Annotated in this window: 116 protein-coding genes, 1 tRNA gene and 4 pseudogenes (1 of these 121 only partly in view); 64 read left to right on the top strand and 57 right to left on the bottom strand. The window is 58.6% G+C overall.

Annotation, left to right across the window (positions count from 1 at the left end; translation table 11 throughout):
• Window positions 1–93: 93 nt before the first annotated feature.
• Window positions 94–867: a hypothetical protein gene (locus A6U87_RS30335; RefSeq protein ID WP_244499424.1), complete on the bottom strand. Its 774-nt coding sequence runs from the start codon at window positions 865–867 to the stop codon at window positions 94–96.
• Window positions 868–891: 24 nt separating this feature from the next.
• Here A6U87_RS30335 and A6U87_RS30340 point away from each other — a divergent pair, with 24 nt between their 5' ends.
• The 3 genes from A6U87_RS30340 to A6U87_RS05730 all read left to right on the top strand — a co-directional run bounded on the left by A6U87_RS30340 (window position 892) and on the right by A6U87_RS05730 (window position 3702).
• A complete protein-coding gene (locus A6U87_RS30340) occupies window positions 892–1368 on the top strand; it encodes a transposase (RefSeq protein ID WP_244499425.1) in 477 nt (158 codons plus the stop codon).
• Window positions 1369–1670: 302 nt separating this feature from the next.
• Window positions 1671–2570: an MBL fold metallo-hydrolase gene (locus tag A6U87_RS05725; protein WP_065690295.1), complete on the top strand. Its 900-nt coding sequence runs from the start codon at window positions 1671–1673 to the stop codon at window positions 2568–2570.
• Window positions 2563–3702: a tyrosine-type recombinase/integrase gene (locus A6U87_RS05730; protein ID WP_065690296.1), complete on the top strand. Its 1140-nt coding sequence runs from the start codon at window positions 2563–2565 to the stop codon at window positions 3700–3702. The genes A6U87_RS05725 and A6U87_RS05730 overlap by 8 nt, the downstream gene beginning before the upstream one ends.
• Window positions 3703–3865: 163 nt before the next feature.
• On the opposite strand, the gene A6U87_RS05735 is transcribed toward A6U87_RS05730, so the two are convergent.
• Together A6U87_RS05735 and A6U87_RS05740 are read right to left on the bottom strand one after the other, a co-directional pair.
• Window positions 3866–4279: a type II toxin-antitoxin system VapC family toxin gene (locus tag A6U87_RS05735; protein WP_065690297.1), complete on the bottom strand. Its 414-nt coding sequence runs from the start codon at window positions 4277–4279 to the stop codon at window positions 3866–3868.
• Window positions 4276–4524 (bottom strand): type II toxin-antitoxin system VapB family antitoxin, encoded by a 249-nt coding sequence (locus A6U87_RS05740; RefSeq protein WP_025662876.1) that lies wholly within the window; start codon window positions 4522–4524, stop codon window positions 4276–4278. The genes A6U87_RS05735 and A6U87_RS05740 overlap by 4 nt, the downstream gene beginning before the upstream one ends.
• Window positions 4525–4734: 210 nt before the next feature.
• Here A6U87_RS05740 and A6U87_RS29875 point away from each other — a divergent pair, with 210 nt between their 5' ends.
• Together A6U87_RS29875 and A6U87_RS05745 are read left to right on the top strand one after the other, a co-directional pair.
• Window positions 4735–4911 (top strand): hypothetical protein, encoded by a 177-nt coding sequence (locus A6U87_RS29875; RefSeq protein WP_158007256.1) that lies wholly within the window; start codon window positions 4735–4737, stop codon window positions 4909–4911.
• 171 nt (window positions 4912–5082) lie between these two features.
• Window positions 5083–6153 (top strand): 3-deoxy-7-phosphoheptulonate synthase, encoded by a 1071-nt coding sequence (locus A6U87_RS05745; protein ID WP_065690298.1) that lies wholly within the window; start codon window positions 5083–5085, stop codon window positions 6151–6153.
• A gap of 253 nt (window positions 6154–6406) precedes the next feature.
• Here the strand turns inward: A6U87_RS05745 and serA are convergent, their stop codons facing one another.
• The gene (gene serA / locus A6U87_RS05750; protein ID WP_065690464.1) at window positions 6407–7645 is read right to left on the bottom strand and encodes a phosphoglycerate dehydrogenase; all 1239 of its coding nucleotides are present in this window, start codon (window positions 7643–7645) and stop codon (window positions 6407–6409) included.
• A 301-nt stretch (window positions 7646–7946) separates the two neighbouring features.
• Here serA and A6U87_RS29115 point away from each other — a divergent pair, with 301 nt between their 5' ends.
• The gene (locus A6U87_RS29115; RefSeq protein ID WP_083199279.1) at window positions 7947–8540 is read left to right on the top strand and encodes a ProQ/FINO family protein; all 594 of its coding nucleotides are present in this window, start codon (window positions 7947–7949) and stop codon (window positions 8538–8540) included.
• Here A6U87_RS29115 and repC read toward each other — a convergent pair.
• The 3 genes from repC to repA all read right to left on the bottom strand — a co-directional run bounded on the left by repC (window position 8432) and on the right by repA (window position 12062).
• Window positions 8432–9646, bottom strand: coding sequence for a plasmid replication protein RepC (repC, locus tag A6U87_RS05755; RefSeq protein WP_065690299.1), 1215 nt, complete (start codon window positions 9644–9646; stop codon window positions 8432–8434). The genes A6U87_RS29115 and repC overlap by 109 nt on opposite strands.
• A gap of 157 nt (window positions 9647–9803) precedes the next feature.
• Window positions 9804–10778, bottom strand: coding sequence for a plasmid partitioning protein RepB (gene repB, locus A6U87_RS05760; protein ID WP_065690300.1), 975 nt, complete (start codon window positions 10776–10778; stop codon window positions 9804–9806).
• A 72-nt stretch (window positions 10779–10850) separates the two neighbouring features.
• Window positions 10851–12062, bottom strand: coding sequence for a plasmid partitioning protein RepA (gene repA / locus A6U87_RS05765; RefSeq protein ID WP_065690301.1), 1212 nt, complete (start codon window positions 12060–12062; stop codon window positions 10851–10853).
• A 479-nt stretch (window positions 12063–12541) separates the two neighbouring features.
• On the opposite strand from repA, the gene trbB reads away from it, so the two are divergent.
• The 11 genes from trbB to A6U87_RS05825 all read left to right on the top strand — a co-directional run bounded on the left by trbB (window position 12542) and on the right by A6U87_RS05825 (window position 22758).
• Window positions 12542–13519: a P-type conjugative transfer ATPase TrbB gene (gene trbB / locus A6U87_RS05775; RefSeq protein ID WP_065690303.1), complete on the top strand. Its 978-nt coding sequence runs from the start codon at window positions 12542–12544 to the stop codon at window positions 13517–13519.
• The gene (locus tag A6U87_RS05780) at window positions 13509–13889 is read left to right on the top strand and encodes a TrbC/VirB2 family protein (protein ID WP_065690304.1); all 381 of its coding nucleotides are present in this window, start codon (window positions 13509–13511) and stop codon (window positions 13887–13889) included. Before trbB ends, A6U87_RS05780 begins: the two co-directional genes overlap by 11 nt.
• Entirely contained in the window at window positions 13882–14181 is a 300-nt protein-coding gene (locus A6U87_RS05785) for a conjugal transfer protein TrbD (protein WP_065690305.1), read from the top strand. Before A6U87_RS05780 ends, A6U87_RS05785 begins: the two co-directional genes overlap by 8 nt.
• A 10-nt stretch (window positions 14182–14191) precedes the next feature.
• On the top strand, window positions 14192–16648 hold the full coding sequence (locus tag A6U87_RS05790) for a conjugal transfer protein TrbE (RefSeq protein WP_065690306.1): 2457 nt from the start codon (window positions 14192–14194) through the stop codon (window positions 16646–16648).
• Window positions 16649–16664: 16 nt separating this feature from the next.
• A complete protein-coding gene (gene trbJ / locus A6U87_RS05795) occupies window positions 16665–17423 on the top strand; it encodes a P-type conjugative transfer protein TrbJ (protein ID WP_065690307.1) in 759 nt (252 codons plus the stop codon).
• Window positions 17424–17428: 5 nt separating this feature from the next.
• Window positions 17429–18610, top strand: a complete 1182-nt coding sequence (trbL, locus tag A6U87_RS05800; protein WP_065690465.1) for a P-type conjugative transfer protein TrbL — start codon at window positions 17429–17431, stop codon at window positions 18608–18610.
• A 15-nt stretch (window positions 18611–18625) separates the two neighbouring features.
• The gene (locus A6U87_RS05805; protein WP_065690308.1) at window positions 18626–19288 is read left to right on the top strand and encodes a conjugal transfer protein TrbF; all 663 of its coding nucleotides are present in this window, start codon (window positions 18626–18628) and stop codon (window positions 19286–19288) included.
• Between the two features lie 16 nt (window positions 19289–19304).
• Window positions 19305–20117, top strand: coding sequence for a P-type conjugative transfer protein TrbG (gene trbG, locus A6U87_RS05810; protein ID WP_065690309.1), 813 nt, complete (start codon window positions 19305–19307; stop codon window positions 20115–20117).
• Window positions 20118–20120: 3 nt separating this feature from the next.
• Window positions 20121–20558, top strand: coding sequence for a conjugal transfer protein TrbH (gene trbH, locus A6U87_RS05815; protein ID WP_065690310.1), 438 nt, complete (start codon window positions 20121–20123; stop codon window positions 20556–20558).
• Window positions 20559–20570: 12 nt separating this feature from the next.
• Window positions 20571–21848 carry an IncP-type conjugal transfer protein TrbI gene (gene trbI / locus A6U87_RS05820; RefSeq protein WP_065690311.1) on the top strand — a complete coding sequence of 426 codons (1278 nt, stop codon included), beginning with the start codon at window positions 20571–20573 and terminating at the stop codon, window positions 21846–21848.
• Window positions 21849–22053: 205 nt separating this feature from the next.
• Complete coding sequence (locus tag A6U87_RS05825) at window positions 22054–22758, top strand: autoinducer binding domain-containing protein (RefSeq protein WP_065690312.1); 705 nt, start codon at window positions 22054–22056, stop codon at window positions 22756–22758.
• Here A6U87_RS05825 and A6U87_RS05830 read toward each other — a convergent pair.
• The gene (locus A6U87_RS05830; protein WP_065690466.1) at window positions 22755–23087 is read right to left on the bottom strand and encodes a transcriptional repressor TraM; all 333 of its coding nucleotides are present in this window, start codon (window positions 23085–23087) and stop codon (window positions 22755–22757) included. The genes A6U87_RS05825 and A6U87_RS05830 overlap by 4 nt on opposite strands.
• 266 nt (window positions 23088–23353) lie before the next feature.
• Here A6U87_RS05830 and traI point away from each other — a divergent pair, with 266 nt between their 5' ends.
• Entirely contained in the window at window positions 23354–23980 is a 627-nt protein-coding gene (gene traI, locus A6U87_RS05835) for an acyl-homoserine-lactone synthase TraI (protein ID WP_065690313.1), read from the top strand.
• A 98-nt stretch (window positions 23981–24078) separates the two neighbouring features.
• Here the strand turns inward: traI and A6U87_RS05840 are convergent, their stop codons facing one another.
• On the bottom strand, window positions 24079–24816 hold the full coding sequence (locus A6U87_RS05840; protein WP_244499426.1) for an autoinducer binding domain-containing protein: 738 nt from the start codon (window positions 24814–24816) through the stop codon (window positions 24079–24081).
• A gap of 233 nt (window positions 24817–25049) precedes the next feature.
• Complete coding sequence (locus A6U87_RS05845) at window positions 25050–25799, bottom strand: response regulator transcription factor (protein WP_083199281.1); 750 nt, start codon at window positions 25797–25799, stop codon at window positions 25050–25052.
• Between the two features lie 681 nt (window positions 25800–26480).
• Between A6U87_RS05845 and A6U87_RS05850 the strand changes: the two genes are divergently transcribed.
• From A6U87_RS05850 to A6U87_RS05860, 3 genes are all read left to right on the top strand, one after another.
• Window positions 26481–27170 carry a response regulator transcription factor gene (locus A6U87_RS05850; protein ID WP_065690316.1) on the top strand — a complete coding sequence of 230 codons (690 nt, stop codon included), beginning with the start codon at window positions 26481–26483 and terminating at the stop codon, window positions 27168–27170.
• Window positions 27167–28561, top strand: coding sequence for an amidohydrolase family protein (locus A6U87_RS05855; RefSeq protein WP_065690317.1), 1395 nt, complete (start codon window positions 27167–27169; stop codon window positions 28559–28561). The genes A6U87_RS05850 and A6U87_RS05855 overlap by 4 nt, the downstream gene beginning before the upstream one ends.
• A gap of 157 nt (window positions 28562–28718) precedes the next feature.
• Complete coding sequence (locus A6U87_RS05860) at window positions 28719–28937, top strand: hypothetical protein (protein WP_065690318.1); 219 nt, start codon at window positions 28719–28721, stop codon at window positions 28935–28937.
• Window positions 28938–28983: 46 nt separating this feature from the next.
• On the opposite strand, the gene A6U87_RS30345 is transcribed toward A6U87_RS05860, so the two are convergent.
• The 10 genes from A6U87_RS30345 to A6U87_RS05905 form a co-directional block, all read right to left on the bottom strand.
• Window positions 28984–29418 (bottom strand): hypothetical protein, encoded by a 435-nt coding sequence (locus A6U87_RS30345; protein ID WP_244499427.1) that lies wholly within the window; start codon window positions 29416–29418, stop codon window positions 28984–28986.
• A 32-nt stretch (window positions 29419–29450) separates the two neighbouring features.
• Window positions 29451–30353, bottom strand: a complete 903-nt coding sequence (locus A6U87_RS05865) for an MmgE/PrpD family protein (protein ID WP_244499428.1) — start codon at window positions 30351–30353, stop codon at window positions 29451–29453.
• Window positions 30354–30363: 10 nt separating this feature from the next.
• Entirely contained in the window at window positions 30364–31461 is a 1098-nt protein-coding gene (locus A6U87_RS05870) for an ornithine cyclodeaminase (protein ID WP_065690319.1), read from the bottom strand.
• A gap of 95 nt (window positions 31462–31556) precedes the next feature.
• Window positions 31557–32411 carry a carbon-nitrogen hydrolase family protein gene (locus A6U87_RS05875; protein WP_083199282.1) on the bottom strand — a complete coding sequence of 285 codons (855 nt, stop codon included), beginning with the start codon at window positions 32409–32411 and terminating at the stop codon, window positions 31557–31559.
• Window positions 32408–33061: an RraA family protein gene (locus tag A6U87_RS05880; RefSeq protein ID WP_065690467.1), complete on the bottom strand. Its 654-nt coding sequence runs from the start codon at window positions 33059–33061 to the stop codon at window positions 32408–32410. Before A6U87_RS05880 ends, A6U87_RS05875 begins: the two co-directional genes overlap by 4 nt.
• 26 nt (window positions 33062–33087) lie before the next feature.
• Window positions 33088–33954 (bottom strand): TauD/TfdA family dioxygenase, encoded by an 867-nt coding sequence (locus tag A6U87_RS05885; protein ID WP_065690320.1) that lies wholly within the window; start codon window positions 33952–33954, stop codon window positions 33088–33090.
• Between the two features lie 116 nt (window positions 33955–34070).
• On the bottom strand, window positions 34071–35156 hold the full coding sequence (locus A6U87_RS05890; RefSeq protein ID WP_065690321.1) for an ABC transporter ATP-binding protein: 1086 nt from the start codon (window positions 35154–35156) through the stop codon (window positions 34071–34073).
• The gene (locus A6U87_RS05895; RefSeq protein WP_065690322.1) at window positions 35153–35956 is read right to left on the bottom strand and encodes an ABC transporter permease; all 804 of its coding nucleotides are present in this window, start codon (window positions 35954–35956) and stop codon (window positions 35153–35155) included. Before A6U87_RS05895 ends, A6U87_RS05890 begins: the two co-directional genes overlap by 4 nt.
• On the bottom strand, window positions 35953–36852 hold the full coding sequence (locus A6U87_RS05900) for an ABC transporter permease (protein ID WP_065690323.1): 900 nt from the start codon (window positions 36850–36852) through the stop codon (window positions 35953–35955). The genes A6U87_RS05895 and A6U87_RS05900 overlap by 4 nt, the downstream gene beginning before the upstream one ends.
• 9 nt (window positions 36853–36861) lie before the next feature.
• Entirely contained in the window at window positions 36862–37911 is a 1050-nt protein-coding gene (locus tag A6U87_RS05905) for an ABC transporter substrate-binding protein (RefSeq protein WP_065690324.1), read from the bottom strand.
• 446 nt (window positions 37912–38357) lie between these two features.
• Between A6U87_RS05905 and A6U87_RS05910 the strand changes: the two genes are divergently transcribed.
• The 3 genes from A6U87_RS05910 (at window position 38358) to A6U87_RS05920 (ending at window position 40318) form a co-directional block, all read left to right on the top strand.
• Window positions 38358–39371, top strand: coding sequence for a porin (locus A6U87_RS05910; protein WP_065690325.1), 1014 nt, complete (start codon window positions 38358–38360; stop codon window positions 39369–39371).
• Window positions 39372–39587: 216 nt separating this feature from the next.
• Window positions 39588–39905, top strand: coding sequence for a hypothetical protein (locus A6U87_RS05915; RefSeq protein WP_065690326.1), 318 nt, complete (start codon window positions 39588–39590; stop codon window positions 39903–39905).
• 8 nt (window positions 39906–39913) lie between these two features.
• A complete protein-coding gene (locus tag A6U87_RS05920; protein WP_065690327.1) occupies window positions 39914–40318 on the top strand; it encodes a response regulator in 405 nt (134 codons plus the stop codon).
• A 29-nt stretch (window positions 40319–40347) separates the two neighbouring features.
• On the opposite strand, the gene A6U87_RS05925 is transcribed toward A6U87_RS05920, so the two are convergent.
• Window positions 40348–40752, bottom strand: coding sequence for a helix-turn-helix domain-containing protein (locus A6U87_RS05925; protein ID WP_342587879.1), 405 nt, complete (start codon window positions 40750–40752; stop codon window positions 40348–40350).
• 122 nt (window positions 40753–40874) lie between these two features.
• On the opposite strand from A6U87_RS05925, the gene A6U87_RS30350 reads away from it, so the two are divergent.
• A complete protein-coding gene (locus tag A6U87_RS30350) occupies window positions 40875–41384 on the top strand; it encodes a hypothetical protein (protein ID WP_065690329.1) in 510 nt (169 codons plus the stop codon).
• On the opposite strand, the gene A6U87_RS05935 is transcribed toward A6U87_RS30350, so the two are convergent.
• From A6U87_RS05935 to A6U87_RS05945, 3 genes are all read right to left on the bottom strand, one after another.
• Window positions 41381–41998, bottom strand: a complete 618-nt coding sequence (locus A6U87_RS05935) for a response regulator transcription factor (protein ID WP_065690330.1) — start codon at window positions 41996–41998, stop codon at window positions 41381–41383. The two genes, A6U87_RS30350 and A6U87_RS05935, sit on opposite strands and share 4 nt — an antisense overlap.
• Complete coding sequence (locus tag A6U87_RS05940) at window positions 41995–43383, bottom strand: sensor histidine kinase (protein WP_065690469.1); 1389 nt, start codon at window positions 43381–43383, stop codon at window positions 41995–41997. Before A6U87_RS05940 ends, A6U87_RS05935 begins: the two co-directional genes overlap by 4 nt.
• Before the next feature lie 564 nt (window positions 43384–43947).
• Entirely contained in the window at window positions 43948–44226 is a 279-nt protein-coding gene (locus tag A6U87_RS05945; RefSeq protein WP_065690331.1) for an HU family DNA-binding protein, read from the bottom strand.
• Window positions 44227–44449: 223 nt separating this feature from the next.
• On the opposite strand from A6U87_RS05945, the gene A6U87_RS05950 reads away from it, so the two are divergent.
• Window positions 44450–44887: a hypothetical protein gene (locus A6U87_RS05950; protein ID WP_065690332.1), complete on the top strand. Its 438-nt coding sequence runs from the start codon at window positions 44450–44452 to the stop codon at window positions 44885–44887.
• Window positions 44888–45016: 129 nt separating this feature from the next.
• On the opposite strand, the gene A6U87_RS29555 is transcribed toward A6U87_RS05950, so the two are convergent.
• Window positions 45017–45655, bottom strand: a complete 639-nt coding sequence (locus tag A6U87_RS29555) for a hypothetical protein (protein WP_141683909.1) — start codon at window positions 45653–45655, stop codon at window positions 45017–45019.
• Between A6U87_RS29555 and A6U87_RS05960 the strand changes: the two genes are divergently transcribed.
• Both A6U87_RS05960 and A6U87_RS05965 read left to right on the top strand, forming a co-directional pair.
• Complete coding sequence (locus tag A6U87_RS05960; RefSeq protein WP_065690334.1) at window positions 45618–46139, top strand: hypothetical protein; 522 nt, start codon at window positions 45618–45620, stop codon at window positions 46137–46139. The genes A6U87_RS29555 and A6U87_RS05960 overlap by 38 nt on opposite strands.
• A gap of 197 nt (window positions 46140–46336) precedes the next feature.
• Window positions 46337–46519 (top strand): hypothetical protein, encoded by a 183-nt coding sequence (locus A6U87_RS05965; protein ID WP_244499429.1) that lies wholly within the window; start codon window positions 46337–46339, stop codon window positions 46517–46519.
• Between the two features lie 39 nt (window positions 46520–46558).
• Here A6U87_RS05965 and A6U87_RS30355 read toward each other — a convergent pair.
• Window positions 46559–46738 (bottom strand): annotated as a pseudogene (locus A6U87_RS30355) (hypothetical protein); the annotation flags it as partial.
• Window positions 46739–46886: 148 nt separating this feature from the next.
• Here A6U87_RS30355 and A6U87_RS05970 point away from each other — a divergent pair.
• On the top strand, window positions 46887–47159 hold the full coding sequence (locus tag A6U87_RS05970) for a PAS domain-containing protein (protein ID WP_244499430.1): 273 nt from the start codon (window positions 46887–46889) through the stop codon (window positions 47157–47159).
• Window positions 47160–47712: 553 nt separating this feature from the next.
• On the opposite strand, the gene A6U87_RS05975 is transcribed toward A6U87_RS05970, so the two are convergent.
• From A6U87_RS05975 to traA, 7 genes are all read right to left on the bottom strand, one after another.
• A complete protein-coding gene (locus tag A6U87_RS05975; RefSeq protein ID WP_065690335.1) occupies window positions 47713–48540 on the bottom strand; it encodes a DUF1236 domain-containing protein in 828 nt (275 codons plus the stop codon).
• A 124-nt stretch (window positions 48541–48664) separates the two neighbouring features.
• The gene (locus A6U87_RS05980) at window positions 48665–49060 is read right to left on the bottom strand and encodes a DUF1236 domain-containing protein (protein ID WP_065690336.1); all 396 of its coding nucleotides are present in this window, start codon (window positions 49058–49060) and stop codon (window positions 48665–48667) included.
• A 117-nt stretch (window positions 49061–49177) separates the two neighbouring features.
• Window positions 49178–49450: a BON domain-containing protein gene (locus A6U87_RS05985; RefSeq protein WP_065690337.1), complete on the bottom strand. Its 273-nt coding sequence runs from the start codon at window positions 49448–49450 to the stop codon at window positions 49178–49180.
• 158 nt (window positions 49451–49608) lie between these two features.
• Window positions 49609–50241, bottom strand: coding sequence for a TraH family protein (locus A6U87_RS05990; protein ID WP_065690338.1), 633 nt, complete (start codon window positions 50239–50241; stop codon window positions 49609–49611).
• A gap of 13 nt (window positions 50242–50254) precedes the next feature.
• Window positions 50255–51415, bottom strand: a complete 1161-nt coding sequence (locus A6U87_RS05995; protein ID WP_065690339.1) for a conjugal transfer protein TraB — start codon at window positions 51413–51415, stop codon at window positions 50255–50257.
• Window positions 51405–51971, bottom strand: coding sequence for a conjugative transfer signal peptidase TraF (gene traF, locus A6U87_RS06000; RefSeq protein ID WP_065690340.1), 567 nt, complete (start codon window positions 51969–51971; stop codon window positions 51405–51407). The genes A6U87_RS05995 and traF overlap by 11 nt, the downstream gene beginning before the upstream one ends.
• Window positions 51968–55276, bottom strand: coding sequence for a Ti-type conjugative transfer relaxase TraA (gene traA / locus A6U87_RS06005; RefSeq protein WP_065690341.1), 3309 nt, complete (start codon window positions 55274–55276; stop codon window positions 51968–51970). Before traA ends, traF begins: the two co-directional genes overlap by 4 nt.
• 254 nt (window positions 55277–55530) lie before the next feature.
• On the opposite strand from traA, the gene traC reads away from it, so the two are divergent.
• The 6 genes from traC (at window position 55531) to A6U87_RS06035 (ending at window position 61545) form a co-directional block, all read left to right on the top strand.
• Window positions 55531–55818, top strand: a complete 288-nt coding sequence (traC, locus tag A6U87_RS06010; RefSeq protein ID WP_065690342.1) for a conjugal transfer protein TraC — start codon at window positions 55531–55533, stop codon at window positions 55816–55818.
• A gap of 4 nt (window positions 55819–55822) precedes the next feature.
• Window positions 55823–56038, top strand: coding sequence for a type IV conjugative transfer system coupling protein TraD (traD, locus tag A6U87_RS06015; protein WP_065690343.1), 216 nt, complete (start codon window positions 55823–55825; stop codon window positions 56036–56038).
• The gene (gene traG / locus A6U87_RS06020; RefSeq protein WP_065690344.1) at window positions 56025–57971 is read left to right on the top strand and encodes a Ti-type conjugative transfer system protein TraG; all 1947 of its coding nucleotides are present in this window, start codon (window positions 56025–56027) and stop codon (window positions 57969–57971) included. The genes traD and traG overlap by 14 nt, the downstream gene beginning before the upstream one ends.
• 241 nt (window positions 57972–58212) lie before the next feature.
• Window positions 58213–59223, top strand: a complete 1011-nt coding sequence (locus tag A6U87_RS06025) for a PAS domain-containing protein (RefSeq protein ID WP_065690345.1) — start codon at window positions 58213–58215, stop codon at window positions 59221–59223.
• 281 nt (window positions 59224–59504) lie between these two features.
• Window positions 59505–61031 (top strand): globin-coupled sensor protein, encoded by a 1527-nt coding sequence (locus A6U87_RS06030; protein ID WP_065690346.1) that lies wholly within the window; start codon window positions 59505–59507, stop codon window positions 61029–61031.
• Window positions 61032–61281: 250 nt separating this feature from the next.
• On the top strand, window positions 61282–61545 hold the full coding sequence (locus A6U87_RS06035; RefSeq protein ID WP_065690347.1) for a WGR domain-containing protein: 264 nt from the start codon (window positions 61282–61284) through the stop codon (window positions 61543–61545).
• A 23-nt stretch (window positions 61546–61568) separates the two neighbouring features.
• On the opposite strand, the gene A6U87_RS30075 is transcribed toward A6U87_RS06035, so the two are convergent.
• Window positions 61569–61733, bottom strand: a complete 165-nt coding sequence (locus A6U87_RS30075) for a hypothetical protein (RefSeq protein ID WP_198928673.1) — start codon at window positions 61731–61733, stop codon at window positions 61569–61571.
• A gap of 292 nt (window positions 61734–62025) precedes the next feature.
• The gene (locus A6U87_RS06040; protein ID WP_065690471.1) at window positions 62026–62337 is read right to left on the bottom strand and encodes a DUF736 domain-containing protein; all 312 of its coding nucleotides are present in this window, start codon (window positions 62335–62337) and stop codon (window positions 62026–62028) included.
• Between the two features lie 692 nt (window positions 62338–63029).
• Between A6U87_RS06040 and A6U87_RS06045 the strand changes: the two genes are divergently transcribed.
• Window positions 63030–63230, top strand: coding sequence for a cold-shock protein (locus tag A6U87_RS06045; RefSeq protein WP_065690348.1), 201 nt, complete (start codon window positions 63030–63032; stop codon window positions 63228–63230).
• Between the two features lie 254 nt (window positions 63231–63484).
• Here A6U87_RS06045 and A6U87_RS06050 read toward each other — a convergent pair whose 3' ends face one another.
• From A6U87_RS06050 to A6U87_RS06070, 5 genes and pseudogenes are all read right to left on the bottom strand, one after another.
• A complete protein-coding gene (locus A6U87_RS06050; RefSeq protein WP_065690349.1) occupies window positions 63485–63688 on the bottom strand; it encodes a hypothetical protein in 204 nt (67 codons plus the stop codon).
• Between the two features lie 60 nt (window positions 63689–63748).
• Complete coding sequence (locus A6U87_RS06055; RefSeq protein WP_083199307.1) at window positions 63749–63955, bottom strand: hypothetical protein; 207 nt, start codon at window positions 63953–63955, stop codon at window positions 63749–63751.
• A gap of 278 nt (window positions 63956–64233) precedes the next feature.
• A complete protein-coding gene (locus A6U87_RS06060) occupies window positions 64234–65157 on the bottom strand; it encodes an ArdC family protein (protein ID WP_065690351.1) in 924 nt (307 codons plus the stop codon).
• 297 nt (window positions 65158–65454) lie between these two features.
• The gene (locus tag A6U87_RS06065; protein ID WP_065690472.1) at window positions 65455–66057 is read right to left on the bottom strand and encodes a hypothetical protein; all 603 of its coding nucleotides are present in this window, start codon (window positions 66055–66057) and stop codon (window positions 65455–65457) included.
• Between the two features lie 587 nt (window positions 66058–66644).
• Window positions 66645–67339 (bottom strand): annotated as a pseudogene (locus tag A6U87_RS06070) (ParB/RepB/Spo0J family partition protein); the annotation flags it as partial.
• 339 nt (window positions 67340–67678) lie between these two features.
• Here A6U87_RS06070 and A6U87_RS06075 point away from each other — a divergent pair.
• Window positions 67679–68029: an antitoxin Xre/MbcA/ParS toxin-binding domain-containing protein gene (locus A6U87_RS06075; protein ID WP_065690352.1), complete on the top strand. Its 351-nt coding sequence runs from the start codon at window positions 67679–67681 to the stop codon at window positions 68027–68029.
• Between the two features lie 8 nt (window positions 68030–68037).
• Window positions 68038–68535 carry an RES family NAD+ phosphorylase gene (locus tag A6U87_RS06080; RefSeq protein ID WP_065690353.1) on the top strand — a complete coding sequence of 166 codons (498 nt, stop codon included), beginning with the start codon at window positions 68038–68040 and terminating at the stop codon, window positions 68533–68535.
• 414 nt (window positions 68536–68949) lie between these two features.
• On the opposite strand, the gene A6U87_RS06090 is transcribed toward A6U87_RS06080, so the two are convergent.
• The 3 genes from A6U87_RS06090 to A6U87_RS06095 all read right to left on the bottom strand — a co-directional run bounded on the left by A6U87_RS06090 (window position 68950) and on the right by A6U87_RS06095 (window position 71291).
• Window positions 68950–69939, bottom strand: coding sequence for a DUF3991 and toprim domain-containing protein (locus A6U87_RS06090; protein ID WP_065690355.1), 990 nt, complete (start codon window positions 69937–69939; stop codon window positions 68950–68952).
• A gap of 639 nt (window positions 69940–70578) precedes the next feature.
• Window positions 70579–70746, bottom strand: coding sequence for a hypothetical protein (locus A6U87_RS30080; protein ID WP_198928674.1), 168 nt, complete (start codon window positions 70744–70746; stop codon window positions 70579–70581).
• 290 nt (window positions 70747–71036) lie between these two features.
• On the bottom strand, window positions 71037–71291 hold the full coding sequence (locus tag A6U87_RS06095; RefSeq protein ID WP_065690356.1) for a CrpP-related protein: 255 nt from the start codon (window positions 71289–71291) through the stop codon (window positions 71037–71039).
• 430 nt (window positions 71292–71721) lie between these two features.
• On the opposite strand from A6U87_RS06095, the gene A6U87_RS29130 reads away from it, so the two are divergent.
• Window positions 71722–72621: a thermonuclease family protein gene (locus A6U87_RS29130; protein ID WP_244499431.1), complete on the top strand. Its 900-nt coding sequence runs from the start codon at window positions 71722–71724 to the stop codon at window positions 72619–72621.
• Window positions 72622–73189: 568 nt separating this feature from the next.
• Here A6U87_RS29130 and A6U87_RS06100 read toward each other — a convergent pair.
• Entirely contained in the window at window positions 73190–73564 is a 375-nt protein-coding gene (locus A6U87_RS06100) for a hypothetical protein (protein ID WP_065690357.1), read from the bottom strand.
• A 316-nt stretch (window positions 73565–73880) separates the two neighbouring features.
• Between A6U87_RS06100 and A6U87_RS06105 the strand changes: the two genes are divergently transcribed.
• From A6U87_RS06105 to A6U87_RS06120, 4 genes are all read left to right on the top strand, one after another.
• Window positions 73881–74135: a hypothetical protein gene (locus A6U87_RS06105; RefSeq protein WP_065690358.1), complete on the top strand. Its 255-nt coding sequence runs from the start codon at window positions 73881–73883 to the stop codon at window positions 74133–74135.
• Window positions 74132–74611 (top strand): hypothetical protein, encoded by a 480-nt coding sequence (locus A6U87_RS06110; RefSeq protein ID WP_065690359.1) that lies wholly within the window; start codon window positions 74132–74134, stop codon window positions 74609–74611. The genes A6U87_RS06105 and A6U87_RS06110 overlap by 4 nt, the downstream gene beginning before the upstream one ends.
• Window positions 74598–75557, top strand: a complete 960-nt coding sequence (locus tag A6U87_RS06115; protein ID WP_065690360.1) for a S1C family serine protease — start codon at window positions 74598–74600, stop codon at window positions 75555–75557. Before A6U87_RS06110 ends, A6U87_RS06115 begins: the two co-directional genes overlap by 14 nt.
• A 181-nt stretch (window positions 75558–75738) precedes the next feature.
• The gene (locus tag A6U87_RS06120; RefSeq protein WP_244499432.1) at window positions 75739–76245 is read left to right on the top strand and encodes a hypothetical protein; all 507 of its coding nucleotides are present in this window, start codon (window positions 75739–75741) and stop codon (window positions 76243–76245) included.
• Between the two features lie 238 nt (window positions 76246–76483).
• On the opposite strand, the gene A6U87_RS06125 is transcribed toward A6U87_RS06120, so the two are convergent.
• Window positions 76484–76729, bottom strand: a complete 246-nt coding sequence (locus A6U87_RS06125) for a helix-turn-helix domain-containing protein (protein ID WP_065690362.1) — start codon at window positions 76727–76729, stop codon at window positions 76484–76486.
• A gap of 91 nt (window positions 76730–76820) precedes the next feature.
• Here A6U87_RS06125 and A6U87_RS06130 point away from each other — a divergent pair, with 91 nt between their 5' ends.
• Window positions 76821–77711, top strand: a complete 891-nt coding sequence (locus A6U87_RS06130) for a LysR family transcriptional regulator (protein WP_065690363.1) — start codon at window positions 76821–76823, stop codon at window positions 77709–77711.
• 364 nt (window positions 77712–78075) lie between these two features.
• On the opposite strand, the gene A6U87_RS06135 is transcribed toward A6U87_RS06130, so the two are convergent.
• Complete coding sequence (locus A6U87_RS06135) at window positions 78076–79044, bottom strand: hypothetical protein (protein WP_141683911.1); 969 nt, start codon at window positions 79042–79044, stop codon at window positions 78076–78078.
• A gap of 619 nt (window positions 79045–79663) precedes the next feature.
• On the opposite strand from A6U87_RS06135, the gene A6U87_RS06140 reads away from it, so the two are divergent.
• Genes A6U87_RS06140 through A6U87_RS06160 form a run of 5 tightly spaced genes read left to right on the top strand, consistent with a single transcriptional unit; the run spans window position 79664 to window position 85641 of the window.
• Entirely contained in the window at window positions 79664–80998 is a 1335-nt protein-coding gene (locus tag A6U87_RS06140) for a hypothetical protein (protein WP_158007257.1), read from the top strand.
• A 17-nt stretch (window positions 80999–81015) separates the two neighbouring features.
• Window positions 81016–82119, top strand: a complete 1104-nt coding sequence (locus tag A6U87_RS06145) for a glycosyltransferase family 4 protein (protein ID WP_083199283.1) — start codon at window positions 81016–81018, stop codon at window positions 82117–82119.
• Window positions 82116–83348, top strand: coding sequence for a lipopolysaccharide biosynthesis protein (locus A6U87_RS06150; RefSeq protein ID WP_141683913.1), 1233 nt, complete (start codon window positions 82116–82118; stop codon window positions 83346–83348). Before A6U87_RS06145 ends, A6U87_RS06150 begins: the two co-directional genes overlap by 4 nt.
• Entirely contained in the window at window positions 83345–84679 is a 1335-nt protein-coding gene (locus A6U87_RS06155; protein ID WP_065690368.1) for an O-antigen ligase family protein, read from the top strand. The genes A6U87_RS06150 and A6U87_RS06155 overlap by 4 nt, the downstream gene beginning before the upstream one ends.
• Window positions 84676–85641, top strand: a complete 966-nt coding sequence (locus tag A6U87_RS06160) for a glycosyltransferase (RefSeq protein WP_065690369.1) — start codon at window positions 84676–84678, stop codon at window positions 85639–85641. Before A6U87_RS06155 ends, A6U87_RS06160 begins: the two co-directional genes overlap by 4 nt.
• A 370-nt stretch (window positions 85642–86011) precedes the next feature.
• Here A6U87_RS06160 and A6U87_RS06165 read toward each other — a convergent pair whose 3' ends face one another.
• Window positions 86012–86230 (bottom strand): hypothetical protein, encoded by a 219-nt coding sequence (locus A6U87_RS06165; RefSeq protein ID WP_065690370.1) that lies wholly within the window; start codon window positions 86228–86230, stop codon window positions 86012–86014.
• Between the two features lie 315 nt (window positions 86231–86545).
• Between A6U87_RS06165 and A6U87_RS06175 the strand changes: the two genes are divergently transcribed.
• A complete protein-coding gene (locus A6U87_RS06175; RefSeq protein ID WP_083199284.1) occupies window positions 86546–89509 on the top strand; it encodes a DEAD/DEAH box helicase in 2964 nt (987 codons plus the stop codon).
• 171 nt (window positions 89510–89680) lie between these two features.
• Here A6U87_RS06175 and A6U87_RS29880 read toward each other — a convergent pair.
• Window positions 89681–89793 (bottom strand) — tRNA-OTHER (locus A6U87_RS29880).
• Between the two features lie 316 nt (window positions 89794–90109).
• Here A6U87_RS29880 and A6U87_RS06180 point away from each other — a divergent pair.
• Window positions 90110–90541 carry a hypothetical protein gene (locus tag A6U87_RS06180; protein WP_065690373.1) on the top strand — a complete coding sequence of 144 codons (432 nt, stop codon included), beginning with the start codon at window positions 90110–90112 and terminating at the stop codon, window positions 90539–90541.
• A 206-nt stretch (window positions 90542–90747) separates the two neighbouring features.
• Here A6U87_RS06180 and A6U87_RS06185 read toward each other — a convergent pair whose 3' ends face one another.
• Complete coding sequence (locus A6U87_RS06185; RefSeq protein WP_065690473.1) at window positions 90748–91284, bottom strand: NUDIX hydrolase; 537 nt, start codon at window positions 91282–91284, stop codon at window positions 90748–90750.
• Between the two features lie 492 nt (window positions 91285–91776).
• Here A6U87_RS06185 and A6U87_RS30360 point away from each other — a divergent pair.
• A pseudogene (locus tag A6U87_RS30360) lies at window positions 91777–92076 on the top strand (PIN domain-containing protein); the annotation flags it as partial.
• A 129-nt stretch (window positions 92077–92205) separates the two neighbouring features.
• Here A6U87_RS30360 and A6U87_RS06190 read toward each other — a convergent pair.
• Genes A6U87_RS06190 through A6U87_RS06200 form a run of 3 tightly spaced genes read right to left on the bottom strand, consistent with a single transcriptional unit; the run spans window position 92206 to window position 95397 of the window.
• Window positions 92206–93045, bottom strand: a complete 840-nt coding sequence (locus A6U87_RS06190; RefSeq protein WP_065690374.1) for a TIGR01459 family HAD-type hydrolase — start codon at window positions 93043–93045, stop codon at window positions 92206–92208.
• Window positions 93038–94318 (bottom strand): FGGY-family carbohydrate kinase, encoded by a 1281-nt coding sequence (locus tag A6U87_RS06195; protein ID WP_065690375.1) that lies wholly within the window; start codon window positions 94316–94318, stop codon window positions 93038–93040. The genes A6U87_RS06190 and A6U87_RS06195 overlap by 8 nt, the downstream gene beginning before the upstream one ends.
• Window positions 94315–95397, bottom strand: coding sequence for a class II aldolase/adducin family protein (locus tag A6U87_RS06200; RefSeq protein WP_083199285.1), 1083 nt, complete (start codon window positions 95395–95397; stop codon window positions 94315–94317). Before A6U87_RS06200 ends, A6U87_RS06195 begins: the two co-directional genes overlap by 4 nt.
• Before the next feature lie 188 nt (window positions 95398–95585).
• On the opposite strand from A6U87_RS06200, the gene A6U87_RS06205 reads away from it, so the two are divergent.
• The 6 genes from A6U87_RS06205 to A6U87_RS06230 all read left to right on the top strand — a co-directional run bounded on the left by A6U87_RS06205 (window position 95586) and on the right by A6U87_RS06230 (window position 102305).
• Window positions 95586–96365 (top strand): DeoR/GlpR family DNA-binding transcription regulator, encoded by a 780-nt coding sequence (locus A6U87_RS06205; protein WP_065690376.1) that lies wholly within the window; start codon window positions 95586–95588, stop codon window positions 96363–96365.
• On the top strand, window positions 96362–97768 hold the full coding sequence (locus A6U87_RS06210) for an FGGY-family carbohydrate kinase (RefSeq protein ID WP_065690377.1): 1407 nt from the start codon (window positions 96362–96364) through the stop codon (window positions 97766–97768). The genes A6U87_RS06205 and A6U87_RS06210 overlap by 4 nt, the downstream gene beginning before the upstream one ends.
• Complete coding sequence (locus tag A6U87_RS06215; RefSeq protein WP_065690378.1) at window positions 97765–99309, top strand: sugar ABC transporter ATP-binding protein; 1545 nt, start codon at window positions 97765–97767, stop codon at window positions 99307–99309. The genes A6U87_RS06210 and A6U87_RS06215 overlap by 4 nt, the downstream gene beginning before the upstream one ends.
• A gap of 32 nt (window positions 99310–99341) precedes the next feature.
• Window positions 99342–100325, top strand: a complete 984-nt coding sequence (locus A6U87_RS06220) for a hypothetical protein (protein ID WP_065690379.1) — start codon at window positions 99342–99344, stop codon at window positions 100323–100325.
• A 64-nt stretch (window positions 100326–100389) separates the two neighbouring features.
• Window positions 100390–101328, top strand: a complete 939-nt coding sequence (locus A6U87_RS06225; RefSeq protein ID WP_065690380.1) for an ABC transporter substrate-binding protein — start codon at window positions 100390–100392, stop codon at window positions 101326–101328.
• A 77-nt stretch (window positions 101329–101405) separates the two neighbouring features.
• Complete coding sequence (locus A6U87_RS06230) at window positions 101406–102305, top strand: sugar phosphate isomerase/epimerase (RefSeq protein WP_065690381.1); 900 nt, start codon at window positions 101406–101408, stop codon at window positions 102303–102305.
• Between the two features lie 153 nt (window positions 102306–102458).
• Here A6U87_RS06230 and A6U87_RS06235 read toward each other — a convergent pair whose 3' ends face one another.
• The 3 genes from A6U87_RS06235 to A6U87_RS06240 all read right to left on the bottom strand — a co-directional run bounded on the left by A6U87_RS06235 (window position 102459) and on the right by A6U87_RS06240 (window position 104147).
• Window positions 102459–102755, bottom strand: coding sequence for a PRC-barrel domain-containing protein (locus A6U87_RS06235; protein WP_065690475.1), 297 nt, complete (start codon window positions 102753–102755; stop codon window positions 102459–102461).
• A gap of 156 nt (window positions 102756–102911) precedes the next feature.
• Window positions 102912–103088, bottom strand: a complete 177-nt coding sequence (locus A6U87_RS29140; RefSeq protein ID WP_198928675.1) for a hypothetical protein — start codon at window positions 103086–103088, stop codon at window positions 102912–102914.
• A gap of 450 nt (window positions 103089–103538) precedes the next feature.
• Window positions 103539–104147, bottom strand: a complete 609-nt coding sequence (locus A6U87_RS06240) for a J domain-containing protein (RefSeq protein ID WP_065690382.1) — start codon at window positions 104145–104147, stop codon at window positions 103539–103541.
• A gap of 284 nt (window positions 104148–104431) precedes the next feature.
• Between A6U87_RS06240 and A6U87_RS29885 the strand changes: the two genes are divergently transcribed.
• Both A6U87_RS29885 and htpG read left to right on the top strand, forming a co-directional pair.
• Window positions 104432–104593: a hypothetical protein gene (locus tag A6U87_RS29885; protein ID WP_158007258.1), complete on the top strand. Its 162-nt coding sequence runs from the start codon at window positions 104432–104434 to the stop codon at window positions 104591–104593.
• A 657-nt stretch (window positions 104594–105250) separates the two neighbouring features.
• Window positions 105251–107143 carry a molecular chaperone HtpG gene (gene htpG / locus A6U87_RS06250; RefSeq protein WP_065690476.1) on the top strand — a complete coding sequence of 631 codons (1893 nt, stop codon included), beginning with the start codon at window positions 105251–105253 and terminating at the stop codon, window positions 107141–107143.
• Between the two features lie 314 nt (window positions 107144–107457).
• On the opposite strand, the gene A6U87_RS06255 is transcribed toward htpG, so the two are convergent.
• The gene (locus tag A6U87_RS06255; protein ID WP_065690477.1) at window positions 107458–108204 is read right to left on the bottom strand and encodes an SDR family oxidoreductase; all 747 of its coding nucleotides are present in this window, start codon (window positions 108202–108204) and stop codon (window positions 107458–107460) included.
• Window positions 108205–108300: 96 nt separating this feature from the next.
• On the opposite strand from A6U87_RS06255, the gene A6U87_RS06260 reads away from it, so the two are divergent.
• Entirely contained in the window at window positions 108301–109233 is a 933-nt protein-coding gene (locus A6U87_RS06260; RefSeq protein ID WP_065690384.1) for an AraC family transcriptional regulator, read from the top strand.
• A 661-nt stretch (window positions 109234–109894) separates the two neighbouring features.
• On the opposite strand, the pseudogene A6U87_RS29150 reads toward A6U87_RS06260, so the two are convergent.
• Window positions 109895–110124: pseudogene (locus tag A6U87_RS29150) on the bottom strand (aspartate aminotransferase family protein); the annotation flags it as partial.
• 39 nt (window positions 110125–110163) lie between these two features.
• On the opposite strand from A6U87_RS29150, the gene A6U87_RS06270 reads away from it, so the two are divergent.
• The 3 genes from A6U87_RS06270 to A6U87_RS06280 all read left to right on the top strand — a co-directional run.
• Window positions 110164–111003 carry an SDR family NAD(P)-dependent oxidoreductase gene (locus A6U87_RS06270; protein WP_065690386.1) on the top strand — a complete coding sequence of 280 codons (840 nt, stop codon included), beginning with the start codon at window positions 110164–110166 and terminating at the stop codon, window positions 111001–111003.
• 572 nt (window positions 111004–111575) lie between these two features.
• Complete coding sequence (locus tag A6U87_RS06275) at window positions 111576–112301, top strand: FadR/GntR family transcriptional regulator (RefSeq protein ID WP_065690387.1); 726 nt, start codon at window positions 111576–111578, stop codon at window positions 112299–112301.
• Window positions 112298–112548, top strand: partial view of a mandelate racemase/muconate lactonizing enzyme family protein gene (locus A6U87_RS06280; RefSeq protein ID WP_065690388.1) — the beginning only. The gene runs 901 nt beyond the window's last position; the window shows 251 of its 1152 coding nt (coding positions 1–251); its start codon is at window positions 112298–112300; its stop codon lies beyond the right edge, outside the window. The genes A6U87_RS06275 and A6U87_RS06280 overlap by 4 nt, the downstream gene beginning before the upstream one ends.

The raw sequence follows: 112548 nt of genomic DNA on the forward strand, positions 1-112548 counted from the left end.
GAGCCCCCGCTGAAAATATGCGAGGGACGGTTGAAACATGGGTCAATTCTCGATGGAAATATCGGGCTGCGCCGGGTCAGCTCTCAGTGGAAATCAACAGGCTATAAAGATTGCGTGGTTCGGGATCTGGTCCTGCGGGCCGACGTGATCCGCTATCGACGCGAATGCTGGCTGGCGCCGGATGGACACATGATCACCGCGACGCTGCCAGCAGGAATTCAGAGTGGATACGGTGCCAATCTGCGACGGTTCTGCCTGATGCTCCACAGCCATGGACAAGTGACGACGCAGCGACTGACGACCCTGCTCAACGATGTCGGCGTCGAAATTTCCAAACGCCAGGTCATCCGGTTCTTGACGCAAGCTTTGGATGGCTTTCATGCCGAGGATGCTGCCGTGCTGCATGCCGGTCTGGTTTCGGCCCCTTACGTGACCGTTGACGATACCGGTGCCCGACATGCTAATCGGAATTTTCATACGACGCATATTGGAGGCGCGCATTTTAGCGCCTTTCGCACGGCACCATTCAAGTCCCGGCTGAATTTTCTGGCCCTGCTGCGCGGAAACTATCAGGACTATGTTCTCAATGACGCCGCCTTCACCTTTCTGGAAGACCGTCAGGTGGACCCTTCCCTTTTGACGCGCTTGAACACAGGCGAGCCGCGTCGGTTTGCCAACCAGGTTCCGTTTCTCGCCTATCTGGCGGAAAATGGTATCGACATCTTTGACAGGAGCATTATCCGCCCGTTTGCCGAAGCCGGCATTTGGGGCGCCATCCGCCATCATGGCCTGGTTGGCAATGTAGTGATCGTATCCGACGATGCTGGGCAGTTTCGCGTCGGCAACCATGCGCTCTGCTGGGTCCATGCAGAACGCCTGCTGCACAAGCTGATGCCGGCGACGCCGCGCCAGGTCAAACATGTCGAGACGCTGCGTGAACTCATCTGGCTTTTTTACAAGCTGCTGAAAGACTATCAGCGAAGTCCAAGCCGGCGTGCAGCCCACGGTCTTCAGGTCCGGTTCGATCGGATATTCTCCATCCGCACCGGATATCGCGACCTCGATCAACTGCTGTCTCGGCTGAAGCGCCGCAAGGCCGAGCTGCTGCGAGTTCTCGAGCGGCCTGAAACGCCGCTGAATACGAACGCATCGGAAAGGGATCTTCGCGGGTTTGTCATCAAGCGGAAGATCTCGGGTGGGACGGTCAGCCGCAATGGCCGACAGGCGCGCGACAGCATGCTCGGCCTGATGAAGACCTGCCAAAAGCTTGGTCTGTCGTTCTGGCACTATCTTGGCGATCGGTTGGGCATGGGTGACGACGATCATCCTATTGCGCCCCTCCCTTCCATGGTCGCAGCGCGCGGCTGACGCTTTTTCATTGCTCATTGTGCCGGCAGTGCCACCGGATCAGCCCCGCTTACGGCGCTAGGAGCCCTTGGCACGGAACTATCTGAGACTCTAAAATATTGAATTTATAGTAAACAATCCATTATTAAGAATCGAAACTGCCAATAGCTTCCGCTGCTGCCCACGATTCAGGGTTGGTGTTTAAACCATCGATAATTATAGGTTATCGATGGTAGTTGATCTCGAGTCGCAAATCAGCGAAAGTCAGGGCCAAGCACGGCCGCGACGGCCACAAAACCGCTGTTTTGGACGCAGGAACGAAGATGGATGTGACGCTTCACCGTACAAGCTATCCCGGTCTCGATGATCGCATCACCGTCCTGCGGGCAGCCGACGAGGTCGATGCCGTCTTCGTCCGCACCGAACGGTTCAACGTGCTGGTCGATACCCTGGCCACACCCGCGCTGTGCCGGCAGGCTCTCGATCTGCTCGCCGGAGAGATGGCGCGCCGCCCCTTGCTGGTGATCAACTCGCATCTGGACTGGGATCACTTCTGGGGCAATGCCGCCCTCGACCGCCAGGTGCCGATTATCGCCCATAGCAAGGCCATCGATCGGCTTCGCGATCCAGCGGCCCAGAGGATCCTGACCGAGAAACAACAGGAGCCGCGGTTTCACGCGGCCGAACTGATTGCCCCCAGCATCACCTTCGACGGCGAGACCATGGCTCTGCATGGCGGCGATCTAACCCTCGAGCTCATTCATACCCCTGGACATACCCCGGACCACATTGCCGTCTGGATCCCGGAAATCCGTACCTGCCTGGCGGTCGATGCCGTCGAGCATCCGATCCCGGAAGTCTGGAGCAGCGACCCTAACGATCTCAGCGCCCTCATCGCATCCCTGAAACGGATTCGAGCCCTGCAGGCCGACTACGTCGTCCTCGCCCATGGCCAGACGGCTGACCCGGCGATCGTCGATGCCAACCTCGACTATTTTGCCACCTTGCACGACCGCACAGCCGGTCTCACAAACACGGAACTGAACGACGCCGGTCTTGCCGACCGAGACGGCCTGCGATTGCAGGACCTGGTGACCGTGCCGAAAGAAATGTACGCCGAGACGCGCGCCTTCTACGGACGGTGTCATCAATCAAACCTTGCCGCGATGCTCGCCGCACGCGACGCCGGGATCGATCCGTTCCGCGAGCCTACCAATGACTAGGAGACCGAACGGGGTTGAGGCCCGCGCCGAGCAGCTTGACACCATTGCCGCCGTACTGCCGATCGAGCGCCGCGATGAGCTCGCCGAGCTGCTGACCGACCACGATATCGAGACGCTGCGCCATCTCGTCAACGAAGGAATGGGCGACAACACGCTGCGCGCCATCACCTCGGATCTCGCCTATCTCGAAGCCTGGGGTCTGGCGGCGACCGGCACTGCCCTCCCCTGGCCGGCGCCGGAAGCACTGCTCTTAAAATTCGTCGCCCATCACCTCTGGGACCCGCAGCGACGGACGTCCGATCCCGATCATGGCATGCCGGCCGATGTCGATCACAGCCTTCGAAGCCAAGGCTTTCTCAAGGCCGTCGGTCCGCACGCCCCGGCAACCGTGCGCCGGCGGCTGGCCAGCTGGTCGACATTGACCCACTGGCGTGGCCTGGACGGCGCCTTCACCTCCCCTCCCCTGAAGGCGGCCATTCGCCTGGCGGTGCGGGCAGCACCGCGGCAACGACGTCGCAAGAGCGCCAAGGCGGTCACCGGGGATGTACTCGCCAAGCTGCTGGCGACCTGCGAGAGCGACAGTCTGCGCGATCGGCGCGACCGGGCCATCCTGATGGTGGCCTTCGCTTCGGGCGGCCGCCGGCGCAGCGAGATTGCCGCTCTTCGTGTCGAGCAGCTGACGATGGAGGCGCCGATCGAGCAGAAGGACGGCCCTCCACTCCCCTCGCTGGCCATTCATCTCGGCCGTACGAAGACGACCTCTGGCGAGCAGGACGACGTCGTCTATCTCACCGGCCGGCCAGTGGAGGCGCTACATGCCTGGATGACAGCGGCCAAAATCGACAAAGGCAGCGTCTTCAGGGGGATCGGACGCTGGGAAACGCTGTCGCGACGTCCGCTCGACCCGCAATCGATCAACGCCATCATCAAGCACCGCGCCGCTATGGCCGGATTGGACCCCGTAGAGTTCTCTGCGCACGGACTGCGATCCGGCTATTTGACGGAGGCCGCCAATCGTCGCATTCCCCTCGTCGAAGCAATGGAGCAATCGCGCCACCGGTCGGTGCAGCAGGCGTCGAGCTACTATAACGACGCCACCCGACGCACCGGCAATGCCGCGCGAATGCTATGAGACGATTCTGGGGCGGCTTCACGACTGGAGGGCGTAACTCGGTATCTCTCGTTGCGGGGATGAGCCGGCGTTGAAAAGCTGCCTTCGCTTTGGCACCGAGGTCGTATTCTCCGTAGAAAACAAGCGTCGCATTGCGCCAATGCAAGCTAACTCATTCGAAAGCTTAAAAATCCCACGGATTCACGAGGGCGAGACCTGTCGTTTCGAAATCCCTGATATTGCGCGTGGCCAAGCGGCCGCCGTTCACCCGCGCTATTGCAGCGATCATTGCATCGGGTACTGACATCGCCTGTCCCTGACGAACCGCCTGCCCCATGATTTCGCCGTAGGCGAGCGCGGCTTCTTCTGTCAGACCAAACATCCGATCGGCAAACCGGCGACGCCATTCCGTCAGCCCTTGCTCCAAACGCTCGGCCCGCTGGTCTGGTCTGATCTTCTGAATGCCGAAAGCAATCTCGGCGACTGTCACCGTCGGCAATGCCAATTCCGCGTCGAACCGAACCAGCCAGGCCATAACAGCCTCGTTAGAGTCCTTCCGCAGTGTCTCCGAGACGACGTTCGTATCCAGAAATATCAAAGCTCGATACCCTGGTGAGGACGACGGCTTTCGCGGATGATGGAATCCAGATCGATATCTGTAGCAGCTTGAGCGTTGACGCGCCGGTAGAAGCTTGCAGCTGGTTCGCGGCCCGCCTCGCGTGTCTCGTAGGCCTCAAGCGCACGTTCGACCACCTCCGCAATCGAACGATTCTCACGTCGAGCGAGCCGGTGAGCCAGATCCCTTGCCTTGGAGCTTCGGACAGAAAGTTGTGGTGCGGCCATTGCGAGATCTCCTTCGCAGCAGATATAGGCTTATAATGGTTTGCCATCAAGATGGCAGCGGCCATCTTGCTATCTCGGTCACGTGCGGTCTGGGCGCGCTAGCTCGAGACCGACCGAATTGGCTGGACGATTGTGAGAACGCCTGCCAACGCAAGCTCGCTAGGCCGGGCCGTCGCCATTCTTTCCGAGGCAAGTTGCGAGAAGAACTACATGTTTCGCGAAAAGGGTCATCGTCGCTCCGCTGAGCAATCCCGAGACCGGCCGGTGCAGCAGGCGACGAGCTACTATAACTACGCTACCCGACGGACCGGCAATGCCGCATGCTCGGCACAACGAATGGCGGCAAGGATGGAGATCGAAAGTGACAAGTCGCTCGGCTTGCTGTAGCACGGTGTCATGTCGATCGTTTGCGCCTACGTTTCCCGATTTTATTATTTCCGTGCCTCGGTGCGGAAGCGGGAAAGTGCGTAACTAAGAAAGACGCAATTTATCCCAACAACCGCTAGTCTACCTGGCGGTTTTTTGCGCGCCCGGTATGACCTCCTGGAGACCAATACCGTGACCAACCCGACTGACGATCTGCGCATCACCAATATCGTCGAACTCTCCTCGCCTGCACGCATCATCGACGAGCTGCCGCGTGACGAGACTGTGAGTAAGACGGTGATCGGCGCTCGCAGCGCCATCCATGACATTTTGACCAAGAAAGACGACAGGCTTCTCGTCGTTGTCGGCCCCTGCTCCATCCATGATCCGGTCGCCGCGATCGACTATGCCAAGCGGCTCAAGGAACAGCGCGACCGGCTGCAGGGCGACCTTGAAATCGTCATGCGCGTCTACTTCGAAAAGCCGCGGACGACCGTCGGTTGGAAGGGCCTGATCAACGATCCCGGCCTCGATGGCAGCTTCCGGATCGAGGATGGCCTGCGCATCGCCCGCAAGCTGCTGCTCGATGTGAACGACTTCGCGCTGCCGGCGGGCTGCGAATTCCTCGACACGATCACACCGCAATACATCGCCGACCTCGTCAGCTGGGGTGCCATCGGTGCGCGCACGACCGAAAGTCAGGTCCACAGGGAACTCGCTTCCGGCCTCTCCTCTGCGATCGGCTTCAAGAACGGCACCACCGGCGATGTGCGTATCGCCCTCGACGCCATCATGGCCGCCTCGCAGCCGCATCATTTTCCGGCGGTGACGAAGGACGGACGCGCGGCGGTCGCGTCGACAAGCGGTAACGAGGATTGCCACATCATTCTGCGCGGCGGCAAACAGCCGAACTATGATCGCGAAAGCGTTGCGGCAGCGATGGCCGCCGCTCGCGACGCGAAGCTCGACCCGCGCATCATGATCGACGCCAGCCATGCCAACAGCCGCAAGAACCCGGAGAACCAGCCCGCCGTCCTGCAGGACGTCGCGCAGCAGCTCGCCGACGGCAACGATGCGATCATCGGGGCGATGGTCGAGAGCAATATTGTCGGCGGCCGGCAAGACCTGATCCCCGGAAAGCCGCTGGTTTACGGCCAGAGCGTCACCGACGGCTGTATCGACTGGCCGACGACCGTTCGGACCCTGGAGACACTGGCATCGGGTGTGAAAGCACGCCGCGCGGCCAACAGGGCAAAGGTCTGAACGAACGGCGGAGCGTAGATCGATACGCTCCGCCTGCCGATCCCGGACTGCGACCTGACGGATGCCGCCAATCGCAGCAAGCGCCTTCTCAACGGACGGCAAAACGACGGCTTTCAAAACGCCGTCGGCGATCGCGTTGATGTGAGGTCATCGCCCGCCCTCACCCATTCGAGAGAAACGCATGCAGAGCGGCGCGCACGCGCTCCTATCGAAATACAATATAACCACGTCGATCGCCTCGCTGCACGATCCGTCAGTAGAGCAACCGCGTTCTGATCGTGCCCGGTATCGCGCGCAGCGCCTGCAAGATTTCATCGGCCGTCTCCGACACGCCTTCGACCTCGATCACCACATAGCCCGTGTCGCCGTGAGTCTGCAGGAACTCGGCGACGATATTGAGCCCGCGCGAGGAGAAGATCTCGTTGAGCTTGATGAGCGTGCCGGGGCGGTTTTCGTGAACGTGAATAAAACGCGTTCCGTTCGGGCGCTCCGGCAATTGGACCTGGGGGAAGTTGACCGCGCCCATCGTCGAGCCGATATCGGAGTATTCCACCAGCTTCCTTGAGACTTCCCCGCCAATGCGCTCCTGAGCCTCCTCGGTGGAGCCACCGATGTGGGGTGTCAAAATGACGTTGCTCACGCCCTGTAGCGGCGTTTCAAAACGATCCTTGTTCGATGCGGGCTCCACAGGGAACACGTCAACGGCGGCTCCGGCGAGATGGCCTTCCTTCAGCACCTTCGCGAGCGCGTCGAGATCGACGACGGTCCCGCGGGAATTGTTGATGAAGATGGCGCCCTTCTTCATGCGCCGCAGTTCGGTCTCTGTGATCATGTTGTAGGTCGACGCCGTCTCGGGAACGTGCATCGTCACATAATCCGAAATTTCGAGGAGCTCACCGAGCGAAGCCATCGATTCCGAATTTCCCCGGCGCAGCCGGTCGGAAAGATCGAAATAGCGCACCACCATCCCCATGCTTTCCGCAAGAGCACTCAGCTGCGAGCCGATATTGCCGTAGCCGACGATTCCAAGCGTCTTTCCGCGCACTTCGCGGCTGCCAACAGCAGACTTCTCCCATCCGCCTAGATGCGCGGACGCCGATCGCGGGAAAATCTGTCGAGTGAGCATGATGATCTCGCCGATCACAAGCTCGGCCACCGAGCGCGTGTTCGAATAAGGGGCGTTGAAGACCGGAATGCCGCGACGGCGCGCGGCATCCAGATCGACTTGGTTCGTGCCGACAGAGAAACAGCCAACAGAAATCAACTTCTTGGCAGATTCGAGAATCTCTTCCGTCAGCTGCGTTCGGGATCGAATGCCGATGATGTGCGCATCGGCGATATGGCTTTTCAGATCCTTATCATCGAGCGCTTTCGGAAGATGAACGAGATTGGTGTATCCGCATGCCGCAAAGTAATCCACGGCACTCTGGCTGATACCTTCGAGCAGAAGGACCGAAATCCGGTCGCGGGAGAGGGAAAGCTGGCGAGTCATGACGAGACCTTCAGTTTCGATTGAAATTGGCCAAAATCGCTTCGGGGCCATCGCGGCACTTTACAACACGGCTTTGCGACCATCCGACAAACAGTGCAAGCGCAAAGACGATAATTCTCAGCTCCCCTAAGACCTCCCTCCCCGATGCTGATCAACTCCCGCGCAACCTTACGATTGCATCGGAACAAGGGCACCCATGCCTTTGACCTTACCTCCTCACCGACATTTGTTGCGTGTTGCCCGTGACATTAAATTGTCTTCGTGCTGTTACTCCCGGGATCGGAGCAAGGCGAAGTAATCGATGGCGAGACCCTGGACATCCAGTCGCGGGCCAATCGTGGCAAACGAAACGGATCTTTTGAAAGCGAAAGCGATCAATGCCCTTTTGTTGCAGCCGATCGATATACTTCCCTCCACAATCGGTGATCCAATCAAGCCATTTGCTCTGGGACTTTGGAACGAAATCCGTCCGCTTCTCAGGGCTGATGCGAACGTGACCGCGCTGCGCCGAGCGACCGGGGCCTATCTGCATTCCAAACGCTACTACCTCGCTACCGCACAACCGGAATCGATGCGCTTCGATCTTCAGGGCCGCGCGACGGAGCCGGTCTCTGCCGCCGATCGCCTGGCCGCCCAGCAGCGCTACGAAAGCCTCTTACGAAGCAACGAGACCCTACCCCCTCCGCCAGAAGCACCCGCTGCCCCGGTCGGTCTCACCAAGAGCGAGCAAATTCGAGCCGCATTGCTAAGCCGCCGACCAACGGAAAGTGCCCGCCCGCGCGCTGATCACCCCGTTCGCGCCGCTGCCGCTCCGTTTGCGCGTAGCAGCGCCATCAGCATCGGGCCAAGCGAGAATTCACCCCGCTCCGTACGTCGCGTCAAATCACGCAGATAGCCGCCGGCCGAATTGATGTGGCCGCCCCGCTCCAGGATCGAGGCTATCGCTATCGCAGCGTTTTCAGACCCCATAACATCGCAGGCATCCTGATACGCCGACGGGCTGACCCCCAACATTGATCGGACGACCACACCTGCTGCCATCAGATCGCGCCAGCTGGAAATAGCTCCACCGGGTCCGTAAGCGGCAATATCCGGGCACGCCTTCAGCACCATGCCTAATGGGAAGGCACCCGTCCCCTCGTGCTTCGGTTGGGTCTTCTCACTCGGCGTCGCGCCCCGCTCGTTTTCGGAGCGAGGTTCAAGTTCATTGATGGATTCGGTATTTGAATTCTGGATGTGACGCTCATTGTGAGCGGCATTGGCGTTATTATTTTCATCTTTCTGCTGTGTTTCCAGCGCGTTGAGGATCTCGTCGCGAAGGAGCTCCATTTCCTCCAGGATCGCAGTGACCTCGGCAATGGTCGGCGTGCGGGTGATACGGGCGACGAGGCGGATATAAACATCTTCCATCATCGTCCAGTTGCCAGATGCACCCTCCTCGACGGCTGCTGAAATCAGCTTGCGGACATCGCGCCGACAGATCGTGAGGTTCTCTTTTGCGCGACGAAACGCTGCTCGTTCGGCTGCGACCTGCCGGGCCATAGCAGCAAGCTCCTCGGAGCGCATCAACAGCGGCGAGATATCGAATCCGAACGCATTCTCGATCTCTCCCGCCTTACCCTTTCGCGCGTAGCGCTTGCCGTTGGCGCTGTCCTTGCGCACGATCAGGCCTGCCTCAACCAGAAGCGCCAGATGTCTGCGCAGCGTCGCCCCGGCGATCCCATGAGCACGAAGCGTCAATTGGACGTTCGAAGGGAAAACGATCAGTTGCGCGTCCTGGCGCAGCTCGTTGTCCGAATAAAAACTCAACAGCGCATCCAAGACCGCCAGGCTGCGATCCTGCAAGCCGAGCAATTCGCGCGCTTCAGCCGCGTCTCGAAAGATCTTCCATTTGTCCGCCGACTTCCCTGGCCTGATCTCTGCCACGGCCATTTGCCGTTTAACGAGGGCAAGCGTCATCGGCCGCCGCCCAAAAGGCGTCGTCACATGTCCACCTTGCATTTTTCCTTCACCTTCCAGAAGGCAAAAGAAACCTGCTCACCAAAAACGGTGCCAAAGACTCTTGACTGTAATTCGGGGAAATGCGATTCTCAGGCTGCTTAGACCTTTGAGAGAGGCTTCCACGACGGCAACGTTTGGGGCCTTTTTCTTTTGCGGTTCAGTCTCCTTTAGATACCTCATCGAGGAACTGCGCATAGAGCGCGTCCCAATTCCTGGACAGAAAATCGCCAAAGCGCATGGCGTTCTTTGATTTCATAGAGATCGCGTAGCTCTTGCCGGAACTCTTCATCTCGACGAGAACGCCCTTGTCTCTTGGCTCCCATTTGTCTGTCGTTGTGGCCGGCTCCTTCTTCTTCACAGAGCGAGCCGATCTGTTCAGCGCAGCGTAGAGCGCCAGAAAGCGATCATCGGATGGGAGCACGTTGAACTGCACGTCGCTCACAATCTCGCGGACCTTTTCGCTGTTCGCGGACTTACCGACCAACAAGGAAAGTTCGACCCAGCGCTCGCGTCCAATTCCAGGCGCGTCGCCGATAGTTCGGATAACATCGGCAGGGATGCGCTCGCCCACCGACAACATTTTCGATACGGAGGCCGCGTTGGAAGCCAGCGCGGCGGAGATTACCTCGCGATCATAGCCCAGATCCTCCAGCCGCTTTGCAAACAATGCGCGTTCGATGAAAGTCAAGTTGGCGCGTGCCGAGTTCTCCTGACCCTGCGCTATGACGTGGGTACGGTCATCCAGAGATTTGACGACAGCCTTGACCTTGCGACCCAACTCACGCGCCGCGCGCAGGCGGCGGTGACCGAAGACGACCTGGAATCGTCCTTCCACGCTCGCGTTGGGTCGAACCAGAATCGGGGTGTCTTGTCCGCGCGTCCGAATTGCTTCGACAAGTTCGCGGAAGTCGTCATTGTCCTGCGCCAGCCTGTCCTGGACGAAGGATGCGTCAACGACATCAGGATCGATTTCGACCACGACCTCGCCTTCGAGATACTTGTCTGCCTGCTTTGCAAGCTCATCCAGTGAGCGGACGAGGGACTTTCCAGCTCCCCGCATAGGATATGAAACTACGCTCGGCTGATCGTCCTGGACGTCAGCCAATCCTTCGAGCAGGTTCTTTCTAGCCATTTTAGTCGCTCCGATATGCTCTAAAGATTTGAAAAATCGTCACAAAATGGCGATTTTGTCAGCCGACAACTTTTAACCTTGCCATGAACGGTGAATCAGCTCTGCGATTTCACTGTTCACGGCGTCCAGAGATTCCAATGCGCGGTCATAGGTTGCCCTGTTCATCGACGACCGATCGACTTCATAGAGCGTCTGTTTCGTGATGCCCGCATCAGACACGGCCGTCGATTTGAGCATCTGGTTCTTCAACATGAACTCGTGGAACATCGTCGACATGAACCCGACCATCTGCGCCTGCGGAACGTCCGTCGGCTCGTAACGCGTAATGAGATAGCGATACCAAGACAGATTGACTTCGGCCCCGGCGGCGCGAATTGGCTTGAGGATACCGCCCAGCATCAACAGGAATTGCCCCATCGACATGACGTCGAGCATCTGGGGATGAATCGTGATGAGAACACTCGTCGCCGCCGTCAACGCGGTCAGCGTCAGGTATCCAAGCTGCGGCGGGCAGTCGATCACGACAACGTCGTACCTGTCTTCCACCTGCGAGAGTGCGCGTGAAATTCGGGTGAAAAACGTCTTGCCCTCGTTCGACGACTTGTCGGACATGGCAAGCGGCGTGTCGTATTCGTACTCCTGCAGATCGAGGTTCGCCGGCACGATATCCAGCCCGGGAAAATTTGTCGGCCGGATGATGTCGGCAAGATCTTTCTTCTCGCCATCATATCGGATGGCATCATAGATCGAGGCCACCTGATCCACTTCAGGCTGGAACCCGTGAAGCGATGACAGTGATGCCTGAGGGTCGAGGTCAACGGCAAGGACGCGATGACCCGTCAGCGCCAGGTATTGCGCAAGGTGAGCTGCGGTGGTGGTCTTGCCCGAGCCCCCTTTGAAATTGACGACTGCTAGCACATGCAGTTTCTCCCCGGGGCGGCGGTGGGGAACATACATGCGGCTGTCCGAGCGGCCGTGCTGATCCAGGTACTGGCGAAGCTCAAGCATTTGATCTGCGGTGTACGATCGGCGGCCGGACGAAGATGTCTGAGGGGAGGGGCCCTTACCTTCAAGGTGAAGCTTCTTCAGCGTGCTCTGCGAGACACCGACATAGTTCGCCACTTCCGCCAGGCTAAAGGTCCTGAGGGTCTTTCTTGCATTCGGCGGGAATCGCTGCACGCTGAGCAAATGGAGTCTCTTTGAGATGAGATCCCCTTGCTCGAGGATCTGATCCTCAAAGTGGACGGCAGCGGGTCTTTGCGACAAGGCCGATTTAGCGTTCATAGTCGAGATGCTTTCAGATAACGATTTTCGGCCAAAAACGGCCTCTTAACCGTTATTATCTGCGATTCGAGAGATCCAACAAGTGCTTTAAGGTTAACAGCGGCTTAGCCACGGGGCCGGGCCACCCGAAAACAGTGTCCGCGATTTCTCGATTCCGTCAGTCAATTCAGATAGTTATGGCGAAATTACCTGCCATCTCGTTCGAGTTCCGTTCTGGGGTGAATCCTACAAAACCAAGTGGTGCGGAACCGGCCCGTCATAGCGCAGCTTTCTTTTTGATGCCGACTCACCAGGAAGGGCATTTGTAGGATCCTACAATTGCGGCCCGATTCGCAATCGTGCTGACTAGTCGTTGCCCCAACAACGACGGAGACGTTCATGCCAGTCATCGCGATCTCGAGGCCCGCAGCACAGCCAGATATGCGAGCCGCCAGGCGCGCCGCACCGCTTCTCCAGCGCTGGTCGCTAAGGAGAAGCATGTGACCCATCTTCGCTCTCATCCCCGGCTTGTTCGAAAGCTTCGGGAGGCACTTGGCGATCAGATTTGCGCAGCCCTTGAAGACAGCAATGTTGTCGAGGTCATGCTCAATCCCGACGGAAGGCTCTTTATCGAGCGCCTCGGCCACGGTATCGCGCCTGCCGGCGAGATGTCGTATGCGGCCGCGGAAGTGATCATCGGCACGGTCGCACATGCACTTCAATCCGAGGTCGATGCAGATCGACCGATCGTCTCGGGCGAGTTGCCGATCGGCGGTCACCGCTTCGAAGGCCTGCTTCCGCCCGTTGTCGCCGGGCCTGCCTTCACGATCCGGCGGCGTGCGTCGCGTCTTATCCCGCTCGACGAGTATGTCCGAAATGGCGCCATGACAGCCGGCCAGGCCGGCACCATCAGAAGCGCGATCGATTCACGGCTCAACATCATCATCTCCGGCGGAACCGGATCGGGAAAGACAACACTCGCCAACGCGGTCATCGACGAGATCGTCAAAACTGCGCCGGAGGATCGATTGGTGGTCCTTGAAGATACGGCCGAGATTCAGTGTGCAGGCGTGAACGCGATCCTTCTCCACACCAGCGACGCAGTCAATATGGCGCGCCTGCTTAAAAGCACCATGCGGTTGCGCCCTGATCGCATTGTCGTGGGAGAGGTCCGTGATGGTGCGGCTTTAACCCTGCTGAAGGCATGGAATACCGGCCATCCAGGAGGTGTGGCGACGATCCACTCAAACACCGCAACGTCGGCATTGAGACGTCTCGAGCAACTCACCGCCGAGGCTAGCTTGCACCCGATGCATGAGGTGATCGGCGAAGCTGTCGATCTGATCGTTTCCATCGAGCGCACACCGCATGGCCGTCGGGTGCGCGACGTCATCCACGTCGAATGCTTCTCGAATGGTCGGTACGAACTTCAATCCGATGGTCCCACCGAAGAACAGGAGGCACACGATGTCGCGTAAGTGCTATCTTCTCGCCACTGCCATCGTCGCAGGCTTCAGTCTTATCTCCATTTCGCCTGCGGTTGCGAGCTCCGGCGGCAGTCTGCCATGGGAAGGTCCACTTGAGCAGATTCAACAATCGATAACGGGTCCTGTCGCCGGCTATATCGCACTGGCCGCCGTGGCGATCGCCGGCGGCATGCTGATCTTCGGCGGCGAGCTCAACGATTTCGCGCGGCGGTTAATGTACGTCGTCCTTGTTGCCGGCATTCTGCTCGGAGCGACGACAATCGTCGGGCTTTTTGGTGCAACCGGAGCAACGGTCGGCATTTCGCAGGACTTCAGCTCTTCCCGCCAATTGAACGGGGCAGGGGAGGGGGCAAATGACTAACCCTCTATCCGGGCTGCAGCGGAGCCGGATCCATCGCGCACTGTCCCGGCCAAGCCTTCTCATTGGTGCCGACCGAGAGCTGGTACTCATAACGGGACTGGCGGCAGTCATTTTGATCTTCGTCGTCCTGACCGCTTACTCTGCGGTTTTCGGCGTCCTCATCTGGATTTTCGTTGTCGGTGTGCTCCGCGTAATGGCAAAGGCCGATCCGATGATGCGTCAGGTTTATATCCGGCATGTCTTCTACAGGGCCTACTACCAGCCGACCACTTCGCCATGGCGAAGGTTCTGAGGAGGAGGCGATGGCATCTCTCAAAAACTTTCGCAATGCCGGGCCGTCGTTCGCGGACCTAGTTCCCTACGCCGGCCTCGTCGACAACGGCGTCCTGCTTCTGAAAGACGGAAGCCTGATGGCAGGGTGGTACTTTGCAGGTCCTGATACGGAAAGTGCGACCGATGGTGAACGCAATGACCTCTCCCGACAAATAAATGCGATCCTTTCGCGACTTGGTAGCGGCTGGATGATCCAGGTCGAGGCTATCAGGGTGCCAACGACCGATTATCCCGGTGAGGATCGCTGCCACTTTCCGGATCCTGTGACCCGCGCGATCGATGCCGAGCGGCGTGCGCATTTCGCCCGTACGCAGGGACATTTCGAAAGCAAGCACGCCCTCATTTTAACTCACCGGCCTTTGGAATCCAAAAAGACCGCGCTCAGCAAGTACATGTACTCCGACCAAGAAAGCCGCAAGAAATCCTATGCCGACACAGCCCTGCTCATGTTCCAAAATGCCATCCGCGAAATCGAGCAATATCTCGCGAACACACTCACGATCGTTCGAATGGAAACGTGTGATGTCTCGGAAAGGGGAGGGGCAAGAACGGCTCGCTATGACGAGCTCCTCCAGTTCGTTCGCTTCTGTATCACCGGCGAGAGTCATCCAGTCCGGTTGCCGGACGTGCCTATGTACCTCGACTGGATTGCGACGGCCGAACTCGAACATGGTCTGACGCCAAAGGTTGAAAGCCGTTTTCTCGGCGTGGTCGCGATCGATGGATTGCCGGCCGAAAGCTGGCCCGGCATCTTGAATAGCCTTGACGTGATGCCGCTCACCTATCGGTGGTCGTCGCGCTTCATCTTCATGGATGCAGAGGAGGCCCGACGGAAGCTGGAGCGCACGCGCAAGAAATGGCAGCAAAAGGTTCGTCCGTTCTTCGACCAACTGTTCCAGACACAGAGCCGATCGGTCGATCAGGACGCCATGACGATGGTCGCCGAGGCCGAGGATGCGATCGCACAGGCGTCCTCGCAACTGGTAGCCTACGGCTATTACACGCCGGTGGTCATCCTTTTCGACGAAGATCGCGACGCCTTACAGGAGAAAGCTGAAGCAATCCGGCGCCTGGTTCAGGCTGAAGGCTTCGGCGCCAGGATTGAAACGCTGAACGCGACGGATGCGTTTCTCGGCAGCCTGCCTGGAAACTGGTACGCGAATATCCGCGAGCCACTGATCAATACGAACAACCTGTCCGATCTCATCCCGCTCAACTCGGTCTGGTCCGGCAATCCGATTGCTCCTTGCCCATTCTATCCGGCCAACTCTCCGCCACTGATGCAGGTTGCCAGTGGTTCCACGCCGTTTTGTCTGAACCTTCATGTCGACGACGTCGGGCATACGTTGATCTTCGGTCCCACCGGATCGGGAAAGTCGACGCTGCTGGCGCTGATCGCAGCGCAATTCAGGCGCTACGAATTCGCGCAGATCTTCGCCTTCGACAAAGGAAACTCGCTGCTACCGCTGAGGTTGGCATCTGGCGGCGATCACTACGAAATCGGCGCTGACCACGAGGACGAGGGGAGGGCGCTATCATTCTGCCCGCTGTTCGACCTTTCAAGCGATGGCGACCGGGCATGGGCGAGCGAGTGGCTCGAAATGGTAGTCGCGCTGCAGGGCGTAACGATCACGCCCGACCATCGAAACGCCATTTCCCGTCAGATCGGTCTGATGGCAACAGCGCCTGGCCGGTCGCTGTCCGATTTCGTCAGCGGCGTGCAAATGCGGGAGATCAAGGACGCCCTGCATCATTACACCGTCGACGGACCAATGGGACAGTTACTCGACGCAGAAGAGGATGGCCTGACGCTCCGCGCATTTCAGTGCTTCGAGATTGAGCATCTTATGAACCTTGGTGAGCGCAGTCTGGTGCCGATACTGACCTATCTGTTCCGCCGGATCGAAAAGCGGCTCGACGGGTCTCCCAGCCTGATCCTTCTCGACGAGGCGTGGTTGATGCTCGGGCACCCTGTGTTTCGGAGCAAGATCCGCGAATGGCTTAAGGTCTTGCGTAAGGCAAACTGCGCCGTCGTGCTGGCGACCCAATCGATTTCAGACGCCGAGCGGTCAGGTATCATCGATGTTCTGAAGGAATCGTGCCCGACGAAGATCTGTCTGCCGAATGGTGCCGCGCATGAGACCGGAACTCGGGAGTTCTATGAGCGGATCGGATTCAACGAACGCCAGATCGAAATCGTCTCAAACGCCATCCCGAAGCGGGAGTACTACGTTGCAACCCCGGATGGCCGTCGCTTGTTCGACATGTCGCTCGGACCACTTGCGCTGAGCTTCGTTGGTGCGTCGGGGAAGGAAGATCTGAAACGCGTTCGAGCGCTGAAGGCGGAGCACGGTCATGAATGGCCGATCAGATGGCTTGAAACGAGAGGAGTTCCTGATGCCCGATCACTCAAGGATTTCGTCTAGGCTTGTCCTCGCTCTGATGGTGAGCGCAACGGCGGTGGCACCACCAACGCACGGTAGGGCTGGGGCGGCGACGGGGGCGGCAACCGAGTGGACGCAACTCGCCAACAACGCGCAGCTCATCGACCTCCTGAAGAGCTCAGGCCTCCAGGTCGACAATCAGCTAACGCAAATCAGCCAGCTCGCCGAGCAGATCGAAAACCAGCTGAGGATTTACGAGAACATGCTGCAGAACACGGCGCAGCTTCCCGATCACATCTGGGGGCAGGTTGAAGGTGACCTCAATCGCCTTCGTGACATCGTTGCTCAAGGTAAGAGCATTTCTTTCTCCATGGGAAATGCCGATGACATCCTGCAGCAGCGATTCAAGAGCTACGCCGATCTGGAGACCAAGCTTCCGAACGCCGAGAGCTACGCGTCGAGCTACCAGAACTGGTCAGACACGAACCGTGACACCATTGCCGGCACGCTAAGGGCCGCAAGCCTGACCGCCGATCAATTCGACAGCGAGGAAACGACCATGAGTTCCTTGCGAAGCATGTCGGAAACGTCGGACGGCCAGATGAAGGCACTGCAGGTCGGTCACGAGATCGCTGCCCAGCAAGTAGCCCAAATGCAGAAGCTGCGCGGGCTCGTGTCGCAGCAAATGACGATGGTGGGTACCTGGCTGCAATCGGAACAAACGGACAAGGATCTGGCGCAAAGACGGCGCGAAGAGTTCTTCAAGGCAACCGCCCCGTCGACCTCTGGCGGTGACAAGATGAAGGTCGAGTGGTGAGCTGGATGATACCACACCGCCCAACTCTGCAAACGCTTGCGGCGCTTACGGCCATTGTTGCCGTTGCGGCCCGGCCGGCCCTCGCCCAAGAGGGCTCAATACTGACCTCTCTACAAACTCAGATAACAAACACGGCGAAAGGGTGGGAAGAGACTGTCATGGACGCAGCGAAATCGCTGTTCTGGATCCTGGCGACGATCGAGATCGGCATTGCAGCAGTCTGGCTTGCCCTACAGGCTGCGTCTCTGGAAAGCTGGTTTTCGGAGCTGGTCAGGCGGATCATGTTCGTCGGCTTTTTTGCCTTCGTCCTGACGACGGGGCCCGCCTTCGCCAAGTCCGTTGTAGACAGCCTATTTGAGATCGGCGCAGGCGGCGGCACGGCGTCACCCGCGGACGTGTTCAACGCCGGGCTCGCAGTTGCAACGAAGATGTCCGAAAAGGTGAAGTTCGGCTTGTTCGAGGACAACGCGCTGGCCATATCGGCGGCCTTCGCGATGGTCGTGACCGTTATTGCTTTCTCCCTCGTCGCCGCAATCTTTGTATCGGTAATGGTTGAAATGTACCTGGGCTTGCTTGCCGGGATGATCATGCTCGGACTGGGCGGCTCGTCATTCACCAAGGATTTCGCAATCAGATATCTGGTCTACGCTTTTTCCGTGGGCATGAAACTCATGGCCCTCGTCATGATTTCCCGTATCGGCTCCGAGGTGTTGATCGGATTGGCCAATCAGCCCGATATCGGGGAGCAGTTTCAGACGGCGCTCGCAATTGCCGGCATAGCCGTCGTCGTATTCATAATTGCCATGTACGTCCCCAATATCATCCAGGGTGTCGTCCAGGGCGCGTCGGTCACCGGCGGCATGGAAACGATCCGCCATGCCTCACAAGCGGCGTCGTTTGCCGCGGGCGGCGCTGCGCTCTCAGTCGGCGCCGCTGGCGCCGGGGCAACAACTGCCCAGTCGGCTCGGGCCGGCGGTTCCTCCCCAGTCGGCGCCATGCTCCGCGGACTTGGAACGGCGGTTGGAAAAACAGCGGCGGCGGCGGGCTCGGCCGCCAAGGAAAAGGCGATTGGTTCGCCGGGCGCCTATTCCGGATCGCTTCTTGGCCTGGCCAACGCAAAGCTGGACGAAGCCCACGGGCGCGGGACTGCAAAAGCACCGCCTCCCGAACGCAATGACAATATCTAATGAGGGGAAAATCGAATGGCAGCCAATCGCGTGCCTGAAAATCCATACCTTGCCGCGCGCCAGGAATGGACCGAGAGATACGGCTCATATGTCCAGGCCGCTCGAGCATGGCGCATTGTCGGGATCATGGGTCTCGCCATGGCCGTCATCGGCTTCAGCTATGCCTTGTACGTGAGCACGCAGGTAAAGCTCGTACCCTATATCGTCGAGGTCGATAAGCTGGGCAGCTCTGTGACGGCAGGTTTCCCGCAGCGGATCGAGTATGCCGATCCACGAGTAATCAGGGCGACACTTGGCAACTTCGTCACGAGTTTCCGTTCGATCACCCCGGATGCGGTGGTCCAGAAGCAATACATCGATCGAACCTACGCTCTGCTTCGTAACTCCGATCCATCGACACAGAAGATCAATTCCTGGTTTCGCGCAAACTCCCCCTTCGAAAAGGCGAAGTCTTCCACGGTCGCCGTCGAGGTCAACAACATCGTGGCACTCTCCAACCAGACCTATCAGCTCGACTGGACGGAGTTCGAGCGTGATCGCAAAGGAAAGGAAACGGCAACACGCCGGTACCGGGGTATCGCGACAGTGGCGCTCATCGCTCCACAGGATGAGGCGACCATCCGCGTTAATCCTATCGGTCTCTACATCCAGGACCTCGATTGGACCGCACAGCTTTAACGGCAGGGGAGTTTACATGCACAGACTTGCATTCATCGCGGCCGCCGGCTGCCTAGGCGGACTCATGCTCGCAGATGTCGCGAGAGCGCAGACCATGACGGCAAACGAGGCAAAAGGGACCAGCATCTCGAGGAAATGGCGAGGCGCGGCTGGATTGGTGACAACCGGTTCCGACGGAAGAGTCATTTTTCTGTTCGGAGAAACACAGCCGTCCGTTGTTTGCTCACCGCTGCAAGTCTGCGATATCGAGCTCCAGGGCGGAGAGATCGTGCGTGACGTGCTGGTCGGCGATACCGTGAGGTGGAAGGTCGAACCCGCGACGTCCGGCGCCACCGCTGGCCAAGCGATCCATCTTGTTGTCAAACCTTCCGAAGCTGGCCTCGTGACCTCGATGGTCGTGACGACGTCGCGTCGTACCTATCACATCCAGCTTAAATCGCACCCAAGCCAATACATGGCGCGGGTGGGCTTCGAGTACCCAGAGGAAACGTCGGCTAAGCTTGCCGACATCAACGCGCGGCTAGAGACCGGCGGGATTCCCGGAAGCTCCCCCGACAAGCTCGACTTTTCGTACACCATGACCGGCAGCGCGCGCTGGAGGCCCAAGCGGGTCTACTCAGACGGGACCAAGACCTACATCCAGTTCGCGAGATCGATAGCCAGCCAGGACGCGCCAGTGCTCTTCGTCGTTAGCGGCGGACAGAACCGCATTGTCAATTATCGAATGAAGAACGACACGATGATCGTCGACTACGCCGTCGACAAAGCGATCCTGGTATCGGGGGTCGGCTGGCGCCAGCAGAAGATTACAATCCGACGGGGAGGGTGATCGATGCTCAAGATAATTGCCTTTGGTTTCATTTTAACACTGGTAGGCGCCTGTCAGAGCAGAGAGGACACGGTGACCGCGGTCTTGACGCCAGCCGCCGTGACCAAACCCACCGCCAGCGCTATTGCGGGCGACATGGCAGCCCGCCTTGCCGAAACGATCGGGCCGGCAGGAACCACGTTCATCCAGATGCAACGGGAAAAAACCGACTATTCGACGGCCCTTGAAGCTGCATTGAAGGGATGGGGCTACGAGGTCATGGCCGACGGGAAGCCTGCAGGAAAACAGAGGCCAGTCGAGCTCTCCTATTCCCTGGATAGTCTCGACGGCCAACTTCTGGCCCAGGTCGCAACACCATCAATCGCTCTCGCGCGCACATATGTGAGCACGAACACGGGCGCCACCGCGTCCAGCCCCCTTTCAATCATGCAGCGAAATTGAGGGTAACAAGAGATGACCCAATCGCTCCAACTCGGTGGCCCTCCCAACGCGGATAGCCGGCCGGGAATGCGCCGCTTGAACCGCCTGCCGATCATCATTGCGATCAGCATCGTCATTGTTTTCCTCGCCATCGTCGTGGTCGGTCTCTCCTGGCGTGGGTTGTCCTTCAATCGCGCCGATGATTTCGAGGGTGTGCCAGGCAAGTCGGCGGCGACCTTTGCAGACCAGCTCAAACGGGGTGTCACTGACGGAATCATCGGAGAGCCCGAAAAGCAGGATATTTTCCAGCCCACTCCAATCATTGTCCATCAGAACGAAAAGCGCGAGCCAGAAATTAGCCGCCAAGACACGCGACAGGATAGCCGCCCCAAGCTTGAGCCTGAGGACGCATGGAGAGCCAGACTGAAGCGAGAACAGGAAGAACAATATATCCGCGAAGCGCAGCGCCAGAGAATGGCGCGGCTGCAAGCTCGTTCGACTGCTTTGGACTCGCCATTGAAGGTTGATGTTTCCGAAGTCGCGGTATCGACGAAGGCCACGGGAAGTGCGCAACAACCTAACACCACGCCAAACAGCACCTCCGATCTTTATGCCGCTGCGATCAAGTCTGGCCTTGCAGGTGATCCGAACGGCCAGTCTTCAAAGGAAGATTTCTTCAATCAGGACATCAAGGATCTCGGCTATCTGCCCAATCGCGTCGTATCACAACTATCACCATTCGAGCTGAAACGTGGTTCTGTCATATCAGCGACCCTGATCACCGGCCTGAATTCCGATCTGCCGGGCAGAATAACCGCGCAGATCAGCCAGAACGTTTACGACAGCGCGACGGGACACCGCCTTCTGGTGCCGCAGGGCGCGAAGTTGTTCGGGCGCTACGATTCCAAGGTCTCGTTCGGCCAAGACCGTGTCCTCGTGGTATGGACCGACTTGATTTTCCCAAACGGTTCGACGCTGCAAATCGGCGGCATGGCAGGTTCCGACGCGCAGGGGTATGGGGGCTTTAAAGACAGGGTCGACCGCCATCTTTGGCGGACATTCGGCTCAGCAGCACTTGTCGCAGTGATCGGCACGGGGATCGATATGTCCATGCCGGAGAGTTCCACGCTCGCCACACAAGACACCGCATCCGATGCAGCGCGGCGAAACTTCGCGGAATCATTCGGTCGCGTTGCCGAACAGACGATCTCCAAAAACCTCCAGGTTCAGCCTACGATCAAGATCCGGCCCGGCTACAATTTCAACGTTCTTGTCGATCAGGATATCATTTTCCCTGCTGAATATCGTTGACCCCATTGCGCACAAGCGCGCGCTCCCTACTCACGACCTTTCCGGAACTCGCATCGAGCCCCCCGAACGCACACGGATCGAGAGATTAGTGCAATCGATATGTTACTTAAGGTTGATATTATTTCGATAGCCTGCTAATCAAGTAGCTATCCTGACAAATGGACAGGAAACGAGGTTCCTAAGTCAAGAATTAGGGGAATTGGCCATGGATGCAGACCTCCGCTCTCTCATAGATGCATTGGAAGCCGCTCAAAACGAACACTCGATCAAAACGGCGCTTCGAAGCTTTGCGGAAGCTTGGGGATATGATCGTTTTGCCTATGTGCAGACACAAGGTCTCGACATCAGGACGTTCAATTCATACCCCCAATCCTGGGAGCTTGCCTATCTCCGTCACCAATACTCTTGCATCGATCCTGTCATAACAGAGGCGAAGCGTAGAGGGGAGATGTTCTCCTGGAATGCGGACGACTGGTCGGCTCGTGGTTCTTCCCCGCTCCGGCGCTTCCGGGATGAGGCGATCGGCCACGGAATTCGCTGTGGCACTACAATCCCGGTGGCAGGCAGTTTTGACACGACGATGATGCTGACCTTTGCATCGCCTGAGAGAAAGCTCGGCAATTCAGGTGCGCTGGAGATTGCGAAAGCACTGCAAATCGTGCTGGCGGTGCACTATCGGCTGAAGATGATTTCCGCACCAACTGCGGTGACGCCGAGCCAGGCGCTTTCCCCTCGCGAAATGATATGCCTGATGTGGGCGATCAAGGGCAAGACGGCCGCCGAGACTTCGATGCTCACCGGCATCAATGCCCGAACGGTGCAGCACTATCTTGATAGCGCCAGGCGAAAGCTCAACGCCCGAACGATCCCGCAACTCGTGGCCATCGCCAAGGACGGTGGCCTGGTCTAGTCGTCGCGGTCCACTGCTGGGATGAAGCCCAGTGCATCCACTATGTCCGAAAGCGTTTGTTGTTGAAGAGCGGATTTCGCCTGCCGCGCCATGTACTCGTTCTTTAGCGCCTGTCGGATTGAGCCGGATACAAACGGATCGCTTTCCGCACGGGTCCACTCCTCGTAAACGAGCTGATCCGCTGCCAGGAGCTGCCGGTGCTCGAGGAGCGCTGACACAGCCATCGCCTCGAGCTCTGACCTGTCCATCGTCTCGAAGCGAGCGCTCGTCTCACTGCGGTTTTGCTCGGATCCCGAATCCGCGATCAATTTTTGCTCCGCTTCATTCATTGCCCCACCGACAGGGATCGTTCGCACACCCAGTGCGCGCATATCACAAGGCAGGTGGAATCAGTACTCGCATTTATCAAAGGATTATTCTTGACGGCCTATCAAATCCATTCTTGGCCGCTTCGTCTCGTCTCGCGCGCCGGCCAAGGTTCACCCATTGGCCACCCCACGTTAGCCGCCGAACGACTCGCAGATCTGCGGGTAGACCCCTGTCGGCGTGCCATGCAGGGTCTTGGCGACATTGATCCGCGAGAAGGGATTGAACCATGCAGGTGATTGCCATTCGCAGGCCCAGTACTTCCGGCGGCCTTCGTCTCCTCGAACAAATGCATCGCCTGCGTGCGCGCATCTTCGCGGGACGCCTCGGCTGGGCCGTGGATTGCACGGATGGCGAGGAACGCGACGAGTTTGACCAGCTGGAACCCACATACATTCTTGCGCTCGACGCTAACGGCGATGTCGTGGGGTGCGCGCGCCTTTTGCCTGCGACGGGCCCCACCATGCTTCAAAGCGTATTCCCACAATTGCTTCATGAAAGCCCGCTACGATCTCATTCGCACATGATCGAGAGTTCCCGCTTTTGTGTAGACACAGCAGCCAATCCAGAGCGTCGAGGGCGCCTGGTTCACGAGGCAACGCTCACGTTGTTCGCCGGGATTATCGAATGGTGTATTGTCAATCGATATACTGAAATCGCAACGGCAACGGACATCCGGCTCGAACGGCTCCTCAATCGCTCGGGCTGGCCATTCCGCCGGCTTGGCACCCCCGTCCTCATCAACGAGACACTCAGTGTAGGAGGTTTACTGGCGGCCGACCCATCGGTACTGGAGCGATTACGCTCGCCCGGATACATATCAGACTTCTATTGCAGCACGACACGCGCAGGGTGACCAGCCGCGCACCTTCGGGTATCTTACAGCTACGCGCACTACCAGCCTCAAGGCGAGCCATTCGAGGTCACGCGCGCCCCTCTGACTGCAAACCCGCGTCATATCAAACGCAGTTCCACGGCAAGGGCAAGTGCCTGCTTGATATTGCATACGTTCAGCTTGGCGCGTACGTTATCGAGGTCCCAACGGACCGTGTGGTATGTCAACCCTGCAATCTGCGCGACGTCGCGCATCGACTTTCCGGCCGCGATCCAGCGGAGACAAAGTACTTCCCGATCGGTGAGGCCAGGGCGCCTGCGCGTCGCTACCGATCCGCCTGCGGTGCCAAGGCGTGTGTGGAGGTAAGCAACCGCTGTCACGGCAATAGCGCATTCGCAATCTCGCAAGGCATTGGGACGCAAATTGTGTTCGGATGCAAAGGTCAACATCGCCACTTGCCCGCATGAGCCCCACACGGGGACAGTCAGGCCGGCCCTGATGCCAAAGGCGGACGCGGCATCCCAGAAGCCGCGTTCACTCGCCGTGCTGCGTCGCCTCTGCTCCTCTACGCTCCATTGGAATGACCGCATGACCCGCTTGGCCATGGTAACCACAGGATCAACTACCATGTAGGAACGACCGAAATATATGGACTGCCATTCGGCCGGATAGTTGGAAACTGCAAACGTCCTGGCGCTACTGCCGTCCAGACTTAAGTAGGCAAAGTGGTCGAATTCGTGCCTCGTGCCGGCGTCTGCAAGCGCATGCGTCAGCGTGTCTTCTGTGGAGATGGAAAGCGCCAAGTCAATGATTTCACCAAACAGGGTTCGTAAATGCATCAGCGCGTGCTCCCCCAAGCAAGTTCCACAGCTGTCCGGCAGCCATGGCGGCCTTTCGCGATTGGTTCGTCCTTGGCGATCGCCCTCGCAATCAAAGCTCGCAACCCGGCGGCGAGAACCAAAACCACTTAAGTATTCTAGGTTGGCGACATTCACGCCGCAATTGAAAGGGTGCGCCAGCAACAAAACTTAACAATGCCGAGCTCTGTCTAATCGACTAGGGTGCCGTCATGCCAAGGCGGGGACGGAATTCAGCGTGTGGTGACTTTTGCGGTCAACAGATATCCGCCGAGCCTTACGGTCTTGAGCAGCTTTGGCCGTTGCGGATCAATCTCGATTTTTCGACGAAGACGACTGATGTGGACGTCGATGCTTCGGGCGACTGGCCCCGCAACACCGACGTAGGTTGACGCCAGCAATTCATCTCGGCGCATGAGACGCCCGGGGTTGCGACAAAATGTAAGCATAAGATCAAACTCTGCAGCAGTGAGATTGATGATCTGGCCGTCGGGCCCCCGTAGCACGCGCTCGCCAGGATTGAGACGAAAACCCGAAAATCCAATCTCGGTGACCTGCTGAAGCAGCGCGTTGGCATATCCACTGCGCCGCAACAGGCTTTTTATCCGGGCTATGAACTCAGGAAGGGACACGGGTGCAGGCATGCAATCATCTGCGCCGACACTGAGGGCAGAGACCACGAGGTCGGGGCGATTTGGTGGAAGAAGCAGTAGTATCGGAACTGTTTCGGTGCTGCGGACCTGGCCGCAAAAACAGATGGCGTCTTCGGACGACAGAACGGCATCGACAACCAGGAGATTGTAACGTTGCCGGTAGAGCCGTCGGCGCAGCTGGAGCCGCGAGCTTGCAATCGTTGCGCTCATTCCTGCCTGCACTATGGCCTCGTGCAAAGCAAGCACATCGACACCACGCAGATCTGCTATGATCACTCGAGGACGAAAGACATCTTCTCTTCTATCAGGCAGCAAATCTGAATCGGACATTTAGTTAGCACGCTACTCATATTGGCAACCCATCTATAGTTGCAACGAATATGCTTCGTGCCAACTGTCATATCTGTTGGTTGGCCCACTATTCTGCCCTTCATCAATCAAACCGCGAGTTGGCAGAGATTTCCACTGGGGCCCCGTGTGCCCTTGACTGCCTACTGCGTTGTCCCTGGCTCGAGAAGCAACGTGCAAAATCGCAAGTCGCTCCCTCTGTTCGATTAGAACCCCGCCTGAGACGTCTCATTCGCGGATAGCTTTGTATCCTCGACGCCGACGTCCCCCGCCAGACGACGCGGGCAGGAGACACTACGGCATCTTAGGCAAACCGAGGGGATTGATGCCGCGTCGGCCGCGCCGTTGCGGGTCGCCGGGGCGACAGCCAGCGGGTTCGATGTTGTGAATTCTTGTGGCTTCGCGCACATGACGATCTCCAGATGGTGGACGGCTCGTCTGATGATTGCTGGAGGCGTAAGCGAATTGCCAATCCCATGACGGGTCCATTCATTCACGGTCGATATCAATGGACCGCCCCCGCGATGTCATCTCAATCATCGCCGGCGGTGTCGATCGCCGATGAAACATTTCTTAACCGTAGTACGCGATCGATCGCTTGATACGACGCGTTATGCGTGTAAGTGTAAGATCGAAAACACAACAAGAGCGGCATTTTCAACCATGAGACCGACGATCGTTATCGGATGCGGGGACGCGGACCTGTGCTTTATCTCGCGTCATATTGTTGAACACGCGGGATTCTCGGCAAGCCTGCAAGTACAACCCGATGACATTGTTTCCGGCTGCCGCGCGGAAGATGTCTGTGCCTTGCTGATCGACGGCAGAACACCCGCAGCACTTGCAATATGCGAACAGATCAATGGATTCCGATCGCACCGCGAAATTCGGATCGTCGCGTTGGTGGATGCGAAGGCTCACCGCCAGGCGCTGGCGCTTCTCAACGCCGGAGCCGATGAGGTCCTGATCCGGCCCGTGCCGCCCGTTCTCTTGCTGCATGCCTTGACATTTACAGGGGCCGCGGAGCGGCTCGTGCATGGAGACATCGAAATGGACGTGTCGGCGCGGCGCGTCTGGCGGGCCGGTTGCCCGATTTATCTTCCAAGGATTGAATTCGCGATCCTTCAGCAGCTCCTGTCAAACGTGGACAGGGTGTTCGGCCGTCGCGACATCATCAAGTGCTCTTGGCCTGCGGGCGTCTTCGTGGACATCAAGACAGTCAACGTCCATGTTGGACGACTACGACGGTTCCTTGCCATGGATGGAGCTACCGATCCCATCCGATGCGTTCGCGGCATCGGTTATGGCTTGCGCTCCGAAGATGAGCGGGAACCTGAAAATAGAACGCCATGAATCCGGACATTCTGATCACCAATGGACGCGTCGTGCCCGGCGACGGCGCGACCGTCCTTGACCCCGGCAGTGTGAGGATCCGTGGCGATCAGATCATCGAAGTCGGGGAAGGGCGCACGGAAAGCAGGGCCGAGACTTTCGTCATCGATGCGGCGGGGCACACTGTCATCCCAGGTATCATCAACGCGCATGCCCATGGTTGCGTCTTCGGTCCAAGCATGCCGAGCGGATCACCTCCGTTTACCGCCAATGATATTGAGTATTTTCGTAACCGCCATCTCATTTCCGGCACCACAACACTTCTGAACGTGTGCGGACTGGCTCTTCCTGCCGAGATCGATCGAAACCCGCCGGTCGGACATCCACTCGATATCCATGTCACGACCGCGCACACGCCGAGCAACATACAGGCGGCATTGGCGATTGACGGTAAAGGGTTGAGACAAAAGCACCGCTCCGCGGCGATGGAGACGATGATCGATCGCGGCGCCAAGGCACTCGGCGAGGCCGGTGGTGGTCAGACCCTTGGCGGAGGTGCCCAGGATTATCGTTTCATCCCGGAGGCCGTGTTTGCAGCGACCGGTACCAATCTCCCACCGAAATATGCTCGCGCGCTGAAAGAAGCCATCCTCGGAAGATCATTGACCGGAGAGGGGGCTAGACCCGACGACATACCCGCTTTGCTGGCCGATTGTGGACTGGCGGCAAGCATCCGCCCAGAAGAGATCATGCACCTGATTAAGAGGACGGTCATGCCGCCCGTCAAGTTGTCCTTGCAAGGTTTGGAGGAAATTGCCGCAGCCAGCGAGCGATATGACTTGCCTGGGATATTTCATCATGCGCTGCCGACTGCTCAGACCCTGATACGGTTGGCCGAAACCTATCCCAGAGCACGGATGGTGGCCGCGCATGCCAACCACCCGTCATTCGAACCAGAGGAGTGCGCTTCTTATGCCCGTCAACTGCGCGAGCACGGCACATTCATCGATGTCTCGACACTGGACTGCATTTCGACGCGTTGGCGCAACGACCCGACAAACTTCGATCGCCTGATCGAGGAAGGACTTGTTGACACGCTCTCGACAGACTTCGCCGGCGGTGACTGGGACAGCATCCTGGATGCGATCCAACGCATCGTGAAACGGCGAATGCTGGTACTCCCGCAGGCAATCGCGCTCGCAACGGGCAATGTTGCGCGAGTCTTTCCAGAACTCGCAGGCGATCGAGGGCGGTTAGAAAACGGGAAGCGAGCCGACCTTGCCATTGTCGAGAACCACAATCTGGCGCGAGTTCGGCACGTACTCATCCGAGGGCGGGTCGTCGTATTCAATGGTGCTAGAATAGGATCTTCGCACTTATCTGATTGTTCACAGACGGGTTGCGCCAACTAGATCTAAGCAGTGTGTTGGCCGCACCGAAACGGCGAAGCTCCGTTCAGCTATTGGCCCATCTCCGTTGCCGGGCACCCGACCAACTAGGTCGACGCGCCGTTGCGTTCGTCATACCACGCGGATAAAGTACTTTCGTAACACCAAGAGCGGGTATGCCATGACCGAGAAGAACATGTTTTGGGAACAGGATGGTATCGACCGTGGCTGGTACTATGCAAGGAACATCGGTTCCGTCCGCAGCGCTGTGAGCTGGAAACCCGGTGGGTGGTGGTTCCTCGCGGAATGGCTGCCCGACACCGAGGAACACGACATCGGGCCATTCAAGACAAAAGCTGCCGCGATGGCTGAAGCAGAACGCCTTGCTGCCCAGCACTGAGCAATGAAACCCTTCAAGCGCTGACAGCCGTAGAGTCAAAACGCCGCTAACAACTAGACTGAACCACCGGTATGCTTTGCCTGTTGTTGGCAAGTTCGCAAAAGAGGGGCTTCTCGTCTCCGGCTGCCAGCGTCAGGATGGCATCAAGCCACGCCTGTTGGTCGGAAACCGTCATTGTGGTTCTCGTCAGGCGCCGAAACTTGGCTTCGAGCCCATGCCAAAGTAACGGCATTCTGGGATCCCCGAGGGCACCACCCAAGTCGGACACGAGCGTGGTCTTTCTGGTTTCAATGACCACACGCGCTAGCGTCTCGGAGGGGAAGAGGTGATCAGCGTCACCGTGGACCGACAGCCTCACCTTAGCTGCGAGGTCAATCAGATCTGGTCGACGCAGGCAAGCGGTGGTTATCGGCAACAGCGCGTCGGCGCCATCAACGATGGCGATCGCGACGCAATAGGGAAGGCTATATTGGACCTCCACCAGGTTTTCGGGTTCAAGCCGATTTCCCAATCTCAGGGCCCACCCGACGTTTGAATGTCGATCGAGACAATATGACCAGGTTTGACGTGATGCCGTTCGACCAATTCCAGCAGGCGGTCGAGGGCGGGGTGAATATAACGGCAGCACGCGTAAGGCTTGAAGTAGGTTTCCGAGATTTCCCATCGCTGCCCCAGTCCAGCGAGGATACGATGAGGATCGTAGAAACCTGAATGGTCGAGCAGGTCCAGCGGCCCGGTATGACCGTACCGCGCGAGCTCGATTGCCATCACTCCGGCTGCGCTGCTCCAGGCAATGCCTTCCTTGACGTCGTTGCCGGTGAGCGTCGAATAGCCGGAACTACCATTTGCCTGTTGGTTGGGTGCAAGGACACCGGCGATCGAGAGTGCCTCTGCCACGGCAGGCGGCTCCAATTTGAAGAGGGCAGCCGCCGTCGCCGCCGTCGCCATTGATATCCAACGGCCTGACTGCCGTGTTGGAATGCCTGACGGATTTTGAGCTGCGGCCACTCGGACGCCGACGTCATAGCCGGCGACGATCGCCGCAATGACGTCATCGGCGCCAGAACCACTCGCAGCACCAAGGGTAAGTGCCGTCGTCACCACACCGGAACCTGGATGACCGCGGGCGGCGCGGTGCCCGTCGTCGATGTCGAGAGCGCAGGCTGCAGCCGCATTGCAGAAGATCGCGCCCGCCGACGTGGATGTCTGCCCGGCAAGCCAGATCGGTGCGCGTCCACTTCCGAATATTTTCGGGGCTGCCTGGCGCGCCGCCGCCGGTCCATTCGATCTGTGTCCGGCGAGCGCAGCACCGATTAGATCGAGAATACAGCGCATAACGACATCGCGAACCTCCGGGGGAGGCTTGCGCCCGGCAATGGTCGCAATGTGTTCCGCTAGAACCTCGGTGAGATACATTGAACTTCCCTCAGGCAGATCCAGAGCCGTGAGCTTGTTGCCGAGTGACCTCGGTACACCTGATGTACTTTTCATAAGACGCCTGAGCCACATAAAGGTCGAGCATTGGCAGGCCGACGCATGTCACGCAGGTAGGATGATCTTTGGCAGCATCCCAGCTTCCAGGTGACGAGAGCTCGCGGATACCGACAAGCCGTCCAATCTGCTCAAGTGACAGGCCCTGCCTGGAAAAGTGCAAGGCGATGCTCTGCGAGTTTCGGCGAGAAACGGTTCCCACATCATCGCAAACGACCAGACCTGTCCGCAGCACACGCTGCAGATAAGGCGCCGGCGCCTCGTCGCCGCCCAGGTGCAGTGTCAATGCATGCGGATCAAGTTCGCGGTCCTCGAACAGCGGTTGTCTTGCATTGGTAGCCGTAATGACGAACCGGCATGAACTCAAAGCCGTGTTGTCGTAAACAGGCCTCAGCGGGACAGCGACATGATCCGCCAACTCTTCGAGAATCCGGTCGACACCTTCGTTCGACCGGCCGCGGATGACGATCTCCTCGATCCTGTCCCTGAAACGAAAATCGAGGCATTGGATGATGCTCCGGGCAATCGGACCGGTGCCAAACAGAAAGACGGATAGCCTGTCGGTTTCGCGAGTGAATTCGCCCATGACGGTTGTCGCGTAACTACCTGTACGGCGTGCTGACAGGAGCGTCCCGTCTAGCACGCTCAAGAGACGCAGGGTTCGCTTCTCCAGAAGCAGGATCGTCGAAGTCGACCTTGGGAGGCCCAGGTTGCGATTGAAAGCATTGGCACCAATGACTTTTACCCCGCCGTAGCGATCGTTGACACTATAGAGGCAGGAGAGCTTCCAACCGAGCCGTTCGCTTTCGAACTGTCGTCTGAAAGGCGCAACGCTTTCGGTTTCCCAGAAGCTCTGCTCCGGCAACGACAGGACTGATTTCCCCCCGAATGCGGCTCCTTTGCGGATATCATGCCAGGCCGCGTCCGTTGCACCCAGCAATTCCTCCATGGTGAGATCCGCCCCTGCAGCGGTGATCTCCTCGAGACTGAGAAATCTCACATCGTCAGTCGTCCACACAGCAACGTCGGGCATTTGCCAATCCTCCTCCTGCTCACCGAGGAGTCTATCGGCTTGCTGGGAACGGAGGGGTGAAGCTTTGATAAAACTTTGGCCAAGTGATGCCGCGCCTAAAGGCGGGCCAACTTTATGTGGAGCGCCTTGTCATCCAGAGATCGGCGATGCTCTGACATCGGAATGAGACGCCTGACTTCGTTCAGCCGATGTGGGTTGATATGTGCATGCAAGACTGTCGGATATTGCCCGGCCCTCGCGATGACCGTACCCCATGGATCGCAGACAAGCGATCTGCCAAATGTTTCACGACGAGGACCGTTGGGCATCTTGTAGCTGCCGCATTGCCCGCACGCCAGAAAGTAGACCTGATATTCGATCGCTCGTGCCCTGCACAGAACTTCCCAATGCGCGCGACCTGTCTGCCGGGTAAAGGCCGCGGGAAGGACGAAGAGATCGACTTGTTCATCCGACAGTCGATCGAAGAGTCGCGAGAAGCGAAGATCGTAGCATATAGCGCACGCAATCCTGTAGCCGTTCAGCTCGTAGATCAGCAGATCGTCACCCGGTGTTACGATCGCGGATTCCGCGTAAACCGCTCCGTTGGGCGCCGTGATGTCGAAGAGATGAATCTTGCGATAGAGCCCGACATGTTCGCCGCGAGAATTGAAAACGACCGTTGTGTTGTACACCGTGCCGTCGGCCCTGCTTCGCTCCATGAGGCTGCCAGCATGCACCCAGACACCGTGGTCCCGAGAGAACCGCTGGACCATCCGATAAGCGTCCCCGCCCGGAACGAAATCCGCGGCGCGGCGTTTGTCGTCCGGCGTGCCACCCATCCAGTCAAAATGCTCGGGTAGGATGATGAGGTCGGGCGCACCGGCCATGGCCTCGCCCATCAAGCGCTCCGCCTGGCGAAGGTTCTGCTCGCGGTCGGGCTGCGAGTTCATCTGAATTAGCGAGACCTTCAAGACATGCTCTCCTGACGAAAATCAAAGATGGATCGGCCCGCCGCCAGATGCAGGCGAACGGCGTTTGAACGATCCTGCCGGACGCGCGCGGCGTCCGCGATGGTAGACATGCGGTGCGTCTCGGCGACAAAGACGCCTTCACTGTCGGCAAGCACGGCATATCCAGGCAGAACGGCAGCACGACCGCAGGCGATGGGAACATTCAGCGAGCCGCCAATGCAAAACTGTCGGTTCGTTGTTGTGGCGGAAACGCCGCGGCACCAGACTGGCAGGCCGATGCCCACGATCTCATGGACATCGGTACAGGGACCGTCGATCACGATGCCCGCCGCCCCCTTCGCCTTGGCCGCAGTGGCGACGCCACCCCCGACGCAGGCGATGTCATCACCATCGACGCGAGAAATCACCAGCACGTCGCCGGACATCAATTGATCAATCGCCTTGTAGATAATCACGCCGTCGCGACTGGGCGCCGCAACGGTCACGGCGACCCCGGCCACGCGAGCGGGGAAAAGCGGAAGGATATTGTTTCCGACAAATCCAAGATGCTCGACATGGCCGATGGTCGCCGTTTCTACCGATGACAGGCGTTCGACAAGATCTGGATGCAGGGGTGGATGGCGCTCCATCACGTGGTAGGACGTTGTCATCAGATAGCTCTTCATTGGTTTGTGCTTCAGACCGGCCGTTCGCCCGATGTTGTCGTTCGATGCATGATGCGCACGTAAGCCGGGTCGAAGGAGTCGCGCCGGTGCATGGTGCAACGATTGTCCCACATCATGATATCGCCTTCGTCCCACTGCTGCACGAAGACATGCTTGGTGTTGGTGGTGTGATCCCACAGCTCGGACAGAAGCGCATCGCTCTCGTCTCGGCTCATTCCGACGATCCAGGCGCCCTCAATGGTGCCGCCAAGATAGAGCGCCTTGCGGCCCGTCTCGCCATGACTGCGAACGAGCGGATGTACGATCCCGCTCCATTCGCGGAAGTCCTGGCTCTTCGGCGCGGTCTTGCCGAGGCGCAACTTTCCGGTCTTGTCATAGACATTCTGGAAGAAGATCTGTCGTCCCTCGACGGCGGTTTTCAATGCCGCGGGAAGCGTTTCATAGGCTATGTAGGTCGACAGGAAATATGTGTCGCCACCGGATGGCGGGATCTTCACGGCGCGCAGAATCGCGCCGGCCGGCGGCTTTTCGTAGAACCAGGTGTCGGTGTGCCAGGTGGCCTCGCTGTTGCCCATCGCACCGCTTGGCTTGCCGTCCTTCATCGCATTGCTGATCACGAGGATCTCGGGATGCAAGGGATGGCCACCCTCCTGAAGTTGTTTCGGGTGAATGACAAACTCTCCGAAATGGCGGGAGAACTTGACCTGCTGCTCGTCGGTAATGTGGGTCTGTTTGAAGCGGATGACGCCGTACTGGAGCCAGTACTTTCGGATATCGTCGATGTCCCGGCTGTCGTACTGATCGAAGTCAAACCCTTCAATGTCCGCGCAAACATTGCTCGCATGCTGGATGGCCTTAAGCCGTTCTTTCATAAGCATTTTCAATCTCCTGTCATGACCTCGTCCTCGAGGTCATGATCACGGTAGCTGGGCAGGGCTGGACGACTCCAATATCAATTCAGCGACATTGATAGGCGCGCCCTATCGATCCCCGTTTAGTCGGAAAGGAGCTTCACTGATTGTGGTGCAATGGCAAAGCTTGCGACGTCGCCAACGCTCGGCAGCGCGTCCGCATTCGCCGAACCGACCAGGACCGTTAGAACCGAGCTTGGACCAACCGCGACGTGAGCCTCCAACGAGGCCCCGAGATTGACGATCCGTCTCAAGGTGCCGGATATCACATTTGACCCTGCGGGAGCCGAAGCGTCCCCCGACAGCAGCAGGATGTCCTCCGGTCGGACAACACAGTAGCGCGCAATGTCGCCGTCGCATTCTCGAGCGGCACGCAAAGTGACACTACCGCCAGCAACCACGACCTCCGACCAGGCGCTGCATCTAGTCGATTTCTCGATTTGCAGGATGTTCGACTTGCCGATGAAATCAGCAACGAATGTCGATGCCGGATCGTGGTAAATCCTTGCCGGGTCGCCTTGCTGGGCGATGGCACCCTTCCACATGACGACGATACGATCAGACATAGCCATCGCCTCCTCCTGTTCATGGGTAACATAGACAAAGGTCATGCCGAGCTGCTGCTGGATATCCTTGAGCTCAGCGCGCATTGCCTCACGCAGCTTGAGATCGAGGTTCGACAACGGTTCGTCCAACAGCAGAACGGAAGGCCTTGGCGCCAGAGCGCGAGCCAGCGCAACACGTTGCTGCTGACCGCCGGAAAGCGCCTTGGGGTAACGGTCCGCAAGCGCCTCTAGATGAACGCTTTGCAGGGCGGACGTCACGATCGGCGCAAAATCGGCTTTCGCCATGCCTTTCATCTTGAGGCCAAAGGCAACGTTCTCCGCCACCGTCATGTGCGGGAAGAGGGCGTAGTTTTGAAACACGAGTCCGAGGTCTCGTCTTTCAGGCGGGACATGCACCTGGCTTCGCCCGCGGATCCTGATGTCGCCGTGGGATGGCCGGTTGAAACCCGCCATCATATTGAGCGTCGTCGTCTTTCCGCATCCGGAAGGTCCAAGGATGCTGACAAACTCACCCTTGGGAATTTGCAGATCGATATCCTTGACGACTGAGACAGGGCCGAAGGATTTGCTGACGGAGAGTAGTTCCACGTCGAAATTGGTCATTTGCTGCCACCATGCAGTTGGGCGGAAAAACCACCTAGTTTTTCGAATGTGAGGATCACGGCCAGAATGAAGGCCATCGATGCGACGTTCACCGCCGCCATGACGGGATCCAGGCTGTACTCGAGATAGTTGATGACCGTAATCGGAAGGGTCGTATCGCCTGGTCTCACCAGAAAGACGGAGAGCGGGATATTGTTGAACGAGATGATGAAGGCGAACGTCATGCCGGACAGGAGGCCAGGTTTCACTGCCGGCAGCAGGATGAAACGGGCGCATTGCCATCGGTTCGCGCCGAGGATCTGGCCGGCGCGATAGAGATTGCCGTCGAAATTGGCAATCGACGTTGCAACCATGCGAACGACGAAGGGCAGCGCCAGGACCGAGTGGGCAGCGATCAGCGCTTGTGTGCCCAGCACCGATTGCAGGCCGATCATCGAGATGAAGAGCACGATCGCCACGCCCTTGACGATCTGCGGGACTGACAGCGGCGAGAGGATCGCCGCCATCAACGCATCGCTGCCTGGTATCTTCTCATAAACAACGAAATAGGCGGCAAGCATGCCGATAACGCCGCTGATGGCCGAAACCGCAAGGGCAATTCTGACGCTCAGCCAGAATGGCTGCAGCCAGCGCTGAGCGACAATCTCGCCATACCACTTGGCGGTCCATTCCCATGGCAGGAAGGTTATGTCGGCTGTCGGACTGAGAGATGCGGCAACGACCACAAGCAGTGGCAGTGTTATGAACGCTAGCACCGTAGCCAGGGCGACCCAATAGGATGCAGAGATCAATCTGTTCATGGCTGCGCTCCCGTTTGCCCATTGCGCCTGGCGCGTTGGGCCGCCTCGAAACGAATGCCCGCGTAGGAGATGCCAAGCATGAGGATCAGGAGCGCATTCGCCATGACGGCCGCGAATGGCCAGTCGATATAGAACAGCACCTGCTCCGAGATCATTGTTGCAAGGACCTTGAAGCCTGCACCGCCGAGCAAGGCAGGAGTGGCGTAGGCGCTTGCCGCCATGGTGAAAGACAAGAGAAACGAGCTGACGAGACCTGGCACCGATAGCGGGAGCAGGATGTAGCGCAGCACGGCATGCCGAGGCGCCCCAAGCATCTGCGCGGCACGCTCGAGATTGTCATCGATACCCTGGATGCTTGTTGTGAGGGACAGGATGGCGAAGGGCAGCACGACGTGAGTCAGACCGACGACGACGGCGAACAGGTTCTTCGACAGCGGCAATGGCGACGAAATCAATCCGAGCTGGATGAGCGTATCGTTGATAAACCCCCGATCCTCGAGAATGATGAGCCATCCGTAGGTCCTGAGCACGACGCCGGCGAGCTCCGGGGCAAGCGCCAGGGCGAAGATCATCGAACGCCACCGACTTGTGGAGCGTGCCAGATAATAGGCCACCGGATATGCAAGCAAAGTCGCCGACAGCGCGACCAAGCCAGACATCAGGGCCGTTCGCCAGAAGCCTCGCAACGACAGTCCGTCGGTCAGAAATCGTGCGTAGTTGTGCAGCCCAACGCCACCAGTCTCCGTGTCGTGGAAACTGATTGCGATCATCATTCCCATCGGCAGCGCAAAGAAGATGACCAGCAGGCACATCGCCGGCGACAAGCCGAGGATTGCCGTGAAATTTCTGCGGTGGGCCGTCGGCGAAAGAGAAAGATCCAATGAAACGGTGCTCATGTTCCCCCCTCAGTCCGCATGCGCGACGACATCGCGCTCCCACTGATCTGCCCACTTGGGCAGACGCTTCGTGACGACCGACAGGTCAGGCAACATCAGGGATGCGAGATCGGCCTCCGATGTGATCTGGCGGGCCCTGATGTCCGCGGGGACATCTATGTCTGTGCGAGCACTGCCCACCTTGTATCCGCGCACCCACGCTTCCTGGCTCGTCTTCTCGAGGAAAAAATCGATGAACTTTTCGGCCGCTTCCTTGTGGTCCGCCCCGGCTGGGATGTTCAGCGTCGCGACGAGGGGGATCGTGCCCTCCTTCGGTTTCACGTAGTCGACCGGGAGACCACTATCGACGAGCAGTTGCGCGCGGCCATTCCAGAACGGCATGGCCCAGACGGTTCCATCCTTGATGTAACTCTCGAGGATGGCCGAGCTCTGCTCGAAGCCTATCGACTGCTTGGCAACCCCGGACATTGCCTTGAAGCCGGGATCGAGATTGTCGACGAGATCGCCGCCATTCATCACCGAGAAAACTTCCACCAGGTACAGCGCCATGATGTTTTGGAAGTTCGGAAGCACGATCTTGCCCTTGAGCTCGGGAGACGCCAGTGCTGACCATGAGACTGGTGCTGCCGGCATTTTGTCCTTTCGATAGAGAAGCGACATGTACTGAACTTCGTGCACGGCACCGCATGGTCCCGCCGTGGCTGAAATCCGTGGCGACAGATGCGTGAGGTTTGGAATGGTCTCGGTGTCGAGCTTTGCAAGGACACCATCCTGACAGCCCTGGAGGGATTGCGATGCCGTCATCACCACGACGTCGAAACCAGGGTGGCCTTTCGTCGCCTTGATCTTGGCATAATCTTGGGAAGCGGAGCCTACCGCATCGTAGACCACCGTGATCCCGGTCTTTGCCTCGAAAGGTTCAATGATCGCCTTGCGGATGATGTCCTCGTAAGGCCCGCCGTAGCTGTTGACTACCAGTGTCTCGGCGCGCAGTGGACCGGCAAGAGCGGAGAGGGCGAAAGCTGACGACAGCGCAAGAAGGCGGCTGGTTTTTCCCATGAGTGAAATCTCGCTGTTGGTGTTGTTCCCTCCAGCATGGTCCTTCGGGCGGCGAAGGATGGTCCAATATCGAATTGCAAGGATTCATGCCTGCTGCCTATCAATCGGCGGGCCAAGCAGGATCCGATGACACTCCCGGTCATCGTGATGCGCGTGTCGATCCCCACGGGGCCCGCGCGTAACGCTCATTCAGTTTCCTTATAAATGCTCGTAAAATCGAATTGGTAAGCGGCCTCGTTCCGTAACAGACAATTCCCGTCGCTTGGGGAACATGCCGATCAAAGGCCACGACTGGTACTGACAGAACGCGTTCGCCTTGGAGGAAGGCGACGGACAGGGCATACCGCTTCGCGACCGGGCACTCCCGAATCTTCACAAAACAGGCACGCGTCGCCGGCTTCCGGCCACGAGAACTCGTGCCCTCTCGAACCAGTTGGATAACAAGAATGAAATCAGCACTATTGATAATGGGGATCAGCGCGTTGCTGGGAACGGCCAGCGGCGCGGTGGCTGCCGATGCGATATTGGCAGCCGAACCAGAGGGCGTCGAATACGTCCGGGTCTGCGACGCCTTTGGAACCGGATATTTCTACATCCCGGGAACCGAGACCTGCCTTTCCGTTGGGGGCTATATTCGAACCGAGGCCCGGTTCGGTCGCAATCGATCGGGGACATCCGACTACTCGCTCTGGACCCGCGCTCAGACGACATTTTCAGCAAAGAGCGACACGGAATTCGGCCCGCTGACCGGTGTCATCACGCTGAGAGCCAATGCCGAGAATGCCACGTCGAATGTTACCCTTCTCCAGGAAGGCTTCATCGACATCGCAGGCCTACGGGCGGGAATGCAATATTCCTTCTGGGACGACAGTCCCTCCGGTGATACAGATGTGGTTTCCTCCAACAGTACGATCCACAACTCGCTGCGTTACCTCTTCACTGGCATCGGCGTCAGTGCAGGGATATCGCTCGATGAGCTGGAAGAGCGATATGACACGAAGCCAGGCGAGGGGCCGAACAACCTCGGGGTGACGGCCCAGCTCTTTGCAGAATCCGGCCCCGTCAGCGGCTATCTGCTGGCCGGCTACGATACGGACACGCAAGAGGCTGCGATCAGAGCCTTCGCCTATGCCGATATCGGCCCAGGAGAGATTGGCATATATGGCGTATGGGCAAGCGGAGCCAATTACTACTACGAAGAGTCCGCATGGACCGTTGGTGCACAGTACGCGGTCAAGGTAACGGACAAGCTTTCACTGACACCCGGCTATCAGTATTTCAGGAAGACAGAGATGGACAGCAGCGGGTCATTCGGCGGTGCCAACGCTTGGAAAGCCGGTCTCACGACAGACTACAAGATCGCGACAAACCTCGCCACCAAGCTGTCTGTTCAGTACTACGATGTTGATGACGCAGACGGCCAGGTGCTTGGTTTCCTGCGTTTGCAGCGAACGTTCTGAACCTTCATCGGTTGCGGGAATACGGCTTGTCTCCTTTGCGAGATTTGTGCATTCGAGAGGCCGGCTCCAAGACCATCGCGAGCCGGCCTTTCTGCGAGAAGATCGCACATCCAGTCCGGACCAACGAGTGTCCATTTGCTGCACCTAAGACCTAAGTCCGTGTCGGAAGCCTGTGACTTGTGATTGAGTGTATGAGGTTGATCACGAGGAAGTCGGATGTCGTTAGAGATGATCGTTCAGCTTCAAGAGGCACGCCTGGCATTGCCATTGCTTGATCGGGAGCAGCGGAAGGTGCTTATGTCGCGGGTAGTTTGCGAACTGGATGCCTTGCGAGAAGATGTGCTGTGGAAGGTCAAGCCCGGCAAGTGCTTTTGGCTAGACAATCTGGTCGCCATCGTATCCGCGTCAACCCACGAGATTGCTTCAATGAGTGACGGTGAGTTCCAGCACCTGCTGACGGAGCTTGAGAAGCTGGTTGCAACGCTGGATGGCCTGGGGCCGAAACCCAAGCTTACAACGCAAACCTTTCACTAGGAGCTGCCATGCGTGTCCTCATTGTGGAAAATGAACCAGCTCTCGCGCAATTGGTCGAAGACGTCGCGCTGGCAGAAGGATTCGAGATTGCCGGCATCGCAAGGAATGCCACAGAGGCGTTGGAGTTGGCGCCGGAGACTGACATTGCCATTCTGGATGTGTCTCCGGCCGACCAACTGACAGGGCGAGAGCTTGCCAGGGAACTAGTCAACAGATTTGAGATCGGTGTCATTCAGCTGGCCGGCGACTCTCACAGTATTGCGAACCAAACGGCGGCCGATGAAGCCAAGGGGCCACCAAATGCCCAAAAGATCGTGGAAGGTCTGAGGCTGGCAGCAATGTGGCGGCGCAAGATCCGCTCGCACCCTCGTCCAGACAAGGCACGGGATAAATACTCAGGAAACCTGCAGTGACAGCGGAAATGCCACGCTGGGCCTTTATGTCAAGCTTCGGTTCCCGACGCTTTGCTGCAAAGCCCGCGTATCTGCCTGAGCCGATCCTCGGCTTCAATCAGCCGTCGAAGAATGTCGGCATCGCCGGCTCCATCATCGTTCTCGAAGAACTGACCGAGCAGGGTCATTGGACTGACTTTCAGCTCCTTGCAGATCAGGACCAGAACGGACGCCGACATGCGGTTACTGCCACGCTCGTATTTCTGGATCTGTTGAAACGAAACGCCAAGACTGTCCCCAAGCTCTGCTTGAGAGATGCCACGCGCCAGTCGAATGTTCAGAAGTCTGTCGCCAATCTCTTCGTCTATCTCAGCCGTGCTGTCTGTGTTGATCCGAGGCATCGATGCTCCGTTCAATCGAGGGTCAATGAATCGTCGATGAGCCACAAACGTCATATCAGCAGCCGATCTGAAGTCGAGGCTTTATGCCGTCGGCCCGGCGAACCAGCTTCAATGTGCATGGAGATCTCAAGCCGCCTGCTGTACAATTGTGACCTGCCAGAATTAGGATTCGAGCAATGGACCTCTCAAAGCGAAACCTCGTGAAAACGATCGTTGTCGGCACTTTCGCTGCCGCGCTCTTTCCTGTTGGCCTGCTCGATGCTCTTGCCAATAGCGGAAATGGGAATGGGAATGGCAATGGCAATGGTGGCGGGAACGGCAACGGGAACGGGAACGGGAACGGGAACGGGAACGGGAACGGGAACGGGAGTAGCAACGGGAATGGCAATGGCAATGGGAATGGGAATGGGAACGGAAATAACGGCAACGGCCAGGGAAATGGCGGATCGGCCGGGTCTGCTGCGACGACCTCCGCCCAGCCTGATGATGCCTCGACCACTTCATCTCGTTCGGTAGCCGAGGCGACCAGAAGTGCTGACGGATCGATACGCGTGCGGCACCGCAATGGCATAACCGAGTCCATCGTCAACGGCCGCTACACGATAAAGGATCAAAAGGGGCGAACAATAAACGATCGGCTAGCCACAAAAGCGGATGCCAGCCGTCTCAGCAGATATTTGCGCTAGGCTCGCTTGCTCCACCTGATTGCCGCTTCCGTCCTGTTGGTTACATCCAGTTTCAGAAAAATTTGAGTCAGGTGATGCTTCACGGTCTTTTCCTGAAGATCGAGGCGCCGGGCAATATGCTTGTTTGACAGTCCTTCGGCCACAAGATCCATAACCTCCCGTTCACGCGGTGTCAGTTTACCCTGCAACGCCCCCTCGAGCGTGTTTTCATGAACCTTGGCAGACATGGAAGGGGAGACAACCTTGGACCCTGAGTATACCTTCCGGATGGCGTCGGCCAATCCTCGCGACCCGACTCCCTTCAAAACATAACCGACAGCGCCACGCTGCAGCGCTGACGCGAGTGTGTCGACTTCCTCATCGGCGGTTAGCATAATGATGCGGGTAGATGGGCTAAGAGCGAGAATCTCGCTGATTGCGTTGAGGCCGCCCCCGGGCATCGAAACGTCCACCAGAAGAATGTCGGGACGATCAGAAAGCGCCAACTTAGCGGCGTCCTGCGCGGTCGAACCCTCGCCGATGATGATGAAGCCCTCAACTTCCGAGAGGCTGCGCACGACACCTTCGCGAAAAAGCGGGTGATCGTCGATGACGCCGACGGTAATCGCATTCATAGTTGCTCCACATCAGTTGCCTGAAGCGACATGGACACGGTCGTCCCGCCGTGGCCCGTATTTATTTCGAAAACGCCCCCGAGGCTGTCTATGCGTTCTCGTAATCCAGCGAGACCTATGCTGGTGGGCCTGACCGTGTCCTGATCGAAACCCTCCCCTTGATCGCGGACCTCGATATGAACCATTCCCTCACACAGCCTGGCAGTCACAGACTGACGCACTCCGCCCCCATGGCGATAGGCGTTGTTGAGCGCTTCCTGCGTGAAGCGGTAAACACATATCTTTATTGCCGCCGCAAGACTTGATCCATCGTCTTCGACGTTCACCTGGACCGTACTCGATGTCCTGGTGGCATGGGCATCGACGACGCGCTTGAGGATTTCACTGTACGAGGCGTTTTCGATTTGTGGAAGCACCAGGCCACGACAGATGGCGCGGATTTCCGCCATCGCTTCCGCAAGGCTCGATCGTATCCAGGACAGTTCCTTTTCGCGCGTTTCCGTGCTCGTTCGGGGATGTGTCAGCAGTTCGCTGTCGAGCCTCATTGAAGCGTAAGCGATATGTTGCGCAGGGCCGTCATGCAAGTCTGCCCCGACGCTGCGAAGATACCGTTCATTAAGCTCTGCAGCGCGCTGCGATGCGCGTTTAAGGCGCCGCTGGAGTGCCTGGTTTTCCGAAAGCAGCGCCGACAATTCCGAGATCTTGCTCCTGAGCTCCGTCCGCTGTTTCTCAATCAGATTGCTGCCCCGGAATACGATGGCTGACAAAGCGAGGAAAAAAACTGCTGTGAGCCCAGCTACCGAAGCCCACGTCGAGACGCGAGCACTGAGGAGACTGTCGCTGAGACCTTCAGCGGTCTCGTAGAATTCAAGCACTGCGACCGGCTGCCCAGACCAGGGCTGCAGGACTGGGTTGTAAATTTCCATGAGCGGCTTTCCAAGCCTTCGTTCCTCCTGGCTTTCCGGATCTTCCGCGACCTCGTAATGCGCGACAAGCGCTCCCTCGAAGGCTTGGCCCAGTTTTTCGTTGACCGGGAAGCGCCGCCCCACGAGATTTTTGTCATTTGAATAGAGTACCGTTCCATCGCCGCGCCACAACTTGAACGAAACGAGACGCTTTCCAAGTGCTCCCTGCATAAGCGCTTCATCTAGGGCTTGTGCGCTGCCTTCGTCCAGGACCCTTTCCGTCTGCATGTCGGGAAGGATGGGAGCGACGACACTATCCACAAAGAGTGCCGTCGTCGCACCCGTGTGTCGGATGACAGCTGCTTCGATGACGTGCGTCAGAATGGTCCCGATGACAAACATTGTCACGATCGAGACCACACCTCCGGTAACAAAGAACTGTGTCGCAAGGGAATAGGGGCGTCGGCTTAACCGGGGCATCTGCTTCTTGTGGGACTGATACCCGACAGACATGGCACTACCTCGGAAAAAGTCCACAAGAAGCGGTTATATGATCAGTCATCAAAGTCATGGGCCGACCATCGGGACGCGCAGCCGCTCGTCGGTGGAAATGAAGGGGCGAGGAGCGTCTTTGCTCGGGCGGGGACACCATTCCTTCGTAACGAGCTACGTGCAATGTCGTTCCGTTTCATCGCTCCGAGGCCCGACCAGAACAAACAGCGCGGCGTTGAGCTGCCTACAAGGCGATAGTCGCAGGTATCGGCGATTTGGGACTTCAGTCGGATACCATGGCGAGATTGTTCCGTTATTTTAGCACTGGACCTTGCACGGAAAACTCCGGTGACCGTCGAGGTCGGAGGGTTCGCATGTATCGAGTAGCGAGCCCTCCTGTCACTGGGAATGATCAGACTTCCACATCCGATCTCCTAGGTCATCTCGAACTTTTCGTAACGGCAAAGGCCGCGACAACTCTGCCAGCCGGTAAACCCCGATTACGGTGCTGTTGCTTTGTTTAAGCCCATGCGAGCGGCCACCGCACCTCGTTTATTTATTGAGGGAATCCTTGAGCGCCTTGGCAGGGGCGAAAGCGAGTTTTTTTGCGGCCGCAACCTTGATGGCCGCACCGGTGGCCGGGTTACGCGCTTCTCTTTCAGGCGTTGCCTTAACCTTGAACTTCCCAAATCCCGGGATCGAACTTTCCGCACCCGAGAGAGCCGCTGCCGTAATAGCTGCAAATACTCCTTCGACAACGGCTTTGCCTTGCGCCTTCGTCAGGCCATGTTCGGCAGCGATTTTGTCGGCGATTTCGTTTGTGGTCGTCATAGTTCAGCTCCTGTTGCCGCTAGATTGATGTCTTGAGATTCCAGCCTTGTCACTCAGCGTTGCGTTGCCTGGTCCCGTTTCGCCGCCTTTTCCACAATTTCCGCCGACAAGCGACCTCTCAGTCGCAAGATACGCGTGTGTCCGGAGAGCGGGATCGGCGCGCTTATTGACTCCTTCCGCTGCACGTCCGAAAAGAAATGCTGACCACAGAGGGAGATACACAATGGCCGATGAAAATAACGCAAGCCCGGCTGAGGATGAGCAGGTGAGCGGACCGGTTGAGACGCCGACCTTGAAGAAGCAGCGAGCGCCACGTCGGCCTCGGACGGCCACTGCCGGAGCGGACTCGGCCCCGGTTGTTGCTGCAGCGCCCGTCAAGGGCAAGCGCGGAAGGCGTAGCAAACAGCTTGACGGCGCATCAATATCTTCCGCAGAGGCGCATCCAGCCAGCAAAATCAAGGCGAAAACGGCCGCGAAAGCTCCCAAAACGGTGAAATCGACTGAGCTATCGGCAAAGCAGTTTGCTTCTAGTCCGGTTCGTGATGAGATCGCCGATCTCATTCAGCTCGAGGAAGAAAATCAACGGCTGCGCAAGTTGTTGGCAGAGAAGTTGCGGGCGGAGAACGCAGATCTGCGTAAACGACTTGGGCTGGATCGATAAAAGATCGGTCAGAGATCGGTTTACCTGCGGCATTCCCATTGAAGGATATCATCGGGTTCTTGTCGCGAGCCCCGAGACACCGCGTCCCCACATTCGGTGACGCTTGCCGGAGGTAAGAGCGCTATGAAGTCACCCTGGAAATTCCTTGCTGAGTTGACGTCCCGCAAAAAGAGGGCCGACGACCTTCGGGAGGATAACGCGGATGACGGCACGGCCGATCGGGAACCTGTTCCAGCTGACGCGGTCCACGCGGCGAAAGCGTCCGACGATATCCCCGAGCCTGGTCGCATAGACCGCGTCAGTCCCCCCGCCGGGGAGATGGCGCATGGCGGCGTTCGCGAGGATTCTGGTCGGAAAGCGATCCCGCCGTCTGAGCAGATCGTGACAGGGCAAGCTGCGGAGCAATGGGCCGTGAGCAAGCTGCCGACCACCGATCGCGCAGCGGCACAGCCAGCGCAACGAGCACGCATTCGGCAAGGCCACAAGGCGAAGACCCTCAGATCGCGAGAAACCGTCAAAGGCGCTGTTCCAATCAGTGAGGGTGAACAGCCGCAAACGCCAACAAGAAACCGGAGCTTCGTCCAGGAAATGGCGGAGCTGGACCAAGAAATCATGGACTTGCGGCGCCAGTTGTCCCAGAAGCTGCATAAACAGAATGCCGAGCTTAGAGCGATGCTCGATCGCTTCAACCAATCGTGAGTCAAACTCGTAGCCGTAGAGATCCGTTTTTATGAAGAAACCAGTTCGACCATTCGTCGTCGAGATCAAGTCCGGTCGCCGGCGCACGAACGCCACACAGAATGCGGTTTGGGGAACAACTGATTTCAAGGCGATGCTGAAGGAGGCGGCGGCTGATGCGCCACATCTGTTTACGCCCATTGATGGGCCAGAGATAATTAGCGTCAAGGAAAAACAGTCGCTGGAGATTGCGACCGGTGCGACGACTGAAGAGCTATCTGCCGCGACCATCGGTCCAACTGAAAAGGCCGAACGGGTGCCTCCCTCAAATGCGCAACAAACCGTTGGCCGCCAGCACTCCGAGGGAGCGATCCTGCGCAAGAAAACCCCCAGGAACCAGAGGCGCGCCGAGAGCGGATCATCTCGAGACGACCATCCGTCGCAAAGCAGCGATCAAAACGATCTCTTCATTCTTGAAGAAGAAAATCGACGTCTAAAATGGCTTTTGGCAAACCACCTTCGTCAGCAAAACTCGCAGCTAAGGGCAATGCTCGAACGATTTCGCGATGGTTGACGCAGGCCACGAACAAGCCCGCAGCGCTGGGAGAATGTTTCATAGTTGTTGTAGGCTGAAGCGTTTCAAATGAACTGCCCCGCGTCACCATTACATGGGATCTGAGTACTCGCGCAGACCTTGCGCCGGACGCCTGTACGCTATCGTACCGCATCCATCCGTCCTCTCGCGCGTTTTAAGGGAGGGAGGAATTTCATATGATGAACGACAATGTCCCGGCAAGGGATTCACGTAATGCCGCCAAGAGGGAACTTGATTTCGAGCGCACCAGTCAAACGGCAAGAGAAGTGACTGACGCAGAGCGGCGACATCGTGCGGCGAAGACGGAACGCCTCCGGGTGGCGCGGATGCAAGCGGAGGAACAGGGTCGGCAGCTTTGACCGAGGCCCACTGGGAGCGCTACCGACCGCCACGGCATTTCAGCGCAGGAGACCGTCGCTACCGAACTCTTCCCATCCGCTCAACCCGGTCATGAGTTCGTCGGCGTTCTGTTCAGTCCGTTTGGACTTCTCTTTCTTCTTCAGTGATTGCGTCAGCTTTGCTTGATACGCAGCGCGCCTTCGGTTTTCTGCTTTCGCTGCCGCGTCATGCTCCCGCCACGAGTGGCAGCTGCGCGTCGGAGCAAGACATTGCCAAGCTTGTGAAGCGGCCTATTTTGATCGCGACTATCCTTGATACGGGATCTCGGCAGGGCGGCTTCTGTTCGGCCGCCCTATTTTGGCGAGTGGTGGGACCGGGGTGGCGCCGATGCTGCTGGAAGATTTGTATCGCCTGATGAAAACTGGGCCTGTGCAAGCTCAGAGTGTGGTGGACACCATGACCCAGCCGGTTGTCGTCCTAGATCAGCACTATTGCGTCACCACAGCGAACAACGCGTTCATCAACGCCTTCGAAGTCGATCGGGAGGACATCCTCTCACAGAATTTCTTCGGGCTTGGAAACGGGCAATGGGATATTCCCGAGCTACGACAGCTCATATCTTTCGTCATACCGCGAGCAGCCGCAGTCATCGGCCTTTGAAGTGAAGCACGATTTCCCGACGACCGCCGTCGCTCTGGAACTACAACGATTGAACGTCCCGTTCGTGCTTACGACTGCATTTTCCGGCCATGAACTGGCGTCAAATCCAGTCCTCTGCGACGCGATCAACCTGGGAAGCCGACAAATTCGGGCCACCTCATAGAGACCGTGCGGAAGCTGGCTATCTAGCATCTTCCCTGCTGATGCCAACTCGCTGTTGTGAATACGGATTTTGGAAAGTCGTCTCCCTTCCGTAACGTACGGTTGGCGCGGCAGCACATGTCACGCTTGGCGTCCGGTTTCGATCGCCCCCGCCAGTGTGGTCGCGAGATTGCGACTCGCCATCAAGAGCTTGCCAAATTTTGGGGGACCCAGACTCGCGTGGATGTCGCGTGACCAGTCGTAAATATCAGACTGCAGACAATAGCAGCGATCGCGATCAGAATGGCGATCGACACAAAACCGATTCCAGAAGGTTTTCCTTCGTTATAAATCATGAAATACTCCAAAGGGGGCACCCGACGGTGCAACAAGGCACCGCCGGATGTTCCCGTCACGCTTCGATGATGTAGACAATGGTAAGAACATGGGGATCGACGATAACGATCCTGCCATCCGCAAGGATGAAGAACCGGTAGCCTTCATACGCGGGGACGATCTTCACGATCCGCGGCGGCAGCCGGACAAGGTGAACCCGTTTGGGAATCCTGGTCCCGACGGAGACGGTGAAGTCGACCTCCTTCACCGGCTCTACATGAACCTCTTTCACCACCTGACGAATTTCGGTCCTCTGCTCGACAGTCACGTTGACGTTGGTCTTGGTGTTGGTTGTCGCGGAGCCCTGATCGCTCGATTGCTTCTGCGATCCATTGTTCTGCGTGATGGTGTTGCCGGACTTGGAATCCTGCGTGCCGCTTTTCGACCCCGTGGCGACCGAGCCATCGTTATCGGGCGCTCCCGTTTTGGCATTGGACTTCTGCTCGGTCGTGGAACCGCCGTCTTGCGAGCCGCCATTCGGCTTCGCCTCTGCCGAAGACTTCTCGGAGCCGGTTCCGCCGGTCGACGAATTGTCACTGGATGGCTGTTTGGCGTTCTTCTGCATACCGGCGCCTCCACCACCCTTCGGTTCGGCAGATTGTGGCTTACCCTGCCGACATGCACCGGAAGCATCCGGCGTACAGTCGGTGCCAGATGCACTGGATCCGGACTGGGACTGGACGGTCTGCGAGCTTGACTGGGCATCCGCCTGCCCACCGGAACCCGATTGCATTTCCATTTGTGACTGCGTCTTGCTGCTCTGAGCTGCTGCCGGCAGCGTTGCAAGTGGCGACACGCTGAGTGACAGCGCTGCCAGGATCATTGTGAGATGGCTTTTTCGCATGGCTAATCTCCGGTTTGTAGGGACGCACGACATGTAACCCGCAATTCGCTGCGGTGCCTGCATCCCCATGATCTTTGGAAAGGGGCGGCTCGCGCCGCCTGTCGGTCAGGCAAGGGCCTGGAAGTCACTGAATGACTTGAATGACCTTCCGAGACGAAGGCTCGACGATGACACGTTCGTCGTTGACGATTGCATAGGCATACTTCGGATCGTCCGGCACGGGCGTCACTATCACCGTCGTTGGAAGCGGCTGCCCGACGACTACCTTCTCCTTGACGACAACACGGTCCGTAGGAGCGGGAGCTTGTTGAACGTAGGTGACGAGTTTTTGCGGGGGCGGATCAAGCACTGTGCCGGCGACGCCGCCTACAATGCCCCCTACAGCCGCTCCAACGGGCCCGCCGACAATCGCCCCAGTTGCGGCACCTCCAACCGCTCCCGTCACCGTCGACGACTGCGCAAAGGCGGAAGTCGACACCATCAGGCTCGCGACTACCATTCCTACTGTTTTGATATTCATTTTGCTTTCCTCCTTGATAGCGGTCTGTTCCGCTGCGGAATCAAACAGCCAAGGGAGGGGTGGGTTCCAGACCCCGGACTTCAGTCCGGGGTCTGCTGGACCATGGCCCTATCCCGCCTATTGGGTCGGAAAGCGGCTCAACATCCGGTCCTGGACGTTCTCGAACCCGACAATCGATGCGGCTATCGCAATCGACTTGTCACGGTCACATAGGTCTGTGATGTAACCTTCGAGCAAAGCTATCGGACCAAGCATGCGGACCGTAATGGCGCTGCTGTCGATGTCTGGATCAGCCGACAGCGCGGACTGGATCGTCGCGATCGTCGATGCGGAACCGTGGCCTTGTGAACAGCACTCCTCGTGGCTGAAGCTGTCAGAGCCGAATTTCATTGTCACTCCTTCCGCTCCTCCCCTCAAAGGAACCTCGTATGTTGCGTCCTTCTAAAGTAAGAACGCCGCTAAGCTTTGCCAGTCAGACTTAGGTCCCACCTCCACTTGATATCCTTCGGGTCGCTTCGCCCCATCCTTTGTTCACAGATGCAGCATTATCACTCGCCGCCGCCGATCCTCGAAAGATCGATGCGTATTTCCGAAGGCTCAGCAACGCCCCGAGCGACCGCTGGACGGCCGTTGTCCTCCACGCGGCCCCAGGAGTTCGGCTGCGTGCCTCCATCATTCTGGCGAGCTGTTGGGACAGCATTTGCGCGCAGGAACGTGGCACCTCCCGGGTCATCCGCATAAAATACCTTGGCACCGTCGAATTCCCCTGTCTTCCAGGCATGAACAGCATCCTCAAACAGGTGAGGGACCACTTCCGGGTTCGTTGGACTGCCATACCATTTCGTCACGATGCGGGCGATTTTTGCGAACATGGTTGTACCCCGCTTCAAGTTCTCACAGGCATCCACCACACCGCCATCCAGCTGATTGATGTCGGTAATCCCGATGCCTGCCGGAAACTGTGTTAGGCCGATGCGCACGCTGGCCTTCCCGACATGCTGCTTGATGATCTCGAGCGCCTCTTCGGGCGTCGTCGGTTTCGGGACGAGTACAAGCCGGCCGCCGGATTTAATGGTGACTGCAAGCGGATCGTCGGACCCCGCTGCCGCGACGAACTGCTCGACGATCGCCGGCGTCAGGGACGGATCGGCGCATTTTTCGATAAGGCCTGCATCAAGCATTGTGTCTATCCCGTCAGCTGTTGAAGGAAGTAACGAGGGGTTTGTCAAAGAGGCGAGCCCAGGCCAGGGTACTTGCGCGCTGGATATCGACAATCGAGGTGCCGGCGGTCCACCAGCCGTTGCCGACCGCGATGACGACGTCGGGATCATGAAGCATTGATTGGAGAATGGGCCAGACGATGAGTTGCTCGTAGCAAATCAACGGCGCAATACTGGTGTCGGCGATCCTGACGACCGGATTTGCGAAGACATGCGCTCGCGCACTACCACCGTCTGACATCCGGCTGCTCCACGGTTGCCACATCGATCCGGGGACGGGCATTCGCTCTCGATAAACGATGTCGCTGCCATCCGGCGAGATGCTCACCAGGACATTGTCGTATCCGCCCTTTTCGATGATCGCCGCGCCAGCGATGACAGTGGTGCGGGTCCCGGCTAGCCTTGCCTGCCAAAGTCGAGCGAGCGTCGGCGTCCAGAAACCGAGTGCGCTTTCCGGAAGGACGACAATCGCTCCAGGCGCCTGGCGCGCGACGAGCTGGATGAGCGCCTCTTGTCGCTCCAGGCTCGCGTCGCGGCCCAGAGAGGAACCCATGTCCAAATCGACGCCCTGCCACGATGCAGGCAGGATCGGTTCCGCCCACTCGGCGGCGGACCAGAGCCAGAAGCCTGTCATCACAATGGCGACAAGCGGCGAATGGCGCGTCGTCATGAGCACCAGCCCGGTTGTCATCGCCAACAGCCCCCACCACCCCCAAGCCGGAAACAAGACCCCGGCCGCCGTGACCGGATGCGCCCATCCCGTGATCCCGAAGGGAGGGAGGGCGATGACGACACATGCGACCAGATAGCGAAGAGGTTTTCGCCATTTGGCTCTGGCTGTCCAGAGCACTGAATGGACGATCACGAACCCGGCTGACGCCATCAACCACAGCAGCAGACCGGGCCAGATATCGGATGAGTAGAAGTTCGCGACACCCTGCGGCAAACCGCGCGACGCGGCCAGGAAGTATGCAGCCGAAACCACCACGGCGTGCCCGCGGGTTCTCGAAAGCGACCAGACTGCCGGAAACAGAGCAGCAGTGGGAAGAGACAAGACGTTGCCACTCCAACCGATCCAACCTACCGTCGCCGATGCCGCAATCAGTGACGCCGCGCGAAGATGATCACGGCGCATAGGTCCAAACCTCCTGCGCCAATCCGAGCACGCTCTCCACCGGCAGCGGCCCGAAGTACCGCGAGTCGAACGACCCGGGGAAGTCGGAATGCAGATAGATTTCTCCTGGTGGGACCGCACCCCCGGCAAAGGCGACCATCCGCCGTCCCTGACCGTCCCTGGGCATGAGCCCTGAGTGGGGAAGTGGTCGTCCATCGATGCGGACCAGACCGCCGATCTCGATGCGCTGACCGGAGTTCGCAGCCACCGTTTTAATCAGCGGGGCGAAACCGCCGGTGCAAAGCCCGGGGCGAAGGTAGCCGCGCATGAGCGCTTCGCGCATGACATCGGTGACGGGCGGGCAGACGAAGACGAGATCGCCATTTTGCAACACTCGATCGACACCGACAATCCGCCATAGGCCCAGGGGTTCACTCGGCGTGACGTTGACACGGAAGCCGGTCGCACCCAGCCCGATGATCCCAAAGAGCGCAGCAATGGCCGAGACGCCCAGACGCCAGAGTGCGACCCTGCGACCGTGCCCAAGGCGCCCTCCCTTTTCGACCGGAACCGTCATTTGAGAGCCAGTCCCTGGCCCGTCGTCAGTCGCATTGCATCGGATGCCTTGAGCGCAGTCACGGTTCGCTCATGGGCCTGCAGTTGCTGCACGGTGCGCATCGTGTTCCACGCCCGCTCGACTTCGCTCCTCTGCGTGGCGTTCATGCCCGATGTAACCCGTTGGAAGGTTTCGCCGTTCGTGTCCTTGGCTGCAAGCGACAAGAACATCCGTTCTCCAAAACGCTCGGAGACCACCTTGGCAAGACCATCGAGTTCGGCCTTCACGTTTCTGTCCGCCAGTGCGAATTCCAGGCCAGACGGCAGATCGTTTCGATCGATGGCATCGCGAACGCGTTCTAGGATGCTTTTCGCATGGGCCGAGAGAGCAGGGATCTCCAGCGCGAGCTGTTTGCGCGCCGCCAGCTCATCAGCATGATTTCGCCGTGCGGCCTCGCAGCGTTGGCGCAGGTAGTCGCCGATACTGTCGGCGAGCGGCTTGACATTCCTGAGCGCGCGATCCCGGTCGAATCTGTCGGCCCGGCTTGCGAGCAAGCCTGTCTTTCCCTTGAGAGCGCCGAAGGTTTCAGGCTCCCCGGCCATTCTTGCGATCGTCTTCGCCGCTGCTTCCTGATCGCTCAGCATTGCGTCGACATTGGCCGCCTTGAACGCTGCTTCAGGCTGCGCGTAGACATGATGGAACCGCATCGAGACTTCCTCCCATTGTCTTTTGAGCGCAGGGTCTGCCGCGAGCTTGTCTTCGACAGACTGATCGATGGATTTCGGGAAGGTGGTGATACCAGCCACCATAGGCTTGACCTCCTCTGCTGCAGTGGGAATTGGTTTGCCTGTCGACAAAGCGAAGCCGAGCTTGGTGCCTATGGCCGTGAGCCGGCCGGCGAGATCGACGAGCTTCTGTTTTTGCCGAATCGTCCATTCGAGACGATCGCGCGCGACGGTCCTTGCAACGCTGGCGATATGGAGCCCGCGCGCTTCGGCGAAGCGAAGTGCCTGCCGGTAAATGCTTCCGCCGGCGTAATCGAGCGATGTTTCCTTGGAATTCTTGCGAGACAGGATTTCAGCCAGGCCGCCCGCCTTGGCGAACGATCGGCCTCCGTAGTAGACGCCAAGATCCTCACGATGACGGGTCATCGCCACGTATGTCAGGTGCCGGTCGAGCGAGAGCGAGGCCAGCACCTTGACCCGGTCGACCGTGGTGCCCTGGCTCTTATGCACGGTCGTGGCGTAACCATTATCGATATTGTTGTAGAACCGCTGCTCGACCACGATCCGGCGACAATGTCCGCCCTCGCCAGTCACAGCCATGAGGCGCCCGGGAGAGGCCTCTACCACCTTTCCCAACATGCCGTTCTTGGCGCCGATCGAGCCGTCATTTTTCAGGAAGACTATCTGGTCGCCGGCGGCGAAATTGCGATTGCCGTCGGCCGTCTCGAAGGTCGAACCGGCCCCGATAATCCCGCGCTCGAGGAGCTTCATGCGTGCCAGCTCGTTCAGCATTCGGACATCGCGGCGCAGATGTGCGAGGATCAAGGTGGACTTTGCCGGATCATAGTCACGGTTCCAGTCGGTGATGAGGCTCGAGATCGCGTCGGACTTCAGCTCGGTCCTGATCACCTTGTCCCTGGCCTGATAGGCTTCGACAGCCTTTACGACATTGCCGCGCGCCAGATCGAGCGACGCGTCACGCATCCACTGCTCCTGCTGCCGGTGGATTGTCTTGAGTTCCACATAACCGATGCGATCAGCGATCGCCCGGAAGGCGGCACCGGCCTCGATGGGCTGCAACTGCTCCGGGTCGCCAACGAGAACGAGCTTGGCACCTGCCCTGGTAACGGCCTCGACGAACAGCGCCATCTGACGAGATGAAACCATGCCCGCTTCATCGAGAACGAAGACGCATCTGTCGTCGAGTTGTCCATGGCCCTGGGTCCAGCGATGCTGCCAGGATGAAAGCGTGCGGGAGGCGATGCCCGCTTCCTTCTCGAGACCTTCTGCCGCCTTACCGGCAAGCGCGCCGCCAACCACGCGATAGCCAGCCACTTGCCACGCCTCGCGCGCCGCCTTCATCATCGTTGTCTTGCCAGCGCCGGCGAGACCGATCACAGCGGCAATGCGCTCATCACCCACGACATGCTCGATCGCGGACTTCTGCTCGTTCGAAAGGTGTTCATGACGGGCGAAGGTTGCCTCAAGCACAGGCCGGCGAACGCCATGCGATGATCGGTTGAAGAGCCAGGTCGCCCGATTGGCCATCTCGGCTTCGAGCCGGATGAGTTCTCGTGTCGTGTACTTTGCTGGCGCCCTCATGCCGGTCGCGAAGTCAAGACGTTCGCGATCAAGACGAAGGGTCTCAGGGCCCTGCAGGATGCGTGCCATCAGGCTTTGGAAGAGAGCGGCATCATCTATATAGCGGTGCAGGATCTTCGCTATGTCGTGCTCGTCGAAGACGCTCTTTTCCCGCGTGATCATCGCGAGCACGATTTCCGGATTGCGTTGGATCCTGCGGGTATTCTCCGCGCGCAGCGCCTCCTGCAACTCCAACCGCTCAAGTGCAGCTTTTTCCTCCGCACGGCCTGCCTTCCGCTCGATCGCTTTCGTGCCGACACCAAGATGGATCGTCGGCGTGAGCCCGATGCCCTGCTTTTCGAAGGAACGGCCATCAATACGAATGTCGAGCCCGGCAAGCGCCAGATGGCGGTTCTGGCAGGCAAACCAGCCATCGCGAAACGTGTTGAAATCTTCGGCACCACCAGCCCATAGCTCGTAGACGATCTTGCCGGCGTCGTTGCGGACCGGCTTGCCATCAGCGCCAAGGACGGCAACTCTCTTCGGCCCGAACCCGTCTTCGGTCAGCGGCCGTAACGTGGTCATCAAATGGATGTGCGGATTGCCCGGCGCATCGTGGAACACCCAATCGGCAACCATGCCCTGTGCCGTGATGTGCCCTGCCACGAAATCCCGCACAAGTTCGATATTCTGCTCCGCTGAAAGCTCGATCGGCAGAGCGATGGTCACGTCCTTGGCAAGCTGCGCATCCGAGCGTTTCTCGAAATCCTCGACCTTGTTCCAGAAGGCTTCCGAGGCGCCGGATATGGAGCGATCCGCACTCATGGTCCGCAGCCATTGCGGGGCATCGGCCGGAATGGAGAACTCCTCGTGCAGCAGGCCCGGCTTGCGGGAATAGTCGATTGAGCGCGCCTCCCGCTCATAGTCCATCTTGGCGCAATGCCTGTAGGCAGCCGACAGCACGGCGCTGCGGCCGGAGCCGCGGGCGACGATGCTGACTGAAAAATGCGGGACGGCCATGCGCGTCGCAACTCCTTCGATCGAACAGATCCAACAGGTTCGTCGGGCGTGGCGGCCTCGGCCCAAGGGCCAAGCAAGGCGTCGCATCAGCGACGTATAATTGCGCACTTGGATGCCGCTCCTTTGGAACGGCCGTGATCATCCACCAAGGCATCGCCCTTGGCGATTGTAGGATTAACAGTAGTGCGCTGCGCCCTCCCTGCTGAAAATCTCTGCTCCCAGCATCGGATTTTCAGCAAAGGGAGACAGACGGAATGAAAAAGCCATCCTCGAAAATCCGCGAAGAAATCGCGAAACTGCAAGACGCGCTCAAGGCCGCGGAAACACGCGACGCCGAGCGGATTGGACGGATCGCGCTCAAGGCCGGTGTTGGCGACATCGAGATCGACGAGAGCGCGCTCCAGACCGCGTTCGAGGATGTGGCGAACCGGTTTCGCGCAGCCAAAGGCCGATCGAGCGGGAATGAAAGGGGCGGCGCAAGCAGCCGGGGTATATCGACGATCCCGCCTGGCGCGCTTGCACGCAGCAGTGACGAGGCTTGAGCGGATGGCAAGGACCTCGACATCTGCCGCTCGCAAGAAGGACACGCGCGAGAAGATCGAGCTTGGAGGCTTGATCGTTAAGGCTGGGCTCCGCTTCGAAAAGCGGGCGATGTTGCTCGGCGCGCTCATTGAGCTCGCTGATCGTCTCAGAGAGGATCCCGGCGAGCGGGCACGGCTGACAGCAGTCGGCGCGGAGACCTTCGGCAATGACAGTGGCTAGAATACTTCTTTCCATCGCCGTCGCCCTGCTGATGATCGGCGCTGCCATTGGATTGGCCGGAGTTGATCAATGGTTCGCAACCTTCGGCAAGACCGAGGAATTGAGATCGACGCTCGGCAGGATTGGCATTGCGACACCTTATCTCGCCGCTGCCGCCATCAGCCTGGTCTGGCTCTTCGCATCTGCCGGATCCACCCACATCCGGTTCGCGGGATGGGGCGCGCTCGGTGGAAGCGTTGGCACGATCCTCGTCGCCATCGCCCGGGAAGGATCGCGCCTTGCAGCACTTGCCGACAAGGTTCCTGATGACCAGTCCGTGGCTGCATATCTCGATCCAGCGACGATGATCGGCGCAACGGCTGTGCTGGCTACGGGATGCTTCGCACTGCGAGCCGCACTGGTCGGAAACGCCGCGTTCGTGCGATCCGAGCCAAAGCGGATTATCGGCAAGCGCGCACTCCATGGCGAAGCCAACTGGATGAAACTGCAGGAGGCCGGACAGCTCTTTGCCGAAGCGGGCGGGATCGTCGTGGGCGAGAAATACCGGGTCGATCTCGATGGGCTAACTGCTCGCGGCTTTCGGGCTGATGACAGGGAGAGTTGGGGAAAGGGAGGCAAGGCACCTCTACTCTGCTTCGACGGTTCCTTCGGCTCGTCCCACGGGATTGTCTTCGCTGGTTCGGGCGGGTTCAAGACGACATCGGTGACGATCCCGACATCACTCAAATGGGGCGGGACGCTGGTTGTCCTCGACCCATCGAACGAAGTCGCGCCGATGGTATCGCAGCATCGCGAAGACGCTGGCCGCAGGGTTCGGATCCTCGATCCGCGCCAACCGGCAACCGGCTTCAACGCGCTTGACTGGATCGGCAAGTTCGGCGGCACCAGGGAAGAAGACATCGCCTCCGTCGCATCCTGGATCATGAGCGAAAGCGGCCGCGCCTCCGGCATTCGAGACGACTTCTTCCGCGCTTCCGGCCAGCAACTGTTGACCGCGATCATTGCTGATGTCTGTCTGTCGGGTCAAACGGCGCGAGAGCAGCAGACATTGCGCCAGGTGCGCACCAATCTCGCCGAACCTGAGCCGAAGCTGCGCGAGCGGCTACGGGATATCTACGACAATTCGCAATCCCGGTTCGTAAAGGAAAACGTCGCCGCCTTCGTCAACATGACGGCCGAGACCTTCTCCGGCGTCTATGCCAACGCAATCAAGGAAACCCACTGGCTGTCCTACCAGAACTATGCGGCACTCGTGTCGGGTTCGGCATTTTCGACGGACGACATCGCCTCGGGCAAGATCGACGTGTTCATCAACATCGACCTGAAGACGCTGGAAACCCATGCGGGACTGGCACGCGTCATCATCGGTTCGTTTCTCAACGCCATCTATAACCGAGATGGTGCAATCGAGGGCCGCGCGCTCTTCCTGCTCGACGAGGCCGCAAGGCTTGGCTACATGCGTATCCTGGAGACGACGCGCGACGCCGGCCGCAAGTACGGCATCACGCTGACGATGATCTATCAATCGATCGGCCAGCTGCGCGAAACCTATGGCGGGCGCGATGCGTCCAGCAAGTGGTTCGAGAGCGCGAGCTGGATCTCGTTCGCCGCCATCAACGATCCGGAGACGGCTGATTACATCTCCCGGCGCTGTGGCATGACCACGGTCGAAATCGACCAGGTCAGCCGCAGCTTTCAAGCGCGCGGATCTTCGCGAACACGATCAAAGCAGCTGGCAGCCAGACCGCTGATCCAGCCTCACGAGGTACTGCGGATGCGCGCCGACGAACAGATCGTTTTCACCGCAGGCAATCCGCCGCTCAGATGCGGCCGGGCAATCTGGTTCAGACGCGATGATATGAGGACATGTGTGCGACAAAACCGGTTCTATCATCCAGCGGCTTCGTCGATGCGGATCCTCGACTCGAGCTAGGCAGATGAGGAATGACTACACCTTCCTGGGGATCGCGCCACAGCCAACGGCAATATTTCATTCGTGATTTCTCGAATGGATGTTGGCGCATTTTTCGCTAGCGGCGCGAGCAGGCAAACAATATTGGACACTCTGATTTGGCTGAACCTATAACAGCGGGCGCTGAGTTGCGAAGTAATCTCAGCGATGCTGTCTTTGGACGCCGAGTGATGTCTCCGTCGCGACCACGGGAAATCTATCCATGCCCTATACTCGCCTGCTTAAAAGTGCAGACGCAAAACTCCGACTCCTGGAGGAAAAGCTTAACGTGGGGACCTGGAGTTGGCGTTTGCAAACGTCCGAAGTCGTTTGGTCTCAAGGCCTGTTTCGGATCCTCGGCTTCGATCCCTTCAGCGTTATTCCGACACTGGATCTGTACCAGTCGCTCGTGCACCCCGATGACCAGATAAAATTCGATGACGCCGTTGGACTCGCGTCGGACAAGCGGCTGCAGAATCGTCGGTTCCGCGTCATCCGGCCCGATGGAAGTTTGCGTTGGCTTCTCAGCAAAGCCCAACCTCATCTGGATCGCAACGGCACCCCCATACTTCTCTTTGGCGTCATCGTTGACGTGACCGATGAAGAGGAGTCGAAGGCATCGATCGAGACAGATGCCAAGGTTGCGGGCATTCTCACGCAATTATTGAAGGGCAAGGTGTGGAGGGCGACATCCACCGGCAAGCTGATAGAGACAGCGGATTGGACGCAGCTTACGGGCGAAACCGCGGCGCAGGCACACGACTGGTCAGCGCTGGCAGCAATCCATCCGGATGACCGCGAGCAATTCCGAAATAGCTGGAAAATGGCGCTTAACACCCGAACGGAGTATTCGTCGAGGTTTCGGGTTAGAACTCGCGCCGGACAGTACGTGGTCAGGGCGAGTAGGGCCATGCCACTTATCGGGTCTTCCAGGGAGATCGAGCAATGGATCGGCTACTCCGTCGTTGACGCTGCGGCCGCTTCCAAACCGGGCGAAGCGAATTTATGTTCAGCCCAGATTCGAGCGGCGCGCGGATTTTTGGATTGGACCGCTCAGGAGCTTGCAAATCAGTCGGGTGTATCGTTTTCGACTATTCGCCGCATGGAAGCGGCTCACACGTCGGTCAGGTCGGAAAGTGTCCAGCAAGTCAGGGCAACATTCGAAGCCCGCGGCCTTGTCTTTCGAACAGATGAAAACGGACACGTGTCGATCGGTTTTCGACCCCATCCATAAAGGGCAGGGTTGGGCCCGATCAGAAATGGACGAAAACCGGCCAGTAGACACACACCAATAGAGCAAAAATTGTTCATCTCCCGCGATTGAGCAATTTGGGTCCTCGATATGGCTACCGAAGTCTTTACGAGATTAAGCCCTCCCTAAAACAGCTCTGCTACATTTCTTAGCATCGGACGCAGAAGCGGCGGCTGGATACAGACTGTCCATCTGCCGATCTCCGACAACCATGATGAAATTCATGCGAGCCTCACGGCTCCGCAAACAGAAAGCTATGGCAAATGCGCGATCGCAACTCCCAGGCCAAATTGAATGAACGCCTCGAATTCGTCGGGCTTGATGAAAAGCAGCGGCAATCGCTAGCGTCCCTTGGACCCGTGATCGGTCGTTCACTAGACGGCGCATTGAACGTCTTCTATTCGAAGGCTCGTGTCCACTCGGAAACCTCGAAGTTCTTTTCAAGCGAGGCTCATATCCAGCACGCGAAGGAGCGACAGGTTCGCCACTGGGAGAATATTGCCTCCGCCAAGTTCGACGAGACCTATGTCGAAGCGGTTACAGCGGTTGGGAAGACGCATGCACGTCTAGGACTTGAACCCCGGTGGTACATTGGCGGCTATGCGTTGATCGTTGAGAGCATCATACGTTCGGTTATTGATAGCGAACTGTCGGGGTTCACGATGCGATCCAAGCGGAGCAAACTCGGCGACGATATCTCAGCGGTGGTGAAGGCCGCACTGGTTGACATGGACTACGCGATTTCGGTCTACCTCGAAGCGCTCAGCGAGCAGCGCGTGAAGGCAGAAGGTGAGCAGCAGAAGCTCAAGGGCGAGCAGGACCATGCGGTCGCGGCATTGGACCGTGCGTTGGAACTGCTTGCCTCTGGCGATCTAACCGCGCAATTGGTCGAGCCGGTAGGCGAGGGTTTCCAGTCGTTGAAGGACAACTACAATAGCTCGCTTCACAGCGTTGGCGTAGCAATCTCCGAAATTCATGCGGCCGTGGCGATGGTGAGCGAGCAATCACAAGAAATCTCGGCCGCGACGAACGACATGGCTCGTCGCACCGAAAGGCAAGCGACGGCCCTTGAGGAGACTGCGGCAGCGTTGGAGGAAATTAGCGCGATCTCCAGGCAAGCGCAGGATCGCACCCGCGAGGTCCAGAGCCTCGTAAGGCAATCCGCCTCGGAAGCACTCGCCTCCGGGAGTGTTGTTGAAGAAGCGATTCAGGCCATGAGCGAGATCGAGAGCTCATCGAAGGAGATGACAGCCATCATCGAAGTGATCGATGACATCGCCTTTCAAACCAACCTGCTTGCACTTAACGCCGGCGTCGAAGCGGCTCGCGCGGGCGAGCAGGGCAAGGGGTTCGCAGTTGTTGCCCAGGAAGTGCGCGAACTTGCTCAACGATCCGCAAAAGCTGCCAAGGAGATAAACGTCCTCATCGGGCGGTCCGCACAGGACGTGCTGCGCGGTGTGACACTCGTCGACAAGACGGGGGCAGCGCTCCAAAGCATCGGGACTCAGGTCAGAGCCATCGATGAGCACATGGAAAACATCGCCAAATCCTCGCAGGAGCAGGCTACTGGAATCAGCGAAATCAACGTCGCCGTCGGGAACATGGACACGATAACCCAGCAGAATGCTGCCATGGTCGAGGAGTCGTCAGCGGCGACCGTGCGACTGTCCGAAGAAGCATCTCGTCTTTCATCGTTGGTCGCTGGCTTCAAACTCGCCAACCAGGGATCTGCATCGCTTTCAAGCCGGAGTTCGAACCAATCATACGTCCGACGCCTGCGTAGCGCTTGATCCCAGCGTGGCATTTCCCGGATGCCCTACCGGCAGCCAGATTCTCGATGGCGCTTGTGGCGTAAAGACGTCATCGGGCTGTACGCGAACAAACCATAGCCCGCACAGGCAGAGGCCACTTGCGGGCTGGACTCGCGCGGCGAATAGGGCCGTGTCTGGCGCAAGAACCATCACTGATGTGAATCGATGCCCTTCAACTGATTCATAAGTCTCGTTGGACGCCGGCAGGAGAATTCAAGATCCTGCCGGCATGATCACGCAGCCCTACCATCTCTATGTCGAACGCACCGATGCCACGAAGAATATGGCGCGCTACTACGCCTTGGAAATCACGGCGACGTTGTTCGGGCAGGCATGTCTCGTTCGGTCATGGGGACGCATCGGAAAAAATGGTCAGCACAAGAACCATCATTTCGAACGGGAAGAAGATGCCGTCGATCTCTTTCTCAGCCTTGCCCGCCAGAAGCGCGCGAAGGGCTATCGTCCCCCCGGTGATCGCCAGGGAATTGCGTAGGCGTCACGGTCATCGGAGTCCGCCTAGAACGGCGGCTTCACGTCAAGGCGTCCATCCTGCTCGGCAACGATGATTGCAAGCTCTGCCTGAGCGCACTCAAGCTCGACCTCGATCGCGCGGCGCTCATAGGTCTCACATGCATTCCGCAAATCAGCGCGCAGTTCCTCGATGTGCTGTTCGATTGTCATCGTCGTCAACTCCTGATGTTTGAGAAAGATGACGTCCGCGGGCGTGGCGAGGGGACAGGGTCAGGGATCGCGACAGCGACCGCCGCGCGGCGTGTGGGGGAGCCGAAATGCGCCAGCATTTTGGGGGAACCGGACGTCCTTGAGGCTGTACGCTCGTCACGGCACCCTCGCTCGGTCCGAGCAGACCTCACCTCTCGTGCGGCACCAGGAAAGCCGGAGGCTGGCTCGATGCCTGCCTCTGGCTTCCAATGGGAAAAGAAAACCCCGCCTTGCGGGCGGGGCCTTGTGCACGTCAGCCCCGGTTCGGGCGGGACCAGATCAGCTGGTAGTCTTCCTCGCCGTCGACCGCGATCAGGTTTGCGAAGATCGGAGCCGGGAAGCTCGGATCGTCGAGCTTGACCAAGAGGTAGTCGCGGTCGGTTTCGGTAGAGCGCTTCTGCCAGGCTGCGCCGAGCTCAACGTTGCCGGCATAGATGCGGAAGTGCGGCCCCTTGTCGGAGGGGTTTTCGACGCGAGCGATGCGGGCCTTGACGTTGAGTGCGAGAGTGCGGATCGAGCCGGAGAAGCCGTTTTCGGTGTTGGTGAAGTTGCCGATGGTAGCCATGTTCAAGTTCCTTTTGCTTGTTTCGAAGCTGCGCCCTTCGCGGCCTCGATGGCAGTCGAAAAGATCGGAAACGATCGGACCGCACCCCAAGGGCCGGAACATCGTGAAGGGCGGTGGACCGGGGACTTTCTTGTCCCGCGAGGAATGGCGGCGTAGCCGTCAGGGGAAGAAAGTTCCGGGGCCGCCGTTGCGGGATAACGAGCGAGGCGAAGCTGGTTTCCGGTCAGACATGCCCCATCGAGAACGCAGATGGAGCGCCGCCACCCGTGCAAAGGACGCGGACATCCTGGCAGAGGTTGCTCGCCATATTGCAGAAGTCATGCGAGTGGTCTGTTCACCCCCTCTCAACGACGTGGCGCATGCGTCCTTGCGTCGACGCCGCGGAATCTAACGTGCACGGGGCCGCTGGTCTCTTGTAGAATCCGACAAAAGACGGGCGCGGCGATCGTGATCTGCGTCGGATCTTCGGGCCGCCAATGATATCAGCCTCTGGACGTCGGTCGCCGCCGCGGTCAGTGAATGCTGACGACTAGAGATCCCGTCGGTCTCGGATTTGAGATCGCCGGAGATCGTGGGTTCCGTATCTCGGCGCCATCGTTCAAGGACTGGACTGCAAATGGCACCCTTACTTGCCTGCGATCCCCTTCGGTCTATCACTGCGGACCAGGAATATTGAACCACCGGAGAAGTTCGTGGCGAACGGCACTGTAAAGTTTTTCAATCAGGACAAGGGCTTCGGCTTCATCACGCCAACCAATGGCGGCCCAGACGTCTTCGTGCATATCTCTGCTGTCCAGGGCGGGTCGCTGCGGGATGGCCAGAATGTCAGCTACGATCTGGGCCAGGATCGAAAGACCGGAAAATCCAAGGCGGAGAACGTCCGTCCAGCTTGATCGTGAACGACAAAAAAGTCGGCGCGAATTCGCACCGACCTTTCCTTCCATTTTTCTGCCATTGGCAAGACATCCGTGGTCAAAGGCTAGGCGACTTAACATCACGGCTATTTCGAGCGCATCGACAGTGATGCCGATGGCCGATAGCTCGCGGGCGACCTATTGAGATCAAGAGAGGCGGGCCATCACTTCTCAGCTTGGAAACGCCGCTTGCACGTAAGCGCTTTCCACTGGAAGAAGGGGCACCGCAATCGTCACTCAGCAGATGGCCAATCGTTCGACGGTTCTTCGACAGTGGCACGATCGATAGATGCGACTGTCTGCTTTTGTCGGAGATTGCCGAGCTCCTTCTCAAGGACATCGAGCACCGCGTTATGCTCGGCGCCTTCCGCCACGAGCGCGCTTACCAGCGCCTCCAGGCGAGGCTTCGTTTCGGCGAGGATGTTTCGGTACGACATTTTGATCACTTCCTTGACTGGAGAAAGGACAAATGACCGGTTCGTCCCTGAAGGCTCTTTTCAGTGAACGCCATCGGATGAAGGCGCATTGACCAGTACGGCCCATCGGCCCACGTAAGTGCCGATCAGCATCGTTGACAGATCGTCGAGGTTGCGGTGGCCTTGGTCGAAGAGCGAGAGTGCAGCCGTCGATAGTACATCGTATGTCTGCTCGTGTGGTTCGACTTCGTAGTAGTCGAACCAGGCATTCACCGCTTCGGCCAACATTCGGAAATTTTCATCCACGCGCGGGGGCATCGGCATATTCTCCAGCCCCGATAAAGGTAGCGCCCCGCCCGATTCCGTCAAGAATGGACAAGGCGGAGCAACCGCTGGGATAGATAGCTAATGGAACAGCAACCACCTCGTTCGGAATTTCGATTTCGCTCGAAGAGGTTGGGCAACGCTAAAACCAACAACCACGCCATACGGCATTGCTGTAAATGACGTGATCGCACTCGCCGATTTGCCGGGTGCGATCAGCCCCACATCGCTTAAAGCCTGCATCAAGCCGCAACGTGAGCAGTTCCGGTGACCTGTAGGTCATGAAGGTAGGTAACGGCTCGCTGGGCATGAGCGGCCGCCTGGAAGATGGCGCGCCTGTCGTCGGCCAGCACCTTGAGCCAGGACTGAAGGTAGGACGCGTGGTCCGGCCTCGGTTCAAGTTCCGGCGCGATTCCAAGATCAGCGCAAAGGAAGCAGCTGCCAAGCTCGGCTATCAGCTCTTCGCGGGCACGCTCGCTTTTTTCCTTGCTGTAGCGCGACAGATCTCGCCCGAGGCGGTGCTTTGCCGCCGTCCAGTGTGTCGCCTCATGGCTGAGCGTGGCATAATAGCTCGCCGGATCCTTAAACATCTCGAAAGCTGGCATCTCGATGAGATCGGGGCCGGGCGCATAGAATGCCTGATTGCCGCCATGACGAATTACCGCGCCGGAATTCCGGAAGAAGCGGTCGACCTGCTCGATACGCTCGACCGGGTCCTGGGGTGGCGCCGGCCGATAATGATAGTGATCCGGAAGACCGCCGATCTGCTCGACGTTGAACACTGAGTAGGCCTTCAGAAAAGGGATCTCGCGATCGACCTCGCCGCCTTTTCCATCAGCCTCCGACTTGGTGAAGCGGCTGGCGAACACCACTGTCGATCCGGTCTCCCCCTTTCGCACGGCCGCGCCAAGCTCGAGCGCCTGCTTGAACGTCATCCACGTCGACGAGGCGAAGCCACGTGACATCTGTTCTGACCAGAGAAGAAGCACGTTCATGCCGGAATAGGGCTGTCCGGTGTGGCGGAGCGGTCGGGTGATCCGGCCGCCGGCGTTTGCAGCGCTCCATGGTTTCATCCAGGGACGCACGCCTTTGGCAAGCTCCTCCAGGATACGGTCAGTAATGCGTGAATAGATATCGGTGCGCTGACTTTCGACTTTCTTGTTCATTTGTCTTCTCCACTCTTCTGGAGCCGCGCCAATCGCGGCCCCGTCGCGGAGGCCATGGGCAGGAGCCAACGAGCCGGCAACATGCACCGGAACGGCCGGAACGAAGTGGAGGACGGCGAAGGCGTTGCGTGCGGCCGGCGGCTCCTGCAGGCCCGAAGCCCCAGACGGACCGCATGGTCAGACCAAAATCCTCTCCTCCTCTTCTTTCCTGAGAAAGCCAAAAGAGAAGGGGCCGTCCCGAAAGGACCGACCTTGGATCAATTGAGATGGCGGAGCCGAAGCCCCGCCGTGATGCTGTCATTCGAAGGCAGACATCTGTGCCGCGGCCGCCCTGCGGTCGACGGAATGACCGGGGTTTTCAATCGGACGGTCAAAGGGCTTCCAGCTGTCGCCGACGATCTGCCTGTATGCATCAACGGCGCCTTCCGACGCCATGCGCAGAGCGTGGGCCTGGATCCCCATGTCGGCTGCGAATTCGCGCTTGCGGTGGGCGGTGCTGTCATAGCCGACGGGACCGTCAAGATCCTCGTCCCGGGCGTCGTTTGCGGCCTTGGCCGTGGCATCGCGCGCCTCGGTGACCGCCTTGCTGTAGAACTGGCCGGCACCATGCGCCGAGCCGACGAATGCACCGACGATCCGCTGCAGGTGGATCTGCATGGCGCGCTCGCCCAGACCTTCGCTGAGAGCATCGGCCGTCTCGTTGATCAGGCGCTCGTGAAGATCGCGGATCCCGTCGCTGTCGACGATTGCATTCCCGAAGCTCTCGGCGATCTTGAGGGCCTGATCGATGTCCGGGCATGTCAGCCGGACCATCTCGATGGTGGCGCCCTTGCGGAGCTGGACAATGCGACCAGTCGGGCGGGCGGATTGGCGGGGATTGGTTGGGGGCTTGGCGGCCATGTCATTTCCTTTCATCCCGAAGTGGTTCCGGCCCGGTGCCGGATTGCCCTTCGGTGCGGTCGCCCCGAACCGGCGGAAGACGGGCGCTTCAAGGCCCGGGCGCGGCAGGACCAGCGGAGCCGATGTGCGGGCGAGCGGGCGTAGCCCTGCGACAGCCAAGCGGATCTGCTCTGCGCAGGACGAAGGGATCCGGCCGCCACGCGGCGCGGAACGCGGCCTTGAAGCGAACGGACGCTGGTTCAGACCACAGCCAAACCGAAGGACAGACCGGCACGGGTTCACGCAATCGTCGGCAACAAGGAAAATGTTCAAGCCCCCGTCGCTCCAGGCCTTTCCCAACTCGGCGTGTTCGGCCGAGGCCGCTTGGCCCTCCGATGTCCCATGCCTGCGGTTTCCCTCCGGCGATGGGCGGTCCAATACCGGATGCCGTCGGCATAAGACGTCGTGAGGTGCGAAGTGCCGCCGCCGTGCAAGCGCCGACGGCACTGGATCACGTAAGTCCGGCGAGGTTACTCGCCTGCGATCCCGTAATCGGCCTCGTGATCGTCGAGCGCGCCGGTGACCTCGTTGTCGGCGTTCATCGAGGCCTCTTGGTCGGCCGGGCCGAAGAGGTCGTTGGCCCATTCGATGCCATAGCCCTCGCGAAGATCGTCGCCGAAGCTCGCGTCGCGGGCGAACATGCGGGTCTTCGACAGGCTATTGGCAATCTGCCACCATTGCGCCGTGTCGCCCTTCTTCAGCTTGTGGGCCTTCCAGACCTCCTTCTGATCCTCGAGCGAGGCGGCCGCAATCGTGCGAAGCTGTTGCTCGCTGGGCATATCGCCCTTGGCCATCTGATCGAGCATCGCGGCCAGGACGTTGGCAAGCAGCCGGAGCTTGCGGACCTGGCGAACGGGAAGAGCGAGAGCGACCGCTATTGCTTCCTCAGTCCAGCCGAGCGCAACGAGGCGCTCGATACCAAGCCATTGACCGGGTTTAGTGGTTCACGCGCAATGTTTTCGACCATCGATCGCATGGCACCGTTGTCGTCGGAGGCCTCCTTCACGAGGACCTCGACTTGTTCGAAGCCCGCGCAGATCGCGGCCTGCACGCGCCGGTGACCGGCCTGGATGACATAGCCGTTTCCGCCGTCTAGCTGCGGCGAGACCACGGGGGGCTGGATGATGCCGACAGCTTTCACGGTGGCAAGCAGCAAGGCGTCGGCTTGCGGATTGGACTTCGAGCGCCTGATATCGTCGGGGTTGTCGCTCAAGGCGCGCGGGTCGATCGTGATAATGTGCATTGAAACGCTCCTTTGGGATGCGGGGCGGCTCGGTTGCCGCTCCTTCCTGTCTTCTTCCTTTGCGAAGACATCTCCCGAAGCGCTGGGGTAGCCGGGTCGGCGCAACTGCGACCGAGCAGCCCTGCTGCGAAGCGCACGCGGGACTTGAAGTCCTGCGATGGGCGAGTAGCCGGGATGAGCAGGTCGCAATTGAGCTTCGGCGACGCTGACCGGCACCGCTGCTAGCGACTTCTTCTGTTTATCACTTTCCTATTCATCCGGCCTCCCCATTTGTAAAACACTCATATTGACGCTATATTGCGTCAATAGTTTCGGCAACGGAGATTGAGAGGTGGCGATATGAGTCTTGCACAATATGCAGATAAGGGCATTTTCTCGCCGCGCAAATTCGCGGAGGCTCTGCGCACGACAAGCGAGGAAATTGCCCGTACGGCGGGCTTGGGGCGGGATGCTATCCAACGCAAGGATCGCATTCGTTCGGACAAGACGCAACGGCGCCTGCGTGAAGTCGCTGAGATCATCAACAAAGTCGAGCCACGTTTCGGCTCGGCTCTGATGGCTTACGCCTGGTATCGGTCGGAACCACTGCCTGGTTTTTCTGGCCTGACGGCTATGCAACTGGTGAGGGACGGTCGCGCCGACGACGTTCTTGACTATATCGACGCTGTCGACGCTGGCATCCACGCGTGATCGCCTAGATGCATTTCAAGGGAACTCTCTATCGGGCATTGAACCCGGTGCACGCACGCGAGCCGCTATCTGGTCGTGGAGCAGAGCTTTATGGTGGTCGCTTCAACGCAAAAGGAACTCCAGCACTCTACACATCATTGTCGGTGATGACGGCATTGCGCGAAGCCAACCAGGTAGGAGCCCTGCAACCCACCACGCTTGTCTCTTACGAAGCGGAAGTGGAACGCGTCTTCGATTGCCGAAACCGTGATGCCCTGGATGCCGAAGGTATCAATCCGGCCGCGCTTGCCGATCCGGCATGGCGCGACGAGATGAAGGCACACGGAGCGGCACAAACGCAGGTCTTCGCAAGGAGACTGGCGCTCGCCGGCTATCAGGGACTGCTCGTTTCGAGCTTCGCGCATGGGGCAACAGCGCAGGATCTCAATTTGGTTTTATGGACATGGAGCAACGCGTTGCCCAGCAGCATCAGGCTCATTGATGACGATGGTCGTCTGTCGCGTTAGTCGTGCAGCCTCGCAGGAGGCATTGGCCAAAAAAAATGGGCCAGCGAAAACGCGGCCCATAAAGTGTGAAGGTCAAAAACCTCCAGAGGGGAACAGCTACTGCGGCGGAACTGGGAGAAGACCGCCATCTGCATTAGCTGTAGGCTTTATGCCTGATTTTTGACCAGTTGGAAAACATTTATTGTGCAATGCAGCTATGCATTCGCTGCGCTGCTTATAGAACATGTGACGATTCAGGCGACGGCGTGCTGGCAACCTCGTCATCAACGTCGCGCAATCGGCGCCGTTTTTCACAAAGCTCTTCCGCAAATGCAAAGCTCTGCCATCCCGCGAGCGCCATGACGAAGAAGAACGAGAATATCTCCTGGCGCCTGGCCGTTTCTTGGAAGATCTTCGGTATCGATCTATGGCTCGTCATTTCGGTGCTGGCGCAGCCGGACGAAGGTCTGCTTGATCGGAGCGGCGAGAGGGCGACACGTCTCGCCCCTCCTTCCTTCTTGCTTCCTTGTCCTTCTCCCTTTGCTTCAGCACGTCGTTCCAGTCATCGGAGGTCGGCCGGAGCCGAAGCCACGAGCAGCCGACATCCTCGGCCAGTAGGCGAAGGCGGTCCGCGTACGCATCGCCCTGAGAATTGGCATCTGTCGCGGCCACGAGGTGCGCATCCGCGCGGTCAGCAAGCTCACGCAGGGCTGTCGCAGTCGCCGGAGCCCAGCCGCCGCCGGTGCTCAGATATTGGGTGTTGTCACGCATGCCTTCGATCGCGGCGAGGCTCATAGCATCGATTGCGGCCTCGGTTACGCAGAGCCGCGTTGCATGGGTGGCGCCGAGCCGAAACAGGATCTTGGCTCCGCCTGTCGCAAAGCCACGCCATTCAGGGCCGCGCCCCTCCCATCCGCTGACCTTGCCTTGGTCGTCGATGTGGGCCGCCCACATGCTTCCAAACGGCCCTTCGCGAAGGACACCCTGCCTGATCGCGGCTCGGATGATGGGTGCAGGTAGTGAACGCTGCCAGCGGAGATAGCGCCAGGTGGCCGAGCCCCGCCATGGCGATGGCCGGCGTGCCCACTGTTCGGCAATCGAGGCGCGATTTTCGGACTCGGAGTGTTCTCCATGCCAGATTTCCTCCGTAGCCCGGTAACCTGAAAGTTCTGCGACCAGGGCGCATGCACGCGGAAAGTCGCGGCCTTGCAGGCGGATCACCAGACCGAAAACATCTCCCTTTTCGTCGCCGAGAGGATCGAACCATCCGCGCCCTGAATGCGTGACGATGATGATCTCGCCGCCACGACGATATTTGATCGCGCGCCTGGTGCTTTCCTTGACGTCGAGGGCGAACCCGGATGTCTCCAGCAACACCTGGCAACCCACAGTGTCCTTGAGCCGTTCTATTTCGTTTCTCTTCATGTTGTCTTTCCGGTCGCACCGGCGGCCGGCCCTCATCTCTTTTCTTCCCGTCACTATCGCGGGACAGCTTAGGAAGGCCGCGAAGAGCAAAGGCTGCAAGGGCGCGCCTGGCAATTGCAGGATCCGACAATCAGAGCATCAGGCGCGGCGCAGCGTCCCTTGCAGCCGCCGGCTCGCAAGCGGCAGGCAGGGCGTCCCAGACGAGAGAATGGGCGGCTCAATGAGCCGCCCATGGCTATATGGCATTCGAGCCGCCACCGCTCGGTAACCGGGCATAGCAGTTCCCTCTAGAAATTACCGGAGGACTGGTATTATGGTTTGACCAAGCTCCCCGCAAAAATATATGCCCTGTGCACTCTCTTGTTGAGGACCCCTGGGGGTCTACCGAAAGTGCGCGGGCGGCTTGGGAGCCTAAAGAAATAAATGCACACTTAGCTCCCCACGGGGAGCTTTTGTGTTTCTGGATTCCGCTATGCGGCGCCTGCCGCAAGAGATGCAGTCGGCCTTGTCAGCGAGGCAGCCAGTCGAGATTTTCGGCACACTGTATCGACCTCCAGACAGAAATGTGTCGTTCCCACGACCTCTGACCATGTGCAAACCGCCCAGTCTGCGGGCGGCGTATCGGCAGGTGAGCATAAATCACCATGGCTCGTATTCGTGAATGATCTCAAGGTCATCGCTTGCGTCGATGTCATCAGACGGAAGGACACCGTATTCGCCGTCGACTTCGAAGACGGTGACCGGGACCATGAGGTCGCGGGAAAGCTGGAAGGCGTAGGATTGTGCGAGACTAAGATCGTGCGACATTTGAGAAGCTCCATCCGGGAGCGGGCCAATCCCGCTCGATGGCTCCCAAAAAGGCACGGGGACGGGCGCGATCACCGCGAGGGCAAAGCCTCGAGCGGCCGCAGCGGAGCTAGCGGACCCCTTGCGGGTTGATCGTGGAAGATCCGGACCAGGGCCAGGACGCCATCACATGAGAGCGGGATTGGTTTGCTCCCAGCAGGGCTGTCACCTTGTCACTGGGTCTTGAGCGTGTCCTTGTCGGCGCCTCCGCCAGCGCATCAGAGAACTCCCTTACCGAGCTCTGTGGAGACCTACGCGGTTGCCCCTCGTTCGTGGTGCCGGATCAGGCTGGAAATGAAGCTCACCATGCGGCCTTCACGGCTTGCGTCTTCTGCCTCCCAGCCGAAGTTCCAGGCTTCGACGCGAACCTGCCAGTCTTCATGGGTGCGCGGGTTGTCCAACGGTCGCACGTCCGACTTCAGGTAGGGGTTTTCGTGTGAGCCAAGCCCGAGCACTCGCGCCCGTGACCCAGCTTCCTGCAAATCAATCAGTTCTTCTATCGTCAAAGTATATCCCCTGAAAAGCCAAACTATCATTCGGAGGTTGCTTTGCAAGAGGTTCCTAATTTAACTCGTGGCTTAACGACAAGTTGGAGAAAGGCGAGAAGGACAGGGTCCTGCGTTTGGGGACAAGACCCTGCCTTCGAGATGGGTACCGTTGGAGCTCGCTGGCACCCATCGCAAACGAGAGCCGAGGATCTCACTTTCCGAGGTCGATGCTAAGTAACGGTGCGAGTTGATACGAGTAGACGGATCAAAAGGATCATCAGGGATGGCGTAGCGGATGTGTGTTCCAGATGATGCGGCCAAGCCCAAACCAGCGCCCCTGCTCCGTGGGCTTTTGCTCAGCTTTCGGAACTTCAATCTGAGGTCTGAGCGATTATTAAGGCCTTCAACCTAATGTGGGTTGTCGCGTATCGCCGAACCGGGATGGGAAATGCTTAGCGAGGCTGAAATTGCTCACTTCAAAAGCCGTATCGAAGAGATCCTCTGCGACGGGAAACCAACCGAGTGGCAGCGACGGTTTCTCATTGATATGCGCGACAAGATTGGTCGGTACGGTGTGCGGACCAGGCTGAGTGAGAAGCAACTGGCCATGTTGAGGCGACTGACAATGGCGACGGTGGTCACGCCTGTGTTTCGGGCTGATGCCGAAGGTTCCCGCCCGGAGCCATTTCGCCCTTCGCTAGCTATCAGACGTCGTCCTCGAAGCCCAACCGGGAGAAACCCGTTCCCGCAGAACCCTCTTCGAATCCGCAATCCACTTCCACCCCGAAACCCGTTTCGGCCTCGCTATTCGCGCCGCCTTCCGTTCCTCAGCGGGAGAGCAACGCTTGTCCTGGTGGCATTGGTGCTGGTCGTCGGTATTATCGAAAGCCTTTTGGACCGCGGGACTGCTACGTCGGGCAGATCCCCGGTCGTTTCCACGGTTGAGGAGCCCGCCGCTCCTCAAGCAGCGTCGGGCAATATGGGCTTTACGGTCACCGACGGTGATACGATCAAATTGAAGGATGGAACGCGGGTCCGACTGGTCGGCTTCAACACGCCGGAAAAGTTCGAACCAGAGTGCTCCCGCGAAGCCGCATTGGGCAACCGCGCCTCGGAGAGACTAAATGAGCTGGTTGCGGCAGCTGCCTCAACAGATGTTACACTTGTTGCCTGCTCCTGCCGGCCTGGCACCGAGGGCACGAAGAAATGCAACTATGGCCGTAGCTGCGGCAGATTGACGGTTGATGGCCGCGACGTCGGTGAGACACTGATTGGCGAAGGGCTAGCCGTGCCGTTCGTCTGTGGCGTGAGTGGCTGTCCGCCAACACCACGCCCTTGGTGTGGTTGACCCGCTGAAACACTTGAACGCGAACCACCTATCCGAAGGCGAAGGAGAAGAGGCGAGCTATCGGCTCCGGCCAACAATTGCTCGCCACGTAAGGCGAATTACGCTGAGGCGTGACCGAACCTTATCGCGCGTCGGTATATTCAGACCGTTTCGGAGATCGGCGAGAGCTTGTGCTTCCAATCTACTCTGCGGACCTGCTGATCCGCCTTTGAAGGGCAAGCCCGATGTTCGATCGATCACCTCCCAGTGCTCGCCGGCCTGCTCGATCTCATACCGTTTCATGCGCCTTACCTCACCGACTGATGCGGCGACGCTACGGCACATGTGTTAAGTCAGAACAAATTGCATCCGGCTTAGCGTCCCGATCTGCGGCATTGGTAAACATGCATCTAAGATCAACATCGATGGTGGTGCCCTGAGAGATCAACCCTCTTTGAGGTGGTCGTCGGCTTGAACGGCAACCAGCCAGGCTTTTGATAGGTGAACGAGGAACGTGCGAACCGCGAGCTGAGCCGGATCCAGGCAGCCTCGCCTACCGGACCATGGAAGCGGCTACGAGGACCCGCTCCTAGGCTCGCCAGGGAGCTTGTCTCTCAGGCGCCGGGCGTCCTTGATCGGATTGCTGAAGCACGAGTATCGCCTCACCGAACACTTCCTTCCGTCGCGTCGTTCGCGCGTTTATGGCGCGGTTCCTTTCGACCTCCGACATCCTGGTTGCGACTGCAAGCGAAGCCTCGTTCTCCACCATATCGATCAGCAGGTTGCGCATAACGCCGTTCTCTTCCCTCAAACGGATCAGCTCGATGCTCACCGGCGACGCCGACAGCTTTCGCTCAATGGTTTCCTCGATTGCCTTTTCGACCAGTCGGGTCTTTGCGGCGAAGTAACGCCCAATGAAAAATGTGCTGGTCAAGACGCAAATGGCAAGGAAGAGGTACAGCATTCTTGTGGCTCCAATCTCACTATGGAGATCGTGATTGTGACCCCCCTTTTCAATGAGCTCGGTCGCTCTTGGAAAGAGCAATCGGGATGAAATGACCCTGCGGTGACTGGCAACTCTCTGGCGACGGGGCGCCAGTCAGGTGCCGACCGCATCGTGTTCGACCAGTGATGACTGGAGACCAAGCGGAAGTTGGTCTGGTAGTATTGCATCGTCGCGAAGATGGCGACTGGATAGCTTGTTCAAAACGGCTAGCTGCGAGGCTTCCGGCCGATAAGCCACTCGAATTTTGGAACCACGTACGGATGCTGGGCACGCAATGACGCAAGGCAACGACTGGTATGATATCGCCAAGCGGCAAGGGCAACGTGCCGGCAAACGTGGCGGGGAGATACAACGCCACCAGAGCGATTTCAGGGATGAGGATGAAAATACCGCATGGATTGACGGTGTACTTGACGGTGTGATGTCTTCAGGCGAACGGATAGCGGCGCTGACCAGCGTCCGGGACATGATGCCCGGTTCGAAAGGTGGCCTCATCCAGGTGGTCATTGTCGAGAGGACACGCCTGTGACGCAGACGACTGACTTCGTCACCGAGTTGATCGTCGCGGCCAACCAGATTTCAAGCGTGACGCCCTTGGAGTGCCGCCGTCTGCTGGAGCGGGGGATCGCCACAACGAAAGCTCTTCAGGAAACCCTGTTGGTGAACAACAAAGCGGCGCCCGTATCCGCCAAGGTGTTGGCGCAGATCGAGACGATGGTGCCCGAGGTCGATGCGGTACCTGACGTCCCTGCTTGCTGCAACGCTACTACTCGTCGCAGACGAAATCAGACAACTCCGGGCGCTGGCGCTCTCAGCCAACGTCTAGTCGCACGGATTGAGCGCGACCTCAGGCGCCATCATCATGCGCCCTTGAACTGGTTGCCTGCCGATCTCACCTTAATGTGCAACATTAATCATTGGCTGACAGCTCCTCGCAACGCAGCGGCTGCCGGTCCTCAGCCAAAGACGCTTGACAGCGTCCAGGAACAGCATGGGTATCATTGATGGGAATACTGTCTCCGCCGATGAGGTGGAGCTGACTGACATCTATTCCAAAACGGTCGCCGGTGCGGTGGATCTTGTCGGACCGGCCGTCAGCCGCATAGAGCGAATGGAGGGCAGAGGTGGACATGGTTCAGGCTTTGCCATCTCTCCCGACGGTCTCATCGTCACGAATAACCATGTGGTCGATGATGCCAAAACGGTACGCATCAAGACAGCGGAAGGCTTGACGACCGAAGGCCGGGTCCTGGGTCGTGATCCCGACACCGATATCGCCCTTATCCGTGCGAACACTGGCGTTGGCGCATGGGCCCGGCTTGGCGATTCCAGGCGGCTGCGGCGCGGGCATGTCGCTATTGCGATCGGAAATCCTCTTGGTTTCGAATGGACGGTGACCGCCGGTATCGTCTCAGCGCTCGGCCGTTCCATGCGGGCGTCCAATGGCCGATTGATCGATGACGTCATCCAGACGGATGCGGCCCTCAATCCTGGCAACTCCGGCGGGCCGCTGGTGTCCTCCTCGGGTGAGGTCATCGGCGTCAATACGGCCGTTATTCGCGGGGCGCAGAGCATCGCGTTCGCGGTCGCGTCCAATACGGCGAATTACGTTGTATCGGAATTGCTGCGGTTCGGACGTGTTCGCCGAGGCTACATTGGCATTGCAGCCGACACGGTTGACCTGCATCGAAGGATCGCTTTGAACGCGGGCCTTACACAGACGACTTCGGTGCGGATAAGACGCATCGAACCGGATAGCCCGGCGGAGCGGGCTGGGCTTCAGGAAGGCGATCTGGTGCTGGCGATCAACGGCACAGCAGTCGGCGGGATCGACGATGTTGTCAGGCTGCTCGATGGCGACCGGATCGGTCAGGAGACAGAGTTTCTTATCTTCTCAGTTCAAGGCACACTGGACCGGAAAGTGCTGATTCCGTCTGCGCGTCCTTCTTGATGCAATCCACATCTCCCACTCAATGAGGTGACTATTGACGCAGTTCTTCGAAACCACCCAGGTCATCATGGCAATGGGAGCCGTGATTGGTTGTGGCTCGTTCGCGGCCGGGGCTCTTACACTTGCCGCGATCCAAGGTGCACGCAGCCGCGGTTCCGGGGCGGGGGCCAGGAGCCTGGCGATGCTGACTGTATTGGCTCTGGATGATTTTGTCGGTGCCAGCTACGCTGCTGTTCATGACAGCCCAGCGTTCAATCCGATGGACGAGGGGGAATTTGCGTTTCACGCGCTGGAGCCAGTCTTCGCCTTGCCCAGGGATGCCGACTGGGCCCTGTTTGGCGATGAGCTGTCCGATGAGATCATGTGGCTCTCCAACAGGGTAAGCAACCTCTCGCACGCGCTGGATTCCCTTGATCTTGCAAGCCCTGGCTACGATAGGTTCTTCGAAAGACGCCAGCAGGGCTACGCGGAACTGGCGAGCAAGGCGCTTGATCTTATCGACCGATTGCTTGGGGAGTTTGATCTGCATTTGCCTGCCAAGCCCGACTATTATCGCCAGCGTGAAGGTTTTGCTGCGATCTTGAAGACGGGCGGCGAAACCAACCTTCGCACGAAGAAGGTAGCGCTCATGTCGAACGGTTCGAACATCACACAGCTGTTTCCAAAGACGGGTGAGGAGGCTGAGTGATCTGGCCCTGCACGTCGGGTTCCAGGTTTTGACCCGACTGGACCGGAGCTTGGAGGAGGGCCCCGTAGCCGCAGCCGAGCGAGGCAAGGAAATGGCGGAGCGGTTATACCTCAGTGGCTGGCACGAGCAATGAACGTCTCGGCGGGCACCACTATTCCGGCGTAGTGGACGGGGTTGTCTTCTCGGTCGCGAAAAGCATCTTCCGAACGCGGACACCTGAGCGTAGCGACCATTCGCCTCAGTGTGCGGGAATTCGCGCAATATCTCGAAGCGCTTCAACGGCGTCGAAGCCGAGCAGGTCTGCCAGTACCAAAAACTCAACAACGTCTACCCGACGCTGGCCACTCTCCAAGCGAGCAACAAAGGACTGGTATTCGCCGAGTCCGGCTGCCAAGTCCGCTTGCGTGAGACCGGCTGTCTCCCGGCTTCTAACGAGCAGTTCGATAAGAGCCTTGTGTCTTTCGCTACCCAGAGTCTTTACCATGAAACACCCACCTTCGAAGAGATGGGTGTTTCGTTATATCTGATTTTCAGTTATCTTAAATTCAGATATTTTCAACGTGAGCTGCCAGGCCATGGAACTTCGCCAACTTTCCTTATTCAAAGCCGTTGCCGAGGAGCTGCATTTCGGTCGTGCGGCGGCGAAGATGTGCATCGCCCAGCCGGCTTTGAGCAATCATGTCATGGCGCTGGAGAAGGAACTGGGTTGCCCACTGTTCATCCGCTCGACCCGCCGGGTCGAGCTGACAAGGGCAGGGGCCACCTTCTATGATCGGGCGGTCCGGATCTTGAGCGAAATGGACCTGACCGCCGAACTGACACGGGCCGCCGGCGGCAGTCGTATTCGTCAGATCAAGATCGGAACCGTCTATCCCGCCACCATGGGCATGCTGCCGGTGTTCCTGGGCAAGATCGCGCATAAGTTTCCAGATGTCCGAATCCATATCGCCTCGGGCAATACCAGCGATATCATCCGTGGTCTGGAGACAGGGCAGATCAATCTTGGCTTCATCCGCCCCGTCGAAAACATCGGATCGTTGCGCTTCTTCTCGGTTGCCCATGAGAAGTACCTGCTGGCCGTGGCAGAGAGCAGTCCACTGGCTCTTCGCGACGAGATCTCGATCGAGGATCTGCGCGACCAGAAGATCATTGCCTTCAATCGTCAGAACCTTTCTTTTACGGAGCGCTATTTCAATGAGAAGTTCGAGGAATACGATCTGACGAAGAACATCGCCTATAGCTGCGATGACACCTATTCGCTCGTGTCACTCGTCTCCGCCGGTCTCGGTATCGGTTTTGCGCCGGAATGGACGAAGGACATTCCCAATCGCACCTTTGTCCTGAAGAAGGTGAGGGGGATCGATTTCAGGATTGGGCTCGGCATTGCCTGGAACCGGGAAGACCCGACCGCATCGCGTGATGACATCGTCGAGATTGCCAAGTCCATGGTGCGGGCGGCGCGGTGACGGTCAAGCTTACGGCCCGTGCCCCCGCATTTCGGCTCCTCCGAACTTGGCGCATCGACCAGCGCCGGGCTGCAGCAGGCCGCACCTCAATAAAAAACGGGGCCGAACCTGGTATGGGTCATCCGTATAAGCGGTATCAGAACGTGCGCGGCACCTACAAAAATTGATTGTTGTTCGCTCGGAAGGTGGAGCATAACCGCCGCAAGCTCGGCAAAGCTGCGCGGACTGCAGCCATCGTCCACCGTGCCACTTTTGCAGTCCTACTCGAGTGCGTTGAAAGGCAGCGGGGCCGACTTACGGGCGTTTTATCTCCGGTACTATCTCGCCTTGTTCGAACCGACGGTCGCCATCCAATAGCTGCCACTCAAAACACGACGACCCTGAGACGGGCGAATATCTCTTCAAGGTCGTGGTTCAACTGCGCGTCAAAGGCATGAAGGGCAGGGACCGACGGCTTTGCCGCTGGTCTGACGCGGATCGTAATACCCCGGCCTCCGCGATCGACGATGAGAAAGCCATATTGTTGCGCCGCAGTTGCAATATTTCTGCCCGCAGCCGTGATCAGGTGCAGATCACTGACCCTGATATCCGCAGGCAACGCAAGCCTCGTTCCCATCGGCAGGACGCCCGAGTAGGGGAGTGGATTGGTCAGAGCATCGCGATCGAAGGCATAGGCGGGATAAACAAACTGCGGCGCCAGCAGCGTTGGCGGGACAGTAATGGCCATTGCGTGATTGACGCCTGATCCGATTTCGCTGTCGAGGACCGCTCCCGCATAGCTGGGCAACATCGATGCCGTCTGGCCGCTTTGTCCTCCGTCGCCATCTCCAGACCCACTGGCGTCGGTAGTCGCATAGGATAGTGCGACGATGGTGCGATCGGACAGGACGATAGTACCATATGTTTCCAGAACGTCTCCCGATGGCTGGCGCACCGCCATGTGTCCATCCGCTCCGGCGGCAGGTCGAAAACCGGAAGCGGGCACATGGAACGTCGCTCCTGCCATCATTGCCGGGGGTGCCCTGCGGTAGGATGTCGGCGTGACCCAGTCGGAGGCCGAGGTCGATGAAAAGACGTTGCCATGGCCGGGAAAGATGTCGGAAGACGTCGCTAGAATTGCCGCCTCGACGCTTGCATCGTTGCCCGACCGCCGCCAGGCTCCTGCATGCACCGCAGCCCAGGCTTGGGAATTGTAGAGGAGACGCACCTTCGGATCGGCTTCCGTTGTCGTGTAGAAAGGAACAACCCAGTTACCGCTGGGATCCCAGGTATCCAGGCCGACAGGTAGACCGGCCGCGACATTCGTTGAACCAATTGTTGCAGTCGCTGGCACCTTACGGTTCCAGGGAGAGCCGGCTCCAAACAGTGGTTCGCCAACTGCGGTCGTCGCCGCACCAAGAAGATAGAAGAACGCGGCGCACCGCACAAGCCATTGCCATATCATGCGGTTTCCCGGGCACAGGGATGGTTGTCCGTGAATGCCTTCATACATCGGTTGATCCAAACAGAATACTGACCAACCTATCCAATATCCAGCAATGAGATTGTGTTTCGACCAGTCTTCATCCTCCCATCACTGTTGCGGGCAAGACTGACGTTTGTGCACAGAGTCAGTTGCTTTTAAAGGCGCTTGATGCAGCGGGGAAGACGTCGAAAGCTATTGAGACAAGCGGCGGCTCAGCGAGCTGCTGCCTGGAGATACTCCAGGCACGGGACGCACCGAGCTCCAGAACTATAACAACGTATAAATCCCAATACCTCCCTACAACTAAGCATACCTACGCCATTCAGATGATCTGTATTGCCAATACTCAGTTATTAAATTATTAACATGAAGATAAAATACCTCTAACAGACTGAATGAATTCGCACTTTAGACGAGAAGTAAAAATGGTGGGTTGGCATTTTATATTGCAACGCACATAACTATGCATAGGCAGTCAGGTTTTCGCATGAATTACTATAAATCTTCGGCGAATATAGACGGCAATGGTGCGAGTCGACCCGCTCGGCTGCAGGTGTTCAAGCTCAAACCGGGCTATCTTGTTGGTGCGACCCTGGCATTTTTGTCGATCCTGGCGATGACGCTCATTGCGCTTCAGCTGACCCCAGCGAAGTTCCGCGCAAGCGCCGATCTCCTTGTTCTCCTGTCCGACGACTACGTTGCACGACCTACTGCGGGTAGCACGGATACGTCGAACGCACCGGCGATGGACCGCGATGCTTACATGTCGGCAGAAAGCGACATCCTTGGCAGCGAGACCGTGATCAAAGCGGCTATCACGAGCATCGATCCTCACATCTTGTACCCGGCATCCACGGGCCGGTCGTCGCCCGTCAAGTCCGCCATCGGCTATGCCCGTGATTTCATCTCCGGTGTGCCACAGGACAACAATGATGACGACGAGGCGGCGATGCTCCGCGCTCGTCGTGCCGTGGAAAAGTCCCTTCGGATCGACAGCGGGCGCAGCGGCAACATCATAACTGTCTCCTATGAACATTACGATCCTGAGCTTTCAGCGCAGTTCTTGTCGGCATTGATCGATGCGTATTTCGCGCGCCGGGCAGTCCTTTTCGCCGATCCGCAAACGACGCTTCTCATGCAGCAGATCAAGACGAAGAGCGACGAGCTGCAAATTGCCAAGGCGGGGCTGGCGGAATTCCGGCAGCGGTATGCGATTTCCGACCTTAACCTGCAGCGCGACCTGTTGCTGAGGCACCTTTCGGATCTCAACAACAACCTTCGCACGACTGACGTTGCTATCGCCGATGCAACGGCCCGGCACAAAACCATCCTCGACCAGTTGGATGCGTCGCCCGCCGACCGCACCAGGCGTGCAGCCAGTGGCGATGTCGCGACCAAACAAGGTGATCCGGCTGACGCTTTGCGCAAACAATCCGATGAGCTGGAACAGGCATTGAGCGCGGACGGTGCACGCCGGACCGAGATGAAATCGCGGATTTCCGATCTCGAGACTGAATTGCGAACGTTGAACGATCAGGAAGGGACGCTGCATGATCTCACGCTGCGCCGAGACATACTGGAACGCCAGTATGCCCTTGGTCTCGACAAGCTCAGTGAACGCAAGGCGGCCGAGGCCGTAAGAGAGGCCCGCCTCTCCAATGTGAGGCTCGTGGACGCGCCAGAGGCACCGCAGCGCCCGACGAGCCAAAGGCTGCTGATCGCGGCGAGTGGGATGATGCTCGCACTCTTCTCCTTCGGCGCCATCCTGACGCTCGGGTGGCTCCGTCGCCCGGGAAGTCAGCCGCTTCGCTGGTTTGCCTGAGGTCGCGGGAGTTCAGCATGAAAATCGCGATGATTGGCTCAAGGGGCCTCGGAACCTCATATGGTGGCATTGAGCGAGTGCTTGATGCGGTCTGCCCGGAGCTCGTGGCGCTTGGGCACACTGTCGACGTCTTCGCGGCACCGTCGGCGACGACCAGCAGTCTGCCGGGTCTTGACGTTATCAAGGTCCCAGGTCTTGCCGGCAAGCATACGGAAACCATCTCCCGCAGCGTCGTGTCGCTCGCCCTGGCAGCAGGTCGATATGATGTTATCCATCTTCACGCCATTGGACCGGGCATCTTGTCTGCGGCAACACGATTGCTTCGACAGCCAACGGTGGTCACGATTCACGGGCTAGACCAGCGCAGGGACAAGTGGGGACCAATCGCCAGATCCTGCCTGTCGACCGCAGAGCGCTCCATCGTCCGTTATGCTGATCGCATTACAGTCGTTTCAGAAGAGCTTCGCCGATACTTCGTTGAACGCCACGATCTGCGAACCTCGTTCATTCCGAATGGGCTTCCTGTCGTAAAGAAGCTGCCTCCGGGTTCGCTTCTGAAGGCATTGGGTCTTACGGGCCGCCGGTACGTCTTCTTTGCCAGCCGACTGACGCTGGAGAAGGGGTGCCACGATCTCATCCAGGCACATAAGAGGCTGGGCGACGATGTCACTCTCGTTATCGCTGGCAGTGCGCCACAGCGGGACTACGAAGACCACGTGAAGGGCCTTGCTGGCCCCAATGTCATGTTCGTTGGCCACCGTAGCGGCGCCGATCTGCAGGAGCTTTACAGCAATGCGGCTCTGTTCGTTCTCCCGTCATACCTCGAGGGCATGTCGATGGCGCTGTTGGAAGCCATGGCATACGATATTCCCACAGTCGTCAGCGCTATTCCCGAGAACACGAGGGTGGTCGGAAACTCGGCTATCCTGTTCCAGCCCCGCGACGTGTCCGGGCTCACAGAGGCTTTGTCGCGAGCCCTGTCGCGTCCCGCAGGCGCCGTTCCTGCTACCCCGACTTGGCCGACCTGGTCAGAAATCGCGAGGAGCTACAGCGACGTCTACGATCGCGTCGTGACGCGGCCATTGCCGGTGCCGGGGCGGCTCTACGAGGGGAAGCTGTGACCTTGAAAGCGCCTGCCGTCCTTCAAAAGCTATGCGATCGTATCTTTGGCGGCGACGTTTCGTCACTGATGAACATCGGTTCGCGACTGCTGCAAAATGCCAACGGGTTTCTGCTCACGGCCATCGTCGCGCATCGTTACGGCCTGGATGCCGTGGGAACGCTTACGCTTGCCGCAGTCCCAATCACTCTGGTGGCTCTATGCGGAACGTTCGGCCTGCACTTCAGGTTCGCGCAGATAAAAGAGACGAATTCGGTCTTGAACTCACTGGGGTTGATTTCGGCGGTCGTCTCGCTGCCTGCCATTCTGCTCCTTGCAGTCGTTTTCGGACTGGCCGTCGGCCATAGCCAGGAAGAGCAGTTTCAAATCGCCGCCATAGCGCTTTCGTCAATCTTCTTTTCCCAGTCCAATGTGACCAACGCGCTACAGGTCGTACAAAACAAGATGGCGCACACCATCATCCCGCCAGGACTGAATGCCCTGGGGCTGTTGGCTGGTGCCTTTTCCCACGATTTCAGCATATTCTGTGTTTGCATTCTCGCTTTCAGGCTCCTCGGCATCACAATCGCCTACGCTCTTTTGCCGCACGACTTTAACGCCGCCATCCGACTGGCGCCGACGCAGATGCGTGCCGGCATTCGCTACCTTTTTGCAGACGGCGTTCTGGTGCTCGGTGACAACCTTCTGGTCCTGCTCTGCTCACACCTTCTCGGGCGCGGTGAACTGGGCGTTCTCGGCATCTGCCGGCAACTGATGACGGCAAGCGACACCCCAGGCTGGGCAAGTCTCCAATCCGTCTATCCGAAGCTCGTCACGGGCGATGACGCGTTCTTCCGCCGCGTCGTCCGTTCGATGCTCTTGTTGAGTGCACTGCTCGGCATCGCGGTCACTGCGGTGGCCGTTCCTGCTGGCATGACGATCTTCCACAAACCGGATCTTTGGCTCTATACGGCAATTCTGATGGCCTCGGCACCAGCGCGCTATTTCGTGGTGAGCGCCGAAATGTTCCTGAAAGCCAAAGGTCGCATTAAAATCGCCAATCGCCTCAGCAGTCTGCGAGCGTTTGCAGGCTTCGCCTTCATTGGCGGTTTAACGGCCGCGGGCGGGCTGGTGGGCCATGTCTTCGCGTTTACCTCGTTCTTCATTCTGTGCGCGATCATCGAGTTTGCGGTGGTCTTGGGTGACCGGCGAATTCGTCCTGCTGCGCTCAAAGTGGAGGAGGCGATATGAAGGCTCAAACGGCTGCGTCCAGGCCAATATTCCCGTGGCTGACGGCTGACCAGAGCCTGTACGCAGGAATGTTGCGCTACACGGTCGTGTTCTGGGCGCTCGGCCTCCTTACGCTTGTCCAGGCCATCGTCATCACTGTTCTTGCTTTCAAGCGGGCGCCTATGGGACTGCTGGCACGTGCAGTGGCGATCAGCTGGATTTGCATCGGCGCCGTTCAGTTTATCGCATCCATTCTTGCTGGCGTGTGGCGCGAGCAGCCAGGCGAAGGCTTCATCCAACTCGTCAGCTTCGGTGTTCTCGGATGGATCATGGGTGGACTTGCCATTTGGGCGGGTGCCGCGCACGGTCTTTCCGGCCGTTCTGTGGTCCGTGCGGTTTCGATACTTGGCGGGATTGTTATTGTCCTTGCCTTGATCGGTGCTGTCGGTGTTTCGCTGGGTTTGCCGAGGCTGGTCCTGCCGTACACGCTGCCGATGCTGATTGCCCCTAACAGTATCTCTGCCCAGCTTTACGGATCGCTCGCAATCTACATTCCCGAGGAGACCTTCGGCGAACAGGTCACGCGGTTGATCCTCTTTTATCCGTACACGACCGCTCTGGGCCTCGGTGGAATCGGCATCACGCTTATCAGCCTACTCGAGAAGGATTTGCGTTTTCGACTGCTGGGCATGACCGGCGGTTTGATTGCGGTCGTGTTCAGTTGGAGCCGATTGTCGCTAGGCGCGCTGGTCTTGTGTGCCCTTGGATGGGTATGGCTCAAGGCGTCGTTCAGACTGAAGCTCATGTTCATCTTCTCGGCACTCTTCGCCTTGTTTGCGATCAGCGTCGCTGGCTTCGATTGGCCCGGGGCCCTCATGTCCGTTCAGGATCGGATCGATGGCGTGCGCGCCGGGTCGAGCCTTGCGCGACACTTGATCTATGAGAAGAGCTGGGAAGGCTTTCTCCAGTCTCCGATCTTTGGCTACGGCTGGATCGGACCGTCGGTCCATCCCAAGGAGATCCTGCCGATCGGCAGTCACTCCACGATCTACGGCCTGTTGTATACCGGCGGTGTAATCACCTTAGCTAGCTTCGTGATCGCAATTGCCCTGACACTCGCAAGCGGCCTCATGCGACTGTTCGACGAAGCAGGCGAAAGGCGCGACGAAGTCATTGTCATGCTCCTCCTGTCGCTGACGTTGTTGTTCTTCTGCAAATATGAGTCGCTTTTCAGCATCACGTTGCCGTGTTCATACATCTTCGCGTTTATCGGTGGCGCTCTGGAGCCACGTGAACAAACACAATCTTCCCCGCTGCTCACCGCATCAAGCGCACAAGGACGTCATCCATGATTGAACATTCGCCGCGTCTTAGCATCGTAATCCCGGCCTACAATGTCGGCGATTTCATCGTGCCCGCGCTTGAATCCGCGCTGGATCAGACGTTCCGCGACCTTGAGGTCATCGTTGTGGACGACGGCTCGACCGACGCCACCTCAACGAGGATTGCGGATCTGGCAGCACTGCGAAGCGATACCAGACTAAGGATCGTTCGCCAGGACAATGGCGGATTGTCCGCGGCCAGAAACAGGGGAATTGCCGAGGCGCGGGGCGAGTATATCGGCTTCCTTGACGGTGACGATCTCTGGCGAGCCGACAAGGCCGCAGCTCATATTGCCCTGTTGGACAGTGACCCAACGATTGGCTTGAGTTTCTCGGCCTCGGAACTTCTGGAGGAAGATGGCCGACCTACGGGCAAGGTACAATCTCCCGACAAGATAAAGCCGACGCTGCATCAGATGATCCTGCGAAATCACGTCGGAAACGGCTCGACACCGGTCGTGCGGCGTTCGTGCTTCGAAACCGCAGGCGATTTTCGCGAGGATCTGCGTAGCTGTGAAGACTATGAAATGTGGTGCCGTATACTCTGGCTGACAGACGCCTCTGCTGTCGGCCTGACCATCCCCCTGACGTTCTACAGAATGCGGAAGTCGAGCCTGTCTTATGATGTCGATCGTTTCGTGAGGGAGATCGACGCCGCCCTGGACATCATTCAGTCATCGATGCGCGAACTCCCTCGCGATTTGATCGCGCGGGCGCGGGCCGAACATTATAGAATTGCCGCGCGGAAAGCCGCGCTCGCCGGCAGAACAGCCAAGGCGCGGGATCTTCTGAAGCGCGTATTTCGAATTAGGCCAATGATCTTCCTTACAGACCGGCGCGCCGCGGTCACCTTGGTATCGCTTCTCATGCCCGAGCAAGGAAAGCGCAGGATCGAACACCTTGTCGGATCCGTTCGAGCCAGAAGAACTTGAGCCATACGCAAATCGCGAAGACTTCCTGCGCTTGCGTCCGCATATTGCCTGCCACAGATAGGCGATCAATGCACTCGCAGACCTGTCATCTTGCGGCGAACGACAACAAAAATGAAATGACGCCAGAAATACCCGTTAAGTGGGTCCCTCGGAAGATAATACTGCCATCCATCAAGAACCTTTAAGGTCGAGATGACCTGAGTATCAACCATCGATTGCGCGACACTTCCCCTCGTCAAAGATCACATGCGACCGCCAAAAGCCCGAGGCTGAGCGACCTTGCCGTGGTAATATCTCCTATCCGCACTGAAAGGGTGGGCAGAGCGATGGAGAGGCGTCTGACGGCGATACTTTCCGCTGACGTGGTTGGCTATAGTCGCCTGATATCGGAAACCAATATTTCAGCTTGCCGGACATTGGTGTTGGTCACCAGCATCAGGAGAAGGCCGAGCGCTACAGCACGCGGAATAACTTCGGTTCCTTCCGCCCAGGCCAGATGGGTCACCGGCTCCGCACCAAAAAGCGTCTTGATATCTGCGGCATTCAAACCTGTGACGGCAACCGCAGCCCTGTACTCTAAGGCTTTCATGCACTGTCCAGTCGATTGTTTCTTGCAGAAGGCCTGAACTCTAGGCTCATCCGAGACTACAAGTATCGAAATTCCGACAGCGTCTATTCTACAAGCGACTGTCACGCCCTATTCACGTAGCGGCCGTGCCTCTGATCGGCACCGGACACAGCTCGTCCAGACAGGTCAGCACAGCACGATTAACTCGTTTTTAACCACGGCAACCGAACCTTGAGCAAGGTTCCCCGGTCGCGTTTTCCGATTCTGGTCGCCCCAGCCGGACAGGAGACCTGTCTTCACCGCGTGCGCTTCAATTCCACGGTAGGGGCATTTCGCATGGTAGATACAATGCCCATTCCAGATGGGAATCATCCGCTCCAAGGTAAGGCGCACTCCAGCGAAGCCCCTCGGGGGCAGATACTGAAACTGCTTGAATACTGGGAGAACATCGAACGCTATAGCGCCCCAATCGCAGAAGACGATGGCGAACTGGCTCCTAATGTGGTCGTCACGCATGTCTCAAGCGATCGCGATCCCTGGCCATCGATGCGAGATGAAACCAAAACAACCCGGCAGTTCGTGCGCTTCGGTGTCGCTTCGATGCGGGGATGCGACAGCCTGCTTGTTCAGCGCTGGCGACCAGATCAAGACTCCAGAGAACCTGACCTCGTAGATAACGACCGGTTCACATTCGCCGGAAGCTTTGCTGTCTCGGGAAAGAACGCGGCGGAAAAAGGCTCGTTGGTGGTCAGCCGCTTCCTTTTCGATCTCGCAACCGCGACCGAATCCTCCACCATTACCTTCACGGAATATACGAACCTCCTGGAGGGCGAATTCAAGAACAGGCTGAAGACGCGGGCGAAGCCGCTCGCGATAGCAGAAGCGCTTGCCGATCAGGCATTTATCGCTCTGAAGCTCCCGCCGGATCTCAGACCGTCGGTCAAATGCGTCGTCGTTTCGCGCTCAAAGCCTGTCAAAGAAGGGAAGAAGGCGAGGAAGATCAGAGACGCCAGGCTGTTCGGCAATGCCTATCCCGGCCTGTTGCGACAGCTGCGTCAAGATGTCGAGGACTGCCTGGTAATCGGTGGTGCATGGGATCTGCTGACCCAGCCTTCGGCCGAGTCCGACTTCGACGCGGGATGCGACGATACAGTCCTGGAACGCCTCGAGACACACCGCTATCCCTCGGCACGATGGCCTTCCGACTTTTCGCTGTCACCTTACCAGCAGGTCGCCGTCAACGAACTGTTCGCACGGACCTCGCGAGAGGGGATATTCTCGATCAATGGGCCGCCGGGAACCGGCAAGACAACCCTAGTGATGGATGTCGTCGCCGAGATCATCAGCCGTCGCGCTGAAATCCTGCTCAGGTTCGACAACCCGCTCGACGCCTTCAAGGCGACCGCAAGCGGCAGCGACCATGGGTCCACCTTCGAGATCGACAGTGCTCTCCACGATTTCATCATCGCGGTCGCGAGTTCGAACAATGGCGCGGTCAACAACCTGACGCTCGAGCTTCCCAAGCGGTCGAAGATCGGCGAACGGTATGGCAAGCAGTTGAACTATCTGCCGAAACTCGCCGAACGCATTCTCGCTCAGCACCAGGTCACGTCGCCTGCCTGGGGTTCGGTTTCGGTGCCGCTCGGAAACAAGCAGAATAGAGATCGGTGCGCGTCGGCTGTCGCTGAGCTGATCGATGACGGATGCCCTGATGACGACGATCTCAGCACTCGCAATTGGGGTGAGGCCTGCGCCATATACAGGGCCGCGAAGGCGAGAGTGGATGACCTCAAGGCAAAGCACGTTCGTCTCGACGAGCTTGCGCGTTCGGCCGACGAATTCGGATCACTTCAAAAGGCGGCTGGTGCGCGGCCACCGGTGGTAACAGCATCATCGGCTCGCAATGGCTCATTGGCCATGAGCCAGGCTGAGGCAATGGAGGCCGCGTCCCATCCTATCATTGCCGCGTCACAGCGGCAGATCGAGGAAGCGCGTGAGGAGCTTGGGAAGGTTGTTTTGCCGGCCGAGTTTCTTGATGCCGATCCACGTGCAAGAGCAGAGATGCTGGTCGGCACGTCGACGGCTCTGGAGGACGCACGTGCCGATCTTTTCGTCGCGGCGATGGCGCTACATCAATCCTTCATCGCTGGCGCATGGGATCCTATCAGCGCCAACCTTCGCGCATGGACCGAACGTATCGCGCATCCCGAAACAGGGGGTTCGCCATCGTCGGCCGTCCATCTGTGGAGTACGTTCAGCCTCCTCGTTCCGGTCGTATCCTCGACGTTCTGCTCGTTCGCGAATGTCTTCGCAAGCTTGGGACGCGACGCGATACCATGGCTGATCGTTGATGAGGCAGGACAGGCCGCCGCCCATCACGCGATTGATGCCCTGTCTCGAGCCAAACGCACCATCGTTATCGGAGACCCGTTCCAACTGGAGCCGATCTCCGCGATCAGCAGCTCCGTTGACGATGCTTTGGCGAGCCGATTTGGCATCCCGCGGGAGTTCAGAAGCAAGGCGGGCTCCCTGCAAACACTGGCCGATCGGATCAATCCATTTGGCGCGAGGCGGAACGGCAAGTGGATCGGAGCGCCGCTACTGGTCCACCGCCGGTGCATCGAGCCGATGTTCTCCATCTCAAACGCTCTTGCTTACGAGCACTCGATGGTTCTGGTCAACAACGCGCTTCAGGCCGAGAACCCAGTCGGCAACGATCGGCTCGCCTTTGGGCCCGAGAGTGCATGGTTCAACGTCCGTGGTGCATCCGAGATGCCCGACAGGTTCTATGTGCCTGAGGAGGGTGCTCTGGCCTGCTACATCATGTCCCGCCTCGCGGAGTGCCGCCCACCCCAACATCGAGGCCAGTTGCCTGATCTCTTCGTGATTTCGCCGTTCCGGAAGGTTGCGCTGGGAATCAGGGAGGATTTACTGGCGAATGCACCCACGATGTTCGGTCATACCGCTCCTGATGTCGTCGAGGAGTGGGCGGAACGGTCGATTGGAACTGTTCATTCGTTTCAGGGAAAAGAGGCTGAGATTGTGCTGCTGGTATTGGGTGCGTCAGATGCCGAAAGCATATCCTGGGCGCTTGCCAAGCCGAATATCATGAATGTCGCCGTGACGCGCGCCAGACGACGACTTTATGTCATCGGCAATCGGGCGAACTGGTTCCAGGACAGCAGCCGGGATGCGTGGATGCTGGGCCAGGGCAGGGACTGGCTTGTCGACGAGGCCGATGCGCGGGCGCTATTTTCACGCAGTCCACACCACAAGCCACACCTTCGTTTGGTGGTTTAGAAAGCGGCAGGAGAAGCAGCTCGAGCTCTGAGTTGTCGGTTTGAACGGGCCAGCTGAGGTTTGCGAAGGTTGTCTCATGGACGACAGACCTTCTGTTCCGCCGCACCTGCGGGCGTCGGCATTCCATCCTTCGGCAGAGGATTTTTGTGCGAGCTGATTTGATGAGTGTATTGGCAGTCGGGGCAGGGATTCGAACCCCGCGTCACAGCTCGAAAGCTGGAAGCAACCTCAGGAAAACCGAGGATAAGGAGAGCACCGCGCTCCGATTACGCTTACGCCCGACTTGTCAAATAATGCGCCAAGGTCACGATTGTTCCTGGAACAGGGTTGCCTGACCTCAGGATGCGTTTGTAGCGGGGCTCGCAATCTGACCTGCCGTTACTCGCTCCTCCAGTTGAGTGTGCGCTCGCTCAAGCCTCCAGCATGCTCCACGCACCAACGACCGGCCAGGATCCTGCGTTTCTCCGTCGGCTGGCCTTGTTATATCGATCGATCGAATAAACCGAAGCCAATCCCTGGGATGCGCAGGATGGACGAAACGCGGTGAATCAGCTTAGGAGTCTCTAATAGAGTTGATGCATTCAACAGGCGCGAGGTGAAATGTTCGGGTTCTTCAAACGAAGGAGACATGCAACGTTTTCGCCCGAAGTTCAGTTGCTTTGGACGGAAGTCGAGAAATTCCGGATCCGGTGTCGAGGCAAGGGCGGCTCCGTTGAACAGGCTATCGATGTTGTCGCACACGATCTCTTCAGGCAACTGACTCATCAGGGTACATTCGCGGCAGACCTGATCTTGAAGAAAGGGTGGTCGGTAAAAGATGCGGCCAACCTGATGATCGCGGAATATGTTTCGGCCGAAATTCTGACTGGTCAACTACACAGCTATCGAGGCATGCTTAATGATAAAGGCAGGGCATACCTGAAGCTTTTCAAAATGAGCACGGAGGGGCTGATCAGTTCCGGTCGGATGCCTGCGCAGCTCGGCTACGACGGTATTCGAGCCTTCGAAGAAGCAATAGCGACCATTGGATAGAGCGCCGAGCGGTTTCCACATCCAGGCTTTTTGGCTGACTTGGCTCAAGTCCGGCTGATTGAAATGCCTCGCGGAAAGAGGTTGTCGGCCTCTCCCGCAAGTTCGTAACAGATCGTCAACGTCGAGCCATGACGAATTCGAACGATCCTGCCCAAACCAAGCTTTGCACTACCGTCGCGCACGTGAGAGGCGGCCTAGCGCTATTCTCAAGAGCCCTTGGATCCTGCCCGCCGCCCTTGAGGCTTGAATTCCACCAGCATCGACTTCAACTCCACCTCTCGAACGCGCCGCGCTGCTTCATCGGGACTGACCCAGGCGATCGTTCGCTCGCCGTGCTCCTTAAACGTGCCAGTCGACTTCCTGATCTCGATCTGGAAGATGTCGACGATACAGGGTACGACGTCACCATCCCCCAAAAGCTTCAAATAGGTGTATCTGCCGATCGGTTTCTTCCTTGCCTTGCCGCGTACGCCAGCTTCTTCCCAGGCCTCGATCGCTGCCGCCTTGTAGGGCTGCTTGCCTCCCATCGGCCAACCCTTCGGGATGATCCACCGGCCACTGTCGCGTGAGGTGACCACCAGGATCTCGATGCCTTCTCCGTCTTCCCTGTAGCGAAAGCACAGCGCGGCGAATTGCTGGCGAAACTTGCCCGTGAACAGTTTATCGGGCACGGCCGCCAGCTGTTTCAGAAGCGATTTTGGTTTGGCCTCGCGACCTTTTTCGGATGTTTTTTTTCGTGGCATATCGAAGTGTGGCTCGCCGGACGCCTCACTAGCCATCGGCTCTTCGGCAGCCCGGGATGAGAGTGAGATTTTCTGGCGTTGCTTTTGTCGCTCTCGTGAACTCGGCATAAACGAGCCAATTACCGCAACGGCGTGGAGAGACAAGGGTTTAAAACGATCAGAAAATCTTCAATCGATTTTAATAGCGACATTCAAAAATTCGCGTTGCAGCGCGAGAGGAAACCGGCTCCGTTCGGCCTCGTTGAACCGCTGGAGATGAGAAGCTAGCCGTCAAGTCCTGTTCCGAACCACGCGGAACGCTGTAAGCCCGCCAAACCTCCGCCAGTCTCCATGTCAACCCCGCCCAGGGCACGATTGTCGCCATCGACGTCAAGGGCCTGTCTTGAATGGTGGTTGGTAACAAACGTGACGTCGTTAGGCCCGCAAATCCGACCTTGCCTACGGCCGAAAGACACCCCTTCGGTGCTTCTTCCTCGTTCGCGCCGGCGACACGCTGAACTTCGCTTTGGGATCGCTGCGATGCCGTCAGGGAAGAGACAAAAGATCCTCCGTGACCGGCTTGAGGGAGAAGTGCAGCCTCATTTTTCCGAGCGCATCCTGTCCTTCGATCTGGCGACTTCACAGGCTTAAGCGGAGCTGATGATACGCGCGCGCGTACCTGGGAAAGCGATCTACAAGGCCGATCGCTACGTTGCCGCCACAGCAGTCGCGAATAGCCTCGCGGTCGCAACTCGCGACCCACGCCCATTCGAGGCCGCCGGGATGAAAGTGATTAATCCCTGGCCCCGATAGCGGTAGTGTGCATCCAGGTGTCAACGGCTCGTTGCGAACGCGAGGCAATTTGAGGCGGCGGACCAGATGAAACGAACCTTAAAGCCCGTGGTGGCTCAGTCCGGCGCGACGGTCCTTGGAGCTTGTGTCCTAACACTTGAAGGCTTGCATCATGTACGTCGGGGTTGCCCCCCCCTCGCTCGTAATGCGTTCGAGTTCGCCGTCATTGCTGTCGGCCAGTATCCCGGTTCTGACGAGCACACTGTCCAACCCGGCAGACCGGGCGCCCACGATATCGTGTTCAACACTGTCGCCTATGCAAACCACGCGTCTCCTGTCTTCCACGCCGACAAGCTTAAGGGCGTGGTCGTAGATTTCAGGATAGGGCTTTCCAATCCAGGTAACTCTTCCGCCCATCGCTTCATAAAGCTGGGCAATGCTGCCAGCGCCCGGCGCAACTGACCCTTCGTGCAGTTTGTGAATGTCAGGATTGGTGCAATAGCACGCTACGTTGTTTTCTGCGGCCGGCCTCAACATCTCGCGATAATCGTTCATGGAGATGCGCTCGGCTTCGCTGCCCGAGATGATGACGATGTTCGCCTCGTTCCCGCTTCGTATCGAGACCAGGTCCAACCGGTCGGCAAGATTGGTATCCCCGCCGCTTGAGATCGTCAGCGCTCTTGATCCTTTGGGGATGTCAACTCCGGGTCGCGACAGGAGCTCAAATGCGACGTCACCCGATGTCACGAAGAAGTCGAAACTGTCCGGCGCGAAGCCGAGCTTCACCAGCCTTTCGGCGTTATACTGCCCGCTCCGCCCCGAATTTGAGAGGATCACGATCTTCTTGCCCGCCTGGCTCAGTTGCCGGAGGGCATCGATAGCGCCCTGGTAGGGCCCAATATCGTCGCGAAGGACGCCGAACTGATCGACGAAAAACACGTCATAATCGGTTGACAGTCCGGCCATGTCCACGGTGACAGGTCTAGGCATCTTCCTGCTCCAGCGCGGCAATGACCAGAGAGGCCGTGCCGACCGCGGCCTCCAGCGATTTGGCCGGCAGCGTCTTAACACCGAGCGCGCGATACCGCATTGCCGTCCAGGCCGGATTGCGCGCGCCGCCCCCGACTGTTCTCAAGGTCTTGAGAGGCATGGCGCCTAGCTCCTCCAATCGTCGATAGCCAAGGCGTTCGATCTCGGTCATCCCCTCGAGGATTGCCTGGAAGAATTGCGCGTCATCGACGGGCCGTGGACCCAGCCTGGGTTGATGGTCCGGATCGTTGAAGGGAAATCGTTCACCTGGCCGCAGAAGAGGATAGTAGTTTAGGCCAAGCGGACGCTCCGGATCGATCCTGCCGGTCAGTTCTTCGAGCCTGTGATCGCCGATCAGGGCTCGAACCACGTTGCCGCCGCTGTTGGACGCGCCTCCGAGCAACCAGAATTTGCCGACCCGATGAGAATAGACCCCGAATTCCGGCGCGTTGATCGGGCGGTCGGAGGCAAGTTTCAAAACGATCGTCGAGCCGAGCGCCGTTACCGCGTCGCCGAACTCCGATGCACCGGTCGCAAGGAAGGAGGCACATCCGTCAGTCGTACCGGCATGGAAGGATGCCGACTTCGGAAGGCCGAGATCATGCAGATAGCCAGCGACAGGTGCGATCTTCCTGCCCGCGCGCACGACCTTGGGAAGTGCGTCCAGATTCATTCCGGCGTCTTCGATCCAATCTGGCCATTGCTCCGAAGCGAGGTCGTAGCCTGTCTTAAGAGCATTGTTTTCGTCGGTGACGCGCGCCGGGCAGCCGAGCATCATCAAGATCCAATCGGCCTGGTGTATGACAGCCTCGACGTCCTGTTCCCGGGACAAATAGATAGCTCGCGCGAGCCCCGAATTGGCGCCGGCGGCAGCGCTTCCTGCAGGAGCATGGCGAGCGATCCGGCTGACGATCTCAGGCTCGGGGCAGGGGTCGTTATACATCAGCACCGAACCCGTCGGACGGTTGCTGCTGTCGAGTGCGAGCACCGTGCCTGACGTGCCATCGACGGCAACGCCCCTGACAGCTGTCAGATCAACTTTGGAATTGAGGTCTTCGACGGCCTGTCGCACACGTGTCCACCACGCGGCGGGTTGCCGTGTCTCTGTAGGGCTTTCGAACGGCGCGGCCGCGAAGCCTAAGGGGTTTCCATGCTGGTCGACGGCGCTCGCCCGGGCACCTGAGGTGCCGATGTCGATGCCAAGCGCACAGGCCTGCGCAGAACCGTAGGTCACGCCGAGTGCCTCGTTGATTGCCGGTCGAGTGCCTGGCGGTATTGTTCCGCTTCCCAATGTGTCAGTTCATATTCGTCGGCATCGGACAGATAGGCGATCTTCTCGCCATCAGTGATGCGGCCTGTAACCTCTGCAAGGCAACGTGCCATGACCTCGCCTCCGGCCGTGAGTGTATTGGACAATAGGATGCCTTTGCCGGGGACGATCACCAGTTTAGGCAGTTCGCGCCCCTCCCTGGCGCAGGCGGCTTCCAGATCAGCGGCGTTCTGCCCAGGCGTGAGCGTGCCGATCTCGGTTCCGAGGAAGATCACGTGGTCGGGATAAAGCGACCCGCCGAGGGCAAGCACTTGGTTGATCTCCGAAAGCGCAATCACATGGCTGTCGAGGTCTTTTGCGGCATGAAAGGTTGATCCTGCCGCCGCAGCAGCAAGGGCGTCGAGATCGGGTGCAGGTGTTTCGCGCGGTTTTGAACGAAGGGCCTCGGTGACGCGATCAATCCGTTCGGCGACTTGGCCTACCGTGTCGCCACAGACGATGATGCCGTGGTTGAAGAGGATCAGGATATCAGGCCTTGCTGCGGCGGCTTTTTCAATCTCGCGTGCCAGAGGCGTGCCCGGGCGTCTGTAGGGAATGGAGGCCCACTTCAGGTCGGGAACCGCTGCCATCCGAGCGGCCAGGACCTCGTCGCGCCCGCCGAGCACCGCAAGCGCAATCGTATTGACGCAGTGGTAGTGAGCGACCACCGGGCTCTTAAGCGCGGCATGGAAACTTGTCTCGATCGACGGACGCAGGCCGCTCGAGTTCAGTTCACCAACGACGAAATCGACCGACTTTTCGGCCCTTGGGTCGCCTTCCCGCAGCGCAGTGACCAGCGGATCCACAAGAACTGGGACCATGATGTCCTGTTCGCCAGCCTTCGCAAGCCAGGTTCCCGAGGCCTTCACCCACATGACGCCGTCATGCTTTATCGACGTATTTCCACCCGCGCCCTGGGTTTTCTCGATGTCGCTGCCGATCTTGTTCGAGAGCTGGAGAAAATCCCTGAACAGATCGGTTTTCCGCAAGTCCGGGATTGTCATCTGGTTCTCCTCCTACGGCACATTGCTCAATTGCGCTGGATACGCTGAGCGAATTTTGGCTCGATCCTATAAATGTGATCGAAGATCGTCAACTATGAAGATTTTCAGTCTAATCTATTGCGACAACTCCGTCAGTGTGATTATAGTTCATCATCGCGCTTGAGGAGAAGCGCGAATGGAGGCACTTCTTGAACGATTCCGATCGCCATCGCCTGATCACCGAGATGCTGCTCGAAACGCCGTTCGCATCGGTGCGCGATCTGCAGGAGCGCCTTGGCGTGTCTCCGGCGACCATTCGACGCGATATCGACAAGCTTCACGAGATCGGCAAGGCGCGGAAAGTCTATGGCGGGATTTCCGCAAATGATGCGTCCGCGACCGGGCGTCTTTCTGCGCGGCCTTACGATGAAAATCGCGACATTGCGGTGGATGCGAAGCGCGCAATCGCCGAAAAGGCGGCAAGCCTTGTCAGGGACGGGGACTCCATCATCGTCCATGCCGGCTCGACCTGTTATCAGCTCGGGCAGCAGCTTGCTCGGCGCAATGTGCGCATCTACACCAATTCAATGCCGCTCGCGGCCTATCTCGGGGAGCACGGAACATGCCACCTGACGCTCGCCGGCGGCGAGCTCTATCGCGAGCCGGGCATAATCCACGACCCTTCGGCGGGGGCGCCTGATTTCTTTGCGTCTCGCTTCTTTCTCGGCACGCAGGGCATCAGCGCCGAAGGGCTACTTGAATCGCATCCGCTCCTGACCAAGGCAATAGGCGAGCTCAGCACGCGTGCCGACGAGATCGTCCTTCTGGCCGACAGCAGGAAGTTCTCGATCCAGCCGCGTAACATTGTTCTGCCGCTTTCCAGGATCGGGACGATCGTCACCGATGATGGCCTATCCGACTCTGGCGCAAAAATGCTCGAGGATGCCGGCATAACCATCCTGATTGCTGCGATCGGGGTGCCCTCATGACCGAGCAGGCGGCAGTAGCGGTCTTTGACCTCGGCAAGACGAACTCGAAGCTGTTCGTCCTCGGTCACGATGGCTCGATACTTTGGGACGCTCGCAGCAAGCCGAGCTGGGTCGATGATGCTGGAATTCGGGTTCTTGACGATGAGGCGCTCTTCGCGTGGATGAAAGACGTCTTGAAGACGGCGGTTGAAGATCATGGGGCACGGCACGTCACCTTTTCCGGACACGGCTGCACCTTCGCATTGACCAAGGGTGACAAGCTGGTTCATCCGATCATCGACTACGAGCAGGAGCCGCCCCGGGAGGTCGCCGATCGCATCGACATGCTGGTTCCGGCTTTCCGAGAGACCTATTCGCCTCGACTTCCACTCGGCTTCAATTATGGTCGCCACATTCTCTGGGTCGAGGAGACCAAGCCCGAGCTCCTGGCTCAGGTCGACACCATCTTGTGCTATCCTCAATTCTGGTCCTGGCGGTTTTCAGGCCGGAAGGTGTCGGAAGTTTCTTACATTGGTTGCCATTCCCATCTCTGGGCGCCTCTGATCGGGGATTTCAGCAGTCTGGTCGACAGCAGGGGCTGGCGGGAGAAAATGCCTGCTTTCGCGAAGGCGGGCACGGGGCTCGGCACATTCCTGGTCGCGACGAAATCAGGCGAGGCAGTTCCGGTCGCCGTTCATAACGGTGTCCACGACAGCAACGCGGCGCTCTATTTCTATCGCTCGGTCGGGTTCAACGATTTCACGCTGGTTTCGACAGGGACGTGGGTCGTGATCCTCAACTCCGCTTGCCCCCTTGAGGCGCTGGACGAACACCGCGACATGCTCGCCAACGTAACCGTCGACGGCACGCCCGCGCCGACCATTCGCTTCATGGGTGGTCGGGAATACGACATCGCGAGCGGTGGCTGGAACAAGCCCGTTAGCAAGGAAGCCGTGTCGCGCGTTATTGCCAAGGGCGCGTTCGCATTGCCCTCCTTTGCTCCCGGCGGGCCAATGCAGGGCTTCGATGGTCGCTTTGTCGGGCCCGTTGTCGATGGCGAGGAGAGGGCGGCGGCGGCCCTTCTCTATGTCGTGCTGATGACCGACCTTTCGCTTGACCTCATACGCTCAAGCAACCCGATCGTTGTCGACGGCGGCCTCGTCAAGACCGGTTTGTTTGCAGAGTTGCTCGCCCAATTACGTCCGGCCCAGCCGATATTCACGAGCACGACTGCCGAAGGAAGCGCTTTCGGAGCCGCCGCGCTCGTTTTCGATGCACTCGGACAGCATCCGTTCGCCAACGAGACGGTTGAGGCTACCTCGCTCGATGCCGAGGGCCTTGAGGCCTATCGGCGTGCCTGGTGGGCCCTGTTGGAGCTCGGGGAAACCGCTGCGATGCATCCAAAAGAGGAGCTCCACGCATGAGTGCGGCAGCGCCAAGGGCGAATGTGCCCGTTCTCGAAATGAGAAACATCAGCAAGACGTTCGGCAATACGAGAGCCCTGACGAACGTGTCGCTGACGGTCTATCCAGGCGAAGTCCACGCGCTGATGGGTGAGAACGGCGCTGGCAAGTCCACGCTGATGAAGGTGCTGTCAGGCGCCTATACGGCTGATCCAGGCGGTACAGTTGCGGTCGACGGCCATCCAATCGTCTCAGGCGATCCCGTTCGGGCAAAGGCGAACGGCATCGCAGTCATCTATCAGGAGCTGTCTCTCGCGCCGAACCTGACGGTTGCACAGAACATGTTCCTGGGTGCCGAGCCCGCTCGCTTCGGGGTGATCGACAAGACGGGAGCGCGGGAGCGCGCCGAACCGATCCTCAAGCAGCTCGGCATTGAATTCGGTTCGTCGCAGCTTGTCGCGACCCTGTCTCTTGGTGAGCGACAGATGGTCGAAATTGCGCGCGCGCTGACGACCAACGCGAAGATCATCGTCATGGACGAGCCGACAACCTCCCTGACATCGAAAGAGACCGAACGCCTGTTCGACGTTATTGCCGGCCTCAAGGCCCGCGGTATCGCCATCATCTATATCAGTCATCGCATGGAAGAGGTCTATGCGCTCGCCGATCGTGTCAGCGTTCTGCGCGACAGCGCTTATGTCGGAACACTGGAGCGTGCCGAGCTTTCGGCGGAAAAACTCGTGTCCATGATGGTCGGCCGCGACCTTTCGTCCTTCTACAAGAAAGAGCATCGTGCCCCGCAGCAGGCCGCTCGAACCATATTGTCTGTCCGCGACATTGGCGACGGGCGACGCGTCCACGGATGTTCCTTCGATGCAAAGGCCGGGGAAGTCCTCGGGATCGCCGGCCTTGTTGGCTCCGGCCGCACCGAGCTCGCCCGGCTGATTTTCGGGGCCGACAAGAAGATCTCGGGTACCGTGCTGCTTGAAGGCCGCGAACTGACGATCGGCGGCCCGCGCGATGCGATGGATGCTGGTATTGCGTATCTCACCGAAGACCGGAAGGGTCTCGGCCTCTTCCTCGACATGACGATCAACGAAAACATCAACATCGGTGTGATCGGCAAGGACGCGGCGAAGGGTGGCATTCTGAATTTCGCGGCGGCTCGCGAACGCGCCGCAAAGGCCATCTCCTCACTTTCCATCCGAACGCTGAGCGCCAGCATCAACGTTGGAGCGCTGTCGGGTGGAAATCAGCAGAAGGCATTGATCGCGCGCCTGCTCGAAACCAAGCCGAAGGCCATCATCTTCGACGAACCGACGCGCGGCGTCGATGTCGGCGCGAAGTCCGAGATTTACCGGATCATTGACGAACTTGCGCAGACCGGCATCGCGATTGTCGTCATTTCCAGCGACCTTCCCGAAATTATCGGCATTGCCGATCGCGTTCTTGTCATGCGCGAGGGCCACATCGCCGGCGAGGTCTCGTCGACGCCCGAGCAACCAATCCGCCAGGAAGCCATCATGGCGTTCTCGACCGGCTCGGCGCCGAAAGTCGCCTGAGTTCGCCAATTCAAAAAGACGGGACAAGAAGCATGACCGCCACATCGACCGAACAGCCGAACGCCAGCAAAGCCAGGTTCCGATCAACGTTGACGGCGCTCGGCATGCTTCCGGTTCTCGTCATGTTGGCAATAGGCTTCCATCTTCTCAGCGGGCGGTTCCTGAGCGTCAACAACCTGTCGATCGTCATGCAGCAGGCATCGATCAACACGGTGCTGGCTGCCGGGATGACCTTCGTGATCCTCACGGGCGGTATCGATCTTTCGGTGGGCTCGATCCTGGCGGCATCTGCCATGGTTGGTGTTATCGTTTCTCTTTGGCCGGATATCGGCATGCTCGGAATTCCCGCTGCAATCGCCGTCGGTCTCGCCTGCGGTGTTGTCAATGGAACGATCATCTCAGCGCTGAAGCTGCCGCCGTTCATCGTGACCCTCGGCTCGCTGACTGCTATGCGTGGCATCGCTCGGTTGCTCGGAAACGACACCACCGTCTTCAATCCGGATCTGCCCTTCGATTTCATAGGAAACGGCAGCTTCTTCGGCGTACCGTGGCTTGCCATCATCGCGCTTGCGACGATCCTGATCTCCTGGTTCATCCTCAAGCGGACCGTGCTCGGAACCTGGATCTACGCGGTTGGCGGCAATGTCGAGGCTGCGCGCCTGACGGGCATCAAGGTGCCGCTCGTGCTGCTGTTCGTCTATTCGATGTCAGGCCTTCTTGCCGGTCTTGGAGGGGTCATGTCGGCTGCGCGCCTTTACGCGGCCAACGGTCTCCAGCTTGGCCAGGCATATGAACTCGATGCGATTGCGGCTGTTATCCTCGGCGGTACCAGCTTTGTCGGCGGCGTCGGCTCGATCTGGGGCACGCTCATTGGCGCGCTGATCATAGCCGTCCTGTCGAACGGCCTCATCCTCGTCGGTGTCTCGGACATCTGGCAGTACATCATCAAGGGACTTGTCATCATCGTCGCCGTGGCGCTCGACCGCTATCGGCTGAAGGGGCTTAGCCGCACGTAAGTGCGGCTGATGGGACCGGGGTTACCGGATAACAAGGCGCAGGAGGCGCCCAATGGAGGAAAGAATGCGCATGATTTCGAAACTGCTCGCCGCCACAGCACTGGCTGCATCGATCGCAATGCCTGCGGCCGCAAAGGACCTCGAAAAGATCGGCATTTCCGTCGGCCTTCTCGGCAACCCCTTCTTCGTCGCCACCATCAAGGGCATCGAGGACCGCGCCAAGGAAATCAATCCTAACGTTCAGGTAACCTCGGTTTCCGCAGACTATGACCTCAACAAGCAGGTATCGCAGATCGACAGCTTCATCGCTGCCGGCGTCGACATCATCATGCTGAACGCAGTCGACGCAAAGGCGATTGCTCCAGCCGTCAAGAAGGCTCAGGCCGCGGGCGTTATCGTTGCCGCATTCGACGTTTCCGCACCGGGCGCCGACGTCACCGTCATGACCAACAATGTGAAGGCTGGCGAGGAAGCCTGCCAGTACATCGTTGATCATCTGAAGGGCAAGGGCAACGTCATCATCATCAACGGACCGGCATCGTCATCGATCATCGACCGCGTTCAGGGATGCAAGAATGTTCTCGGCAAGAGCCCTGACATCAAGATCCTTTCGGACGACCAGAACGGCCAGGGGTCGCGCGACGGCGGTCTTGCGGTCATGCAGGGTCTTCTGACCCGCTTCGACAAGATTGACGCGATCTTCGCGATCAACGACCCGACCGGCATCGGCGCTGAACTGGCGGCAAAACAGTTGAACCGTAACGAGTTCATCATCACTGCCGTTGATGGCGCTCCTGATATCGAAAAGTCTCTTGCCAGCGGCAAGTCGATGATCAAGGCCTCGGCCTCCCAGGATCCCTATGTCATGGCAGGCGACTCGCTGAAGATGGCTGTCGACGTCTTGAACGGCAAGAAGCCTGCCGAAAACACTGTCCTGTTGGATCCGAAGCTGATCACGGCCGACAACATCAAGGACTACAAGGGCTGGACAGCAGCTCGCTAACGGTCTCCTCCCGTGCGGCCCGCCGATGCCTTGTGCTCAGCGGGTCGTCATCTTCCTCAAATCAGGAATACGGTCTCATGTCCAAAATCGGCGTCCACTCCTTCGTCTGGAGCGCCGGCTCCTCGAAAGACGAGCTGGAGAGAACTCTTGCCCGCTCCCACGACCTCGGCTTCAAACTTGTCGAATTCTCGTATCTCGATCCGAAGCAGGTCGACGTGAAGTGGCTCGCCTCGCGTATAGAAGAACTCGGACTGGATGTCGCGATCAGCATGGGGCTGCCGGCGGAAGGGGACATTTCAAGTGACGACCCATCCGTCATTGCCAATGGTGTCGATATTCTGGACCGCGCAGTTGCCCTCGTCAGGGATCTCGGCGGTTCAAAGCTGGCGGGTATCCTGAGTTCCGCACATGGAAAGCAGGAGCACACGCTGACAAGAAAAGCGTGGGACACAAGCGTCAGCACGCTGTCGAAAGTCGCCGAACGCGCGAAGTCCGCTGGCGTCACCTTGAACCTGGAGATCGTCAATCGCTTCGAGAGCAACATGCTCAATACCGCCGCCCAGGGTCTTGCCTACATCATGGACACAGGCGCATCGAACGTCTTTCTTCACCTCGACACATTCCATATGAACATCGAGGAGGCCGACGTGGGGCTGGCGATCCGCAATGCTGCGGACAAGATCGGCTACGTGCACATCGGTGAAAGCCACCGTGGCTACCTCGGCACGGGGAATATCGATTTTGCCGCGATCTTCGATGCCCTCGTGGCAATCGGATGGGATGATTTTGTCACGTTCGAGTCGTTCTCCACCACGATAGTCGACAAGGACCTGTCGCTGAAAACGGCGATCTGGAGGAATCTCTGGAGCGATAACGTAGCACTTGCCGAGCATGCACGGCGGTTTATCGAGTTGGGCCTCCAAACAGCGAGACTGAAAGCGCAACTGGTAACCAGTGCTCACTTGCCTCCAAGGTAAACCAGGTAGCCAGGCCAACAGAGATGGAAGCTGCCGGCGCCGACGACACTCAGCTGGAAACTGTGCCGCGCAAGCGCCCTTCGTCCCGATTAAACGGAAGCCGCTCTTTCCATCGCGCTTGCGACCGCCTCCGTGTGTGAGCTAGCCAAAGTCTCAGTCCCGATGCTCTGGCATCATCTTGAGTTCGTCCTTTGTCCAATTCGTCACGGCATGGACGTCCCCATCCTCGTCACGCATGAACTCGAGATCCGAAATCGGGATCGCAACGGGCTTGGCACCGATACCAAGAAAGCCTCCGACATCGATGACGGCAGAGCCCCCTGCGTCTGCGCCATGGACGTGATCGATCTTGCCGACCTTGTGATCGTCGACGCCATAAATTGTCGCCCCTTCAAGCAGGGCTGGCGTGAGTTCTGATCTGGTAAGACGAACGTGGTTTGTGTGGTCAATGTTATGCATTCTCCATTGTTGATGGTGGCATAATCGGCAGCAGACTGAATGTTCCACAAGTCGCGCACGATCAAATGCTCCCATCGACAAGGATGCGATGGGAAGCTAGCCGTCACGAACCCGCAATTTTCCCGTCCCGCACAAGCCCAAGCCGCTTCAATTCGAGAAGAGCGTCGGGAAGGGCGCGGTGATCTGGGTTATCTGGCTCCGACCGTTCGATGACATCGCCGACCAGACCAGCAGCATCGAACTCAGCGCGACTTGGAGGATAATCGACGCCTCCTGGATAAAGAGGTCGTCGGATTTCCTCAATCGCAAGGCATGGCGTGGCATCCCTGTGCCCCGAAGCAGCATACAGGCAGCAGCCGCTTTAGCGCACTCGCTTGTCTAAGCTGTTGGGTATGAATATGTCTTCTTAGGACGGCGGGGTTCATGTCCCAGCAAGAGCAGCCTGCTGATTTGCTTCGCGGCAATCGACAAACTTGAAACTCGCCCAAATCGAGATGCTGAAAAAAACTGGGGCTGGCAACGGCTTGATCGCTGTTTCGAGTGTCTTCAGCGCCCCTAGTCTTAGCCTGGCTAGCGAATGAGGGGGAGGGGCGGAGCGGATGCCTCTTCCAACATCGGTGCGTCGGTGTCAGGCTCGCTCTCGGGCGAGCCTACTGTTGTCGCGGTTTGGGTTCGGACCCATGCCTCCGACTGAGACATCGATGCCGAATTCGGTGAGGCGCATATATTCGGGTCGGCGTCGGTGCGCACTCTACCGCGCGAAGACGCGATCGGTTAGCAAAAGCCATTGAGTTTAAGGATCTTGTGAGCGTCTATCGCTGCGCGGAGATGTTCCTCTGACGCGCGATCGCCCTGATTGGCGTCAGGGTGATGCACTTTAAGCCGCTCCTTGTACCGACTTTTTATCTCTTCGGGCGTTGCATCCTCTGACAGGCCGAGCGTTTCAAAGGCTTTTGCCTCAAGGACTTTGAGCTTGCGCTGGTTGAGATCCGCTTTTGCTGCCTGGCGCTTGGCCGCATTCTTCCGTGCATTCACCACCTTTGCGGTCCCAGAGCGAACCGACGACGGAAGGCGCGTTTCAGCAACATCATCGATGCGTGTTCCCCAGGTCGGGCGGCTGCCATTTGCCGCTTCCCTTTGATAGCGGGCCGTTATCGGGGCGGAAAGTTTCGTCACGAAATTGTAGCCTCTGCCGTATTCACTGACGTGCTTGGCACAAAAAAACAGATACAGTCCTTCCGCATCGGCTCCGACGGGGGCACGATGGGTGCCTTGCGCCTCGCAACCTTCCCATTGGCATTTCGGCCCGCTCGCTTCCCGATGTTGAACAGGGCTTTTGCGGGTCGAGCGCAGACCAACGAAAATTTTTGAATCAAACGTCATCGCGCCATATATGGCTTTGCGGGCCTCCTGGGCAAGCTATCAACATCAGTGATGTTCGCTCCTGCCGGCTCCTTCCACAAACGTAGCCACTTGCTCGCGCGACTTTATTGGATGCGGCTTGTCCTATTATCGTTCCCCTTCCATGACAAAGTGATCGCGATTAACCTGAGCGAAAGGCCGCCGGCCTCGGCTTGAAGGGCCACGTACGGACCGGACCGAAGCTATTCGATGCTTCATACCCCAACTTCCGTGGCCTTTTGTTCGAAGCGGCGGGAGTGCCACTCGTGAACGAAGCGCCGAGCGATTTCGCGCCGGCCCGTGTTCTTGTCGAACTCGTACAGCCTGGAGGGACGTTCTCGGAAGGTGGTGTTGGTCTGCTCGCCGAAGGCGGCATAGCCGGTGGCTTCGACGAGATCGCCATTGCTGTCGGTGACCTGGCGCCCTGAGCCAGATGGTCGCGATGCACGAAGCTGTTGGTCACCGTTGCCGAGGCCGTAACCCTGACGATCTTGATGTGGGCACGCGGATCGCAGGTATAGACGTCGTTGTCGGGGGTCGAGCGATCGATCTCGACGCAGCCGTCGGTATAAAGGGTGGTGCCGAAAGACCACGTTTTCTTTACCCGGGCGCCGTTCGGCCAAGGTGTAGGTGACGGTGGTGGCGTTCTGGGGGACACTCGACAGCCGGTCGGCACCATTCCGGGTCAGCGCGCGATTGCCATCGGAGATCATGTTGCTGTTGGCATCATGGTTGGTGGTTTTGGTGCCGACCGAGGTCGCCGCATACAGCTGCGGTCGATATGGGACTTAGATGTCGAGGTCACTGCCATAATGTCTGGTCGAAGGTTCGGATCCTTTCGACGCGCGGGATAGGTCATTCAGCCAGCCAAATCGTCTTCCACAGAACGAGTACCCGAACCGTTGCCGCAGAGGCTTTTGGCGAGGCTAGAGGAATTGTGGAGAATTGCCGATCGGCATTTGAGGAGAGGACGAAAGAATCTGTCGACAGACGATACCACTGGGATTGTAACGCGGCAGAGAGCACTTGAATTCGAATGCCGGGAAAACCATTTGACCGGCGATTTCCGCGCGATGGAGTTATCAATGGCAACAGTAGAAGAGCGGCACCCCGAGCAACACGTATTTGAAGCCGATGTCAGCCGGCTCCTGCACATGATGGTACATTCGGTCTACTCGGACCGAGATGTTTTCCTCCGAGAATTGATCTCGAACGCAGCGGATGCCTGTGAAAAACTTCGGTATGAGTCGATTTCCAAGCCGCAGCTCTCGGCCGAGGGGACGCAGCCGGGAATTCTTGTGACGCTCAATGAGGAGTCGCAGACACTCGTTATTGAGGACAATGGCATCGGCATGAACCGCGACGAGATGATCGACGCGCTTGGCACGATCGCGCGCTCGGGGACAAAAGCCTTCATGGATCGGCTGGAGGCGGCCAAAGCTGGGGAGAAAGCGGAACTGATCGGCCAGTTCGGCGTCGGCTTTTACTCGTCGTTCATGGTCGCTGACCGGGTCGATGTGATTTCCCGCCGCGCCGGTGAGAGCGAGGCCTGGAAATGGACATCCGATGGCAAGGGAAGCTATGAGGTCCTCGCGATCGATCTCGGAGAAGCGCCAGCGAGGGGAACGCGTGTCGTGCTGCATCTCATGGACGATGCAAAGAAATATACCAGCAAATGGACGGTCGAGAAGATCATTCGTGATCAATCCGGCCACGTACCCGTTCCTATCCGTCTCGTTGAAAAAGACGGCGCGGAGCCGTCGCAGGTCTCCGATGGTGCAGCGCTCTGGATCAAGCAGAAGAGCGAGATATCCAAGCAGGACTACGACGATTTCTATCGTAGTGTCTCGGGCCAATACGACGAGCCGCTGGCTAACGTGCATTTCCGCGCTGAGGGACGCCACGAATATACGACGCTTGCCTTCATCCCCGGCTCTCAACCTTTCGACCTGTTCGATCCAGACCGACAGGGTCGGATGAAGCTCTACGTGAAGCGCGTGTTCATAACCGACGAAGCCGAGTTGCTGCCGCGTTATCTGCGGTTCGTCCGCGGCATCGTTGACACCTCGGATCTGCCGCTCAACATCTCCCGCGAGATGATCCAGGAAAGTCCCGTGCTTGCCGCTATCAAAAAGGGCGTGACAAGCCGGATCCTTTCCGCCCTAGAGAAGCTGGCCGAAGGCGAAGCCGAGACGTTTTCCAAGGTCTGGAATCTGTTCGGCGCGATTCTCAAGGAAGGTATTTACGACGACTTCGAGCGGCGCTCGCAGTTGCTGAGGCTGGCGCGATTCCACAGTACCGTGTCCGGCGAGGCGACTAGGAGCCTAGCCGACTACCTAACCACGATGAAGGAGGGCCAGTCGGCGATCTATTACATCAGCGGCTCCAGTCTGGACCAATTGAGGTCGTCGCCGCAACTCGAGGGTTTTCGAGCCAAAGGTATCGAGGTACTTCTCCTTACCGATGGCGTAGACAGTTTCTGGCCGACCAACGTCGCAGATTTCGAGGGCAAGCCACTTAAATCGGTTACCCAGGGCCTTGCCGATCTAAACGCTGTGACCGGCGAGGGCGGCACTGATGAGGGTGGCCGGCAAGCTTCTCCGGAAGTCGTGGCATTCATCGATTTCGCTCGAAGCGCCCTTGGTGAGGAGGTCGCTGACGTGCGTATTTCCGATCGATTGACCGAAAGCGCGGTTTGCCTTGTCGCGTCGGAACATGGCCCCGATCGCCAGCTCGAAAAGCTCCTCCAAGGGGCCGGGCGGTTACAGACAGCATCGAAGCCGATCCTGGAGATCAATGCACAGAGCGAGCGTGTTAGAAGCATCGCATCGATCGACGATCCGGCCTTCCGCGAGGATGCGGTGTGGCTGTTGCTTGACGAGGCACGCATTCTTGATGGGGACAAACCAGCCAATCCGCGTGCTTTTGCCGACCGGCAGGCCAGGCTGTTTGCGCTTGCGACCGGGCACGGCAAGTAGGGTCTTGGCAAGGCGGTCTTCGGCGTTCTCGCCAGAAATCCTCGGCAGAGGCGGTCGCTCAGCGCGATCGCCGAATGTTTCGCATTCTCTGGGAACGGACAGCGTTCTCAGTTCATGATCCCAGGTCATCGGCAGTCGCACCCGGTACGCTGCCCGATCTTTGAATTTTCAATTGGTCTGGACTCAGCGGGTCGACGGTTCGACTCCCTTCAGAGGCTGTGGCAGCTTGCGCCCATCCGACCCACTGGGCGGGAGACCACGCGTAGGGCAGCAGAAAGCGTGGCGGCCACTGCCACCCTTGCCGCTATCATCTTTTAGCGCGTCTGAGCAAGCGCGATAGCGTCTGCGCCAGCAGGGAAGCGGAGCTGGTTCTCGGTATCGTGAACGGCCTGCCAGATTGCTCCTGCTACATCGCTTTCCGTGGTGGTCAGGGCAGGATTCGCCAGGGCCCGGAGAATTGGCTGTGCGAAGTCAGCATATCCGTCGGGAAGGAGCTCCGAGACAGGAACGATGGCATTCGCCCCGAACCGAGTGGTTGGCGCATAGCCGGGCTCGACGAGCTTCATCCGGACCCCGAAATAGCGGAGTTCATGCGCAAGTGAAGCCGAGAAGCCTTCCACGGCCTGTTTCGTGGCGGTATAGGCTGCCGCGAGTGGAAATTCCCCCAGAGTAACGCTCGATGTGACATTTATGATCGTTCCGGACCGACGCTCACGCATCTGCGGGATGACGGCTTGGCACATCGCGATGACGCCAATCGTGTTGGTCTCGAAAAGCTGTCGGATAAGTGACATTGGCATCGCCTCGAACGCACCGACACCGCCAAGCCCGGCATTGTTCACCAGTACGTCAATTGGACCGGCCGATTTGAAGAGGCTGGCGATGCTTTCGGGGCTGGTGACATCGAGCGGCAGCACGCGCAGCCGGTCGGTTTCGGCAAATAGCGACCGGTTCGGGCGCCGCATAGTCGCGACCACATTCCAGCCGCGCGAAAGGAAGTGTTCCGCAGTGGACTTTCCGTAGCCCGATGATGTCCCGGTAATGAGGATGGTCTTGGTCATGTTAGTCTCCTTGGTTTCGATCATGTAGCAATAGACAGACACCTCAATACGATCTATAATCCAACATCCATAAAATGTTATAGATCGTCCAAATTCATGGATCCTCTCAGCGATATCATTGCTCTCCTGCGACCGAGAGCCGCGATAGCAAAGCCCATCTCCGGGCGCGGCCAATGGGGCGTTCGCTATAGGTCGTATGACCCACCCGGGTTTACGGTTGTCCTGACCGGAGAAGCATGGGTCACATTAGGTAACCAGGAGCCGCTTCGGATTGCCGAAGGCGATTTTCTCCTTTTGCCGACTACGCCAGCGTTCTCTCTGTGTAGCAAACCAGGCACCCCCTGCATGCCCGCTGAACCTCTGGCTGAAGCTGTCCGGCACGGCGATCAAGAAGGAGACCCAGATTTTGTGGCGCTGGGCGGGAGCTTCTCGATTGAGAGTGCCAACGCGTCGCTGCTGCTCGCGCTGCTGCCCGATGCAATTCATGTTCCCGCTTCGGCGGGGCGTGGGACGCGATTTGGCCGCTTGATCGAACTGCTGTCTGAGGAGTGCGTTTCCAACTATCCCGGCAAAGAACTGATCATCCAGCGCTTGCTGGAGACACTGCTGGTAGAGGCGTTGCGGTGGGACATTATCGGAAATAATGCAGCCTCGGCGGGTTTGTTGAATGGGCTGCGCGATCCCGCCATCGCCCGTGTTCTGCGTGCCATCCACGAGGACGTTCGTACGAGGTGGACCGTAGCCGATCTTGCGGGAATAGCTGGCAAGTCGAGATCGGGTTTTGCCGCGCGGTTCAACGAGGTTGTTGGTTGCGCGCCAATTGAATATCTGGCGCGCTGGCGCATAGCACTTGCTAAGCAGGCACTGTTGAATGGTGCTAAGTCGCTCGACCGGATCGCCGATGACATAGGTTACGAATCCGCCAGCGCCTTCAGTACAGCGTTCAGTAAAAGGCTCGGATGCTCCCCGGGCAGATTCGCCAGAGGGTATGTTGCCGGTGTCAGTCCTGGCCTTCTTGCCGTCTCATGACGCTATCTGCCGCTGTCCTGTCACGCGTGAGAGGCAATTTTGGCTGCGCCCTGGGCTCCGCGGACGACCCGTCCTGCGGCTGGAGCTTCGAACACGTGGTTCGCGCGGCAGTTACACCTTCCTAAGATCAGGAACCCGCCAGACTCGATGGCTGATTCAGCAGTAAGTTGTTGACATGTTATAGGCCTTCAGGATGCACGAAGGCTCGAACGTCTGGGTCACCGGTCCAAATGTTATCTAAGAGCAGGCTGTTTTCCTTAGAACGTCCTTGGTATGTCTTCAGCGCGACCAGGACGATAACCAGGAGCGACCGGTAGATTTTATCGGCAGACGGCGCGACGCACAGCGCACTTATGGCGTTTCGGCCAACCTCATCCAGTTATGGCTGGCGTAGTTCGATCGCGGCGAGCTGAACGATGGGGAGGCTGAGGCCAGCGTCATCGCGGAGGACGAGGCCCACATTGCGGCGCTCGGACGCAAGGTCGGCCAGCTCACCATGGAGCCGGACCTGGTGAAAGAAACACCGGGCCAGCCGATCGCCAGCGACAGCGGGAGCTCCTCCATCATCACCCACGCTTGGACAAGACAACGGCTGGGATGTGGGAGGTGCTGATCCGAGCTGCGCAGTCCGTCATTCCAACGGAAAAATCCACGAACTTGTTTACACAAGAACAGAAGCTATCGCGCCGGCTGCCGCCTTGACGACGATATCGGCCGCCTTACGGGTCAGGCAGAGCGGCGGCGCAATGCCGCGGATGTCGCCCTGTGGCATGGCCGGCCGATCACGCCCCGCTCCATCAGGGCGGTTGCAATCTGCGGGCCGACCTTGCGGGAGACGTCGAAGAACTTGCGGTGGTCCTTGTCCTGGACAAACTCGGCCGAGGCACACATAGTTTTGCATCCGGATCAGACAATGTCACAGGAGTTAGCATGGCCCGCCTTTCGAACACCGTCGCTGTCGTAACCGGCGGTGGCAGAGGAATAGGTCGAGAGATCGCTCTACAGCAGGCTAGGGAAGGTGCCAAGGTCGCCGTGCTGGCGCGAACGTTGACGGAAATTGAGACAACAGTCGCGCTTATCGAGGACGAGGGCGGGCAAGCGATGTCTATTTCGACGGATTTGATTGACCTTGCTGCGGTTGAAAATTCATTCACGCGCATCGCGGCTGAATTGGGTGCTGTAGACATTCTCATCAACAACCACGGCTCGTTTCAGGGCTTCGGTCCTATTTGGGACTGTGATCCCCTTGTGTGGTGGCGGGATGTCGAGATCAACCTGCGAGGTACCTTCAATACCTGCCGCACGGTGATCCCTGTGATGATGGGAAGGGGTAGCGGCCGAATCGTGAACCTGGTTGGTGGCGGAACGGGCAACAGTTTTCCACATGGCTCCGGCTACGCGTCCAGCAAAGCCGCAATCATGCGTCTCACGGAGTGTCTGAACGACACAACCATCGGCAACGAGGTGCGCGCTTTTGCAGTCGATCCCGGTCTTGTTCGGAGTGCGATGACGGAACTACAGCTATCGTCGGAGGCGGGGAAAACCTACCTGCCCGGGATCCAACAGCTTTTCGACGATGGTGTCGACATTGAGCCATCGCGGGCTGCGCTTTTGATTGCCGATATCGCCGCCGGACGTTTCGATCCTCTTGCCGGCCGTCTCTTGCGCGGTGTCGATGATCGCGATGCGCTTGCAGAAGATATGGATGCCATAGTCGCGGCAGACGGTAGAGCGCTGCGCTTCAGCGACGTCGGACAAGTCAAGCTGTAAAGCGAGGCAATGACATATGTGAGCTGGTTTTGGAACGACCTTTGCTTTGGCTTCGAGCAGTGCGTTTTGCTCAGAAGTGGAAACGGATGGGTACCAGTGGCGAGGGCAAGCGGAAACAGGGATGTGCCATTGCCAAAGCAGGTATGGTGGTACATCTCGCCAGCGTGAGGCGGCTAACAACGTGAATGATATTTAGACAGATCATTTTGTGCATAGTGATCCCTATTTATATCTTTTGTCTTCTCATGGATGCGGCCGCTCAGACGACGAACTCAAGACGGTTCTCGGTGAAATAGCCGTCGCTACCGAAAAAGATGTGATCGTGCCGTGTTTTGCATGGCAGCACAAAGGTGGGCCGGCGTGCCATGGCTGGTATCACGATATGCTTGAGTTCATGCCGTTGCCGTAGGGAGACGAAGCCGCCGACGTCGCGACCTCTACCTCTACCTATCAACTTCTCGGAGCCTCCACGCGACTTGGATCGCAGCCGCAATGTCGTTGCTTCGACCTTTCCGCGCTCATTGACAATAGTTTTAAATGGGATTTAAAGGGATCCTGTAGGGAGGATTCGCATGCTTGCAAAGGGATTAATCGCCGCGACTGTTCAGGCGATGGGGCAGTCGATCGTCAGCGGAGAATGGGCGCCAGGCTCAATCCTCCCGACCGAGATCGATTTGGCCAGCAAATATGGGGTTGGCCGGAACGCTCTGCGAGAGGCCGCAAAGGTACTCGCTGGAAAAGGGCTGATAAAAACAGCCCGCCGCTACGGGTCGCGGGTCGCTGACAAGGCGCACTGGAACAATTTGGATGCGGACGTCATCGGCTGGCGCTTGACCGACAAATCCTCCCACGCGCGGTACAGGCGCGAAGTTGCGCAGCTCCGGGAAATGATTGAGCCCGGAGCCGCAGCAATGGCGGCTTCCAATGCAAGCGCCGCCGAAAGAGCCAAAATCGTCAGTCTCGCCAAAGCCATGGGGGAATCCCCGTCTTCTGATGCAATCGAGGAAGACATCGCGTTTCACTTGGCCATCCTGGAAGCCACGCACAACACCCTCATCCAGGCTCTCCGCAATCCTCTCGAAGTGATGTTGCGGACCTTGTTCCACGCCGATCTCCGGCTTCACGAAGCAGGACTTTCCTATGACCCCAATCCGGCCATCCACGTGGCCCTGGCAAGCGCGATTGCCGGGGGGCGGCCGGAGGAAGCACGACATATTGCAACCGCGATCGTCATCCGTGGCGCGGAAGGGGCGGATCGACTTGAGCAACTCCAAACCGGAGAGGAGATAACTGAATGAAAATCGATCGGATCGAGTGCTTTACTCCACGGGTCGGCCACCGGAACCAGCTCCTTATGAAAGTCACGACTATAGATGGGATCTATGGATGGGGGGAGTCTGGCCTGACAGGTAGAGAGCATGCCGTGATAGGGGCTCTCCAGCACTACAAGCAATTCCTGATCGGACGAGATGTTCGCCAGTGCGGCGCTCTTTGGCAAGAGATGTATCGCAGCCAGTACTTCGAAGGCGGACGTGTTTTGACCGC

Source organism: Rhizobium sp. AC44/96, assembly GCF_001692185.1.
GTDB lineage: Bacteria > Pseudomonadota > Alphaproteobacteria > Rhizobiales > Rhizobiaceae > Rhizobium.

Excerpts from the sequence above, each read along its gene's own strand:
- A6U87_RS30335 (WP_244499424.1), bottom strand. The coding sequence starts at position 867 with ATGGACCCAGCAGAGCGCATGGTTGCCGACGCGAAACTGCCCAGCATC.
- A6U87_RS30340 (WP_244499425.1), top strand. The coding sequence starts at position 892 with ATGCCGGCGACGCCGCGCCAGGTCAAACATGTCGAGACGCTGCGTGAA.
- A6U87_RS05725 (WP_065690295.1), top strand. The coding sequence starts at position 1,671 with ATGGATGTGACGCTTCACCGTACAAGCTATCCCGGTCTCGATGATCGC.
- A6U87_RS05730 (WP_065690296.1), top strand. The coding sequence starts at position 2,563 with ATGACTAGGAGACCGAACGGGGTTGAGGCCCGCGCCGAGCAGCTTGAC.
- A6U87_RS05740 (WP_025662876.1), bottom strand. The coding sequence starts at position 4,524 with ATGGCCGCACCACAACTTTCTGTCCGAAGCTCCAAGGCAAGGGATCTG.
- A6U87_RS29875 (WP_158007256.1), top strand. The coding sequence starts at position 4,735 with ATGTTTCGCGAAAAGGGTCATCGTCGCTCCGCTGAGCAATCCCGAGAC.
- serA (WP_065690464.1), bottom strand. The coding sequence starts at position 7,645 with ATGACTCGCCAGCTTTCCCTCTCCCGCGACCGGATTTCGGTCCTTCTG.
- A6U87_RS29115 (WP_083199279.1), top strand. The coding sequence starts at position 7,947 with ATGGCGAGACCCTGGACATCCAGTCGCGGGCCAATCGTGGCAAACGAA.
- repC (WP_065690299.1), bottom strand. The coding sequence starts at position 9,646 with ATGCAAGGTGGACATGTGACGACGCCTTTTGGGCGGCGGCCGATGACG.
- repB (WP_065690300.1), bottom strand. The coding sequence starts at position 10,778 with ATGGCTAGAAAGAACCTGCTCGAAGGATTGGCTGACGTCCAGGACGAT.
- repA (WP_065690301.1), bottom strand. The coding sequence starts at position 12,062 with ATGAACGCTAAATCGGCCTTGTCGCAAAGACCCGCTGCCGTCCACTTT.
- A6U87_RS05780 (WP_065690304.1), top strand. The coding sequence starts at position 13,509 with ATGTCGCGTAAGTGCTATCTTCTCGCCACTGCCATCGTCGCAGGCTTC.
- A6U87_RS05785 (WP_065690305.1), top strand. The coding sequence starts at position 13,882 with ATGACTAACCCTCTATCCGGGCTGCAGCGGAGCCGGATCCATCGCGCA.
- A6U87_RS05790 (WP_065690306.1), top strand. The coding sequence starts at position 14,192 with ATGGCATCTCTCAAAAACTTTCGCAATGCCGGGCCGTCGTTCGCGGAC.
- trbJ (WP_065690307.1), top strand. The coding sequence starts at position 16,665 with ATGGTGAGCGCAACGGCGGTGGCACCACCAACGCACGGTAGGGCTGGG.
- trbL (WP_065690465.1), top strand. The coding sequence starts at position 17,429 with ATGATACCACACCGCCCAACTCTGCAAACGCTTGCGGCGCTTACGGCC.
- A6U87_RS05805 (WP_065690308.1), top strand. The coding sequence starts at position 18,626 with ATGGCAGCCAATCGCGTGCCTGAAAATCCATACCTTGCCGCGCGCCAG.
- trbG (WP_065690309.1), top strand. The coding sequence starts at position 19,305 with ATGCACAGACTTGCATTCATCGCGGCCGCCGGCTGCCTAGGCGGACTC.
- trbH (WP_065690310.1), top strand. The coding sequence starts at position 20,121 with ATGCTCAAGATAATTGCCTTTGGTTTCATTTTAACACTGGTAGGCGCC.
- trbI (WP_065690311.1), top strand. The coding sequence starts at position 20,571 with ATGACCCAATCGCTCCAACTCGGTGGCCCTCCCAACGCGGATAGCCGG.
- A6U87_RS05825 (WP_065690312.1), top strand. The coding sequence starts at position 22,054 with ATGGATGCAGACCTCCGCTCTCTCATAGATGCATTGGAAGCCGCTCAA.
- A6U87_RS05830 (WP_065690466.1), bottom strand. The coding sequence starts at position 23,087 with ATGAATGAAGCGGAGCAAAAATTGATCGCGGATTCGGGATCCGAGCAA.
- traI (WP_065690313.1), top strand. The coding sequence starts at position 23,354 with ATGCAGGTGATTGCCATTCGCAGGCCCAGTACTTCCGGCGGCCTTCGT.
- A6U87_RS05845 (WP_083199281.1), bottom strand. The coding sequence starts at position 25,799 with ATGTCCGATTCAGATTTGCTGCCTGATAGAAGAGAAGATGTCTTTCGT.
- A6U87_RS05850 (WP_065690316.1), top strand. The coding sequence starts at position 26,481 with ATGAGACCGACGATCGTTATCGGATGCGGGGACGCGGACCTGTGCTTT.
- A6U87_RS05855 (WP_065690317.1), top strand. The coding sequence starts at position 27,167 with ATGAATCCGGACATTCTGATCACCAATGGACGCGTCGTGCCCGGCGAC.
- A6U87_RS05860 (WP_065690318.1), top strand. The coding sequence starts at position 28,719 with ATGACCGAGAAGAACATGTTTTGGGAACAGGATGGTATCGACCGTGGC.
- A6U87_RS05865 (WP_244499428.1), bottom strand. The coding sequence starts at position 30,353 with ATGTATCTCACCGAGGTTCTAGCGGAACACATTGCGACCATTGCCGGG.
- A6U87_RS05870 (WP_065690319.1), bottom strand. The coding sequence starts at position 31,461 with ATGCCCGACGTTGCTGTGTGGACGACTGACGATGTGAGATTTCTCAGT.
- A6U87_RS05880 (WP_065690467.1), bottom strand. The coding sequence starts at position 33,061 with ATGACAACGTCCTACCACGTGATGGAGCGCCATCCACCCCTGCATCCA.
- A6U87_RS05885 (WP_065690320.1), bottom strand. The coding sequence starts at position 33,954 with ATGCTTATGAAAGAACGGCTTAAGGCCATCCAGCATGCGAGCAATGTT.
- A6U87_RS05890 (WP_065690321.1), bottom strand. The coding sequence starts at position 35,156 with ATGACCAATTTCGACGTGGAACTACTCTCCGTCAGCAAATCCTTCGGC.
- A6U87_RS05895 (WP_065690322.1), bottom strand. The coding sequence starts at position 35,956 with ATGAACAGATTGATCTCTGCATCCTATTGGGTCGCCCTGGCTACGGTG.
- A6U87_RS05900 (WP_065690323.1), bottom strand. The coding sequence starts at position 36,852 with ATGAGCACCGTTTCATTGGATCTTTCTCTTTCGCCGACGGCCCACCGC.
- A6U87_RS05905 (WP_065690324.1), bottom strand. The coding sequence starts at position 37,911 with ATGGGAAAAACCAGCCGCCTTCTTGCGCTGTCGTCAGCTTTCGCCCTC.
- A6U87_RS05910 (WP_065690325.1), top strand. The coding sequence starts at position 38,358 with ATGAAATCAGCACTATTGATAATGGGGATCAGCGCGTTGCTGGGAACG.
- A6U87_RS05915 (WP_065690326.1), top strand. The coding sequence starts at position 39,588 with ATGTCGTTAGAGATGATCGTTCAGCTTCAAGAGGCACGCCTGGCATTG.
- A6U87_RS05920 (WP_065690327.1), top strand. The coding sequence starts at position 39,914 with ATGCGTGTCCTCATTGTGGAAAATGAACCAGCTCTCGCGCAATTGGTC.
- A6U87_RS05925 (WP_342587879.1), bottom strand. The coding sequence starts at position 40,752 with ATGACGTTTGTGGCTCATCGACGATTCATTGACCCTCGATTGAACGGA.
- A6U87_RS30350 (WP_065690329.1), top strand. The coding sequence starts at position 40,875 with ATGGACCTCTCAAAGCGAAACCTCGTGAAAACGATCGTTGTCGGCACT.
- A6U87_RS05935 (WP_065690330.1), bottom strand. The coding sequence starts at position 41,998 with ATGAATGCGATTACCGTCGGCGTCATCGACGATCACCCGCTTTTTCGC.
- A6U87_RS05940 (WP_065690469.1), bottom strand. The coding sequence starts at position 43,383 with ATGCCCCGGTTAAGCCGACGCCCCTATTCCCTTGCGACACAGTTCTTT.
- A6U87_RS05945 (WP_065690331.1), bottom strand. The coding sequence starts at position 44,226 with ATGACGACCACAAACGAAATCGCCGACAAAATCGCTGCCGAACATGGC.
- A6U87_RS05950 (WP_065690332.1), top strand. The coding sequence starts at position 44,450 with ATGGCCGATGAAAATAACGCAAGCCCGGCTGAGGATGAGCAGGTGAGC.
- A6U87_RS05960 (WP_065690334.1), top strand. The coding sequence starts at position 45,618 with ATGAAGAAACCAGTTCGACCATTCGTCGTCGAGATCAAGTCCGGTCGC.
- A6U87_RS05965 (WP_244499429.1), top strand. The coding sequence starts at position 46,337 with ATGATGAACGACAATGTCCCGGCAAGGGATTCACGTAATGCCGCCAAG.
- A6U87_RS05970 (WP_244499430.1), top strand. The coding sequence starts at position 46,887 with ATGCTGCTGGAAGATTTGTATCGCCTGATGAAAACTGGGCCTGTGCAA.
- A6U87_RS05975 (WP_065690335.1), bottom strand. The coding sequence starts at position 48,540 with ATGCGAAAAAGCCATCTCACAATGATCCTGGCAGCGCTGTCACTCAGC.
- A6U87_RS05980 (WP_065690336.1), bottom strand. The coding sequence starts at position 49,060 with ATGAATATCAAAACAGTAGGAATGGTAGTCGCGAGCCTGATGGTGTCG.
- A6U87_RS05985 (WP_065690337.1), bottom strand. The coding sequence starts at position 49,450 with ATGAAATTCGGCTCTGACAGCTTCAGCCACGAGGAGTGCTGTTCACAA.
- A6U87_RS05990 (WP_065690338.1), bottom strand. The coding sequence starts at position 50,241 with ATGCTTGATGCAGGCCTTATCGAAAAATGCGCCGATCCGTCCCTGACG.
- A6U87_RS05995 (WP_065690339.1), bottom strand. The coding sequence starts at position 51,415 with ATGCGCCGTGATCATCTTCGCGCGGCGTCACTGATTGCGGCATCGGCG.
- traF (WP_065690340.1), bottom strand. The coding sequence starts at position 51,971 with ATGACGGTTCCGGTCGAAAAGGGAGGGCGCCTTGGGCACGGTCGCAGG.
- traA (WP_065690341.1), bottom strand. The coding sequence starts at position 55,276 with ATGGCCGTCCCGCATTTTTCAGTCAGCATCGTCGCCCGCGGCTCCGGC.
- traC (WP_065690342.1), top strand. The coding sequence starts at position 55,531 with ATGAAAAAGCCATCCTCGAAAATCCGCGAAGAAATCGCGAAACTGCAA.
- traD (WP_065690343.1), top strand. The coding sequence starts at position 55,823 with ATGGCAAGGACCTCGACATCTGCCGCTCGCAAGAAGGACACGCGCGAG.
- traG (WP_065690344.1), top strand. The coding sequence starts at position 56,025 with ATGACAGTGGCTAGAATACTTCTTTCCATCGCCGTCGCCCTGCTGATG.
- A6U87_RS06025 (WP_065690345.1), top strand. The coding sequence starts at position 58,213 with ATGCCCTATACTCGCCTGCTTAAAAGTGCAGACGCAAAACTCCGACTC.
- A6U87_RS06030 (WP_065690346.1), top strand. The coding sequence starts at position 59,505 with ATGCGCGATCGCAACTCCCAGGCCAAATTGAATGAACGCCTCGAATTC.
- A6U87_RS06035 (WP_065690347.1), top strand. The coding sequence starts at position 61,282 with ATGATCACGCAGCCCTACCATCTCTATGTCGAACGCACCGATGCCACG.
- A6U87_RS30075 (WP_198928673.1), bottom strand. The coding sequence starts at position 61,733 with ATGACAATCGAACAGCACATCGAGGAACTGCGCGCTGATTTGCGGAAT.
- A6U87_RS06040 (WP_065690471.1), bottom strand. The coding sequence starts at position 62,337 with ATGGCTACCATCGGCAACTTCACCAACACCGAAAACGGCTTCTCCGGC.
- A6U87_RS06050 (WP_065690349.1), bottom strand. The coding sequence starts at position 63,688 with ATGTCGTACCGAAACATCCTCGCCGAAACGAAGCCTCGCCTGGAGGCG.
- A6U87_RS06055 (WP_083199307.1), bottom strand. The coding sequence starts at position 63,955 with ATGTTGGCCGAAGCGGTGAATGCCTGGTTCGACTACTACGAAGTCGAA.
- A6U87_RS06060 (WP_065690351.1), bottom strand. The coding sequence starts at position 65,157 with ATGAACAAGAAAGTCGAAAGTCAGCGCACCGATATCTATTCACGCATT.
- A6U87_RS06065 (WP_065690472.1), bottom strand. The coding sequence starts at position 66,057 with ATGGCCGCCAAGCCCCCAACCAATCCCCGCCAATCCGCCCGCCCGACT.
- A6U87_RS06075 (WP_065690352.1), top strand. The coding sequence starts at position 67,679 with ATGAGTCTTGCACAATATGCAGATAAGGGCATTTTCTCGCCGCGCAAA.
- A6U87_RS06080 (WP_065690353.1), top strand. The coding sequence starts at position 68,038 with ATGCATTTCAAGGGAACTCTCTATCGGGCATTGAACCCGGTGCACGCA.
- A6U87_RS06090 (WP_065690355.1), bottom strand. The coding sequence starts at position 69,939 with ATGAAGAGAAACGAAATAGAACGGCTCAAGGACACTGTGGGTTGCCAG.
- A6U87_RS30080 (WP_198928674.1), bottom strand. The coding sequence starts at position 70,746 with ATGTCGCACGATCTTAGTCTCGCACAATCCTACGCCTTCCAGCTTTCC.
- A6U87_RS29130 (WP_244499431.1), top strand. The coding sequence starts at position 71,722 with ATGCTTAGCGAGGCTGAAATTGCTCACTTCAAAAGCCGTATCGAAGAG.
- A6U87_RS06100 (WP_065690357.1), bottom strand. The coding sequence starts at position 73,564 with ATGCTGTACCTCTTCCTTGCCATTTGCGTCTTGACCAGCACATTTTTC.
- A6U87_RS06105 (WP_065690358.1), top strand. The coding sequence starts at position 73,881 with ATGACGCAAGGCAACGACTGGTATGATATCGCCAAGCGGCAAGGGCAA.
- A6U87_RS06115 (WP_065690360.1), top strand. The coding sequence starts at position 74,598 with ATGGGTATCATTGATGGGAATACTGTCTCCGCCGATGAGGTGGAGCTG.
- A6U87_RS06120 (WP_244499432.1), top strand. The coding sequence starts at position 75,739 with ATGCTGACTGTATTGGCTCTGGATGATTTTGTCGGTGCCAGCTACGCT.
- A6U87_RS06125 (WP_065690362.1), bottom strand. The coding sequence starts at position 76,729 with ATGGTAAAGACTCTGGGTAGCGAAAGACACAAGGCTCTTATCGAACTG.
- A6U87_RS06130 (WP_065690363.1), top strand. The coding sequence starts at position 76,821 with ATGGAACTTCGCCAACTTTCCTTATTCAAAGCCGTTGCCGAGGAGCTG.
- A6U87_RS06140 (WP_158007257.1), top strand. The coding sequence starts at position 79,664 with ATGAATTACTATAAATCTTCGGCGAATATAGACGGCAATGGTGCGAGT.
- A6U87_RS06145 (WP_083199283.1), top strand. The coding sequence starts at position 81,016 with ATGAAAATCGCGATGATTGGCTCAAGGGGCCTCGGAACCTCATATGGT.
- A6U87_RS06155 (WP_065690368.1), top strand. The coding sequence starts at position 83,345 with ATGAAGGCTCAAACGGCTGCGTCCAGGCCAATATTCCCGTGGCTGACG.
- A6U87_RS06160 (WP_065690369.1), top strand. The coding sequence starts at position 84,676 with ATGATTGAACATTCGCCGCGTCTTAGCATCGTAATCCCGGCCTACAAT.
- A6U87_RS06165 (WP_065690370.1), bottom strand. The coding sequence starts at position 86,230 with ATGAAAGCCTTAGAGTACAGGGCTGCGGTTGCCGTCACAGGTTTGAAT.
- A6U87_RS06175 (WP_083199284.1), top strand. The coding sequence starts at position 86,546 with ATGGTAGATACAATGCCCATTCCAGATGGGAATCATCCGCTCCAAGGT.
- A6U87_RS06180 (WP_065690373.1), top strand. The coding sequence starts at position 90,110 with ATGTTCGGGTTCTTCAAACGAAGGAGACATGCAACGTTTTCGCCCGAA.
- A6U87_RS06185 (WP_065690473.1), bottom strand. The coding sequence starts at position 91,284 with ATGCCACGAAAAAAAACATCCGAAAAAGGTCGCGAGGCCAAACCAAAA.
- A6U87_RS06190 (WP_065690374.1), bottom strand. The coding sequence starts at position 93,045 with ATGCCTAGACCTGTCACCGTGGACATGGCCGGACTGTCAACCGATTAT.
- A6U87_RS06200 (WP_083199285.1), bottom strand. The coding sequence starts at position 95,397 with ATGACAATCCCGGACTTGCGGAAAACCGATCTGTTCAGGGATTTTCTC.
- A6U87_RS06210 (WP_065690377.1), top strand. The coding sequence starts at position 96,362 with ATGACCGAGCAGGCGGCAGTAGCGGTCTTTGACCTCGGCAAGACGAAC.
- A6U87_RS06215 (WP_065690378.1), top strand. The coding sequence starts at position 97,765 with ATGAGTGCGGCAGCGCCAAGGGCGAATGTGCCCGTTCTCGAAATGAGA.
- A6U87_RS06220 (WP_065690379.1), top strand. The coding sequence starts at position 99,342 with ATGACCGCCACATCGACCGAACAGCCGAACGCCAGCAAAGCCAGGTTC.
- A6U87_RS06225 (WP_065690380.1), top strand. The coding sequence starts at position 100,390 with ATGCGCATGATTTCGAAACTGCTCGCCGCCACAGCACTGGCTGCATCG.
- A6U87_RS06230 (WP_065690381.1), top strand. The coding sequence starts at position 101,406 with ATGTCCAAAATCGGCGTCCACTCCTTCGTCTGGAGCGCCGGCTCCTCG.
- A6U87_RS29140 (WP_198928675.1), bottom strand. The coding sequence starts at position 103,088 with ATGCCACGCCATGCCTTGCGATTGAGGAAATCCGACGACCTCTTTATC.
- A6U87_RS06240 (WP_065690382.1), bottom strand. The coding sequence starts at position 104,147 with ATGACGTTTGATTCAAAAATTTTCGTTGGTCTGCGCTCGACCCGCAAA.
- htpG (WP_065690476.1), top strand. The coding sequence starts at position 105,251 with ATGGCAACAGTAGAAGAGCGGCACCCCGAGCAACACGTATTTGAAGCC.
- A6U87_RS06255 (WP_065690477.1), bottom strand. The coding sequence starts at position 108,204 with ATGACCAAGACCATCCTCATTACCGGGACATCATCGGGCTACGGAAAG.
- A6U87_RS06260 (WP_065690384.1), top strand. The coding sequence starts at position 108,301 with ATGGATCCTCTCAGCGATATCATTGCTCTCCTGCGACCGAGAGCCGCG.
- A6U87_RS06270 (WP_065690386.1), top strand. The coding sequence starts at position 110,164 with ATGGCCCGCCTTTCGAACACCGTCGCTGTCGTAACCGGCGGTGGCAGA.
- A6U87_RS06275 (WP_065690387.1), top strand. The coding sequence starts at position 111,576 with ATGCTTGCAAAGGGATTAATCGCCGCGACTGTTCAGGCGATGGGGCAG.